Origin of the sequence: Metabacillus sp. KUDC1714 (assembly GCF_014217835.1) — a bacterium.
Lineage (GTDB): Bacteria > Bacillota > Bacilli > Bacillales > Bacillaceae > Metabacillus > Metabacillus rhizosphaerae.
Genome location: NZ_CP055263.1, coordinates 3,104,900 through 3,220,242, shown reverse-complemented (window position 1 = coordinate 3,220,242; position 115,343 = coordinate 3,104,900). Strand labels below are relative to the sequence as shown.

Annotated in this window: 94 protein-coding genes (2 of these 94 running past the window's edge); 25 read left to right on the top strand and 69 right to left on the bottom strand. The window is 35.9% G+C overall.

The window, feature by feature from the left end; translation table 11 throughout:
• The 3 genes in view from phnE to HUW50_RS15160 are tightly spaced (each overlapping or abutting the next) and all read right to left on the bottom strand, a layout consistent with a single transcriptional unit that may run on beyond the window.
• Nucleotides 1-605, bottom strand: partial view of a phosphonate ABC transporter, permease protein PhnE gene (gene phnE, locus HUW50_RS15170; RefSeq protein WP_083964411.1) — the 5' portion only. 193 nt of this gene lie to the left of the window's left edge; 605 of the gene's 798 nt are visible here — the first part of the coding sequence; the start codon lies at nt 603-605; its stop codon lies beyond the left edge, outside the window.
• A complete protein-coding gene (phnC, locus tag HUW50_RS15165) occupies nt 598-1,407 on the bottom strand; it encodes a phosphonate ABC transporter ATP-binding protein (RefSeq protein ID WP_066324253.1) in 810 nt (269 codons plus the stop codon). Before phnC ends, phnE begins: the two co-directional genes overlap by 8 nt.
• Nucleotides 1,404-2,339 (bottom strand): phosphate/phosphite/phosphonate ABC transporter substrate-binding protein, encoded by a 936-nt coding sequence (locus HUW50_RS15160; protein WP_157094268.1) that lies wholly within the window; start codon nt 2,337-2,339, stop codon nt 1,404-1,406. The genes phnC and HUW50_RS15160 overlap by 4 nt, the downstream gene beginning before the upstream one ends.
• Nucleotides 2,340-3,023: 684 nt before the next feature.
• Between HUW50_RS15160 and HUW50_RS15155 the strand changes: the two genes are divergently transcribed.
• Nucleotides 3,024-4,094, top strand: a complete 1,071-nt coding sequence (locus tag HUW50_RS15155) for an SDR family oxidoreductase (RefSeq protein WP_066324240.1) — start codon at nt 3,024-3,026, stop codon at nt 4,092-4,094.
• A 29-nt stretch (nt 4,095-4,123) separates the two neighbouring features.
• Here HUW50_RS15155 and HUW50_RS15150 read toward each other — a convergent pair whose 3' ends face one another.
• The 6 genes from HUW50_RS15150 to HUW50_RS15125 all read right to left on the bottom strand — a co-directional run bounded on the left by HUW50_RS15150 (nt 4,124) and on the right by HUW50_RS15125 (nt 9,310).
• Complete coding sequence (locus HUW50_RS15150; protein WP_066324237.1) at nt 4,124-4,504, bottom strand: winged helix-turn-helix transcriptional regulator; 381 nt, start codon at nt 4,502-4,504, stop codon at nt 4,124-4,126.
• 603 nt (nt 4,505-5,107) lie between these two features.
• Nucleotides 5,108-5,860 carry an SDR family NAD(P)-dependent oxidoreductase gene (locus tag HUW50_RS15145; protein ID WP_083964410.1) on the bottom strand — a complete coding sequence of 251 codons (753 nt, stop codon included), beginning with the start codon at nt 5,858-5,860 and terminating at the stop codon, nt 5,108-5,110.
• A 54-nt stretch (nt 5,861-5,914) separates the two neighbouring features.
• Nucleotides 5,915-6,697 carry a MerR family transcriptional regulator gene (locus tag HUW50_RS15140; RefSeq protein WP_066324232.1) on the bottom strand — a complete coding sequence of 261 codons (783 nt, stop codon included), beginning with the start codon at nt 6,695-6,697 and terminating at the stop codon, nt 5,915-5,917.
• A 281-nt stretch (nt 6,698-6,978) separates the two neighbouring features.
• Nucleotides 6,979-7,251, bottom strand: coding sequence for an O-methyltransferase (locus tag HUW50_RS27550; protein WP_396652637.1), 273 nt, complete (start codon nt 7,249-7,251; stop codon nt 6,979-6,981).
• Between the two features lie 207 nt (nt 7,252-7,458).
• On the bottom strand, nt 7,459-7,929 hold the full coding sequence (locus tag HUW50_RS15130) for a FixH family protein (RefSeq protein WP_185652999.1): 471 nt from the start codon (nt 7,927-7,929) through the stop codon (nt 7,459-7,461).
• A 16-nt stretch (nt 7,930-7,945) separates the two neighbouring features.
• Nucleotides 7,946-9,310, bottom strand: coding sequence for a PepSY-associated TM helix domain-containing protein (locus HUW50_RS15125; RefSeq protein ID WP_066324218.1), 1,365 nt, complete (start codon nt 9,308-9,310; stop codon nt 7,946-7,948).
• A 299-nt stretch (nt 9,311-9,609) separates the two neighbouring features.
• Here HUW50_RS15125 and HUW50_RS15120 point away from each other — a divergent pair, with 299 nt between their 5' ends.
• Nucleotides 9,610-10,407 (top strand): sensor histidine kinase, encoded by a 798-nt coding sequence (locus tag HUW50_RS15120; protein ID WP_066324209.1) that lies wholly within the window; start codon nt 9,610-9,612, stop codon nt 10,405-10,407.
• Nucleotides 10,404-11,054, top strand: a complete 651-nt coding sequence (locus HUW50_RS15115; protein ID WP_185652998.1) for a response regulator — start codon at nt 10,404-10,406, stop codon at nt 11,052-11,054. Before HUW50_RS15120 ends, HUW50_RS15115 begins: the two co-directional genes overlap by 4 nt.
• A gap of 235 nt (nt 11,055-11,289) precedes the next feature.
• Here the strand turns inward: HUW50_RS15115 and HUW50_RS15110 are convergent, their stop codons facing one another.
• Nucleotides 11,290-12,474, bottom strand: coding sequence for an MFS transporter (locus tag HUW50_RS15110; protein ID WP_066324204.1), 1,185 nt, complete (start codon nt 12,472-12,474; stop codon nt 11,290-11,292).
• A gap of 777 nt (nt 12,475-13,251) precedes the next feature.
• Here HUW50_RS15110 and HUW50_RS15105 point away from each other — a divergent pair.
• On the top strand, nt 13,252-13,872 hold the full coding sequence (locus HUW50_RS15105; RefSeq protein ID WP_066324201.1) for a GNAT family N-acetyltransferase: 621 nt from the start codon (nt 13,252-13,254) through the stop codon (nt 13,870-13,872).
• A 214-nt stretch (nt 13,873-14,086) separates the two neighbouring features.
• On the opposite strand, the gene HUW50_RS15100 is transcribed toward HUW50_RS15105, so the two are convergent.
• The 5 genes from HUW50_RS15100 to HUW50_RS15080 all read right to left on the bottom strand — a co-directional run bounded on the left by HUW50_RS15100 (nt 14,087) and on the right by HUW50_RS15080 (nt 21,401).
• Entirely contained in the window at nt 14,087-14,656 is a 570-nt protein-coding gene (locus tag HUW50_RS15100) for a dihydrofolate reductase family protein (RefSeq protein ID WP_066324197.1), read from the bottom strand.
• 419 nt (nt 14,657-15,075) lie between these two features.
• Nucleotides 15,076-17,127, bottom strand: a complete 2,052-nt coding sequence (locus HUW50_RS15095; RefSeq protein ID WP_083964409.1) for a glycosyl hydrolase 115 family protein — start codon at nt 17,125-17,127, stop codon at nt 15,076-15,078.
• A 370-nt stretch (nt 17,128-17,497) separates the two neighbouring features.
• Nucleotides 17,498-18,034, bottom strand: a complete 537-nt coding sequence (locus HUW50_RS15090; protein ID WP_066324188.1) for a chromate transporter — start codon at nt 18,032-18,034, stop codon at nt 17,498-17,500.
• A gap of 12 nt (nt 18,035-18,046) precedes the next feature.
• Complete coding sequence (locus HUW50_RS15085; RefSeq protein WP_185652997.1) at nt 18,047-18,679, bottom strand: chromate transporter; 633 nt, start codon at nt 18,677-18,679, stop codon at nt 18,047-18,049.
• 421 nt (nt 18,680-19,100) lie between these two features.
• A complete protein-coding gene (locus HUW50_RS15080; protein WP_185652996.1) occupies nt 19,101-21,401 on the bottom strand; it encodes a glycoside hydrolase family 3 C-terminal domain-containing protein in 2,301 nt (766 codons plus the stop codon).
• Between the two features lie 172 nt (nt 21,402-21,573).
• Between HUW50_RS15080 and HUW50_RS15075 the strand changes: the two genes are divergently transcribed.
• The 4 genes from HUW50_RS15075 to HUW50_RS15060 all read left to right on the top strand — a co-directional run bounded on the left by HUW50_RS15075 (nt 21,574) and on the right by HUW50_RS15060 (nt 24,930).
• Entirely contained in the window at nt 21,574-22,824 is a 1,251-nt protein-coding gene (locus HUW50_RS15075; protein WP_396652533.1) for a helix-turn-helix domain-containing protein, read from the top strand.
• Nucleotides 22,825-23,055: 231 nt separating this feature from the next.
• Nucleotides 23,056-23,709 (top strand): DUF1801 domain-containing protein, encoded by a 654-nt coding sequence (locus HUW50_RS15070; RefSeq protein WP_066324170.1) that lies wholly within the window; start codon nt 23,056-23,058, stop codon nt 23,707-23,709.
• 141 nt (nt 23,710-23,850) lie between these two features.
• Nucleotides 23,851-24,003 carry a hypothetical protein gene (locus HUW50_RS15065; protein ID WP_157094266.1) on the top strand — a complete coding sequence of 51 codons (153 nt, stop codon included), beginning with the start codon at nt 23,851-23,853 and terminating at the stop codon, nt 24,001-24,003.
• Nucleotides 24,004-24,042: 39 nt separating this feature from the next.
• Complete coding sequence (locus HUW50_RS15060) at nt 24,043-24,930, top strand: glycine-rich domain-containing protein (protein WP_066324159.1); 888 nt, start codon at nt 24,043-24,045, stop codon at nt 24,928-24,930.
• Nucleotides 24,931-25,142: 212 nt separating this feature from the next.
• Here the strand turns inward: HUW50_RS15060 and HUW50_RS15055 are convergent, their stop codons facing one another.
• The 13 genes from HUW50_RS15055 to HUW50_RS14995 form a co-directional block, all read right to left on the bottom strand.
• Nucleotides 25,143-25,343 carry a twin-arginine translocase TatA/TatE family subunit gene (locus HUW50_RS15055; protein WP_066324154.1) on the bottom strand — a complete coding sequence of 67 codons (201 nt, stop codon included), beginning with the start codon at nt 25,341-25,343 and terminating at the stop codon, nt 25,143-25,145.
• Between the two features lie 18 nt (nt 25,344-25,361).
• On the bottom strand, nt 25,362-25,538 hold the full coding sequence (locus tag HUW50_RS15050) for a hypothetical protein (protein WP_185652994.1): 177 nt from the start codon (nt 25,536-25,538) through the stop codon (nt 25,362-25,364).
• A gap of 89 nt (nt 25,539-25,627) precedes the next feature.
• Nucleotides 25,628-27,061 carry an alkaline phosphatase PhoX gene (locus HUW50_RS15045; protein WP_066324149.1) on the bottom strand — a complete coding sequence of 478 codons (1,434 nt, stop codon included), beginning with the start codon at nt 27,059-27,061 and terminating at the stop codon, nt 25,628-25,630.
• Nucleotides 27,062-27,812: 751 nt separating this feature from the next.
• Nucleotides 27,813-28,037 (bottom strand): hypothetical protein, encoded by a 225-nt coding sequence (locus HUW50_RS15040; protein ID WP_066324146.1) that lies wholly within the window; start codon nt 28,035-28,037, stop codon nt 27,813-27,815.
• Nucleotides 28,038-28,309: 272 nt separating this feature from the next.
• Nucleotides 28,310-29,644, bottom strand: coding sequence for a sulfatase family protein (locus HUW50_RS15035; RefSeq protein ID WP_185652993.1), 1,335 nt, complete (start codon nt 29,642-29,644; stop codon nt 28,310-28,312).
• 95 nt (nt 29,645-29,739) lie between these two features.
• Nucleotides 29,740-31,575, bottom strand: a complete 1,836-nt coding sequence (locus HUW50_RS15030; protein WP_185652992.1) for a PTS transporter subunit EIIC — start codon at nt 31,573-31,575, stop codon at nt 29,740-29,742.
• A 122-nt stretch (nt 31,576-31,697) separates the two neighbouring features.
• Nucleotides 31,698-32,534: a PRD domain-containing protein gene (locus HUW50_RS15025; protein WP_185652991.1), complete on the bottom strand. Its 837-nt coding sequence runs from the start codon at nt 32,532-32,534 to the stop codon at nt 31,698-31,700.
• Between the two features lie 38 nt (nt 32,535-32,572).
• Nucleotides 32,573-33,064 carry a PTS sugar transporter subunit IIA gene (locus HUW50_RS15020; RefSeq protein ID WP_066324131.1) on the bottom strand — a complete coding sequence of 164 codons (492 nt, stop codon included), beginning with the start codon at nt 33,062-33,064 and terminating at the stop codon, nt 32,573-32,575.
• A gap of 206 nt (nt 33,065-33,270) precedes the next feature.
• Nucleotides 33,271-34,746: a sulfatase family protein gene (locus tag HUW50_RS15015; protein ID WP_066324129.1), complete on the bottom strand. Its 1,476-nt coding sequence runs from the start codon at nt 34,744-34,746 to the stop codon at nt 33,271-33,273.
• Nucleotides 34,747-34,772: 26 nt separating this feature from the next.
• The gene (locus HUW50_RS15010) at nt 34,773-36,167 is read right to left on the bottom strand and encodes a glycoside-pentoside-hexuronide (GPH):cation symporter (RefSeq protein ID WP_066324128.1); all 1,395 of its coding nucleotides are present in this window, start codon (nt 36,165-36,167) and stop codon (nt 34,773-34,775) included.
• A 452-nt stretch (nt 36,168-36,619) separates the two neighbouring features.
• Nucleotides 36,620-37,852: an AraC family transcriptional regulator gene (locus HUW50_RS15005; protein WP_066324120.1), complete on the bottom strand. Its 1,233-nt coding sequence runs from the start codon at nt 37,850-37,852 to the stop codon at nt 36,620-36,622.
• Nucleotides 37,853-37,995: 143 nt separating this feature from the next.
• Nucleotides 37,996-38,535, bottom strand: a complete 540-nt coding sequence (locus HUW50_RS15000; RefSeq protein ID WP_083964406.1) for a chromate transporter — start codon at nt 38,533-38,535, stop codon at nt 37,996-37,998.
• Nucleotide 38,536: 1 nt separating this feature from the next.
• A complete protein-coding gene (locus HUW50_RS14995) occupies nt 38,537-39,163 on the bottom strand; it encodes a chromate transporter (RefSeq protein ID WP_066324119.1) in 627 nt (208 codons plus the stop codon).
• Between the two features lie 230 nt (nt 39,164-39,393).
• On the opposite strand from HUW50_RS14995, the gene HUW50_RS14990 reads away from it, so the two are divergent.
• Nucleotides 39,394-40,272, top strand: a complete 879-nt coding sequence (locus tag HUW50_RS14990) for a LysR family transcriptional regulator (RefSeq protein ID WP_066324116.1) — start codon at nt 39,394-39,396, stop codon at nt 40,270-40,272.
• Nucleotides 40,273-40,797: 525 nt separating this feature from the next.
• Here the strand turns inward: HUW50_RS14990 and HUW50_RS14985 are convergent.
• The 4 genes from HUW50_RS14985 to HUW50_RS14970 all read right to left on the bottom strand — a co-directional run bounded on the left by HUW50_RS14985 (nt 40,798) and on the right by HUW50_RS14970 (nt 43,847).
• A complete protein-coding gene (locus tag HUW50_RS14985; protein WP_066324109.1) occupies nt 40,798-41,286 on the bottom strand; it encodes a hypothetical protein in 489 nt (162 codons plus the stop codon).
• 538 nt (nt 41,287-41,824) lie between these two features.
• Nucleotides 41,825-42,295: a hypothetical protein gene (locus HUW50_RS14980; RefSeq protein WP_157094284.1), complete on the bottom strand. Its 471-nt coding sequence runs from the start codon at nt 42,293-42,295 to the stop codon at nt 41,825-41,827.
• A 126-nt stretch (nt 42,296-42,421) separates the two neighbouring features.
• Complete coding sequence (locus HUW50_RS14975; RefSeq protein WP_066324107.1) at nt 42,422-42,913, bottom strand: hypothetical protein; 492 nt, start codon at nt 42,911-42,913, stop codon at nt 42,422-42,424.
• 187 nt (nt 42,914-43,100) lie between these two features.
• Nucleotides 43,101-43,847, bottom strand: coding sequence for a YqjF family protein (locus tag HUW50_RS14970; protein WP_083964405.1), 747 nt, complete (start codon nt 43,845-43,847; stop codon nt 43,101-43,103).
• A 276-nt stretch (nt 43,848-44,123) separates the two neighbouring features.
• Here HUW50_RS14970 and HUW50_RS14965 point away from each other — a divergent pair, with 276 nt between their 5' ends.
• The gene (locus tag HUW50_RS14965; protein ID WP_066324102.1) at nt 44,124-45,536 is read left to right on the top strand and encodes an FMN-binding glutamate synthase family protein; all 1,413 of its coding nucleotides are present in this window, start codon (nt 44,124-44,126) and stop codon (nt 45,534-45,536) included.
• A gap of 363 nt (nt 45,537-45,899) precedes the next feature.
• On the opposite strand, the gene HUW50_RS14960 is transcribed toward HUW50_RS14965, so the two are convergent.
• Together HUW50_RS14960 and HUW50_RS14955 are read right to left on the bottom strand one after the other, a co-directional pair.
• On the bottom strand, nt 45,900-46,781 hold the full coding sequence (locus HUW50_RS14960) for a DMT family transporter (protein ID WP_066324101.1): 882 nt from the start codon (nt 46,779-46,781) through the stop codon (nt 45,900-45,902).
• Nucleotides 46,768-47,688 carry a DMT family transporter gene (locus HUW50_RS14955; protein WP_066324098.1) on the bottom strand — a complete coding sequence of 307 codons (921 nt, stop codon included), beginning with the start codon at nt 47,686-47,688 and terminating at the stop codon, nt 46,768-46,770. The genes HUW50_RS14960 and HUW50_RS14955 overlap by 14 nt, the downstream gene beginning before the upstream one ends.
• A 116-nt stretch (nt 47,689-47,804) precedes the next feature.
• On the opposite strand from HUW50_RS14955, the gene HUW50_RS14950 reads away from it, so the two are divergent.
• Nucleotides 47,805-49,145 carry an aminotransferase-like domain-containing protein gene (locus HUW50_RS14950; protein ID WP_066324096.1) on the top strand — a complete coding sequence of 447 codons (1,341 nt, stop codon included), beginning with the start codon at nt 47,805-47,807 and terminating at the stop codon, nt 49,143-49,145.
• Nucleotides 49,146-49,475: 330 nt separating this feature from the next.
• Here HUW50_RS14950 and HUW50_RS14945 read toward each other — a convergent pair whose 3' ends face one another.
• Both HUW50_RS14945 and HUW50_RS14940 read right to left on the bottom strand, forming a co-directional pair.
• Entirely contained in the window at nt 49,476-50,351 is an 876-nt protein-coding gene (locus tag HUW50_RS14945; protein WP_066324086.1) for a YitT family protein, read from the bottom strand.
• A 187-nt stretch (nt 50,352-50,538) separates the two neighbouring features.
• The gene (locus tag HUW50_RS14940) at nt 50,539-50,910 is read right to left on the bottom strand and encodes an iron chaperone (RefSeq protein WP_066325730.1); all 372 of its coding nucleotides are present in this window, start codon (nt 50,908-50,910) and stop codon (nt 50,539-50,541) included.
• 224 nt (nt 50,911-51,134) lie between these two features.
• Between HUW50_RS14940 and HUW50_RS14935 the strand changes: the two genes are divergently transcribed.
• On the top strand, nt 51,135-51,785 hold the full coding sequence (locus tag HUW50_RS14935; protein ID WP_066324083.1) for a cupin domain-containing protein: 651 nt from the start codon (nt 51,135-51,137) through the stop codon (nt 51,783-51,785).
• 733 nt (nt 51,786-52,518) lie between these two features.
• Here the strand turns inward: HUW50_RS14935 and HUW50_RS14930 are convergent.
• The 6 genes from HUW50_RS14930 to HUW50_RS14905 form a co-directional block, all read right to left on the bottom strand.
• Entirely contained in the window at nt 52,519-54,861 is a 2,343-nt protein-coding gene (locus HUW50_RS14930; RefSeq protein ID WP_066324080.1) for an alkaline phosphatase D family protein, read from the bottom strand.
• 159 nt (nt 54,862-55,020) lie between these two features.
• Nucleotides 55,021-55,848 carry an HAD-IIA family hydrolase gene (locus HUW50_RS14925; protein WP_083964404.1) on the bottom strand — a complete coding sequence of 276 codons (828 nt, stop codon included), beginning with the start codon at nt 55,846-55,848 and terminating at the stop codon, nt 55,021-55,023.
• 438 nt (nt 55,849-56,286) lie between these two features.
• A complete protein-coding gene (locus tag HUW50_RS14920) occupies nt 56,287-60,951 on the bottom strand; it encodes an outer membrane protein assembly factor BamB family protein (protein WP_066324059.1) in 4,665 nt (1,554 codons plus the stop codon).
• A gap of 80 nt (nt 60,952-61,031) precedes the next feature.
• Nucleotides 61,032-62,120 (bottom strand): HupE/UreJ family protein, encoded by a 1,089-nt coding sequence (locus tag HUW50_RS14915; protein WP_185652990.1) that lies wholly within the window; start codon nt 62,118-62,120, stop codon nt 61,032-61,034.
• A 353-nt stretch (nt 62,121-62,473) separates the two neighbouring features.
• Nucleotides 62,474-63,040, bottom strand: a complete 567-nt coding sequence (locus tag HUW50_RS14910; protein ID WP_066324050.1) for a glycerol-3-phosphate responsive antiterminator — start codon at nt 63,038-63,040, stop codon at nt 62,474-62,476.
• A gap of 280 nt (nt 63,041-63,320) precedes the next feature.
• Complete coding sequence (locus tag HUW50_RS14905; protein WP_066324045.1) at nt 63,321-64,934, bottom strand: alkaline phosphatase D family protein; 1,614 nt, start codon at nt 64,932-64,934, stop codon at nt 63,321-63,323.
• A gap of 1,487 nt (nt 64,935-66,421) precedes the next feature.
• Here HUW50_RS14905 and HUW50_RS14900 point away from each other — a divergent pair.
• Nucleotides 66,422-66,565, top strand: a complete 144-nt coding sequence (locus HUW50_RS14900; RefSeq protein WP_185652989.1) for a hypothetical protein — start codon at nt 66,422-66,424, stop codon at nt 66,563-66,565.
• Nucleotides 66,566-66,739: 174 nt separating this feature from the next.
• Here HUW50_RS14900 and HUW50_RS14895 read toward each other — a convergent pair whose 3' ends face one another.
• Entirely contained in the window at nt 66,740-66,898 is a 159-nt protein-coding gene (locus tag HUW50_RS14895) for a hypothetical protein (protein ID WP_185652988.1), read from the bottom strand.
• Nucleotides 66,899-67,187: 289 nt separating this feature from the next.
• On the opposite strand from HUW50_RS14895, the gene HUW50_RS14885 reads away from it, so the two are divergent.
• From HUW50_RS14885 to hprK, 3 genes are all read left to right on the top strand, one after another.
• Nucleotides 67,188-67,766 carry a substrate-binding domain-containing protein gene (locus HUW50_RS14885; RefSeq protein ID WP_066324040.1) on the top strand — a complete coding sequence of 193 codons (579 nt, stop codon included), beginning with the start codon at nt 67,188-67,190 and terminating at the stop codon, nt 67,764-67,766.
• 56 nt (nt 67,767-67,822) lie between these two features.
• Nucleotides 67,823-68,791 carry a formylglycine-generating enzyme family protein gene (locus HUW50_RS14880; RefSeq protein ID WP_066324039.1) on the top strand — a complete coding sequence of 323 codons (969 nt, stop codon included), beginning with the start codon at nt 67,823-67,825 and terminating at the stop codon, nt 68,789-68,791.
• Nucleotides 68,792-69,111: 320 nt separating this feature from the next.
• On the top strand, nt 69,112-70,029 hold the full coding sequence (gene hprK / locus HUW50_RS14875; protein WP_066324036.1) for an HPr(Ser) kinase/phosphatase: 918 nt from the start codon (nt 69,112-69,114) through the stop codon (nt 70,027-70,029).
• Nucleotides 70,030-70,550: 521 nt separating this feature from the next.
• Here hprK and HUW50_RS14870 read toward each other — a convergent pair.
• The 6 genes from HUW50_RS14870 to HUW50_RS14845 form a co-directional block, all read right to left on the bottom strand.
• The gene (locus HUW50_RS14870; protein WP_066324029.1) at nt 70,551-72,011 is read right to left on the bottom strand and encodes a sulfatase family protein; all 1,461 of its coding nucleotides are present in this window, start codon (nt 72,009-72,011) and stop codon (nt 70,551-70,553) included.
• Nucleotides 72,012-72,104: 93 nt separating this feature from the next.
• A complete protein-coding gene (locus HUW50_RS14865; protein ID WP_066324026.1) occupies nt 72,105-72,929 on the bottom strand; it encodes a carbohydrate ABC transporter permease in 825 nt (274 codons plus the stop codon).
• Entirely contained in the window at nt 72,930-73,892 is a 963-nt protein-coding gene (locus tag HUW50_RS14860) for a carbohydrate ABC transporter permease (RefSeq protein ID WP_066324023.1), read from the bottom strand.
• A gap of 63 nt (nt 73,893-73,955) precedes the next feature.
• Nucleotides 73,956-75,425, bottom strand: coding sequence for an ABC transporter substrate-binding protein (locus HUW50_RS14855; RefSeq protein ID WP_066324019.1), 1,470 nt, complete (start codon nt 75,423-75,425; stop codon nt 73,956-73,958).
• Nucleotides 75,426-75,860: 435 nt separating this feature from the next.
• Nucleotides 75,861-77,402: a sulfatase family protein gene (locus HUW50_RS14850; RefSeq protein WP_066324011.1), complete on the bottom strand. Its 1,542-nt coding sequence runs from the start codon at nt 77,400-77,402 to the stop codon at nt 75,861-75,863.
• Nucleotides 77,403-77,494: 92 nt separating this feature from the next.
• A complete protein-coding gene (locus HUW50_RS14845; RefSeq protein WP_083964401.1) occupies nt 77,495-78,859 on the bottom strand; it encodes a glycoside-pentoside-hexuronide (GPH):cation symporter in 1,365 nt (454 codons plus the stop codon).
• A gap of 387 nt (nt 78,860-79,246) precedes the next feature.
• Here HUW50_RS14845 and HUW50_RS14840 point away from each other — a divergent pair, with 387 nt between their 5' ends.
• Nucleotides 79,247-80,050: an AraC family transcriptional regulator gene (locus HUW50_RS14840; RefSeq protein WP_066324005.1), complete on the top strand. Its 804-nt coding sequence runs from the start codon at nt 79,247-79,249 to the stop codon at nt 80,048-80,050.
• Between the two features lie 409 nt (nt 80,051-80,459).
• Here the strand turns inward: HUW50_RS14840 and HUW50_RS14835 are convergent, their stop codons facing one another.
• Nucleotides 80,460-81,437: a DnaD domain protein gene (locus HUW50_RS14835; protein WP_260445506.1), complete on the bottom strand. Its 978-nt coding sequence runs from the start codon at nt 81,435-81,437 to the stop codon at nt 80,460-80,462.
• Between the two features lie 610 nt (nt 81,438-82,047).
• Between HUW50_RS14835 and HUW50_RS14830 the strand changes: the two genes are divergently transcribed.
• Nucleotides 82,048-82,872 (top strand): STAS domain-containing protein, encoded by an 825-nt coding sequence (locus HUW50_RS14830; RefSeq protein ID WP_066324002.1) that lies wholly within the window; start codon nt 82,048-82,050, stop codon nt 82,870-82,872.
• 254 nt (nt 82,873-83,126) lie between these two features.
• Here HUW50_RS14830 and HUW50_RS14825 read toward each other — a convergent pair whose 3' ends face one another.
• The 4 genes from HUW50_RS14825 to HUW50_RS14810 form a co-directional block, all read right to left on the bottom strand.
• Entirely contained in the window at nt 83,127-84,101 is a 975-nt protein-coding gene (locus HUW50_RS14825; protein ID WP_066323996.1) for a homoserine kinase, read from the bottom strand.
• Between the two features lie 499 nt (nt 84,102-84,600).
• Complete coding sequence (locus HUW50_RS14820) at nt 84,601-85,848, bottom strand: NADP-dependent malic enzyme (protein ID WP_066323993.1); 1,248 nt, start codon at nt 85,846-85,848, stop codon at nt 84,601-84,603.
• Between the two features lie 187 nt (nt 85,849-86,035).
• Nucleotides 86,036-87,475, bottom strand: a complete 1,440-nt coding sequence (gene aspA / locus HUW50_RS14815) for an aspartate ammonia-lyase (RefSeq protein WP_185652987.1) — start codon at nt 87,473-87,475, stop codon at nt 86,036-86,038.
• Between the two features lie 29 nt (nt 87,476-87,504).
• Complete coding sequence (locus HUW50_RS14810) at nt 87,505-88,776, bottom strand: cation:dicarboxylate symporter family transporter (RefSeq protein ID WP_066323988.1); 1,272 nt, start codon at nt 88,774-88,776, stop codon at nt 87,505-87,507.
• Between the two features lie 211 nt (nt 88,777-88,987).
• On the opposite strand from HUW50_RS14810, the gene HUW50_RS14805 reads away from it, so the two are divergent.
• Nucleotides 88,988-90,259: a sensor histidine kinase gene (locus HUW50_RS14805; protein ID WP_185652986.1), complete on the top strand. Its 1,272-nt coding sequence runs from the start codon at nt 88,988-88,990 to the stop codon at nt 90,257-90,259.
• Entirely contained in the window at nt 90,256-91,176 is a 921-nt protein-coding gene (locus HUW50_RS14800; RefSeq protein WP_066323983.1) for a response regulator, read from the top strand. The genes HUW50_RS14805 and HUW50_RS14800 overlap by 4 nt, the downstream gene beginning before the upstream one ends.
• 398 nt (nt 91,177-91,574) lie before the next feature.
• On the opposite strand, the gene HUW50_RS14795 is transcribed toward HUW50_RS14800, so the two are convergent.
• The gene (locus HUW50_RS14795; protein WP_396652636.1) at nt 91,575-92,972 is read right to left on the bottom strand and encodes a family 4 glycosyl hydrolase; all 1,398 of its coding nucleotides are present in this window, start codon (nt 92,970-92,972) and stop codon (nt 91,575-91,577) included.
• 189 nt (nt 92,973-93,161) lie between these two features.
• Here HUW50_RS14795 and HUW50_RS14790 point away from each other — a divergent pair, with 189 nt between their 5' ends.
• Nucleotides 93,162-93,998: a helix-turn-helix domain-containing protein gene (locus HUW50_RS14790; protein ID WP_232328938.1), complete on the top strand. Its 837-nt coding sequence runs from the start codon at nt 93,162-93,164 to the stop codon at nt 93,996-93,998.
• Nucleotides 93,999-94,217: 219 nt separating this feature from the next.
• A complete protein-coding gene (locus HUW50_RS14785) occupies nt 94,218-94,409 on the top strand; it encodes a hypothetical protein (protein WP_066323976.1) in 192 nt (63 codons plus the stop codon).
• A 244-nt stretch (nt 94,410-94,653) separates the two neighbouring features.
• Here HUW50_RS14785 and tatC read toward each other — a convergent pair whose 3' ends face one another.
• The 4 genes from tatC to HUW50_RS14765 form a co-directional block, all read right to left on the bottom strand.
• Nucleotides 94,654-95,379 (bottom strand): twin-arginine translocase subunit TatC, encoded by a 726-nt coding sequence (gene tatC / locus HUW50_RS14780; protein WP_066323973.1) that lies wholly within the window; start codon nt 95,377-95,379, stop codon nt 94,654-94,656.
• A 115-nt stretch (nt 95,380-95,494) separates the two neighbouring features.
• Nucleotides 95,495-95,728 (bottom strand): twin-arginine translocase TatA/TatE family subunit, encoded by a 234-nt coding sequence (gene tatA, locus HUW50_RS14775; RefSeq protein ID WP_066323971.1) that lies wholly within the window; start codon nt 95,726-95,728, stop codon nt 95,495-95,497.
• Nucleotides 95,729-95,816: 88 nt separating this feature from the next.
• Nucleotides 95,817-96,353, bottom strand: coding sequence for a RidA family protein (locus HUW50_RS14770; protein ID WP_260445505.1), 537 nt, complete (start codon nt 96,351-96,353; stop codon nt 95,817-95,819).
• 36 nt (nt 96,354-96,389) lie between these two features.
• Nucleotides 96,390-98,018, bottom strand: a complete 1,629-nt coding sequence (locus tag HUW50_RS14765) for a flavin monoamine oxidase family protein (RefSeq protein ID WP_198165115.1) — start codon at nt 98,016-98,018, stop codon at nt 96,390-96,392.
• A 534-nt stretch (nt 98,019-98,552) separates the two neighbouring features.
• Between HUW50_RS14765 and HUW50_RS14760 the strand changes: the two genes are divergently transcribed.
• Entirely contained in the window at nt 98,553-99,044 is a 492-nt protein-coding gene (locus HUW50_RS14760; protein WP_066323968.1) for a DinB family protein, read from the top strand.
• Nucleotides 99,045-99,332: 288 nt separating this feature from the next.
• On the opposite strand, the gene HUW50_RS14755 is transcribed toward HUW50_RS14760, so the two are convergent.
• Nucleotides 99,333-101,633, bottom strand: coding sequence for a phosphatase PAP2 family protein (locus tag HUW50_RS14755; protein ID WP_066323956.1), 2,301 nt, complete (start codon nt 101,631-101,633; stop codon nt 99,333-99,335).
• An 828-nt stretch (nt 101,634-102,461) separates the two neighbouring features.
• On the bottom strand, nt 102,462-102,872 hold the full coding sequence (locus tag HUW50_RS14750; RefSeq protein WP_066323953.1) for an Lrp/AsnC family transcriptional regulator: 411 nt from the start codon (nt 102,870-102,872) through the stop codon (nt 102,462-102,464).
• 129 nt (nt 102,873-103,001) lie between these two features.
• On the opposite strand from HUW50_RS14750, the gene HUW50_RS14745 reads away from it, so the two are divergent.
• A complete protein-coding gene (locus HUW50_RS14745; protein ID WP_066323947.1) occupies nt 103,002-103,763 on the top strand; it encodes an MBL fold metallo-hydrolase in 762 nt (253 codons plus the stop codon).
• A 438-nt stretch (nt 103,764-104,201) separates the two neighbouring features.
• Nucleotides 104,202-105,515: an MFS transporter gene (locus HUW50_RS14740; RefSeq protein ID WP_066323944.1), complete on the top strand. Its 1,314-nt coding sequence runs from the start codon at nt 104,202-104,204 to the stop codon at nt 105,513-105,515.
• A gap of 277 nt (nt 105,516-105,792) precedes the next feature.
• Here the strand turns inward: HUW50_RS14740 and HUW50_RS14735 are convergent, their stop codons facing one another.
• From HUW50_RS14735 to atzF, 8 genes are all read right to left on the bottom strand, one after another.
• Entirely contained in the window at nt 105,793-106,746 is a 954-nt protein-coding gene (locus tag HUW50_RS14735; RefSeq protein WP_066323941.1) for a sugar ABC transporter substrate-binding protein, read from the bottom strand.
• A 47-nt stretch (nt 106,747-106,793) separates the two neighbouring features.
• Nucleotides 106,794-108,980 carry an alpha-galactosidase gene (locus HUW50_RS14730; protein WP_066323938.1) on the bottom strand — a complete coding sequence of 729 codons (2,187 nt, stop codon included), beginning with the start codon at nt 108,978-108,980 and terminating at the stop codon, nt 106,794-106,796.
• A 136-nt stretch (nt 108,981-109,116) separates the two neighbouring features.
• Entirely contained in the window at nt 109,117-109,917 is an 801-nt protein-coding gene (locus HUW50_RS14725; protein ID WP_066325717.1) for a carbohydrate ABC transporter permease, read from the bottom strand.
• Between the two features lie 82 nt (nt 109,918-109,999).
• Complete coding sequence (locus HUW50_RS14720) at nt 110,000-110,869, bottom strand: carbohydrate ABC transporter permease (RefSeq protein ID WP_066323932.1); 870 nt, start codon at nt 110,867-110,869, stop codon at nt 110,000-110,002.
• 73 nt (nt 110,870-110,942) lie between these two features.
• Entirely contained in the window at nt 110,943-112,232 is a 1,290-nt protein-coding gene (locus HUW50_RS14715) for an ABC transporter substrate-binding protein (RefSeq protein ID WP_185652985.1), read from the bottom strand.
• 410 nt (nt 112,233-112,642) lie between these two features.
• Nucleotides 112,643-113,590 (bottom strand): AraC family transcriptional regulator, encoded by a 948-nt coding sequence (locus tag HUW50_RS14710; protein WP_083964395.1) that lies wholly within the window; start codon nt 113,588-113,590, stop codon nt 112,643-112,645.
• Between the two features lie 206 nt (nt 113,591-113,796).
• Nucleotides 113,797-114,825 carry a LacI family DNA-binding transcriptional regulator gene (locus HUW50_RS14705; protein ID WP_185652984.1) on the bottom strand — a complete coding sequence of 343 codons (1,029 nt, stop codon included), beginning with the start codon at nt 114,823-114,825 and terminating at the stop codon, nt 113,797-113,799.
• A gap of 463 nt (nt 114,826-115,288) precedes the next feature.
• Nucleotides 115,289-115,343: the 3' end of an allophanate hydrolase gene (gene atzF, locus HUW50_RS14700; protein ID WP_066323915.1), read on the bottom strand. It continues 1,685 nt past the right edge of the window; 55 of the gene's 1,740 nt are visible here — the last part of the coding sequence; its start codon lies off the right edge, out of view; it ends in the stop codon at nt 115,289-115,291.

Here is a 115,343-nt window from a genome sequence, read left to right as displayed (position 1 = left end):
AACGTCCAATTAATCCAAGCTGGAACAAACTGCGGGATGACACCATGAAACAAGATTTGAAAATAAGAGGAACCATTCGCCCGTAACGCCTCAAGCTTGTCTCCTGAAATTTCATCAATCGATTCTGCATAACTTTTACTTAAAAATCCGATTGTTACAAGAATCAATGCTAAAACTCCAACAATCCCACCAATACCGAAAATATAAACCAATAAGGCTCCCCAAATAATAAAAGGAATATTTCGTAAAACCGATACAAAACCGCGGGTAATCACCCTTAATGTTTTAAACTTATTAGTATTTTCCGAGATTAATATCCCGAAAACAAACGCAATAATCGTAGAAATGTAGGTTGAGATGACCGCATAACCGAGCGTATCGATCACCGCTGGAATATATTGCTGTAAATTCTCCGTGTTTGGCGGAAGGAACTTTTCAAAGAAAAACATAACAAAGCTTGGTATGCCCATGAGCATCTCTATAAAGGAAATCTCTAAATAATAAACTGAAAATATCAACACGGCAAAGATGGCTGCCACAATTACAAAGGTTCTTTTAGAATCTCTTTGATCGAGCGGGATCTTAGGAACTATTTTACTATTCATCGTTTTGCCCCACAGCCAATTGCATTCCACTCTTACCCTGAAGCGTCATTTGTGATTCTTTTCCTTCATAGATTTCTTGAATCATTGCATCCGTTAATCGAGATGGGGCTCCATCAAAAACAACCGCCCCTTTTTTAATCCCAATAATTCGTGTGGCATACTTTTTGGCGTAGTCCACTTGGTGGAGATTCACTATACAGGTTAATTTCTTCTCTAAAGAAATCGTATGTAGCTGCTGCATGACAATATTGGCAGAGAGCGGGTCCAGTGACGCAATCGGCTCGTCCGCGAGCAACAGCTTTGGTCTCTGTAAAATTGCTCGACAAATTCCAACCCGCTGCATTTGCCCCCCAGAAAGCTCATCTGCTCGTTTATATATTTGGTCTTGAAGACCCACTTTTTTTAGAAGTTCAACAGCTTCTTGCTTATCCTCATGGCGATAGAGCCCTAGCAAGCTCTTGTATAATGGAGTGCTGCTTAATTGGCCATGAAGAACATTTTTAATCACATTCGTTCTGCCAACCAAGTTATAATGCTGAAAAATCATCCCAATTTTGGACCTTTCTTTTCTTAGCTTCCGCCCACTAAGTTTCTCGAGATGCTGCCCGTCGAATATAATTTTCCCTTCGGACGGGTTCACAAGGCGATTGATGCAACGGATAAATGTGGACTTTCCTGCACCAGATGGACCAATGACAACAATAAATTCACCTGGGTAAAAATCTAAAGTTATTCCATTCAAAGCACGTGTATCTTTACCATAGACTTTAACTAAATTTTTTATTGATAATAATGGATTCATTTCGCTTCTTCCTCTAACGCATTAATAGCATCTAGCATTTCAATAGTAGGATCATAATAGTCTTGTTCAGTAGCTATAAAACGAGCCTTTGGATCATTATGGACGGCTTCAAAATATTTCTCATCTTCAAATGATACAAACGCATCCTTTAAGGCATTTTTAAAATCTTCAGGTAAATCTCCGCGAACAATATAAGAAGCATCAGGAATGTTCTGTGTTTGTCCGATAATTTTGAAGTCATCTTCCTTAATTGTTCCTGCCTCAATCATACTATCAAGCTGACCAATAGCCACTGCCGCTGCATCAAAGTCACCCATCATTACACCCATGACACTATTTGGATGAGATTCTGAAAAGGTAACATTTTCAAAAAAGTAGCCTGACTGCTCAACTGAATCTGGATCTAGATTAAACTCTTGAACCAGGGTTCCTTTTGGATAAAGATATCCTGAAGAAGAGGCTGCATTAACAAACGCGAAGTTCTTTCCTTTTAAATCCTCCATATTGTTGATTTCTTTATTATCCTTTTTAGTAATAAAAGCCGTGTAATATTCATAGCCCTCTACTTGAGGAGTAACTAACAATTCCGCTCCCGCCAGTTGATTTGCTTGGTAATAGCTCATTGGACTAGCGAGCATAACATCTAAATTCCCACTTGCTAGAGCTTCAATTCCAACAGCATAGCTGCCACCTTCAAATTCTTTCACTTCAATTCCTAATTCTTTAGAAAGGTGATCTCTCAATGCTGTATGCATAGAAGCTGCATTTGGATTGTTTTCATTAGGCATTTGAACTAACGTCAGTTCTTCTGGCCACCCCTTGTTTGCTGTATCAGCGGAAGCAGAAGATGATGAACTCGCTCCATTCCCACACGCTGCTAAAGTGGATATAAGTCCTACTGTTAGAAAGAATTTTGATAATATTTTCATCATTTTGTTTATCTCCTTCTTAGAGTTAATTTAACAATCATTAAATGGGCCACTTACTTCGTTTTTGGTAGACTCTTAAAAACTTTGAAACTTCACTTTTTAAACCACTAATTAACCTACTAATTTCTTCTCAGCTATGTAAAAATTGAGATTTGATTTGCTCTCACCTCTCTTGGTATTCAAATTGTATTCAACTTGTATTCAACTAATAATATACTGATAGATTGTTAACTTAATATTTTCCTGGCGTAAAGATTAAGTTAATAATTGTAAAGTAGAAAAAATAGGCTCCGCCCTATGAATACTACAATTAGATATTTGGATAATTACATCTTTTATAGAACTAAAAAAGGATAAAATTTTAATAGATTATTTATTCACACTTTGTAGAGTGAAATCGACATAAAAAGCCCTTCTCAATTGAGAGGGGCTTTTTATGCGCACAGGCAGTCGTGCCTTATGCAGTTAAACTGCACAAAGCTATGGGATTATATAACAATTTAGTAAAACTAGCATTATATCTAAATGAAGGATATTTTATGTTATTACTACCAAATATTTGTCTTAAGAGCACTACTGGATTACAAAAAAGTGCTTATGGTACTTCAAAGTGCGTACTTCTCAAGTGTGGTTCCTTGATGCAAAATAACAGTGAACAAAGCACAGTACAGAAGGAGCTGCAAAACTATGAATAATGAATCCCAAAAAACACGCAAAGTTGCCTTGGTCGTAGGTGCAAATGGTGTCATCGGTCGCAACCTCATTGATCACCTTATTACTCTCCCTGATTGGGACGTGATCGGCGTATCGCGACGAGGCGGAAAATCTGTTGACCGTGTCCGGTATGTGGCTGCGGATCTCCTCAATATCGACGACACCCGCGAGAAATTAAGTGGATTAACTGAGGTAACACACATCTTCTATGCCGCCTATCAGGACCGTCCAACTTGGGCCGAACTTGTTCAACCCAACCTCGCCATGCTAGTGAACACTGTAGAAGCGATCGAGCCAATCGCGGCAGGGTTAAAACATGTCAGTTTGATGCAGGGATACAAGGTATACGGCGCACATCTCGGCCCGTTCAAGACCCCGGCTCGTGAGACAGACGCTAACCATATGCCGCCAGAGTTCAATGTTGATCAGCAAGATTTCTTAGAACAAAGGCAAACAGGTAAGGATTGGACTTGGTCTGCGCTCCGTCCTTCTGTAGTCTGCGGATTCTCGCTTGGAAATCCGATGAACCTCGCCATGGTTATTGCGATCTATGCGTCAATTTCGAAGGAGCTTGGACTTCCGCTGCGGTTTCCGGGAAAACCGGGTGCTTATGACAGCCTATTGGAGATGACAGATGCGGGGCTTCTTGCGAAGGCAACAGTATGGGCAGCGACTGAAGAGCGTTGTGCCAATCAGGCATTCAACATCACGAATGGCGACCTGTTCCGCTGGAATGAATTATGGCCGAAAATTGCTCACTACTTCGGATTGGAAACAGCGCCTCCGCTGCAGATGTCACTGGACGTTGTCATGGCGGACAAGGAGCAACTTTGGAATAAAATAGTTGAGAAACATGGGCTTGCTCAGCATTCCTATAAAGACGTTTCCTCCTGGCAATTCGGTGATTTTGTGTTCTCTTGGGATTACGATTTCTTCGCCGACGGAACTAAGGCCCGTCGCTTAGGTTTTCATGAATATGTCGATACCGAAGCGATGTTTATGAACATCTTCGACGACTTCCGTAAACGCAAAGTTATCCCATAAATGAAAAGCCGGCCTTATATGTCGGCTTCTTATATATCATATACGTCTTTAAGCTGTGGATTGGAAAGTACAGTAGCCCTTCCTCCATACTTTCTCTCTATATGCGAATCCCCCCACCTACACATCAGATGCAGGATCTCCTTTAGACTCCATCCATAGTCTGTCAACTCATACTCGACTTTTGGTGGAACCTGATTGTAAGAAATGCGTAAGATGACGCCTTCCTCTTCAAGCTCCCGAAGTTGCTGCGTTAACATTTTTTGAGTAATTACGGGTATCAAGCTTTTCAATTCATTGTTACGTTTCTTACCAAAAGTTAGATGAAAGAGAATCACAGGTTTCCACTTCCCGCCAATTACCTCCAAAGTTGCCTCTACAGCAGTGTTGTAAATCTTATCATGGTTCTTCATTACACACCTCGCCTCCCTTTTCCGAATATTTGGACACAGGACATTGGTAAACATCAGATGAATTGGAGCCATTAAATGTCCGTCTTTGAACATTATAACTGCAAGCAAAATATTGTGCTATCCTGCCTTCATTAATTGAATAACTTATAGTTCGACTCTTAAAAATAATCCCTTCTCTTATCAAGAATATGTCCCAATACACGAAAAAGACACCATCCTAAAAACACGCCTTATTGTGAAAATATTTCACTACTTTTTTGTCACTTTGCCCCGATAATTGACTTGTTTAAGAGCTATTTTGCACATCCAACTTTAAAACCCAGCTACCTTCACTTGTGAAGATTAGCTGGGTTTCTTTAAACCAGAATATATCGATAATGTTGATGATTCTGTTATTGAAAAAGCGATTGTTCAAACCCTATTAACAATCACATAAACAAATTTTAATCAGAAAATAAAGATTTGAGACCATTAACACCAGGAATTAAAGGTTTTAATGGCCACTAATAGTTACAAAATAGGATTCTTCTGCAAAAGATTAAGGTTTATTATTTCTAAAAAAGATTGACCAATAAAACAGAATATTTCATGCAAATTAGATATTTACAAATGACTTCCACCAGTTACATCCATATTGTGACCAGTTATAAAACTTGCTTTTTCACTCGCTAGAAATGAAACAACATTTGCAATCTCTTCAGGTTGACCCTCTCTTTTTAAAGCGCTCATATTCTTTGCACTCTTCTGGCCTTCCTCGGTGTGTAGCCAGCTAGCAGTTGAATCGGTATTAATAATTCCCGGCATTACAGAATTGACCGTAATTCCTTTTTCACCTAACTCTTTTGCTAGTGTGAATGTCATCGTATTAATAGCACCTTTTGTCATACTATATACCAACATATGTGGAAATGCGATACGTGTCACACCTGATGAAAGGTTGATTATTCTACCATTGAATTCTATAAATCCGATTAATGATTGTGTAATAAAATATGGCGCTTTCACATTCGCATTAAATAGTCGATTGAACTCATCATAATCCACTTCGCCAAATCCATTTGAAGTAGCATGTCCTGCATTATGAACGATTGTATGCAGTAATACATTCTCTTCATTTAACAATTTTTTCGTTTTTTCAATAAATAATTCAATTCCTTCACTGGAATTAAAATCGCCTTGAATTAATTTCACTTGTCTACCACTTAACTCAATTTCTTTTTTTAGCTCATTCGCTTTTTCAATGTTTTGATTATAATGCAATAATATATTAAATCCATCATTTGCAAGTTGGATTGCGACTGCCTTCCCTATTCCTCTAGATGCCCCCGTCACTAATGCATAATTATTTTTCTTCACTTGTATACCCTCCTTTTAAAGAGAGTGTAAAGGTTAACCCAGGGGTAAGGTCAACTACTTAGAAGGAAAAATAAATATCGAAAGGCGCTTTGATGAATATAGATAATCGTCAGGGTTTAATATTCGTTCATATATATATGATCCAGACAATTCTAATTCGCTATTTTCCATTATTTCTTTTATCTTTAATACTGACTCTTCTTGATAAGGATTGATTTCAGAATAAAACTGTGTCGTTTCATAACCAAAATAACTTGTGATTACTGATTGATTTAATTCCTTATTTTCTACTTGTAAAGCTATGCTAACAGGGTATATTTGATTATCTGTCAGTTTATACTTGATAATTCTTTCTTTAGCTCTAACATTTAGTTCTTTAATAAATTCTTCTGAATGATTCAGCGCCACACATATATTTTCATTTGGTTCTAAATTGTATTCATATACAATAATTGATTTTAAATACGCTTTTTTAACCACGTTATTTGGGTTAGTAATCATATTGCGGAGGTTCTCTAATTGATCTATTGCTTGATTAGCAGCTTTTATCTTTTCCATTTCTAGGTGAAGCTTTTCTTCTATTAAATTATTTATTTCATCATCTAATAATTTCCCATCCATAATTTCTCTGATTTCATTCAAAGTGAATCCTGCCTGTTTAAACAAATTTATTCGTTTAGCAGTTAATAGCTGATTCTGATCATAATATCGATAACCATTATCCGGATGAATAAATACAGGTTTCAAAATATTATGATTATCATATAAATACAAAGCCTTTCGAGTTATGCCAGTTAATTTGCTAAACTCTTTTATTAGAATTAAATTATTATCCACTAATAATCACCTACTATTAATTGGATCATATCCAAAGAGGTGAAACGGTGCAACTTTTTTTAAACGGTACGACTTTCTTTCTAAGGCACATGAGTTGCGTTATTCAAGAATCTTGCCCGTTTGTGGAAGAATAAATTTTCATAATTCTAATATAGACTACTAATCTAACTGATCCTTAATTCTCCAGATTCAGTTTGGTATTGTTAGTTTCAGAAATATAAAATAAAAAAAGCTACCAACTACCATAACTAATCGGTAACCCTTCCTCATCCTTATTAATACTATCCCTTCACACGACCAATTGATAACCCTTGTCCAACTGGCAAAATAATAGATTCCAAATTAAGATCATCCGCCATACTTTGGTTAAATGCACACATGTTTTCAGATCGTACATCAACTTTTGAACTGTCATATACCTTGTCGACGCTGTAAAACATTATCCCAATAATGAGTGCACCCAGATTCGCTAAACGTAAGGATATATCATGGTAGTTCGAATAATTTTCCTTATCATGGGTACTGTGGTTATAAAAAAACGCCTCAAACCCAATAATGACAAGGATTTAAGGCACTTCATTAACGTTGATTTAGTTTGGATAATGGATATCCCAATTGATAATCATTTATCTTTCTCTTAATAAAAGTATTATTCATGCTTGTAAAGTTGGTCCTTTAAAACACGGTAATTATTACCAACGCTTCAACGGTCGCGCCTTGATTGTTAAAGAATATATCATTTACATGAGTTTAAGATAGCATTAGTGGTGATGTTCATGGCCTTCGATTTCTAGTTTTGTTCCCTTATTTAAAAATTTCTCATCATTTTCAGTTAACTTTCCTACAACAAATTGCTTTTGTGGTGTGATGATAGAACCATTGTTACTAGCATGTACTTTAATAAAATAAAGACCTTCTACATCTAGATCCTTGCTTAAACTATATATACCGTTTCCTTCTGCAATAGCTGATTCCATTGAATAATAGACCGAACCCTCTTGATTCCAAATCTCAAAATGGACATAATCGGCTTCTTTCAATGGTTTTCCATCTTGTTTTAGCTGTACCTTTATGGTCTCTTTTTTATTAGCAGAGAACGACTCCGGAATAAACACTTCTATTTTAAGGGGGGATTCCTGTGCATATAGCTTTTCGACAGCCTGTTGATTAGAACATGCACTTAATAAAAATACAAATAACATAGTTAGTATAGATATAAATTTTTTCCTCATACTATGTTCTCCCCTTTTAAGCATTAAAAATCTTCTTTAATCTTGGGATCCTTTGAATCAACAACCAATCTATTAACCAAATGATAATAAGAGACAATCCAACCAATGGGAATAAAATACCAAGTACAATTAATAGAATGAAAAATGCTCTTATTTTCCTTGCACTAGGTGCTTTAGGTGCACTAATATCATGTTTCTTTTTTCGAACAAGCCAAAGATAATAGCCACTCATAGATACAAAAATAATTCCCCAGCAGATTATAAGACTAATAAGTTGATTAAACCACCCAAACTGCGTACCTTTATGTAAGGTAATTCCCATAGCCACTATCTTTCCGACAAATCCATAATTATCGTAACGATAGTCAGATAAAACTGCTCCTGTATACTGATCAACATGCATCGTAATCTCATCCTGCGCTTTTGGTGGATAAGCTGATAGTGTGTACACTCCTGTTGGCTCACTAGGAAGATAAATTGTGTAGCTCGGATCAATTCCTTCCCGATCTGCTATTGTGACAACTTCATCTATTGATAATGGAATAAATCCATCTACTTCAGAAGAAGGTATGTCTAAGTTCTCAGCAGCCCATGGTACATCTGCTATGTCCTTTGTTTTGATAGTTGAAATTGGAGCACTACCAGTCCAAATAGAAGGTGGATATCCCATTCCAGACTGAGTTGCTATATTTTGAAAATTACTTCCCCAAAATCCTGACCAGGGTAGTCCTGTCATAATTAAAAAAAGCATTCCTACCATAATCCAGTATGCAGGAACAGCATGCAAGTCTCTAACGAGAATCTTTCTTCCTTTATTAAATCGTGGAACAAGCACCCCATTAATCGTAAATTTCTTTTTGGGAATCCACAAATAAAATCCAGTAATAACGAGAATGACTGCCCAACAAGCCGCCAATTCAACGATCCGGTCACCTAGTGTCCCAGCCATTAACTCACCATGGAACTCTTCAATTTTGTTCATAATTCGTTCGTCGTTATTTAATTCTCCTATTATTTTTCCTGTATAAGGGTCACTAAAGATCGTAAGTGATTCTTCAAGATTCATAATACTTACTTCACTAGAACGATCTTCTGATTCTCCAGGCCGATACATTGTCACAACAGCATCAGGGTATTGTTTTTTTACTTCATTAATTTGTTCTGATGCTGAAACCCTCTCCCCTTTTGGAACCACCTCATAAAAATCTTTATAGATAACATTCTCTATTTGAGGTTTATATAAATATATTGAACCGGTAACAGCTAGAATAATAAGAAAAGGTGCGAGGATAAGACCTGCGTAAAAGTGCCACCTCCATACCGTTTTATATAGAGAGGAATTAGTTTGCTTTTCATTTTCTATTTGCTTTGCTTTCAGCATTTTTAATCTCCTTATTTATTATTTTACTTTTCATCAAAAAAATTGTGTAAGAAACGTGAAGATTTTATATCAACTGTAGTCACCATGGATATAAAGGTATAATAGTTTTCTAGGCAAAGGACGTTAGAATATCAAAAAAATTAATATGAATTACAATACTCAACATACTTTAAAATGATCCTATTAAATTGTAATCCTGAAACACCACAATTTAAATAGCTCATAGTAGCTATTAGAATCGAGTTATATAATTGGTTATTTTATTTATACAGATTATGTTTAATAAGGAGAGGGACTATATGACTTATCGCATTTTACAGTTGCTAACTATTATTTTGCCTACACTATTAATTGGGGGTTTCGAATATATTCGTCATGAATTTCTTTTGGGACACTTATCGATGGAGACAGGAAATTTATATATTACAATCCTTACTTTTATACTCTCCCTTTTGTTTTCTTTTTGGGTGTTTCGTATGATAAGAACTACAAATGATAAACTAGTTGAGGAACAGTCAAAACGCGCTGTATATGAAGAACGGGAGAGACTTGCACGTGAGCTTCACGATGGAATTGCTCAATCACTATTCTTTCTTAATATTAAATTGAAGCAAGGTGACATTAAAGCCGCCTCCCGTGCTGTTTCGGTCATTGATAATGATATGCGTCAGGCTATATTTAACCTTCGATCAAAACCTGAAGTAAACGATTCATTAAGCAACAGACTCTCGAAGTGGCTTTCAGAATGGAGTTCTATAACTGGAATAGATATAGAAGAAAAAATAGATATTCCCTACAATAGCTTTTCTGTAAAAGAAGAGGTTCAGATCTTCGCTATTATCCAAGAGGCTTTCACCAACATTAGGAAACATTCTGGTTCCTCTAATGCACTGATTGAAATTAAGGGAACACAAGATAAATGGAAAATTAAAATTGCCGATGATGGTAATGGAATTGATACGAAAAAGAGTAACGAAAGGAAATATGGATTATCTATGATGCAGGAACGGGCAAAACAATTAGGTGCAAAATTTGAAATTATAAAAAGGAAAATGGGTGGAACAGAAATAATCGTAACAAAGGAGAACAACCAATGAAGCGTTATAGTGTAGTCATTGCTGATGATCATCCACTAGCAAGAGAAGGAATTCGAAGTGTGCTAGAAACAAATGAAACTTTTTATGTTGTAGGGGAAGCATCAGATGGCCATGAAGCATTTGAACTCTGTAAAGAACTACTACCTCAGTTGCTGCTTCTTGATATAAACATGCCAAGATTAAATGGACTTGAAGCAGTTAGAAAAATTAGGAAAGCTTTTCCTAGAATACAAGTTGTAATGTTAACCGTTTCCGATGATGTAAAAGATTTGTTTACAGCCATTCAATTCGGTGCACAAGGTTATTTACTAAAAAATATGGAGCAAGATGACTGGATCGAGTACCTTCTTGCTCTTGTTGGAGATCATACAGAAGTCTCACGAGAAATTGCTAGCCGTTTGTTATATCGTTTTAGAGTTGTAGAAGATAACATCGAAGAACCTAGTCCATTATCTTTAACACCACGGGAATGTGAAATCCTTTCTAGGGTAGCACTTGGTGAAACCAATAAACAAATAGCCCAGCGATTTGTCATTTCAGAAAATACAGTAAAGAATCATATAAAGAACCTTCTAGAGAAACTTCATCTTGAGAACCGTGTACAGCTTGCTTCTTATGCTTTTAGGCATGGTTTAGTAGCAGAGTAAATGATCAAATTTTATTCAAGAATAATGAACCTCTCAATAAAGAAATAAAAAGAGGCTGGGACAAAAGTATTTCAGCCAAAGAAAAACCCGAACTATCATGCGAAATTCTAATTTAGAGTTTCATAATAGTTTGGGTTTTTTATTTATATCGCTTAATTAAATTAAAAATTATTCGGCTTTAAGAATGGTCAATTTAGTTATGTCCCAGCCTCTTTCACTCCAGACTATATGTGTATTATGCACTTTTCTGTGCACTTACTTTTATACTTGTTTTATTAACTCCCTTATGATTAAGGATTAAGCAAAAAAGGGAGAGAATAGATAATAGTAGAAAACCTAAAACATAATCTCCCGCTAAATCTTTTGTCATTCCAAGGATAATTGGTGGAAAAAAGCCTCCAACTCCTCCAATTGCCCCGACAATCCCTGTTACCGCACCTGTATTTCCATTAGAGATTTCAGGTACCATTTTGAAAACTGCACCATTTCCAATCCCTACCAATATAGAAATGATCAAACAATTTATACTAAAGAAAAGGAAGTTTTCCATTGTAAAAGCAATGAACATTCCACATAATGTTACTCCACTAAAAACTAGAGTCAACAATCCTTTTGCTCCAAAACGATCGGAAAGATAGCCACCAATTGGACGTATAAGCGTCGCCAATACGACAAATATAGCTGTTATAATTCCAGCTTCAAGGGCTGAAATACTAAAGAGATCATTCAAAAATGTAGGTAAATAAATACTGAAAGTCACAAATGTTCCAAATGTAAGGAAGTAAAAAACCGATAAATACCATGTTTCTTTAAATTTTAATACGGAAAGAGATTCCTTTAAAGTCTTATGTTTACTTGTTACTTGTACATCTTTTGTTCCTACCCAGAAAAGAATTGCCATACATGCCATAGCAATAGATAGGCTCCAAAACACCCATGAAAGACCATAAGAGCTAAAAATGGATGGTATCAAGAAATTTGCTACAGCTGATCCTAAATTCCCCATCCCTGCAATTCCTAAGATCAAACCTTGTTTTTCTGGAGGATACCATTTGGATACATAGGTTATGGAAATAGCAAAGGTTGTTCCTGCCATCCCGATAAAAAATGCCCAAAATAACAACATGGCAAAAGTATCTGTAAAACCTGCTCCAACCATGGGTAAGATTAGCAGTAACATAGTCAGCGCAAAAACTCTTCTCCCGCCATATCGATCAGTTAAAATCCCCATTGGAATACGCATTACAGACCCCAGTAATACTGGGGTAGCAATAAGAATGCTTTTTTGAGTAATACTTAACTCATAAATTTTTTGAATTTCTGTTGCAATCGGTGCAAAAACCGACCATACGGTAAATGAGACAATCATTGACACAGTTGATAAAACTAATACCGATGTTTGACCATTTGTTTTCTTCATAAAGACCACCTTGTAATTCTCTTGGTGCTATAGTTTTAAGTTCCAAGATACTATTTAATTTAACTTAACTTAAAATCATATTTATTTTACTCTCGCCCGAGTGCCGTTATTGATCAACAATGATAAGAATGTTTATTTCAATTAATCATCAATATATAACAGGAGATTTTTTTGAAAATACTACTCTTATTACTAATATTAAAAATGATAAATGTCCGATGTTTTTCATTGTGATTTCCTCCTAATTTGTCAGAACTTTTTGTTAATATAAAAATATCACGTCTTTTTATATCTTCACATACTTATGTAAGGAAATATAACACGGAATTTTCACAAGAATGCGCACCACTCATTTTTAAAGATAATTTTCAATGTGTATCAAAGTAGAAACTAAGAAAAAACAAATGTTTAGATTTTATGACTACTTTCTTTTCATGTAATCAACTCGTTTCGGAAACCCAAGATAAAAGGGCAATTAAGTGGAATAATCGTATTTAGCTCTTATTAAGTAATCGGGCCATATTCTTGAATAGGGAAGGAATTTATATGGACTATCTTAAAATTGTAATTTATTCCAGAAAAGGTCATCGTTGTTGAATAAGGTACATATATATAGCCGAACGAGTACGTGCCTATTATGTAATTCACTTAAAGGAGTATAATGAAATGGATCGTTTTGTCAACTAAAGAACCAATTTAAGCATGCTTTATATGCTGGAAAGATATGTGTTCTTAATAATCGAGTTGAAGCATTCACAAAGAATAGAGGGATAGACTATGAATATTATTCGTGCTAGTGAAGCAGAAAGAAATATAAGAAATGAGATGAGTACAATCTTTGTAGACGGCTTCTATCAATGGCTGAAATATTTTTCAAAGGATAAAGCTAAACTTTACAAGACATTTGCCCATATGTTTAATATAGAGGTCTTCTATACGGCTGTAGTTGACGATAATATTGCGGCTATAGCTGCCTGCTCTACAAAAAATATACCTTCAGTGAGATTGAAATATAGTGAATTTAGAAAGCATCTTGGCTTATTCATGGGAAGTATTGCTTATGTAATTCTCAAAAAAGAATTTGAGAAAAAGCCATATCCCTTTCAAATTTCTGAAAATATGGGTGCAATAGAGTTTGTGGCGACGTCGGTAAATTATAGAGGACATGGTGTGGCGACTGAACTGCTAAAATCGATAATGGATTCAACTTCATACCACGAATATGTTTTAGAGGTAGCAGATACCAACACAAATGCCATTAATCTTTATGAAAAACTGGATTTTGCAGAGTTCATGAGTATACCTCAAAAGCACAGTGAAAAAAGCGGCGTCAATAATCTTGTCTATATGAAGAATGAGAAGATGAAAGAAGTTGAGTCCCGGGAGCCTATCCTCTGATGTGATAGCCAAATGAACGAGCTAAACAAAATAAGTGAAATTAAGTAAATAAACATTGTGAAGAATTACAATTAAAGTAATGGGTGCAATGCAAGAGTTGAAGAATAAAATGGGTTGCTTGCAAGCACCTCAAAAATGGAACCCTTTACTGTTTAAAAAGCGTGCTCTTTTGTTGAAGAAGTAACTGTTTTTTATCTTTGATTGTGCAATATTATTAATTCCCTTTCAAATGATAGATTAGTTGCACAACGCCAGAGGAGAACGTTTTTGTATTAACTATTTTTAAATTCACCCTCTGTTTTATATCAATAAACAACGGTTTTCCTTCTCCCAAAATAACAGGGTGAACAGATAATCTAAATTCATCAACAAGTCCTAAATTGATAAAAGTTGTAATAAGACTTGCTCCACCATATAGCCAGATGTCTCTACCAGGCTTATTCTTTAATTTATTTACTTCTTCAAGAATATTTTCATTTATGAATGTGGATTTATTATCAGTTCCTTTTTGCGTTCTGGAAAACACATATTTTTCTTTACTATGAACTAATTCCCAAATTTCTTTTTCTGTATCAGTATCTTCAAGTTCTGGAGTAAATTGTCCCCATAAATCGTAGCTTTTTCTTCCATATAAAATAGTATCAATTTGATTTAAGAAATTAATAAACCCCATCTCAGAGTCCATTATGCACCAATCAACTTCCCCATTTTTCCCTTCTATAAAACCATCTAAAGTAACTGCTAAATCTAAAATTATTCTTCTTGGTCTTACATTATTGGACATAATTCTTCCTCCCTTTAATCGTTTAGATATTTTTCCCCCATCCAAGTCCTTTTATATTTTAATTATTTACAGCATTTATTTCTGAATAAAGTTACTGATGTTATTAAACCGCCTCTTAACTTAATAACAATCATCTCAAATTCCCATTATTTACACAATTAGTTATTCAAGAATATGGCCTGATTGTGTAAGAATAAATTTTCACACCTCTAATCTAGACCACTAATCTAAATGACCCTTAATTTTCTAGTTTCAGTTCGGTATTGTTAGTTTAAGAAATATAAAATAAAAAAAGCTACCAACTGCCATAACCAATCGGTAACCCTTCCTCATCTTTATTAATACTATCCCTTTACACGCCCAATTGATACCTTGCCCAATTGGAAAAAAAATGAATTAAAATTAGATCATCCGTTATTTTAGTTTGGATAAATTGATTTCCTTTCTAACCCATTAATTAATTCATCATCCATCAATTGTTTTGTTTTATTTGTCAGTAACATAACCGAACTTTCTCTAGTATCAGTAAGGTACTTTTTTTCCCAATTGTAAAATGTCGGTCCATCCCCAAACATTCTAAGATATCTTCTTACAGTTTCTAACGTATAAAAAGTTAATGAAACATTCGTTAGACAATCATTATCATAGTAACCTTGCCACTTATCATAGGTTGGCTTTTCCATTATATCCATCGTTTCTTTTATCTCTTGCATAGCGTCATTTACAAGTAAATATGCATCTAGATACTCATTTGTTTGAAACTTTTCAAATGCTTTTGTGAAAGAATAAAGTGCCTTGCAACCATTCTTATGAATCTGCACTTGAATGAGCAACTGATCGTGAATTCTTTTTTGTTCGATCGAACTGGCTTCTCCTACCAAAGCCTTAACATTCTCAAATAATGATTCCCAGATAGATCGTTTTCCTTCGACCTTATTTTTGAACCAGTCAAATTGTTCTTTTAAATCTGTCTCTCCTGTTGCCCAATATACATTTTTAGCACTCTCATTTCCTTGAGAAACAATCCATTGTTTAGCAAGATTCCGGATTGCAAAATGATAGAATTGTTCACCCGCTCGTTCATCGTAAAAGTTACCATACTGAATAACTGCATCAAAGTAAGCATTCATATATTTACGCATTTCACCCGTATATGAAGAATAGTACTGGGAAACGTACTCGTTTAGAAATTTTGCAGAATTCATTTTACCTTTATTCCATAGTTGACTAACAAAATCTAAAAAATAGAGGTGTGGTCTAATATTTCCACAGTTTACGATCAAGAATTCGCACATGTCATTGTCAAAAGCCTGACTTAACTCATCATTCACGAAAGCTGTGGTATTTGGCAGCATCGTCAAATGATTTGAAGCTTGAAGATCATAAAATGTTACATGATAGTAGATACCATGAGGTCCTTTATCGTGTTTTTCAGGAATAGAAGGGATTCTAGGGTTGTGGCTCCCTTGTCTTCTCGTCACCATTTTCCCATACCCACTATCTGCCCAAATTTTGATAACTCCTTGAGGTAATTCTAGTAATCCTTTTTTATACAAATCAGTTATTTCCCCGTATAGATTGACACAGCAAACAGGATCTCTTTCATATTCTGCAATCATTTCGTATTGGTCCCTCATTATTTTAGATATGAGAGCTCCTCTTTTCTCATCGGTATCAAACGTCGGATCATCTATCCAAAATGGACGATCTCCCTGTCCTCTAAAACCGATATTCCAAATCACCTTATCATTTTGCTGTTCGATAATCGCATCGTTCCATAACTTTTTGAATAATGGTTCGTTTTCTACATATGAAGCATTTTCATTAGGGTAAACTCTGTTAAACATTTGGGCACCAAGCGGTTCTGCATGGTGATGTGTAATCCACAGTCCCATCTCACTAGCGATATTTTTATAGACTGGATTCTCAATATCTGTTCCAGGTATCACCATATTCCCATTACATCTCAATAATGCTTCGAATACCATTTCCCATACATTGGTATTCGAATTCTTATATTCCCACTTTGAAATGAGAACCTCATCATTGATGAACCAACCTCTAAACCTAACTTTGGCTACATCTGAAAGAAAGTGGTCGGGGGTAATTTTGATCATTGTTTTTGTTGAAGGTTCACAGTCATTCCAAAACCAAAACTTGTCAACACCAAGAAATTTTTCACTAACATAAAGCATGCCATAGATAATTCCTAATTCATCAATTGAAACTACTCTCATTTCAGACAAATCATCGGAGAACTGAATAGAGTACTGTTCAGCTTTCAGGTTGTCGTGATTCTTTTCATCCAGAACGAAAAGAATGGTGGTTTTTCTTTGGCTACCATCTTCTTGAAATACTTTGTCCTTATCTCTAGCCAAGACCTTTAAGAAATGATTAACGCTTTTTAATTCAGGACCTTGATAATCAAGGCATGTTTCCTTGTTAAATATAAAGAATTTTTCATTATTCATTTGTTAGTTCCTTTCTACTTTTAACAAAAATGATTTTTGTAAGTGTTTACATATTATTAGTTTAATAGGTTTTGGTAATTACATTAATTGAAAATCTAGACAAGAATGTTTAAAAAACAGAGGTAAATGACTTAAACCTCCTTTATTTTATATGTCTGTGAATTTTTTTGAATGAATGTCTGGTCAAAAGTGAGGTTTTGAGCCACTTACCTAAACAGGACTTGTAGTAGTACAAGCACTATAATAATGTTTAGGCTAGCTCAACAATAGAGGATACTTTATTGGGTTATAATTGCCGTGTAGTGGTGGAAAACGTCATGAGAATTTGAGAATATATTATCTTTTTATGAGTGGTATTGAAGGTGAATACTTAATGAATCAACGTACCAACAACACCAGCACCCAAAATTACTATAAAAGGATGAACTCGAAAATATAATAAAGAAGTCAATGATATACCGAAGATTAATAGTAGACTAATCATATCCCAAGATATTGTGGTTGAAATGACACCATTTGAGATGGCAAACTGAATCGCAGCATAGATAATTAGGCTAGTTACAATAGGTCGTAATCCATAAAAGGCAGATTTTACAAGTTTGTTTGTATGCAATTTATAGAAAAATAGGACAATAACTAAAATAAGGATTAAGGATGGTAAACTCATAGCAATGGAAGAGATAATAGCTCCTGGTAATCCTGCAACCTTATACCCTACTATTGTTGCACTATTAGAAGCAATAGAACCTGGAGTCATTCCTGCTAAGGCAACCGTCTCGGTAAAATCAGCTGTTGTGATCCAGCCCTTACTAGTTACCTCCCTTTCTATTACAGGAAGCATGGCATATCCTCCACCAAATGATACAGTTCCAATGATAAAAAATAGAACAAATAATTGTAATAGCATGACAAATCCTCCCTACATTCCTACCTGTTTCTTAACCGAGTACGCCTTATTCTCAATCTCTTTTTCTTCATTTTTCTCAAACCTTACAATCATTCCTAATTTTTCTTTGATTTTAATAATCAGAATCCCTAATAATGCACCTAAAAAGATCACGAAAATTGGATGCCAGTGAAAAATCAACATAGCTAAAATCATGCTAAGTGCTAAAGTATACGTTGCCTTATCCAATAACGATGTCCTTGCGATTTTTATCCCTGCGTACACAATTAAGGCGACAGTTGCAGCTCGAATGCCGAAAAATGCTGATTCAACATATGGATTTTCCTGAAAGCTAGAGAGCAACCCACAAAGCACAAGTACAATGATAAAGGTTGGAAGTAAAGTTCCTAACGTTGCTGCAATAGCTCCTCTTATACCAGCAATTCGGTGACCGATAAAAGTTGCTGCATTTACTGCTATTGCACCTGGTATTGTCCCTGCAATAGCAAAAACATCTGTAAGATCCTCACTTTTCACCCAATTCTTCTTATGAACAACTTCTTTTTCTATTAAAGGAATCATGGCATAGCCACCACCAAAAGTAACAGGCCCAATCTTGAAAAAAGACCAAAAAAGTTGAAAGACTTTTTTCCATTCTTCCTTCATATTTACTCCTTCTTTCTATTTATTCTCTTAGTATATTATTTTAAGTGGATATATTTTATCTATTACTACAATATCACGGTTGACTACTAAGGTAAATTGCAACAAATGCATAGGTTATAACAGGTGGTTATACGTAACTAAGCCTACTTGAAAAGTTGGTGATTAAGCATAACTTACAGAAAAAAAGCTCCAACCCTTACATTATAATGGCTGGAGCGTTTATATCAGTGAACTCTGTGAATGAACTTACCTTGTCCTTTCCCCTATTCAAATTATCGATTCAACATTTCTTCCTTTTGGTTTTTTACGCAAAAATCGATTACTTACTTGTAAATACATTATATTATATCGATATAAATAAATACTGAATAAATGTAAATAAGGAGTGACTCTAATTATGTGAGCCACTCCTTATTTCATCCTAGTTCGTAACCTGCTTTTTCTGTATGTCATTCAACTGTTGAATCATGTCCTGTAGCTTTTCTTCCGTAAAGTTACCATCACTAAAGTTCGATAAAGCTCGCAATGGCATATACTTCATCATCGCTTCCATCATCTCTGAAAAATCGCCTTGCTCTTCACCTGCTGCTGCAAATGGACTTCCTTCTTGGGCTTTTACTAAAAGTTCTTTCGCTAGTGGCGCTACTTTAGGGTTTACAAGCAGATCACCTACTGTTGTATTGCGGTTAACAGTAAAAGGAAGTTCTACAGTCGATTCAACTAGAACTTTTTCTGTTAAGACAATTTCTTTAGAGCTTTTTCCTACTAATATTTCAAACTCTCCACTTTCTACATGCCAATCTTTTAGTTCTGTATTATAGTAAGCAAATGAACGCTTATCTAATATAAAGGAAGTCGTTTTTTCCTCTCCAGGCTGTAACTCTACTTTTTCAAACCCTTTTATTTCCTTATTAGGTCTGCTTACACTGCTTTCAACATCTCTAACATAAAGCTGAACAACTTCTTTACCTGCAACAGCTCCAGTATTCTTAACATTTACTGTAACTGTTAAGCTATCAGTATCTTTAATTTCATTAGAACTAACTGTTAGATTGCTATATTCAAATGTTGTATAGCTTAGTCCATAACCAAATGGGAATAATGGCTCTACATTTTTTGTATCATAATAACGGTAACCAACGAAAATCCCTTCACGGTACTCCACTCTGTCTCCATCTCCCGGGAAGAACAGATAAGAAGGATTGTCACTCAATTGTTTTGGAAATGTTTCTGCAAGCTTACCACTTGGATTTGCATCTCCGAATAAGATATCTGCAATTGCCCCACCTAGTGCTTGACCTCCAAGATAGCCCTCAAGTAATCCTTTTACTTTGTCTAACCATGGCATTTCAATTGGTGATCCATTACTCAGCACCACTACAATATTTGGGTTAACGTCAGCAATAGCTTCGATAAGACGCTTTTGATTTTCAGGAATGTGTAAGTGTTCACGATCATAGCCTTCAGATTCATAGCGGTCTGGTAAACCCGCAAACAAAATAACCGTATCTGCATGTGAAGCCACTACTTTTGCCTCTTCAATTAAGTCTTCATCGATTGCATCTTTATCACGGTAGTATCCTTGAGCATAAGTAACATTTACTGATTCTCCAGCTGTTTTTTCGATTTCCTCAACAATGTTTTCGAGCTTCGTTGGTTTAATATGAGAGCTTCCTCCACCTTGATATCTTGGAGCCTTTGCAAATTCACCGATTACAGCGATATTTCCTTCCTTTTTTAGAGGAAGAATGCTATCTTTATTCTTTAATAACACCATGCTTTCTCTAGCTGTTTCTCTAGCAAGCTGATGATGCGCTTCTTTGTCATAAGTTGCGTTTTCTTTCTTTTCTTCGACTGCTTTAAAAATAATGCGTAAAATACGCTCAACAGCAGCATCAAGCTTCTCTTCAGATAATGTACCATTTTGAACCGCTTCGATAACCTTATTTTCTCCGATACCTTTTGATGCCGGCATTTCAAGTTCAAGGCCATTTGCAAGAGCAACATCACGTTCATTTACAGCTCCCCAGTCAGAAACGACAAAGCCTTCAAAGCCCCATTCTTCTTTTAAAATTTCATTTAATAAATAGTTATTTTCAGATGCAAATTCACCGTTTACTTTATTGTAAGAACACATGACCGTCCATGGCTGTGATTGCTTAACAGCACCTTCGAAGCTTGCTAGATAGATTTCACGGAATGTCCTTTCGTCAACGATTGCATCTGTTGACATTCTACGGTGCTCCTGATTGTTTGCAGCAAAATGCTTAAGCGACGTTCCAACACCTTGACTTTGCACACCTTTAATATGATTAGCTGCCATTTCTGATGAAAGGTACGGGTCTTCAGAGAAATACTCAAAGTTACGTCCACATAAAGGAGAACGTTTAATATTTGCACCTGGTCCTAGAAGAACAGCAACATCTTCCGCTTGGCATTCTTCACCTAAAGCTACCCCAACTTTTTGAATTAATTTGCGATCCCATGAGCTTGCCATACCCGCAGCTGATGGAAAGCATGTTGCAGGTACACTATCAAATAACCCTAAGTGATCTGCACCTAGATTTTGTTTGCGTAATCCGTGCGGGCCATCTGTTACCATAATAGATGGTATACCTAGTCGCTCAATTCCTTTTAAATTCCAAAAATCTTTACCTGAACATAGATCAGCTTTTTCTTCTAATGTCATTTGTGATAGTAAAGCTTTAATATTATTCGTCATGTTAATCCCTCCATGAAATTAATTTAAGTAAACGCTTTCTAATTTCTATAAACCTATTATAAATAGAAACTTATTTATATTTTGGTATTTATTTAATAATTTTGTCTTTTTTTTATTATTTTATTTTAGGTATGATATGCTTATATAAATAGTAATTTTTGAGGAGATGGCAATGAAATTACAGGATTTACAGTATATTTGCAAACTAATTTATGAAGCCAATAACATGTCTGTCATTTACCTAAATGAAGATGAAGAAGTGGAGTTTGAATATACAACTTCTAATAGGAGGAATCCTTTCAACAAGTCTCTACAGGATTTGTTGAAACAATTTCACTTATCTAAGGATCTAGATCTATTTACATTTCCGTTATTAGGAACAACACAGTTCTATGAAAACTATTTTTTAATTCATATAAATGATAAAAATCAATACAAAGGGATAATTATTGTTGGCCCAACTCTTCCAACAGAACTTATAAATGAAAGGCTAAGTTCACTTGTTTATGATCTGTCAGATCGAAAGGATTTACGTGAGGAGTTAATTCAATATTATCAATCACTTCCACGGGTATCTACAATCAAATTTATCACCATTAGTATGCAGCTTTATTATATGATCTATCAAGAAGCACTAGATCCAGCAGATATTATTCTTAAAAACAAATCAGTTGAAGGCCAAAATTTAAACATAACAGATCCACATATTAGCATCTCACAGAGACGTGAAAATGTGTCGTTTCACCATGATTTCATGTATGAAAAAAAGATCTTTCTATGTATAAAAGAAGGTAGAAAAGATGAATTTTTAAAAATCTTTAAGTTAAGTCCAGAACATGGTGAAATGGGGGTATTATCTAAAAAAAGTCATTTGCGAAGTAAAAAAAACCTGGGGATTTCAGCTATCACTTTAGCTACCCGCGCAGCAATGGAAGGTGGTCTTCATCATGAAATTGCCTATACATTAAGCGACTTATATATTCAAGACTTAGAGGAATTAACTGATTTTAAAACAGTTGATGCATTTTTGGAACAAGCTTTAAGTGATTTTGCTGAGCGAGTACGAAAAAATAAACAACAAAAATATTCAAAACCAATTAATATGTGTTTAAATTATATCTTTACCCACCTTTACGAGGATATTACACTTACAAGCCTGGCTATAATTGTAGATATGCATCCTAATTATTTATCCTCTCTATTCAAAAAAGAAGTTGGTATTTCAATAGCTGAATATATTCAACGTACGAAAATAGATGAAGCAAAGTCGTTATTAACATTTACTGACTATTCCTTATTGAAAATTTCCACCATGTTAAACTTTCATGACCAAAGTTATTTTACTAAGGTCTTCAAAAAATATACTGGAATCACTCCGAAGAAGTACAAAAATAGTACCTCTGTGGGGGCTATGACTGATTAATTATGTAGCATAATGAAAAGCGCAAGCGCCTTGATCAGCCTCAGGTACCTCGAGGGGCTAGGCGCTGGAGCTAGACACCAAAACTAAGTACAAAACTATACTTTCTTACCTTTTAAAAAAGGTTGATGAATATTCAAATAAAGCAAAAAAGTGACAGAAAGAATTGGAGAAACCCGAGAATGATCATTCTTGACTGTCAGCTGATCGAAAAATTAAAAGGGGTGTTCCTTGATGACAAATAGTAGAATGAATCCTAAGGTTGACGAATATTTAAGTAAAGCCGAAAAGTGGAAGGAAGAATCTGAAAAGTTGAGAAAGATCGTTCTTGACTGTGAGCTGACCGAAGAATTTAAATGGATGCATCCTTGTTATACGTTTGAGAAAAAAAACATCGTTTTAATACACGGATTTAAAGAATATTGTGCGCTTCTGTTTCACAAAGGTGCTTTGTTAAAGGATGCCCATGGGATTCTAATCCAACAAACGGAAAATGTACAGGCGGCGCGCCAGATTCGGTTCACCAATGTTCAAGAAATAGTTGAAATGGAACCAATCTTGAAAGCCTATATTCATGAAGCCATTGAAGTTGAAAAAGCCGGTTTGGAAGTGAATTTTAAAAAGAAAACAGAAGAAATCATCATTCCTGAAGAACTTCAAAATAAATTCGATGAAATCCCTGCCTTGAAAACAGCTTTTGAAAGCTTGACACCTGGACGGCAAAGAGCCTACATTCTTCATTTTTCTCAGCCCAAACAATCCAAAACTCGAGTGTCAAGGATTGAAAAATGTATGGAGAAAATTCTAAATGGTAAGGGATTAAATGATTGCACTTGTGGACGATCACAAAAGATGCCCAACTGTGATGGCTCGCACAAGTACATTTGATGGGAAAATAAATTCATTAAACTTTAAGGTATTACCTCACTTTGCAAAATACTGCACACAAAAGTGTACCCCTTGGCTTTTTGCTGAAAGGTACGCTTTTTATTTGGAACTTATTATACTAACCAGCCAGGGAGTTGAATAGTGAAAATTGAAAAAAATGTAAAATATGGAACCTTTCACAATGAAATTCGTAATAGTAATGAAGAAAGTATCGTTTTAGTGAAGGGTTTAATATTACGGGATACTCTTTTGTTTTCTGTAGTTAAAACAACAGCTATACTATTTTTAGATTAAAAGCTATTAAAATGTTCTAATAGGAATGAGGGAGATTAGATGGAATGGTTACTCCTGCTTGCAGTAGTTATTTGGTTTATATTATTTTTACGCAAAAAACTCTCATTTAAATTTAGTTTATCTCCAATATCATTAGAGATAAAACCAATTAAAGGGTTAAAAAAACTAAGTGATGACCTGGAGCAGTCTCTAAGTAATAGTTATATGGAAAACGTAGAAGAAAGGGTAAGGAGAGAGAATAAGTTAAAAGAAAATGAGTACAAGTGGCGTCTATTAGATTTAAAACGTTATTTTATTTTGACTTCTCTATTAAAAGAGTCTCCAATGTTTAGCCAGAAAGTCGATGAACTGTGGCATCAAATGCTCATGTTCACCCGTGAGTATGATGATTTTTCGAAGAAATATCTAGGGACAATTCTTCATCACAGTCCAAATGTAAATGTAGTGCCTGATCCTGATTTGCGAGGATTTTTTGATTGGGTGTATGCTGAACTTTTTCACATAAGAAAAGAGAATATCCATCTTTATAAGGGGTTTTTCAGGTACCCTGTACACCCGGATATCATTGATGAGTTTAAAAATTTACCAGAAAATGAACTTATAGATATATATTTTAATAGTGATACCAAATATATTACTACTGTACTCTCGCTTATCTCTTCCATGAAAAAAACTGCAAATAAGATAAAAGATTATGAAAAAAGCGTAATACTAGAAAAAATGAAAAAAAGCAAAAGTCAGGAAAATTATAACACAATGCTCGTTCCTTTCTTATCTGTTTCTTATTTTCATTACGATGAATTTGAAAGTTACATGAAAATTAGCAGCGACAGTTCATCAAGTTGTACAAGTTGCGGGTCGGCTAGCTCTTGTAGTTCTTGCTCGTCCGGTAGTTCCTGCTCAAGCTGTGGCGGGGGTGGCGATTAAGAACAAAAGCGGAAGTGCCTTGATTAGCTTCTGGCAAATAAGGTGATTTAGAATAGAAGGCGTTCTTTGCCTTCAATTCTAAATTAGCTAGACCCTAGAGGTGCTAGGCGCTGGAGCTGGATGTCGTGCGCTTATCTTTCTGTTAACTTACTCCTCTAAAAAAAGAAGATGAAAGCATGGAAGTTACCTACATCTTCTAATATCTCAAATTATTAAACTACTTTTCTTTTTTGTGTTTCGTCTTTGTCTTTGTTTGACTCATCATCTGATACCAACTCACGTGTTGATTTTTTAAACTCTCTTAAAGTAGATCCAAATGCACGACCAATTTCAGGTAGCTTGGATGGGCCAAAAATAATTAATGCAATGACAAGAACAATAATTAAACCAGGTATCCCTATATTCTGTAACATTTACATAACCTCCATTGTTTAGATAGCTCTTTTTCTTTGTGGTATAAAATTATATAATTTATAATCTGCCTGTTTACCACAAACTTGGCATTTTACCTCTTCAAGTAATTTATTATCATCTGAGATAGATTGAATATGTGGAAGAAAAATTATTTTTAAGGCTTTATGAACATGTTGTTTACAAACTAAAACCACTATATAAGCTCCTTCCATAAATGTAAAAAAAGATGTAAACCATACAAAGTGTTAGCTTACATCTTTTTTATGGTATCCTGTAAAACAATTTAAATCATTTTTACTCCGTGTCGCTCAAATGCTGCTGCTTCTAGAACGGACATACCTTGCGCCTCGGCAGCCTTAGCTACTTTTTCCGAAACTTGCGGTGCAAGATTCGCAGGAGCAGCATAGGACATTTCCCTTGCGCGCGCAGAGTTTCTACGTTGGAACGGTCCCCAAATAGCAAAGGTTTTGCCTGGGCTTTGAATATTGACAAAAAGTGTGTTTCCATCTGGTGAGAAGATTGGGCCACACAATTCAGAGCCACTTAGGCGATTAGCGGCAAAAGGATAAACTTTGCCTTCTGGGGTAATTCCCATAATGCGATCTTGGCCTGAACCATCTTCTGCATACCAAAGGTCACCCCATGGAGTACAGCAGATATTATCCGGATATTCCATTTCCCGTGCATCATTTCCCTCATAGAAAAGCTCCAATGTATTAGTATGAGGAACATAACGATAAACACGTCCAAGTTTTTTGTCCCCAGCAGAGGTGTCATCGAACCAGAAAACACCCTCTTGGAAGAACGCTCCCTCTAGTCTACTGAATTCGATGCAGTTTTGTGCTTTAGCGTCCTCACGGCATAAATGAGGATCTAGTTCCTTCCAAACAAGCTTAAATGTTTGTCCTGTTTTAAATGTACTTGCTGATGGATCAGTTACTGCTTCAATTGCCGCTGCATAAAGCTTGCCGCCTTTTTGTAACGAACCTGGTTTTTGGCTCAAGTCATTTGGAATAAAACGGTAAAGGTAACTTGGGCTTGAATCCTCGGTTAAGTATACATATCCTGTCGAAGGGTCGATGGCACAAGCCTCGTGAGAGAAACGCCCCATTTCCTTGATTGGAGTTTTGGACAATTCGTTTTCCGGCTGCTGTGGATCTACTTCAAATACATATCCGTGTGTTGCGGAACGTGTTTCTTCACAAGTTAACCAAGTACCCCAAGGTGTCGCTCCACCAGCACAATTTCGGATTGTACCTGAAGAGGTAACATATTCTTTGATCACTTCACGATTTGCACCTACAACTAGAGCCGTTGTACCACCTTGAGCATTCGCATCATAAGGATTGCTTCCAAATGCAGGACCTGCCGATAATTCATGATTACGAACAAGAATGGTCGTATTTTTCGGTCCTTCAAAAGCTGCCATTCCATCAAAAGCACCAGGGATATTGGTTCCGTCTGTCATCAGGTTGCCTTCTCTGGAAATAATTTTGTAATGAAAGCCTTTTGGAAGATCAAGAATACCATTTGGATCTGGAACTAAATCTCCATACCCACCAAATCCGCTGGTTGGATTATCAGTAGCATCCGCAAATGCTTTTGAACCGAGTCCTATTACTCCAGTCGAACCAAGTGTAATGGCAAGCGCGCTCATTCCTCCCGCTTTTAAGAAATCTCTTCTGTTAAAGCCATTATTAGAATTTTGACCAGTCATACCTTATCTCTCCCCATCTATGTATTTTTAAATCTATTAATAGATTAAATATTAAATGTAAATTATTAAGGAAAAACCCGAGTTTTGTAAAAAACAGTTGAAAATTGTAAAGAAATTAGGAATGAACAAAAGCGCAAGCGCCTTGATCAGCCTCAGGCAAATAAGACGATTTAGAATAGAAGGCGTTCTTTGCCTTCAATTCTAAATTAGCTAGACCCTAGAGGGGCTAGGCGCTGGAGCTGGATGTCGTGCGCTTATCCACAGTTCAAGAATTTTAATTTCCTATACGATAAAAAGAGAAATCCATTCTTTGTGGATTGCCTTTTTCCATACAGGTTACGTATAAGAAGGTTATTTAATTTTTTTTTGAATAGCTTTTAGCGTTTTTCGGTCTCCATCAATAAGCAGATATCTCTTTCTGTCACTAATTAAAACCTCTTGCACTTTCATTAACATCACCTCCAAATACAATAGTGATGTATTTTTGTACTCTTTCTATGAAAACGATGTTTATTATATTTATCTACTAAATATATGTTGTAAATAAAGAAACAAAAAGTGCGTAGTATTTAACGCTATTAACGTTAAATACTACGCACTGGTATACTACATATAATTGCTCGATTGTTGAATTAAAAGAGACTTTTTGCTTCACTAAATAATAAAATCCTTGTCAACTTATTCGTTATCTTATTTTAAATTACGTTCTTACTTTTTCTTCACAACTAACTCAAACTAGCTATATTCTTTATTATGAATAAATCGCAGCTCCCAAAACACCTGACATCACTATAACTAATGCAGGATGAATCCTAAGCTTTATTAAAGAAAATAGAGACAATGCGAATATAGCTAATAAGCTACCTGAATACCCAGAAAAAGAATCTAATAGGTGATTGCTGATTGCAAATTTAATCGCTGCATAACCAATAAGGCCTGTAATAATTGGACGTAATGCTGTTGAGTCGTCATCCAACCTTTATCGATAACCTCCATCTCAATGACAGGGATCATGGGCATACCCTCCATCGAAAGGAACTGGACCAATTTTTAAAAGGGTCAATAGATTTGAAATATTGTATCTGCCTCCATTGCAGGGGGTTTTTATAATAGTTTTTTCTCTATGCTGGCTTTTCCTATATAAAAAAGAGGGTACCGAAAGCTATATTTTCGGTACCCCCTTTGTATTAGACATTCGATTGTCATTATTAATCGAGCGGTTCATCTACTTTGTAATAAGCTCTAACTTTACCTTCTACCTATATAGGCATTTCCCTTTTCAGCTTCTAGAGCCCAGCTTTTAGAAGCTACACCAGGTACTCGACCATTAAGTAGAGGATCATTTGTTTTTTCCATCCAATGATTAACCTTAGCTCGAAGCTCTTCAACAATCGAAGCATAATGTGGATTTTCAATAAGATTCGTTTCTTCTAACGGATCTTTCTCCAAATCATAAAGCTCTTCTTTGGCATTTGGAACATAGAATTTTTGACGGACCTCTTCACCAGAAGGACTTTTATGAATGTCCATTGGTAAATAAATTTCAGGACCATCTTCAAAATTTCTAACATATTTATATTTTTTTGTACGAACTCCCCTCATCGGATGATAGTTATCATGCCAGGTTAATTCAAAAAAGAATTCATTACGTTCTGTTGCTTCCGTCTCTTTTAACAAAAATGGTGCAAAGCTCTTACCGTCTAAGTTTTCAGGAATAGGTAAGCCTGCTAAATCTAAAATGGTTGGCATTAAATCAATGTTACATATAAGTTCATTGGTTGTGACGTTTTCACCAAATAGCTTCGGACTATAGAAAATAAGCGCTGTTTCTAATCCTGCCTCTTTCATCGTCCCTTTTGCTCTAGGGAATGCAATACCATGGTCAGTTGTATAAATAAGAATCGTATTCTCATCTAATCCTGTTTCTTTAAGGGTGTTTATGATCCGTCCGATTGCTTCGTCCAAAACTTTGACTGATCCATTCATCATGGCAATTTCTTTTCGAACCTTTTCGGTATCAGGGAGATACTCTGGAACAGTCACTTCCTCTATTTCATCAGCAAATGGTTCATACTCATCAAATGTACGATGTGTTTCCCAAAAACCAATATTCGCAAAAAATGGTTTACTAGAATCCTTACTCTTTTCCTTTAAATACTCGATTGATTTATCTGCAACTTGTGGTGCTCTCGAGCCTTCGATTTTTTCATATCGTTGATATCCTAATTTGGTATTTGAACTATATGTGCCTCTTTCAGTATGTCCGATTGTTTCATGGCTAAATCCAATAAGGGTTGTCTCATATCCACTTTGTTGGAGTGCCATTGGTAATGTAGAAACATTTTCGTTAATACCAAACTCATAATGTGCCAGGCCAATTAACCCATTATTATGTGGATAAAGACCTGTCAGAATACTCCCCCTACTCGGACTACATGTTGGAGTTGGGCAAAATGCTTGATCAAAGCGTACTCCTGATGAAGCTAAACGATCAATTTCTGGCGATTTTACTGGTCTGTCATAGCAGCCAAGGTATCTCCCTGTATCATGTGATATTAAAAATAATATATTTGGTTTTTTCATTTTATACACCATCCTATCAAAATCTATTTATCATTTCAAAAAAGACAGGCTGTCTATTTGTTCATTTATTTCAAGAGCAGCCCTTTTGACAAATTTTAAGAAGCAGAGGTAGTCTCCATAATTTCCTCAATCTCAGTTTTTATTATCGAAACATGTGGACCATAAATGACTTGTACACCGTTCCCTCTAATGACTACACCTTTTGCGCCTGTTTTCTTAAGGTCATTCTCAGATACCATCTCAGCATTATTTACCGTAACACGTAAACGAGTAGCACAGTTATCAACTTCACTAACATTTGCTTTTCCACCTAGAGCAGAAAGAATTGAAACCCCTCTTTCGTTACCATTAATATCTACTGAAGCTTCTTCTATTTCATCTTCACGACCTGGTGTTTTATAATTAAACTTCACTATTAATGTTCTAAAAATCACATAATATAGAACAAAGAAAACCAACCCGATAACCGGTACTAATATCCAATTTGTTTTATCATTACCCTGTAGAATTCCAAACAATGTGAAATCAATTAATCCAGCTGAAAAGGTCATTCCAATTGTTAAGTTAAAAATATGAGCTGTCATGTAAGCCAGTCCCCAGAATGCTGCATGGATGACAAATAAAGTTGGTGCAATAAATAAGAATAAAAATTCTAGAGGTTCTGTAATACCTGTTAAGAAAGAAGTTAATGCAGCTGTGAAAAGAAGACCGCCCACTTTCTTTTTATTTTCAGGCTTTGCTGTATGATACATTGCTAGTGCAGCACCCATTAATCCAAACATCATTGTTAAATATTTTCCGCCCATAAACCTTGCTACAACTGTATCGAACTGTTCTACATTTGGATCACCAAGTTGCTCAAAGAAAATGTTCTGAGCTCCTTGAATCACATTACCATCAACTGTTAATGTTCCTCCAAGACCTGTTTGCCAGAATGGTAAATAGAAAATATGGTGTAAACCAAGTGGTCCTAATAACTTAAGAATAAATCCAAAAATAAATGACCCAAAGTAACCTGTTTTATCAACTAAATCACCTAAACCTGCAATACCTGTTTGGATTGGAGGCCAAATATAAAACAATGCAATCCCTAAAAGCACTGAAATAACAGACGTAATGATCGGAATAAAACGTGATCCACTGAAAAACCCTAAAAATTGTGGTAACTGAACCTTACCGAATTTTTTGTGTAAAGTGTAAGTCAATAGACCTGATAATACTCCTCCGAATACTCCTGTTTGTAGTGTTTGTATTCCTAAAATCATTGCTTGTCCAGCATCACCTAAATTCGTTTCTGCTATTTTTCCGGATATCTTTAATACAGCATTTAAAGTAGCATTCATAACGAGATAGGATAAAAGTGCAGCTAGACCGGCTACGCCTTTGTCAGTCTTAGCTAATCCAACCGCAATTCCTATTGCAAATATTATTGGTAAGTTTGAAAAAATCACTTGTCCTGCTGAACTCATTATCGTAAAGATTGCTTGTAACCATACTAGATCTAAAAATGGATACATAGCAATTGTATTGGGATTTGAAAATGCCCCTCCAATCCCTAGAAGAAGACCTGCTGCAGGAAGCACAGCAATTGGTAACATGATGGCTTTCCCAAACTTTTGAAATTTACTAAACATATGATTAAACATACCTTTTCCCCTTTCTTTTTCTTTATTATTATTTGAAGTATCTATTGCAAGGTTTAATTCTTTATGAACCTGCATAGACACATCTTTACCAAGAATTAATTCAATCCACTCAGAGCGAATGATCGCTCCATAAATCTTCTCTATCTTTTTTAATTCATCCAAATGAACGATGCTCAAGTCATTCGCTTTTAATCGAATTCTTGAAGCACATAGTAATATTTCTTCAATGTTTTCCTTCCCACCCATTTTCTTCACAATTTCATCAGATATTTGAATGGCATTCATTTATTTATCACTCCTTACTTTTAAAAAGAAAAAGCCTAAAACGACAAGAAATAGTTTTCCTTTATCCGTTTTAGGCCTTGCCTGATTTAACAGTAACAATCCTGTATTTAATTGTTTTTTTGTTAATGCTGATAGTTCTTGTCATATATTCTTTGGATGTGTAACGTAATATATCCAATTTCTGATTCAGGGAAGCTCATACTATGCTCTGCATTTAGGAAACTCTCTACTGATAAAGCGCATTCAAAACTTTCACTATATTTTGTCTTAATGACATCTAACATATCTTTATCCATATCATGAAAGGGTTTGTTGTCTTCTAGCCTAGCTAATGCAAAATGTAAATGTGTTAATAGGCGCTGATAGTCCATACTCTCCCTATCTATATCAATACTTAAATGACTTGAAATAATATCAATCATATCTTGGATAATCATTGTCTTTTTAATAGATGATCCTATATTCGTTAGATTCATTTTTGCAGTATGAATATGAAGTGCTATGAATGCAGCTTCATCTATTGGAAGAGAGATTCCTAATTCATTTTTCACATGCTCGATACCCCAAATAGCAATTTCATACTCTTGATGATAGAGATTTTTGATTTCATTCACTAATCTATTCCTAATTGGAATTCCTTTCTTTTCTCTCTCAAGAGCAAAAGACAAATGATCTGTTAATGCTATATGAATATGATCATTTAATTTTATTTCTAACTTTTCCTCTGCATAAGAAATAATATCTTCTGCTAAGGTGATGTGACTTTCAGGAACAGATTGTAATAGTTCTTGAAATTTCTTATTTTCTTCCTTTAGGATAAATATTTTTTCAATTTTACTTTGGTCCACAAGATCATTTTTACTTTTTTGAAATGCTATACCAGATCCCATGACGATCTTTTCAACACCATCTTCTTTAATGACTATGGAGTTTATATTAAGGATTTTATTGATTCGCAATATCGCCCATCCTTTCCTTACTTAATAAATTCATCCTGCTACTTTATCTTTGCTATCAAAACATTCGTTTTTCCTGAAATTGCCGATTCATTATAAAATTTATCTAATTTCTTCACTTTATCACTATTTACAACAACCATTGGTGTGATTATACTAGTAGCTTTCTCTTTAACCAATTCTAAATCAAATGTCATTAAGAGATCACCAGGTTTTACGACGTCATTAACCTCTATATGAGCTGTAAATCCTTCTCCTTGCATAAAAACAGTATCTAGCCCTATATGAATTAGTATTTCCAAATCATTAGTTGTTTCTATACCGATTGCATGCTTTGTTGGGAAGATTTGAGTAATTTTTCCTTCGACAGGTGAAACTACTTTCCCTTCAGTAGGTATTATCGCAATACCGTCCCCAAGCATTTTTGTAGCAAAAACTTCATCTGATGAATCCTCAATTTTTATAATTTCCCCTTGAATTGGGGAAACAAAAACTTCCTCTATACCTTTTTTACCGATTAATTTACCAAGCATGTTTCTCTTCCTTTCTAAATAAAAAAGGCCTAAAACTAACGTAATTATTACGCAGCTTTAGGCCTTGCCTGATTAAACAGTAACAAACCTGAATATTTAATTTGTGATAAATTCATCATAAGCTAATTTGATTTAATTTTCAACATGTTTTTTTAAAACCGGATTGCAACTGGTGATTTAATCCTATTCCAAGCTATTAGAAGGTTCTAAAACCTAGCATCTGGTTTATGACGAACAACATCAGATGTTTCTACATAAAAAGTTAACAACCGTTCTTTTAGTTTTGATAAAATCTCCGAGTATTTAGGATCATTAATACGATTATACACTTCATTTGGATCTTCTTTTAAATCATAGAATTCATCTTCTTCATATAATCGTTTTACATACTTATAGTCTTTTGTTCTAATCATAATTGCTTTCGTATGTTCTGGTCCTTCACTACGTTGCATTTTCAATCTTGGATAGTATAATGCCCCAGGTTGTTGTTGATCGGTGGCTTCTAATTCCATACAATGGGTCTCTCCATGTAATCTTCCACCTTGACAGAATACAGCATCACGATGTTCATTTACTTTACCAGCGATAATAGGAAGAAGTGACTTTCCAAAATGGGTGTGTTCTGGTTCAATATCCAAAAGATCCTCTATTGTTGCAGGAAGGTCAATTAGTTCTACTAGTGCATCCCTAACACCGGATTTTACCTCATATGTTGAAGGTAGTTTTACGACAAATGGTACTCCCGCTAAACTATCCTCGAATGTATTTTGGTTTTTTTCTACGATATTAAAATCACCAGTATAATCTCCATGATCCGAGAAGAAAAACACTGCTGTATCATCGTATAAACCAGCATCCTTTAGAGCGTCCATAATCATTCCAAATTGATGGTCTACTCGTGCGCACATTCCATAATATGTGGCCCTAAGTTCATCCCATTGTTCTTCTGACCATGACTCCATATTTTGTATATCTGCAATTCCTTTTAGCATGCTTGGCTTACCTTCAAAGTTTTCAGGTGGTTTTACTCTATCAGGAAGCTTTTCGCGATCTATCATACTAAACCATGGCTCCTCAACTACGTATGGAGGATGTGGATACATTAAGGGAAGATAAATACATAACGGTTTATCTTTTGGAGCATTTTTGATACGTTCTATAGCACCATGAATGTATCCCCAATCATAATCTGCAAAGCCTTGTAATCCATGCCCCGCTTCTAGCTTACCACCATAAAAAGAATAATAGTCAGGAGATCCTGAATCTCCACGCCAATCATCATTAAGCTTCGCTGATGTCATTTTCATTCCTTGTTCAGGTTCGTATTTCTCATCGCAATATTCTGAAAAATCTGCGTCGTTTGAAATTAAATCATTTTTGCCGCCCCACCATACGTGATATCCTTTTTGTTTAAGCGTACGTAATAGTACTGGATCTTCTTGTTGCATCATATGGAAAATCGTCCTGTTTCCTTTCACATGTGGATACCATCCACTCATGAAAGAACATCTACTTGGTGTACAAACAGGATTTTGACAAAAAGCATTTTCAAAAGAGACTCCATCTGTTTCTACTAATGAATCAAGATTAGGAGTGACTGCTGCTTGATTGCCTAGATGCCCCATGACATCTCCTCTCCATTGGTCAGGATTAAAAATAATAATGTTCGGTTGTTTTTTCATATTAACTCTCCTAAATTCGTATTTCCCTAGGATTTTCTTGCTGCAATCTCTGCAACAATGCTAGCATATTTGTCACTGTCTAATTTATGAAAGGCCATAGCTATCATGCCAATCACTGAAGCTATAACTGGTACAATCGTGACTGAGAACAAGATTCCATGTAACGCTTCTGGAGTTTGAGTTGCATTTGCAACATATCCAGTCGAAGCTAAAATAATTCCAGATAGAGCACCACCTACCGCCATTCCAACTTTTTGTGTGAAAATGAATGAAGAATAGATTAATCCTTCAGCTCTAAGACCAGTTTTCCATTCTCCGTACTCCACAGTGTCAGGGACCATTGCCCATAGTAATGGTCTTGATAATCCCATTCCAATTGAGAAAATTCCACCAAATAAGAAAATCGACATATTACTAGAATGGAAGAAATATAACCCTAATAATCCGATTGCTGATATTAATTGACTTACAATAGCTAAATTTCTTTTTCCCATTAGCTTGACAAAAAATGGACTAAAGACAACAAACAATGATGTAATTGATAATGTTACTAAGGAATAAATCGCAAACATCCCGACATTTCCATAATTATATTTAAAGAAAAATAGCATTGCTCCATTTTGAATGGTAAAAGACATCGTATTTGTAACAATGAAGATTAAAATAATTAACAATGGAGCATTCGTTCCTACTACTTTAACCTTTGTTTTAAACGAAGACTGTTCACTGTTTACTTTTTCTTTTTTCTGTTCCCTTTTCTCTATTCCTTTCGTTCCAAAAAAAGTGATGAGTAATGTAATAATTGCTATGACCGCAAACATCCCAGAAACAACTAAAAAACCAGTCTTTTCTGATGGAAACATTTTAACTAACGGTAATGTTGCACTTGTGGCTACTAATGTCGAAACAGTTCCGAAAACTACTTTAATAGAAGAAATTGTAGATCTTTCTTGATAATCCTGTGAAATGACAGTCATCATCGAGCTATAAGGGATGTTGACGATTGTGTACATTAATCCGAAGAAAATATAAGTAGCATAAGCATAGATAAGCATCCCTGTATCACTAAAATTAGGAACAGTGAAACACAATACACCTGATATAGCTAGTGGAACTGCACCATATAAAATATATGGTCTAAATTTCCCCCACTTACTTTCCGTAGCATCAACAACTACACCCGCAGCGACATCAGTAACAGCATCAATTAAGCGAGTAACTAAAAATAATGTACCCGCCGCAGCTGCGGAAATGCCAAACACATCTGTATAGAAATAAAGTAAATAAGAAGCAATGACCATAAAGAAAAGATTAAGACCAAAGTTACCCATTGCATATTGGATCGACAGTTTCAAACCAGCTTTTTGGTTTTGTTCATTCAATTGAACTTGTTCTACGACATTAGCGTGTTGTATGCTCATTTTATTACCTCCTTTTAATTTCACCTTAATAGATCTCAGAATTCATAATTACGCTTACTTTGAATAGAGGTAAGAATGAAGAGTTAGGTGAATCCATTACTTATTAGTCCGTAAGTAACTACAGTAATTTTTTTCATTCAAATACTTCTAGATATAAGATTGACTTAGTTCACCTATTCAATTTGTATCCCCATTCAAATTAAATATTAAGCGTTTTCATGTTTACAGTTTATATTCTTTTATCTTAAACGTTTGGTACTTTTTTATTAACATTGGTGTTTTTTTATTCTTTTTAAAAATAATTTACTAGTTTTAAGCAATAATATATTTTTTGTTACAAATACCTTCTAATGTTGATTTACTTTTGGTCAAAGAAAAAGATACGGTCTTGTCCCGAAAGTCATTTCGGGACAAGACCGTATCTTTAAATTGTTCTTAAAACCTTGCCATTATTATATTAACCTCCCTCTATCTTTGTATTGTTTTGGGGTTAGTCCCGTTATCTTTTTAAATACTTTTGTAAAGTAGCTTTGATCATTAAAATTAAGTAAAGTACAAATTTCTAGGAATGAATAATCAGTTAGTACAATTAGTTTTTTAGATTCTTCTACTTTTTCCTCTTGTATATATCTTGAAAGAGTTTGTCCTACTTCTTTCTTAAAACAAGCAGATAGATGGACAGGACTTATTCCAATAGATTCTGCAATTTGAGAAACGCTGATATGATCATATACATTCTTATAAATAAAGCGGAAGCATTGATTGATCATTTCTGAATATTTATTTTTGTTACTTTGTAGAACACGTTCTGCAAAATCATACATAGATTCGTTTCTTACTCTTCTAACACTTTCAACGTCTGTGGCGTCTTCTATATTTTGAATAAAAACATCACTTAAGGTTCGAGCTAGATCCCACTCTAGTCCTCCTTCAATAGCTGCTCTGGTGGCCAAAGTTATTCCACATATAGATAAATTTTTTTGACTTCTTAAATAACTATTTCTAGCTAATATACCTGTCTCCCCTACAGTTGTTTCTGTTAACTTTTTAAGTAGATCTTCTTTTCGACCATCTCTAATACATTGCATGAGCTCTATTTCGTAATATTCGGGAGGATGAAATGCTTGATTCTCCCTGCGTTTAGAAATTTCTAACTCAGGTGGGTTACTAATTAAGGTATCTTTCATAAACATTCGGTTCTGATCAACAATAACTGCTATGTCTATTCTTTCATTAAATACTAGGAAGTAGAGTAATTTACCAATATTCAATAGCTGGCCCCTGCTTACCTTTTGTAAACGGTCATAATATATGGTGAGTTCTTGTTTTCCAATTACTTTTGAAAAATCATTTAACAACCCAGTGATTGTCTCTTGTGATAGGTTCCTAATTAATGTGGGACCAATAATGAATGTTCCTATCATTTTATCGCTGGTTTGGATAGGCATTAGTATGAAATTTTCTAGGTATTCATTTTCTTGAAGAATAGGAAAATTCACTTGAACACTTTCTAATTTGCTCCATTCAATTATATCCCAATCAGAATGTAATGGATTAGAGGTCGATGTACTTGTGTAATTTTGAACTATAGAACCATTATGCTCTATAAATTTTACTGGAATTTTAAACGTATCGAATAATAACTTACATACATATTCAAAATCGGATGTTGTAGGAAAAATCATCTTATCCCTCATTTTTAAACGATTATTATATAAATTTTGTTTGGTCAGAATTTCCAGATTTTATGTTAAGCTTTTTTCTGATTCAAGAGTAAATCGTTCCTTATACAGAAAAAGAGCCCAATCCAAGATTAGCCTCCTTTTTACTATGAATAAATCGCAGCTCCCAGTACACCTGACATTACAATGACTAACGCAGGATGCAAACGAAGCTTTATTAAAGAAAATAATGACAATGCGAATATAGCTAGTAAGCTACCTGAATACCAAGAAAAAGAATCTAATAAATGATTGCTGATTGCAAATTTAATCGCTGCATAACCAATAAGGCCTGTAATAATTGGACGTAATCCATAAAATGCAGATTCAACATGCTTATTTTTACTAATTCGATAGAAAAAGGTTGCAATGATTATAACAAGCAACAAGGAAGGGATCACCATACCTAATCCAGCTGCGATTGCACCTGTGATCCCATTAATCTGGTACCCTACAAATATCGCACTATTAGTGGCAATTGGCCCAGGCGACATCCCCGCAATTGCGATAACATCTGTAAACTGTTGTGTCGTCATCCAGCCTTTATTGATAACCTCCATCTCAATGACAGGGATCATCGCATACCCTCCACCAAATGAGACAAAACCAATTAATAAGAACATCCAAAATAGTTCAAATAAGATCATGTTAAATTCCATCTCCCATATAGCATTCTAATTGCTGTGCAGGTGTACTCTTTTCCTTTTTTATCTTTACTGAGTAACCCAGTTTCCGCTTAACGTTAACAAGTAGAATACCTAGAATAATACCAGAGAAGATGATTAATACCGGATGGAGATGAAGGAAAAACAGAATCGCCATAGAACCAACCGAAATAACTAATGTTGTTTTATCAATGATCGCCGTTTTACCAATCATATAACCTGCATATACAATCAAGGCAACAATCGAAGCACGAATCGCCTGAAAGGCCGCTTCTATTTTAGGGTTGTTCTGGATCTGGAGAAAAACAATACTAAGTACAACAACAATAAGGAAGGTTGGTAAAAACACTCCTAATAATGCTGCAATGGCACCCCTAATCCCTCCTATTCGATAGCCTATAAATGTTGAAGAATTTATGGCAATTGCCCCAGGAATTGATTCCGCAATCGCAAAAACGTCGGTTACATCCGCATGATTTATCCATTTCTTTTTATCCACTACTTCTCTTTCAATAAGTGGAATCATCGCATACCCTCCACCAAAGGTAACTGGACCAATTTTTAAGAAGGTCCAAAAGATTTGAAATAATTTTTTTGTTTCTTCCTTCATAAAATTCTCCATCCCTTTTTTCAATATTTCTACCAATGACCTTGATGAATTTTTAATTATTTTTTTATCTTATCTATACGATATCACGCTTTCTTAAGAAGGGATATTGCAACAAATGCATAGGTTATAACAGATCGTTATACTTCCTTTGGAGTTCTTCTGATATGGACATATGGTAATATTGTATTATACGAATAATAGGTACGATAACTTTGTAGGGAGGAGTTTCCTTGAACATCGATAGTTTGAAAACGTTTTGTTTAGTAGTTGATGAGGGGAGTATTAGCCAAGCAGCAAGATTAAGTTTTGTTTCCCAGCCTGCTGTAACAAGACAGATTCGGCAGCTTGAGAATCTTTATGGGACCCTTTTATTTGATCGAACAGAAGGAAAATTAATTGTTACAGAAACAGGGAAAATGCTTTATCCTTTCGCAAAAGCGATTATTAACGACTTTAACCGATCCAAAGAAGTGATCTTGCAGGCTACAGGCGAGTACAATTCTAACATTAGGGTAGGTGCATCACTGACAATAGGCGAATTCCTTTTACCAAATTTACTAGGTCGTTTTAAAAAATTGACACCTGAAATTAACGTAACATTAACTATAAAAAACACTCCGAGTGTGTTAGAGGATTTAGCGAACGATGTAATTGATATCGGCTTGGTTGAAGGAATTGTTGAAGATAAAAAATTCACTGTCACTAAATTTGCTGATGATGAATTAATTCTCGTTTATCCAGCAGACCACCCTTGGGGAGAAAAATCAGAAATAGATATTAACGAATTGGCTAATGAACGAATGATTTGGCGAGAATCCATATCAGGAACACGACTAATTATCGAAAACGCCTTAAAAGAGCATGGGGTATTAGATAAAATTGAAAACTACATGGAGATCGGAAGTACCCAAGCAATAAAAAGTGCGGTAGAATCAGGCCTTGGAGTAAGTATTCTCTCAAGATTAACCGTTGCAAGAGAATTAGAGCTAGGCTTTTTGAAGGAAATGAAAATTTCAGGAATTAATATAAAAAGAAGCTTATGGCTTGTTAAAAAACCTCAAAGGTTTAATCGAAATAGTGTTACTAGTTTTGTTGAATTTATTAAATAATTATCGAGATACATACAATTATCATTAGTTCTATATATATTAAAGCAACCTGAATCCTTTTCGAAAGAGAATTCAGGTTGCTTTTGATTGTCTTCTCTTACTGGTGTTCATAAAAAAGATATTTTCACGAAGTTAAATCTTCAAGAATAATAGAGAGTTTCCTCCCTCTCTTCAAAACTGTTCACTATTATATCCAACTTGAATAGCATTTAACTTATTTAAAATAGAAATTATGTAAAATTATATCTTCAACCATTAGATGATCTTGAGCGCTCAATACTATTTTTGTTAAATAAAAAAACAAACAATGTTCACTTTTTAAGCATATTGTTTTAGCAATTTCCCAGCCCTATCCCTTTCAACTAAATCGCCCTTAAACGGAAGTTAAGCGCTTATCCCTATTCAAGATAAGCGCCCGATAGCTGTAGATCGTCATTAAAGGAAAGCAACCCTCTAAAGAAGACATAAGCAATGTTATAGGTATTGAAAAAAAGATCTTCAATCGAAAATCCTTTTATAATGCAATTATTTACCTTTATAACATTTTATTATTCTAATATGAAAAGGTAGGAAATAACTATACACAACAAAGAATATAGGAATGCTAAATATATGGTTCCATTCTTTAAGTTTCATGTATCCTACACTTACTACTGCCCATTCAATTAGTACAGAAATGACAATAAATATTATTACTAATCTCCATTTATTCGAACTATTTAAGTAGTTTAAATAAATAACTGCAAGTGATGAAGGAATGAAACTGTATGTTATAAGTTCACCTATTCCTGAGATTTTAGGATGACCAAAATCAACTAAATCAAAAATTCCTGCAAATATGTTATCACTAATCCAAGTTAATAAACCAATTACTCCAATTGTAATATATAACTCTCTCCAATTTATCTCTTTCTTCGGCATAAGAAGAGCATACAATAACAATATAAGCCCCAATGATATTGGAAGCCACAGACCCTTTGCACTTAAATCTAAGTTCTTAAAAATCGAGTCCATCCATAATCTCCTTTACGTCTCTGAATATCAATATGGTTTCCAAAGATAAACAGATAAATACATATACAAATCTAGTTAACATAATACCAATTTAAAGAAGAAAGTCAAAGAATCAATCCCTTATATATCAAGTGTTTGGCTATTGTCCGTTTTTTCTAGTTTGTGCAACCTCTTATTCAATATAATGGCCCGTTGCGGAAGAAGAGAAAAGGATTGAATATGGAGTTTCTTCCGAAACAATAAAAAACGTCTAAACCACATTACTATCAGGAATAAAGACGTTTTAAATACTTAAATTTAGTTGTGTTAATAGATATTTTACACAAAGTTTATTTTCGAAGATTAATGGGGATATCTTCCCCCTTTGAATATTTAAAAGTAAGCTGTTCTCTATTATATCCACATGAGATAATCATTTAACTTGTCCTTAATAATAATATTAATATTAAAGATTTAAAATGGTCATGCTGGTAAAATTTTGTTCACAAAAGCATTGATCATTTTTATTAATATCTTCAACAATCGCGCCTTTCACAAACTAAACATTTTTATTTCTTACTAAATTTATTTTAAATAATATTCCTCTTAAGAGAAAGCCTACCATCACACCAGGAATAACAGCAATGATTGGAAGCCAAACAGGACCTAATAGTACTCCAAATAGTTTAAAATTCGAAGAATACATACATCCAACTGTAACGAAATATGCAGAAAAAACAAATGGCAGAAAGGAAAAGCAATCTTTTTCTCCTCCTGCATCTTTATACGCATCCCACATTGCAAAAAAATACAAACATGGATAAAACATTAACCACTGATAATCTGCCTTTATAATTGCCTTTTCAATATCCCCTTGAAAACTTAACATAATGACTTCATTAAAATTTGCCTGGACATTCACCAAGAACTCTAAAAAAACAAAAACAATACCTTTTATATACTTTTTATTTAATAATTGGCCAAATCCCGGAAGAGCAATACTCCACAATAACCTTTCTTTGGGGTTCACCACATTTTTCTTCCCCCCTTAAAGTTCTTTTTTAAAATTAAGTTTTAAATTAATAGGAGATTCTTTACGGTCATATGCCTAGGTAGTTTAATTTTCCTTTATTTCATAAAAATGAAGGAACTTACTCTAAAGCGTTTTTTTAATCTCATCTTGATTTTTGTTAATTGATTGTTCCACAAAATGCTGATAGCCATAGATAATAATTGACAAGGATATACATATAAAATACCAAGTAGTATGTTTCATCAGCTTAAATTTAATAATTCCAAATTTCCTTCCTATAGGAGGCAAAAGAAAAGCGTTAAAAATATTTAATACCATATTTGTAATTAAGTACTTAGGAAAATTACCAAATGTTAATTTAAAGATCCAAAGTGTTGCTACAAAATAAGGACCTAATATATATGTAAAATCTACTGGACCAGGTGATAGTGGATTTTTTGTTTTCCACCATTTTTTCCTATTACTAATTAGACAAAACACACTTAAAAATAAATTGATAAAGCTTGCTACGGGTAAAAACCTTAAAATATTTCTTTTCCCCATAAAAGGGACAGTTAGCCAAGGTAGTATTAATGTAGCTAAAGAGAATGCCACTTGTTTCGTATACTTATCCATAAAGCTCCTCCTTTTAATGATATTATCTTTTTTTATTATTCTTTAAAGTACCAATTAATATGTTATTCTTTCACGTCTTACCATGACTAATGACCAAGGGAGTCCCAAGATCAAATATAATCAAATGAAAAAATAGTTGAATAACACTAATCTTTTCCTTCTTCACAACGAATATACCATTCTCAACTTAGATATGTATCTTCCTAATATTCCATATTAGCGAATCGAACCCTTTTGAAAAATGAGCAATCGGTTTTACATTACTAAGATCAATATTAAAAGGAGAAAAAAGTGTATTCATTCCTATTTGAGTTTCTGCTTTTTGTAATGGCCAAGGAGGATGGTGTATTTCTCCACAATAGGTGTTGCCTCTGTTATCGAAACTATATAAGCAGTATCGCTCTGTGAGCCAATGATCTAGGGTTCCTGTATTTGCAAAATTCACTTCTTGTGAAGGTCTAAACGATCCACTGAATGTTATTTGAGCTTTTGTTGTACTTTTTCTGATACTTTGGAAATGAATGGTTTTACCTTCGTTTTGAAAAGAAATCCGTGCGGGATAGTACGGCAAACGATACCATCTCTTTGCGATCGTACGAGAAGCCCAGTTTTCGACGTCTAAAGACATGAAATAGACACCAGGTTTACCATCATATTGAACATAAGTTCTTACATTTACTTCTAAAAATTTAGGGGTTAGTGAAACAGATGACAACCCGCGAGGATAAATTCCCTCTATAACAAATGCAACAATTCCTAACCAAGCATTGTGATCAAAGGTGTCAATTTGTAAAGGAGCAGGTATATGTGGACGTAGTGCTTCAGGTGGAATAGGCCAATGAAGAAAAAATAGGTTACTCCATGTTTGTCGCATAATCCACTTTTTCGAAGGTAATGGAAAGGGGCGGTGAATGATATCATTTAATAAGTTCATGAAAATGCTCTCCTTCTTACTTGCTGGTAGCATCTAAAGCCGTAGAAAATATGTACGAAGTAAAGTGGACGGAGCTACGTTAACTATCAATGTTAGTGGTTGTAAATTTGTAGATCTTTTGTAGTCTTTCCCTTAAAGGAAATTTCAATACGATTCCTCTTGTATTTCTATTCCCCATGTAGCTTAGAATGATTTCATATCAAATGTTAATTATTTCTCTTTTGGTAATAATGGGAATAATAACTGTTTAATCTATTTAATAGTGGAGAAGTGATTATGCCGAACATTTTATATTATTTGTCTTTTGTGATGATTTCAATAGTATTTGTCCTTATTTTATTCATACTTGTTGGTTGGCGTTGGATAATTAAAAGAATGGTTAAACAAATGGGAAAAATCATTCTAACCGACAGTTATCAAGAAAATATTATTGAGTTGATGCCAGGCCTTAGGCATATGGGCGTTCAAAATATGCTTGAAAATAGCTTGCGTGCAGAAACAGGTGACGTACTTCATCGCCCACTTGGCTCTTCAAAAAAATGGCCACATTTAGATCCGATTACCTTTATCCCTGCACAAACGTCACCATTTCCCATTAATGGCGAAGAAGAAGTAAATTTAAAAGTAACCATTGGACCAAAAGCAAAAAAACCAATGAAAATAAATATTCCGCTTATGATCAGCGGGATGGCTTATGGGATCGCACTTAGTGAAGAAGTGAAGTTGTCATTAGCAGAAGCAGCTAATAATGTAGGAACTGCAATTAATTCCGGTGAAGGTGGAGTTTTACCAGAAGAATTAGACAAAGCAGGGAAATTTATTTTACAATGTGGCAAAACAGAATGGGCAAAGGAAGAAGAACTTTTTAAGCGTGCCGACATGATTGAAATTAAGTTGGGACAAGGCGCAATATTCGGAATAGGCGGGAGAATTTCCCCCAAGAATTTAACAGGCCGTGCTCGTGAAGTGATGGGACTAAAAGAAAATGAAGATGCGGTGATTTTTGACAACTTTTTTGAAGAACAATCATTAAAAGATTTGAAAGAGCTTGTTGAGTATCTTCGGGATCTAACAGGTGGAGTTCCCATTGGTGCAAAAATAGGAGCAGGTGGAAAAATTGAAGAAGATATTGATCATTTAATCGACATGGATGTTGATTATATTGCGATTGACGGCGGCCAAGCAGCCACTCTCGGAGCAGCACCCATTTTATCTGATGACATGGGAATCCCTACATTACATGCAGTTGTCCGAGCTGTTAATCATCTAGAAAAGAGAAACATGAAGGGGAAAATCAGTTTAATTATCTCTGGAGGGCTTTTAGTACCTGGGCATTTTTTAAAAGTGCTTGCACTTGGTGCTGATGCTGTGTATGTAGGCTCTGCGATGTTATTTACTGTCTCACACAATCAAATATTTAATGCACTTCCATTTGAACCAGCTACACAAGTGGTTTGGAATGAAGGCAAATATAAGGATCAATTTAAGATTGAAGAAGGGGTAAAATCAGCAGAGAAATTCTTAACAGCAAGTATAGAAGAAATGAGAATGGCGTTAAGAGCCATGGGCAAACGCTCTTTAAAAGAGTTGTCGAAAACAGATTTAGTATCCTATGATGATTTGATCGCTAAAATGATTGGAATTCCATATTCATTTGAACCTTGGGAAGACAAACAAATAAAGAAATAATTGAGTGAATACTTTAATATCTAAGAAATGTCTATTTCCGTATTGTTAGGAAACTAAAAGTCTATCCAATAAAACAATTCTTAAAATTACAACTTCCAGTTGGTTATTTCAATTCAAGAGAGGATTCGTACAAAAATAGATCCATATATATAAAGGCTGTTTTCGCAAACTTTGTTGCTATTTACCAAGTAGTGCGGTGTGGTTGATTGCAGCGAGAGATGCTCGCTTTCCGCGGGGCGGGCGGTGAGCCTCCTTGGCGTAAACGCCTGCATGAGTCTCACCTGTCCCGCTACTCCCGCAGGAGTCTCGCAATCCGTTCCAATCAACCTGAAATAAGCTCATTATACACAAGGATATTCTCTATTAATTATCCTTCCTAACCCATTTTCTAAAAATAGCAGGATTCGAAAATAAAAGTGCTAGAAGAATGATTAATATGCCAATCTTATGCTGCAAAAATAATGGATCTTTTAAAATAATATAGCCTAAAATTACACCAATAACCGGGTTAATATAGTTGCTAAAAGAGGCAAATAATGCTCCCTCTTCTTGAATTAAGAGATTATACAGCATATAGACAATTCCTGCATGGAATACACCTAAAATGATAATATATATTACTTGTGAATGATTGATATCGATTTGTAATGGCTTTTCAAAAAGGAATGCCATTGGCAATAAGACAATACTTGCAATCCATAAAACATTTCTCATATGGACCACCGGAGAACCATCTTCTAATTTTTCCATTAGAATTAAAGACAATGCAAAACTTATAGCAGCAAGAATGAGCAACACATTACCCAATATATTACCTGAAACGTTCATAATTCCTTGCGTTGGCCACGATAAGATCACAATTCCTAAAAATCCTAATACTATGCTGACTATGTCAAAGTGGCTAGCTTTCTTTTTGAAGAGCAATACGAAAAATACCAATGTGAAGATTGGGACCATTGCGATTAGCATAGATGCAATACTGCTCGATACGTACTTTTGGCCTTGTGCAATAAGAATAAACGGCAAGACTACTTCAAAAAGTGCAATCCAAAAATATTTTTTAGTATTGGTTGTGTAGTTTTTCTTTGATTGGAACAGACTAATCACTGATAAACAAATTGCACCGATCAGTGCTTTCAAAGCAGACAACGAAATGGAACCTACATCATTCGTTACTAATTCCACGAAGAAAAATTGAGATCCCCAAATGAAGCTTATGATTAGCAAGAGACTATATTTTTTCATTTAATTTGCCCCTTGCACCAAAATAGTTTGTACCAACAACACCGATGATAATGATAATTGATCCTGCTATGTGGTATAAATGAAATTCCTCTTTTAAAAAAATTACCCCTGCTAAAATGGTAATGAGCGTAGCAAAATTACTGAAAACACTCATTTTCGATGCGTCTATTTTTGATAAAGCATAGTTGGAAAGATAGGACGTTCCTAAAGACGATAGGATACCTAAATATAAAATGGCAAGAACAAAATCCCAGTGTCCAAAAGGTTGCATAAATTGATGGACTGTTCCATTCATTACATGGTTTGTCAGTGCCAGTCCATTAAAAGCTATAAACCCAAACAAGGTCATGATATATGTGATAGTGAATAACGAATAGCGTTGTGTTAACTTTCTGGCAAATACGTTGTATAGTGAGGAGGTAAGTGCTGAAAGTAAAATTAAACCAGTCCCGAGGAGACTTGTATTTGTGCCTCCTGCCCCGTTCATGTACATAATATACATCACACCGAGTACAGATAAACCAATCGCTATTTTTTGACTACGTGTTGATGTTTCCTTTAAAATGATACTTGCAAAAATCAACGTAAAAATTGGTATTGTTGCTTGAATAATGCCAGCTTCCGATGAAGATGTATGCACTAACCCAAATACTTGAAAAGCAAAAAAGAGTATCGGATATAAGATGGCTAACAAGGCAATCCGCAGTACATCTTTTTTTGTTCCTTTGATCGATTCTTTTTTTAACACGAACAACACTGTGGCAGCGATCCATGCAATGGTAAACCGATGAGCCAATGTATCTAACGGTGTTGCAACCGTTAATGTCACTTTAACAAACATAAATGACAATCCGATAATGATTGCATAGATGGTTGCTGCAATATATGCATTTCTATTTTCAATGATTTCGACTACCCCCTTATATTGATCCGGCCGGTACCATTATCGTAAGAGATAATAATAACCTTTACGATATAAAAAATACACATCTGTACCGATACAGATGTGCAAAGAGGTTTATGATGCTTAAATATGAATCAATCTATCAATCACTTATGATGCAAATTCAGTCTGGAAGATTTTCGACCGGTGCAAAATTACCATCCATTCGAAATTTAACACAACAATATTCTTGTAGTAAAAGCACGGTATTGACCGCTTTAAAAAAATTGGAGGAGCAACATATTATTTATGCCATACAGAAAAGTGGTTATTATGTTGTGGATAATCAAGTCTTCAAAACCCCATTGTCCACTGACATAATTGACTTTGCAAGCGCATCTCCTACTTGGCATGCATTTCCTTATAAAGAATTTCAACACTGCATAAATAAAGCAATTGATACCTATCAAGAAGAATTATTTCGCTACGGAACGCCAAAAGGTTGGCCGCCACTCATAGCAGAAGCTAAAAAACTGTTAGAATCTTACCAAGTATTCACGCATAACGAACAGATTTTCATCACTACAGGTGTTCAACAGGCCCTTTCTTTAGTAAGTATGATGCCCTTTCCAAATAATCGTTCCACCATTCTAGTTGAACAACCTAGCTATCATTTATATATGGAACTGCTGAAAACCTTACAGCTGCCAGCAATAGGAATTCAACGTACCGCGAAAGGTATTGATTTAGATCGACTAGAAAAAATATTTCATGAAGAAGATATTAAATTCTTTTATACAATGCCACGCTTCCATAATCCTTTAGGATCTTCATACAGTAAAAAAGAAAAAGAAGCTATTTTACAATTAGCAGACCAATATAATGTATACATTTTAGAAGATGATTATTTAGCAGATTTTGAATACAATCCGAAGAACGATCCTCTTTTTGCTGATGATTACCATGATAAAGTCATCTATTTAAAAAGTTTTTCAAAAATTATGTTTCCTGGGTTAAGAGTTGGATTGGCGGTTCTTCCTTCTTCAATTATTGACATTTTTCAAAAATACAAAATGACAAACGATATCGACAGCTCTATGATTTCACAAGCCGCATTATATCTCTATTTGAAAAATGGTATGTTTGAACACAATAAAACGAAAGTCAGTAACATCTATCATGCACGTGCGAAAATTCTGCATCAATCAATACAAGATCATTTATCAACGTACGAATCATCATCAGAAATTGTAATGCATAGTCATATTAGGTTGCCCAAGCGTGTGAATTTGAAATCATTTGTTTATCATTTGCATGAAGAAGGCATAAGTCTGGATTCAGTTGAAAGAAATTATTTAGATGACTTTTACCACGAACGGATTTTGAAGTTGAATGTTTCAAATGTTGACGGCCATCGAATTGAAGAGGGAATAAGGAAAATTGCAAGTGCATTAAAAAATCCTCAAAACTACTTTTTATAAATTCTTTCAACAAGGCAAAACTATCCTTGTTCGAAAGCATAAAGGGTGAGGGATATTAAACATGTCTAATATCCCTCACCCTTTTACTCTTGTTTAATACATTCACCTTTATATTTTGTCTCACGGCTCCTAATAGTATTCCTTCATCTATATATTTTTCTGCCTTTATTTCTTCCACTATCCTGCTTACAATGAAAAAAGTGTTCCCATTTATTACAGAAACACTTCCAATTGCCTAATAAAATACTTAAAGGCAGACCCTATTGTAAGGACTGCCTAAATCTAGTAATTCAACGGTTTTTTGAGCTGAGTCTTCTTCTAAAATGTTACCTAATGAATATTATGCTTTCTGAAATTACCACCCTTAACTTCTGCTACGTCATATACCGTAACAAAAGCATTTTCGTCAATTTCATTAATAATTTCCTTTATTTTGCTTTCTTCTAAGCGGTTAATGACACAAGTGATTTCCTTAAATTTTTCATGGGAATAACCACCGTAAACTTCATTATATGTCGCACTTCGACCTAATCGATCACGTATGGTCTCTACCATTAATTTTGGTTGAGTTGTGATAATTTTAAAGGTTTTTGAGCCGCTTAAACCTTCTTCAACAATATGAATCACTTTAGAAGCAATAAAGTAAGCAATTGCCGAAAGTATTGCTCCTTGTAGACCGAATACCGTTGAAATGACAATAAATACAAACGTGTTTAAGAAAAGAATGAGATCACTTGTCCCAAACGGTAATTTTCGAGATAGCAGTACTGCTAGCATATCAATTCCATCTAATGCTCCGCCATTCCGCAATGCTAACCCCATCCCAAAACCTAGGATAATTCCACCAACAACGGTAACTAATAAAGTATCTCCATCAATAATCGCTGGAATATGGTGCATGAGGATTGTACCAATCGCTAGTGAGGCTATTCCGATAGTCGAATAAATCGCGAAATTTTTACCAATTTGTTTATAGCCTAGCCAGATAAAAGGAAGATTTATAATTGCAATTAGAGCTCCTAAGGGTAATCCAAATAGTTGTGAACCAACGATACTAAGACCTGTCACACCCCCATCAGATACGTTGTTTGGAATTAATACAGCTTCTAGTCCATATGCTGCTATAAATCCCCCAATAATGACCATTAATCCTCGTAAAATCATTTTTAATTTATTATTGGGCTTATGTTTTTTGATTTTATTCATATAATTTCTCACCTTAATTCCTAGAATTTTATGTAGAAAGCTTTCATCATCATCAATTAACCGGTGCTTGGGAAGTATTTTAACGGGAGTTCGCATACGGCTACTACCTGAGCTGTTGGCGACTTAATTGACTTGCAAAAACGCATGACATTTTTCGTATCATGCGTTTTTTGATAAGGCCGAGGTATTACTTCCGCCAAAAATTTGTATATTCTGCTTTATCCTGAATATTAAATTCAATCATTTTCTCAAGCAATTCGTAATTTACCGGCTCTTTCCACGGAATTCGAAACAAGCCTTTGGTAGCACTGTAGCCAGCTTGGGCAATGTCTTCAGTAAAGTGTGCAATGCCTACTTCTTCGGGTGAAACACTCAAATGGTGCTTCGCTGTGGAAAAACCGATGATATATGTGCCGTGATCGGAAAACATTGGCGTATTCCACTTGATTAGTGGTTCCAAATTTGGGTATTTATTAGCAACCCAAGCCAAAATTTTCTCTGTTCTATCGCGGTGGTCGGGGTTATCGATACCTGCTAAATATTTTGCAAAAACTTCCATGTCTTCCTCCTTTGATATTATGCTATTGCCGCCAAAAATTCGAATTCGAATTCTTTCCATTTTCCTTGATATTATCTTCACTAGCAATTCATAATTAACTGGTTGTGAACTACGCATCAATTAAAACCTTCTATGCATTTATTAATTTGTGTAAATACACCCTATTTAGGTATTTGCATAGATTAATTTGTAACGAAAATTAAAAATGAAGGAAGGAAATTTAAATGGTTTCGAGTTTGGATTACTCCTCCCCCTCAGCACAATTTACTTTTGATGTAAATACAAGTCCTGTAATGAAAAAAGATAATCAAAACTACATTAATGTTTTAGGTATCAACCAACTTAACACACTCGATAATGTGTCTTTACTTGATATTTTTCTTAGTGCAAATAATGTTATAGAACCACATTACCACCAGAATGCTGCAGAGCTCGTTTACTGCATTTCTGGTGCTGCTGTTGTTTCTATATTAAATCCCTTTACCAAGCAAATTCAAAATTTTCCTATCACTCCTGGTCAAGTAGCAAATGTTCCACATGGGTGGTGGCATTATGAAGTTGCGACTGTAGATCATACACACCTACTAGCGATTTTTAATGCACCCACTCCTGAAGTAATTCTAGGATCAGATATCTTAAAATTGACACCTTCAAATATTATGGCACATACCTATTGCATCGATGAAAATCAATGGAAACAAGCGATTAAACCAGTTAAACCTTCTACCTTTATTGGTCCGCCTACATCCTGCGAAAGAACGAGTGAAAGTATAAATGGACATTATTTAAATTATTACCATAACACCGGATATACTGCTCCAGCATATTATCAACCAAACTATCAGAATTCCTCTTGGCCGCAATATTATTATTAAATGTCTAGCTATGATTGATTTAAATTTTTTTAATGACATGTAGTTTTTCATGTCTTTTTTTATGTCGCTATATTCTTCAAATAGGACAAAATAGGCTTTTTACTTCTTATTATCGCCGCCCCGTTAATGATCTTACCTAATCATTAAATTAAAGGTGAAATTCCTATTTTTCGATTTTGCCTTAACAGTAAGTAGAATTTGCTTTGTATGACGTACTTCTCCAGAAATAATAGTTGCTGTTAATTATACTAGTGTATCATTGTCCTGTCTCGTTATAAACCCTGCAGCAACATACTGGCTCAACAACAGATCACAAGATTCTACTACTAAAATGCGTAAAATCTATAACCTTTTAAATAGAAGAAGGTGTACAGAAAGTCTTTGATACTCTCTGTCCCTAGCCAGTCTATTTCAATTCCTAATCTTTTTATTATAAAGCTTCTTTTTAACCTTCCTTAAGGACCTTTCGATACTCTTGGCTATACGATGTCATTTAAAATTCCTAAGAACCCTAAAGGTCTTTTTATTCTCAAATATGCTTCTTAGTAGTAAAAATTGGAGACAAATAAAAACTACTAGCCTCCCCATTTGTGGTAAAAAACTAGTAGTTTTTATTAATTATCTTACTTTCTAAACAGTAGAATTATTGACTATACTACTAAAATTAACATCTAGATAATTATAATTAAAGGATTTAGGAATTTATTGGGTTCAAGAAATATTTATTTAATTTTTAGGATTGTTGATTTTGGATCACCAGTGCTACAATGCGCCAATAACCATCCTTGAGTGCACCCGTGATTTCAAGTTCAATTTCTCGACCTTCTGCTCCACCGTTTAGTTCAAATGGTATCCACTTGAATTGTCCGATATTTAATTCTCCACCAGACTCGGCAAGTAATTTCCCTTCTGACCTTATGATTGTATTACCAGATGAATATGTCGCATCTCCTGTTAGAATATAAGTTTTGTAAACACCTGCAGGAACAGAAAGTCTAAGTTTCGTAGGATTTCCTTTAGAAAGGATAAAATCACGCTGTAACTCATCCAGCTTGTTACGGTCTCTAGAAGATGGTACTGTTCCAACCCATCCATACCCCTTAGAGACATCCCAAGTATCTTTATGGGATAATCGAGTGTATGACGGTAATAGCGCACTCGTTTCACTTCCAGCATCTAAAGCAAGAAAAAGCTCTTCCCTAGAAAATGTGGAGACTACATAAAAGTCTCTTGATGTACCGAATACCTCTGTCTTATCAGCGTTTACTTCTAAACTAAGTTTTTCTGTTACTGGGATTCCGGCAGGTGGTGTTACCATCACTTCAGCTGTTGATGATCCATAAGGTTCAAGAATGATCGTTTTAGCTTCACTTTCCCACTCCTTTGGAACATGAACACGAACATCAACCTTTACTGTTTTTTTCGTCCCATTACTTAGTGTTACTGAAATAGGGCTTGCCTTACCAGCAAACATTGTATTTGATACAATATTTGAAACATCCACTCCCCCGATGCGAACAGCGCCAGGCTTGCCGTTTTTAACAACAAATGATGCAAGTGTGCTTATAGAGGCATCTGGATTATCTGCAGAAGTTACAATACAATAATCACTTTGCCATGCTTGAGGTGTTACAAGGCAGCGCACATATCCACGGTAATCTCCATTAAAAAACTTGACATGTGGATTGGCAGTAAGAGCTGCTTCAACTTGATTCTTCCACCCGCAGCCTGAACTGATGGACGTACCCACAAATTCGGTTGCAATTGTTTTTGATTTAGGATTGTTGAAATCCTCTTTTAAATCATTGACCCAGCTTGAATGCCAATCACCACTAAGAACAATTGGATTAGATGTGCGTCTTTCTTTAATGAAGTCAAATAGTCGATCCCTGTCCGCTGAGTACCCATCCCACTGATCACGGTTAATACTAAGCCCTTCTCCTGTATCATAGTCAAATTGCGCCATTATCGTTTGTTGTGCAATAACATTCCAACGTACACGTGAATATTTCAAATTATTAATAAGCCATTTCCCCTGTTCAGATCCCATCAGCGTTCTTGATGGATTCGATGCATCAGGATGAATAGGTCCACCAGGGAAGCCTGCTCCAACTTGATTGTTTCGGTATTGTCTAGTATCCAAAACACTAAATTCTGCCAAATCTCCAAAAGTAAACTTGCGGTAGAGAAGCATATCTGGACCGTTAGGCTTAGATCGGCGTCTTAACGGCATATGCTCATAATAGGCCTGGAAAGCAGCTGCGCGTACTGCAAGGAAACGTTCACGTTCCCCTTCCGGATAATTTGGCTCAGAGATATCATTTGACCAATCATTATCCACCTCATGGTCATCAAACGTAACAATAAATGGAAAGGCCGCATGAGCTTTTTGCAGATCTGGGGATGTTTTATATTGGGAATGAAGAAGCCGGTAATCAGTAAGTGTTTCTGTATCACCCTTCTCGTAAATATAATCACCTAAATGAAAAACGACATCAAGATTGTCTTCAGCCATATGTTTATAAGCTGAATAACGTCCACCTGTCCACGATTGACAAGAAGCTATGGCGAACGAAAGACTTTTTACATGCGAACCCTCCTCAGGAGCTGTTTTTGTTCTGCCAATTGGGCTAATTTCATTACCTGCTTTAAAACGATAGTAATATTCTCTCCATGACTTTAAGCCATACACTTCAGCATGCACAGAATGTCCAAGCTCAGGTCCAGCAATCTCCGTACCATTTCGAACAATTCTACTGAAATTTTCATCTTCTGCTACTTCCCATTCAACGGAAACATAGCTATTATCCATCCCGCCTCGTCCATCCTCTGCAAGTGGATTAGGAGCAAGCCTCGTCCATAAAACAACGCTATCTGAAAGAGGATCACCAGAAGCGACTCCAAGGGTAAAAGGATTTGTAGTGAAAATTGGTGAAGCCTTTATCTTATCAGGTTGTACAAGAGGAAGTGAAAAGCCAAGTGTAGCAAATGCCATCGTTTTCCCAGTTGTCCCTAGAAAGCTTCGGCGATCCATTTTTTTCGAACTCAAATTATTTATCCATTTTTCGTAACTCAAATTAATCTCTCCTTTTATATTAAAGTAATTCGAATGATTGTTTAATAGAGTAAACGGGTAATGCTATCTTTTGCTTTCTTTGATAAGTCACTAACTAACTTTTTAGGTATAAATTGCAATCTCATAACTTAAGAGAAAAGCCAAGGGAAATCATGAATTCTAAGCCTCGTAACTCTCTTCCTGAAACTCCCCAAATAAAATGTAAGGAACTAATTCACCAATGGATGAAACTGTTACATCCGGCTTGAATCCAAGCTCTGAAGGAAATATTTCTCCATGGGAAATCCATGCTGTATGCATTCCAGCCATGTATCCTCCAAGAATATCTGTGTAAGGATTGTCTCCTATCATGATGCATGATTTTGGCTCAGATAAAGATTGTTCCTGAATCTTTTTAAATGAATAATCAAAAGGTTTACCTACTGATTCGTAGTCTGAGTAGCCTGATACCGCTTGGATCGCTGATATAATTGCCCCAGTTTCGGGAACCCTGCTGCCGTCTTCACCTGGATGAAATAGATCCGGATTTACCGCCACAAGTTTTGCACCATTTGTAAGAGTTCTTGTACAATCATAAAGCTTTTCATAGGTAAATGATGGATCCCTTCCTACAACGACCACATCACATGGATCTTTACTACTTGCAGATGATATAATGTGCCCGCATGACTTAATGGACTGTTCAAGTGCAGTTGTCCCAAACGTTTTCACTCGAATTTTTCCGTACTTTTCTAGTAAATAGTCACCTACCAATTCTGTGGCAACTAGAATAGAAGTATGATGAATCGATAAACCCATCCCTTGCAGTTTCTTGCGAATAGATTCCGCTGTATCCGTAGAGTTATTGCTTAAAAAGAATATTTTTTTTTGCCTAAGACTCAGTAATTGCAATAATTTCTGTACTCCAGCGTATAACCTGTTACCAGAATAAACCGATCCATCTAAGTCAAAAATAAATGTCGAACAATTTGCTAGATTAAATGTCATTTTTATGTGTCACTGCCTTTTCTTTGCTTAGTTATCTTGCTGCATTTCATCTATTTATAGAAATACCTCTACATTTTTACTTATTAATTAAGGGTTCTTCTTTTTGCAAGTTGACCTCCATTTTTGATAATAAAAAAACCCAAGTATAGTTATTCAAAATAAATAGAAATTCATTGAGCTTCTATTCGATCTGACTAAGAACTATACCTGGGTTTTCTCCAATTCTCCACCCTCGGTAGAAAGTACTATTAAGTTTGCAACCTATAAAAAAATTTAATCTTTTATTATTTAAACACAATATTGTAAATCTTATATTATCTCAATGTTAAGAATTCATAATGAATGGACTATTGGGTAAAGCTGAAAGATTTAATTTTTACCATCAAAATACAGGCTGAAGAATTTACTCTTCAACCCGTATTGATTTTAGTATTGATGTTACTCGAAAATGGCGCTTAGTACCGAAAACGGATCCTCAGATCCAGCAGGTGCAGCCACAATTTTTCTAGTCATCGTATGACTCTTACCTGCTGGAAGATCAATAAATTGTCGGGTCATCATCCAATTTCCATTACCATATGCTTTTAACCCGGTGGTATTTCCAGAATAAACAAGACCAATTGTTTGCCTGTCTGTTCCAGTCATTCCAATCCACGGTTCTGTAGGGATAAACTCCTGTGGGCTAGAATAGGGTAGCGTAATCGAACCATGACCGGCAACACCGCTTTTCTGTCCTGAACCGTCGTGATCAAGCGCATCACCTAGCCAAACTGATTTTGCTTCCTTGCCCGTATTCGTTACGATCGTTTCCGCTGAAATCCACTCTTGGTCAGGTAAAATGGTATAAGTAGTGTTTACACTCAATTCTGGATCCTCCATAGATCCACCATTTACACTTAATACAGCACGTTCAGTAGTAGATTCCTCTATTTTTACTTCCTCGCTTTTTACAGTTAGCTGTGCCCATGCATCCGGTCCTGTTGGCTGCTCTTTTGATACATAAGGAAGATTAAACCAGTCCATTTGATCATGATAGCCTTTAGCTGAAATATCAATCGGCTTTCCTTTCGTTACTCCAGGAAGCTGTGCGTCATTAGTTACGGAAGCAATCATCATTGCTAGTTTGCTGTTTTCCATCAATATATCTTGCTTTGAACCTTCAGAAACTGGACCTGGCAACACTTTTCCAGTACTAACATTAACTGTTACTGGCTTTAGCGGAAGATCCAAAGACTTGGTTTCACCCGCACTAATTTTCGTATCGATTAAAGCACTTTCATAGGACAAACGACTTGTCTGAACTTTATAGTGTCCAGGTTTTTGGATTGCAAATAAATATTTTCCTTCTTGATTTGTTGTTGAAGAGGCAATTACTTTATTATCTTCATCGAGAGCCTCTACTAACACTCCTTCAACAGGTTGCTTGGTTTCGGCATCCGTAACCCTTCCCTGAATTCTTGATTGCTCAGCTGCTTCCGGGTCTAATGTCCCGATCATAGCAGCCCAATTGGCAATATTAGCTGCAGGGTCGCTTCCTTCAGCTGGATAATCAGTGATGTGGTACCAGCTAATCGACTTTTTTTGACCAGCTGCTACGCTTGCATCAAAGGATGCCCCAAAAATATAGCCAAAAGCACTTAATCCAGCAGGTTGGTCATTTACCCATGCAATTCCGTGTGCAGGGCTTGAAATTGCTGTTTTTGGTCCATCATAAAGATAATTCCCTGTATAGCCAGATGTGATGAAACCAGGATTTGCAGCTGTTATTCCAGGAACAAATACTGTGTCATCAGGACTGTCAGGATCAAGCAAATATTGAAAATATCCCTTAAAATCCTCTGAACCAGTATTGTTTAGCTCTAATGTAAACTTTGCAATCGGCGCATTCGGAAGCACCTTATACGTAACGGACGTTTTGACTGCCGGATTCATTTGTGCTTGTCCTGAAGCTTTTACAGTATCCCCCTCAACCTGAATAGCAGGTAAAGACAACCATTCACCTTCACGGTTCCATGGCCGTTTTGGATCATTCATTGTCGGAGTTAGGACCATCTCACTCCAGTCAATCGTTTCCATTCCATTATTGTCCAACAAAGCAAGATCCCCAAGCCACCCCGGCTGGAAAGTTCCCGCAAGGTTGTTTGTCCCGATTTCCGAAGAGATCGTTGCTTGAATTCGATCATTCATCACATAGTGATACTCTTCACCGTTCACTGCATCCAATCGCGGACTTCCTGAATTATAATCAGGTGCTTCCTGAGACTTTCCAGCAACAGGTTCTGTAATCTCTTCTAAATGCAGATTGACCGTCTCAACTTGACCAGCCACGATTTGTGCAGAAACCGGATCACCATTGAGATAACCTCTCCGTTTTGCAGAAAGAGTATACTTCCCTGGCTGTACTCCAAGAACATATTCACCTTCTGTATCTGCGACTGTGGTTTGTGTTTCACCCTTGTCGTTTATAGCTAAAATTGCCGCGCCACTTACAGGCTTTCCTGTTTTAGCATCGCTTACTTTTCCGGTAATACGCGGCCAGCGTTGAACCATTTTTCCGCCAGGAGTGAATGCATACAGGTTGCCATCAAGCGCACCAACCACTAAGGTATTACCTGAAATAGCAGGCGATGATGCTACCCATGCCCCAATTTCATGCTGCCACAAAGGCTGGCCAGTCATGCGGTCAAATGCATAAAGATTTCCATCATTTGATCCGATAAATACCACTTCACCGCTAACTGCTGCAGAAGAAATGATTCCACCTTGTGTGCGGTACTTCCACTTCAATAATCCAGAAGCGGCATCTAAAGCTGCTACATTTCCATCAGGGAATCCCATATAAACGACTCCATCAGCTATAGCAGCAGATGATCCAGTTGCTCCTCCGTGAATATAGGATGAATCTGAACTCTTATAACGCCACAGCTCCTTGCCTGTTGAGGCATCAAGAGCAACTAACAATCCGCCTTGATAACCCATATATACCCGTCCATCTGAAATTGAAGGCATAGAATGCATCCAGCCTCCTGCAGGCTTTTGTCGCCAGATTTCTTTTCCACTTTTAGCATCAAGAGCAATTAACCAGCCACCGTCTGCACCAACATACACCTTGCCGTCTTTTACAACTGGTGTTGATTCAACGATCCAGCCACCCGCTAAAGGTGAGTTCCATAATTCCTTTCCAGTGCGAGCATCAATGGCCATCATGGCTCCGCCGCTACCTGTACTATATGCCTGATAGACAACTCCGTTTTCAACCGTTGGAGAATAGTACATCCAAGCACGCTGTACTTCATCTTTTCCTACTGACTTTTCCCAGATCATTTTTCCAGTTTTTGCATCCATGGCATAAAGGGTACCGCGAATCGTCGAAGCATATACAATTCCCTCAGCAACTGCAGGAGATGATTGGACTTGTGCATCTGCCTTAACCTGCCATAGCTTCTTGCCAGTTTTTTGATCCACTGCATGAATGGCATGATGTTTATTGCCATCTTCATCACGGGTGCCAATATAGATAATACCATCTACAATTGCAGGTGAAGAAGTAAGGATTGTTCCTGGAGTATGGTAAGTCCAGCTTAGGCGAAGGCCTGCTTCAAGCGTATCCTTTGCATAACCCGTATGCTGTGCATCGCCATGGAACATTGTCCAGTCACTGCCGCTCTTTGGCGTAATTTTTTTGTCGCTATCAACAATCGTAAATTGAGAAATTTTTGCCCACACATTTTCTGCATCATCTGTTACCCGAACTTCCATATGATGTCTTCCTAATTTTGCTTTACTGTCATCCCATGTACCATACCAACTCATGCCACTGCTTTGCTTAAGCTTTTTCCAAGGCCCTCCATCAATACGGTATTCCACTTTTTTTACATTGCTTGATGTATTATAAGCGTTTACCAAAATATTCATTTTACCTTGTGAAACTTCACTATTGTTTGCTGGATGTACAATGGAAGCACTTTTATTCACATCATACATCTTAAATTTTGGGTCTTGTTTGTCACCTTGGAATGTGACCATTCTAAATCCATTAGGCGACTGATCAATCGTGTAGGAACTGGAAACTGTCGTTACATGATCGGCACCAGGAATCGTGTCTTGTGCTACATCATTTACATGCGTGTGTCCAACCATCACAAGACGAGTATTATATTCACTAAGAAGTTCAATAAATTGCTTCGTATTATCTGGTGATGGTGTTTGTGGTGTATTTAATGGTTTATGAACAAAGACTACGACTTCCTTATCTTTTGCATTTAGTGCAAGATCCTGCTTTAACCACTCTAATTGGTCAGCTTCTGAAAACCCCAATGTGTTTTCTAACGTAACAAAATGCTTATTACCATAATCAAAAGAGTACCATTCTGGTCCTAAATAATTTCGATAACGATCAATTCTTGTTTGATAGTCTGAACCAGGAGCAAAATCATGATTTCCTACTGCAGGATAAACAGGAAGGGTAGAAGTTGCCGTACTCGCGGTATAGTCCTGAAATTCTGCATCTGTCGCCCGGTTGGTGAGGTCCCCACTGACAGCAATAAAAGCCGGATCCCCTGTTGACTCATTTATTTGCTTGAGCTGATCCGTAAACCGTTCACGGTTATTAGTCGTTCCAGCCTCTACGTGAACATCAGCTACATTGGCAAAGCTAAAGTTTGGATTTTTATTTTCTGGCGTATGTAACAATCCAAAATCCTGCTCTCGAGTTTCGCCTGCTTTAAGGCTGCCTAGCATTTTATAAAACTGAGGCGTTTTGTTCTCATCCGTTTTAACATTATATCCGCTAGGAACTGTAACAAAGACGATATCCGTTTGTCGTCTATCAGCACTTGTAGCTAACTGATAATTCCCTTCTTCATCTGTTACTGTAATTTTCTTCCCATCTGATACGGATACATTCGGAATCCCATTTTCATTGCTGTCACGCTTGCCATTTTCATTTTTGTCATCATAAACGACACCCTTAATTGTTACATTCATGTTGTTTGCAATAACTGGCTTGGCTATAGCGGAAATGGCCAAACCACACATGACAACTGCTGTCATTGCTTTTAGCCTTTTCTTCGTGATTTTCCATTTGCCTTCTGCTAGTTTCATAGTCTCTCCTCCTCTAAACTATTTCGTTTATTTATCTTGCAACCAAAGTAGCAGCACCACCTCCTTAAATGGCTAATGCATTAGCCTAAAAAGCGCTCAAAGTACCAAAATAAGCCCATACCCAATATCCAAGCTGTCGTAGCTCCCTGAAGATAAAATGACCATTTGAATTTTCTTATTAAAAGCAGTAAAGGAAACAAAAACGTAATAATTAGAGCTTGTCCTACTTCAACACCAACATTAAAGGAAAGGATCGACAACAATGTTTGCCATGTTATTTCATTATTTAGCTGCAAGGCACCAGCAAATCCAACCCCATGAATAAGTCCAAAAATAAAAACAACCGTCAGCCTGAACTTTGAAGAAAAACCAAGAATGCTTTCTACTGCTACATAGGCGATGCTTAACGCTATAAGCGGCTCAATGATCTCAGCAGGTAATTGAAGAAACTTCAAAGCTGTAAGACCAAGGGTAATGCTATGGGCAATTGTAAAAATGGTAATGATTTCAAAAACGTCTGAAAGCTTCCGCGTTCCCATAACGAGCGCAATGACAAACAAGATATGATCATAACCGATCATAATGTGGTGAAATCCAAGTTTAATGAATCTGGTGATTTGGTTTACCAGAGATTCTTCCCCTATCTGCAGCTCCCTTTCTCCAGCCTGAAAGATAAACTGCCCATTCTTCTCCCCGAAGTCATAGGTTAAGATGTTTCGATGCATCGGATCATTATCATCAAAGAAGATATTGTAATAAATTTGAATGGACGCTTCGGAGGAAGGCATTGGATAATTTAATGAAACCTTTGCGTAATCTCGGTCTACCCTTTTTTCTACATTCGTAGAAACAATCGTTCCTTCTGCCTTTTCTCCGTTATAAAACATCTCAAAATGTGCTGATAGGTAGTCTGACAACGCTTTACTCTTTTCAGATAATGCCTTACTAAGCTGGGCAGGAGTAGCACCTGGATTCACTCCGTAATCAATTAATCGCCCCATTTCGAAATAATCGATATAAAGGTCAACATGCAATTTTTCATTTTCACGATCCATCGTAATCTTCGAATATCCTTCGCTATTATCCGTATGAGCCATTGCTTTAAAAGGGCACAACATCATAAAGAAACAGCCAAGAATCAATACCGAATATGCAATACTTTTTTTCAAGATTTGTCATTCCTTTCATCTCCATTGATAGGTTTTTTATTGCGTTCCACCCTGAAGAATGAAAAAAGAACAGCAAAAAACCCAAGTATAGCCAGTATCTATAAAAACACATGCTTAGATAAGCAATCACGTATTTTCAGAGAACTTGTAACTATACCTGGGTTTTCTCCATATACTCCACCCTTGGCAGTTAGCAATATTTAATTATGGAGGTATTTTAAAAAATTCAAACTTTACATCTTAATAGTAAAATTCATTCATTAATAAAGTATGTTGATTAAGTAAAAGTATTTTTAATTATTATTTCATCAATTGATTCTTTATCCCTGCTTCTTGTAACAATTCAAGTAGATCTAAATCCTCACATCCCACAATCTTGGTTCACCAATGGCTACACCGTGAGCCCCAGCTTCAATAACCTCTTTGACTTCATCTGGATTTTTGATTAATCCCGCTGTAATAATTGGACAATCTATTTTTTCGGTAAATTCTCGAATAACCCTTGGCATTAATCCGGGCATGATCTCAATTGCATCAGGCTTAATATCTAAAATATTTCGAATCCCATTTTCATAAGCTAACGTATCTATCATGAATAAGTGCTGGACAGCTAATAACCCCTCTTTTTTCGCTGCTTGTAATAATTGATTCCTTGTAGAAACAATTCCATCAGGCTTTACTTTTCTCGACAAATATCTAATTCCTTCCCGATCATTTGCTATTCCTTTTATTAAGTCAACATGTAAAAAAATCGACTTATTGTTTTTCCTACAAACTTCGATACAGTGATCAATTGAGAAAATATCACCTGTCATTAAAAATATTGTCTCTACAGGGGAAAGAACAGCCCTCTCGATTAACGATACGTCACGTACAGCAGCAATAATGGGATTCTTTGTTACAAGTTCCTTTTTATCCATACTTTCAACCTCCAATAATTAGATTCTATCAATCAATTATTAAGAGTCTTATTATTAAATTGTAAAATATTTTTTAAACTTCTTAATAAACTAAAAGGTGGAGAAAGCAAAAGACTGACTCAGTATCTTTACCATCACTTTAATTTCTACTAATTTAAATTGCATACTTTTCATAGGTTTGTATCTATCAATAAAAAAGATTGTTTTTGACTATCATTTTCAAATATTAATTCGTTTACAGCAATAAAATGTAAATAATAAATACATTAAAAAGTGGTTTTTAAACCGGAGCGGCTTCAGTCGTTACTTGCTGTAAATTCGATTTTCCATCTTCTACAATGAATGAAGTGCGTGTTTGGATTGGTGCACCTGGTCTAGTTACATACGGAACCACCATAAAATCTGTTTGCCATTTTTGCTGGGTTAATGTACAGCGAACATAACCGCGTTGGTTACTAAAAAATTTAATATGTGGATTTTCTTGTAGTATTTGCGCAGTGTCGCTATTTACATCAGATCCGTCACCACCAGAAGTAATAGAAGTTCCAACAAATTCGACCGCAACATTTTTGGAGTTTTGGTCATCAAAGTTCGCTTTGACCTCATTTGCCCAGCTAGTGTGAACATCTCCCGTTAAGACAACCGTATTGGTTATATTATTCTCTGCTAAAAAGTCCAATATCCGCTGGCGTGCACCAGGATACCCATCCCAAGCATCCATGCTGTAGCGTTCTTTCTCTGGACCAAACGCACCATCACGTCTTGCAAAAAATACTTGCTGCGCAAGAACATTCCATTTTACCTGAGAAGTAGTCAATCCATCTAATAACCAACGCTCTTGTTTTTCTCCCAGCAGGGTTCGAGACGGATCCATAGACTCAGGTGTTGGACTGTCCCATCCGTCCCCATTTGCCTGGTCGTCTCTGTATTGACGGGTGTCAAGTACGTTGAAATCTACTAAATTACCAAAGTTGAGTCTCCGATATAATTGCATACTGCTTCCATTTGGGAACGAAGTACGTCGAAACGGCATATGTTCATAATAAGCTTGAAAAGCAATTGCCCGCCGTTTTAAGAAATCTTCCGTGTTTTGCTTACCAGGATCTTGCGGGACATCTCCTGCCCAGTTATTATCTACTTCATGGTCATCATTTGTAACAATCCATGGAAAATTTGCATGGGCTGCTTGCAAGTCAGCGTCTAATTTATATAAAGCATAGCGGTTCCTATAATCATCAATCGTATAGATTTCTGGAAAATCTTTCTCAATAGGCCTAACACCGCTTGAGTTATGACGACCTTCATATATATAGTCACCTAAATGGATAACCAAATCCAAATCATCCTTGGACATATGTTGATATGCTGTGTAATAACCAACTGGCCAATTTTGGCAAGAAGCAAATGCAAAAGCCAGCTTATCTACGTGACTGCCAAAAGCTGGAGCAGTTTTTGTTCGCCCAACTGGACTGATCTCAGAACCAGCCTTAAATTGGTAATAATACCATGTAGAAGGTTGCAAGCCATCAACCTCAACATGAATAGAATGACCTAGTTGAGGTTTGGAAAGCTCTGTTCCTCTTTTTACGACTTTTTTAAAGCTAGAATCAAGAGAAACCTCCCATTGTACTGGGAAAGGATGATTATCCATGCCCCCGCCATTCAAAGGATCTGGAGCAAGTCTTGTCCACAAAACAACTCCATCAGGCACCGGGTCTCCTGAAGCAATCCCCAGTGTAAAAGGATAGGATAATTTCTTAGACTGTGCAGAAGCAAAATTCACCGGTAAGGTATTTGCAATCGTAACACCAAGTGCAATTCCTACTCCTTTTCCTGTTTTCTTTAAAAAACTTCTCCGATTAAACTTTTCTGAATCAATATTAGAATTTTTCATTTTTTTCTCTCCTCTTAAATACATTTATCATGTGAAAAAACATTTAGAAAATTTAACACTATTGTGGAAGTTTTGTTATTTAAAAAAATAGTAGATAGTCGTAAAATCTTTTATTAAGATGCTGAGAAAAAGATATATCTATCCTAGATTTATACACATAGGCACAAACAACTCTTCCTATGAATCTCTTATTTTCAGCTTATTTAGAACCTCAATATACTAGCTATAATTTTTCCAAAAGCAGGTTTGATAGAGAAATAAAAAATAAATAATTTTATCTTTAAATTACTGAAGTTATGGACGACCAGCAGCCACATATCCATAGAGTAGGTTCCTTCTTGTATTCCATGTCTAATTCCCTCCCTTAATTTTTATTGATTGATTAGCTTTCTCTAACTACTTTAAGACTATAATTCGACAACAAAAAACCCAAGTATAGCCAGCCCTCAACATGCAAATAATTTTAACAAATTTGCATTTTCAGAGAACTTGTAACTATACCTGGGTTTTCTCCATATACTCCACCCTTGGCAGTTAGCAATATGTAAGCTATTCTTTAACATTCAAACTCTACTTATTTATAATAAAACTAATTTATTAAATAAGTATTATTGATAAGTAAATGTAAAATTAATTATTGTTTCAAAAGTTAGTTCATTATACCTGCTTTTTGTCATAATTTCTGGTTAACCACAGCTAAGCCGTAGTAGTTAATCACGTTTTTTTTGAACCCATTTTTAATAGGACAGGAACCTAGATATGATAAAAAAGCATTTTTCATTCTTAACCTTTCGTGGTTAGAGGGCAACTCAATTCTGATCATTAAAAAGTAAAGCAACTGCCATTTGTCTAAGATTCAGAAAAACCTCCTAATTTAAAATAAATGCTTTATGTATTAACTCCACAATCTCTTAATTTCGATTAAACTTTCATTATTAAATTTTATTCGATATATATCAGGCTTAGATGTACTTTTCCAAAAACTATTTCCATAACGGTCATCAAAGTAATTCATAATTATTGTCATATTGATCCCATGTGTTCCTATAGTAGCTCCTAATATCTTTTGCTCAGGACCCAATATATTTTCGTGGGATGTAAAATAAAAGAAGATGTTCTAAGTGAAATATTTGAATAGCGAAGTACTTAATCTGTTAAAGATTAAGTACTTCGCTATTCAATCCCATCCTTATAATTTTTCTCCCAATGTTTATCACCAATATGCTCTATGTCGTCATATGTCTTTTCGGTGCTCAAGATCGTGTACCCCTTAGGCACGAAGGCTACTCTTTTCAGAAACGATAGAAGCTTCGGATGCTGGTTTTCAAGTAGGGTATGAAAGCCCGTCGCAGTTTAGTTCCATTACCATTTAATTTGGATAAATTGTATTTTACTTGAAGTTGAATTTCGAAAATTAATGGGGAGTTTAGCAATAGAGTCTATAGGGAAAACGGGATGTATACATCAGATGAAAGGAGATGCCTTCCATGAAAAAGAATAAATACTTGTTTGGAATGATGACAGCCATTTTGTCCATGGGGTTATTAGTAGCATGTGACGATGGTGTGGATGAAGATGAGCCAGATCCAAGCGAAGAACCAACTGAACAACAAGAAGATGATTCACAATAATGAGCAAAACTGATTGAACGATATAGATGAGAGGGATTTTAATCGTAGTTTATACACTATGCTAGCTTTTCCTAGCCTTTGGTTTTACAAAATGTTGTTACTTGCAGTTTTGCAAGTAACAACATCCCCTTATTAAGCATTCTAATACTCTTTTAGTAGATATATTTACCTCAATTATTTCACTTCTCTACTAGATCTCACTTGTGGAACTACATCACAAGTCTCTTGATAGAAATCTAGCATTCTCTCTTTTGAATCAACCAAAACATTCGATAATGAGCTATCATTAATTTTATTTACAGTTTCTCTAAACTGATAAAAGTATGGAAGCACTTTTACTTCCTTGTTTTCAAATTTATAAAAAAATTAATACCCGTGCAACATCAATTAATTTATAGGGTATAACAAATTTTTATATACCAATAGAAATTATTTTTTCACAAAAACCTGTATTAATGATAAAGTGAAATAGAGTTCAATTGACCTATTTTCATTAATTTGATGCATTTAATCACAATAACTATGGAAGCACTTCCATAGTTGCATGAAATTTAATATAAATACTTACATTCTGTGGTGATGAAAATGAAAGCATCTATTTATGATGTTGCGAACTTAGCTGGTGTTTCTATATCAACAGCTATATAATCATTCTGGATTAAATGTATACTGCCAATTCAAACAATATAATAAAGATATATTAGACTTTTTTTATAACCGTGATCATCGACATATCGTTGTTATTGGATTAGAAGAAAAATTAGAATCCGTTACGCGAAAGTTCAAGGTAGAAAAAAATGATAAAGATCTAAAGATAGACCATTATTTTGACCCAGTAAACTTAAATTCATATCTAGACTTATTAAGGAATATTTTTACTCAAAATGATAAACCTACAGCTCTATTGGTTCATGATATCTCTAAAGTTCAGCAAACAATTAACCTTCTAAACAATCTAAAGTTATCTGTTCCAGAAGATGTTTCCATCATTACAATTGAACACAAGTATCAAGATGCAGAGCAATGCTTCCCTTCTGTTACAAGTGTTTATGTACCTGCTTATCAAATGGGGATTGAATCTGCAAACGTACTATTTGAGTATTTACAAGGAACACAGGAATTTTCCAAGGAGATTGTTGTTGATTCAAATATTATTGAACGCAACTCTGTCAAAAATCCTTTGAAGATGAGTGATTTTTAATAGTAATAGAAATGAAGTCTTTGCTCATTATTAAAAAAAGTAGAAGGTGAGATAAAATGAAAACGGATAATAAAATGTCATGTTGTGCTATTAAAAGAACAAAATCCGATCTAGAAATTGAAGCAAACAATGAACCATTACAAGAAATTTCTCAAGGTAAAAATCATTTTAGAGAAAAAATGGTCTACCTTTCTGGCGGAGAATTTTTAATGGGTACTAATGAAAAAGAAGGGTTCAAAGCAGATGGTGAGGGTCCAGTAAGGAAGGTGAAAGTAAATCCATTTTTAATCGATCGTTATGCCGTTACGAATGCAGAATTTGCTGAATTCACCAAAGATACAGGCTATGTCACTGAAGCAGAGAAATTTGGTTGGTCTTATGTCTTTTATAGCTTCTTACCCCAAAATCTAATCGGCAAAGTAAATCGTGTTGTCAATACACCATGGTGGTGTGCTGTTAATGCAGCTTATTGGTACCAACCAGAAGGTCCTACCTCTACTATTGAAGACCGTATGGATTACCCTGTTGTCCATGTAACTTGGAATGATGCACTTGCCTTTTGCAAATGGGCAGGGAAACGATTGCCAACAGAAGCTGAATGGGAATTTGCAGCTCGTGGAGGTCTTGAGCAAAAACGATATCCATGGGGTAATGAATTAGAACCAAAAGGTGAGCATTACTGTAATATCTGGCAAGGGAAATTCCCTGAAAGTAACACAAGCGATGATGGCTATAATGGAACAGCTCCGGCAAAATCATTTCCTGAAAATGGATACGGTCTTTACAACATGTCAGGGAATGTATGGGAATGGTGTTCCGATTGGTTTAGCAGAAGTATTCACAACAGAGGTGGGCGAACGAACCCTCAAGGACCATTAACTGGCGAAACGAAGATTATGCGTGGTGGATCATATTTATGCCATGAATCTTATTGTAATCGTTATCGAGTGGCAGCACGAACCTCGAATACACCAGATAGTTCATCAGGTCATTTAGGCTTTCGCTGTGTAGCTGATGTAGAGTAGTGAGTTAAGATACATCTAGCGAAAAATATTTTAGCATTTGGATCACTTTAATATATCAAGTTTTGGGCAGAATTCTCTTCTAGGGGAACCTGCCCAATTTAATGACACCATATAACACTTACTTCTCCCATGGCACATAACCAACTTTTTATTCTACATTCAAACCATCAGAATAGATATCTACTCGTAATATCAGTTATTATTAAGTACGATCAAATGATTAAACTTTTTTGGAATATCTCTAAAAATAAGATTTTGAAACAACATTTTCATCTCTTCATTAATTCAGAATGTCATTACGGACGGAGTGTGTCGTAGAATTGAAATCATTAACAGTTGAAAATTTAGTTCAAAAGTTTTCATTGAAAATTTTGACTGGAAAAAATAAACTACAACAAAAAATTACACAATCAAGAGCTCATCGCCCAGGTTTAGAATTTGTTGGTCACTTTGATTTTTTTCCAACTGAACGTGTTCAAATACTTGGAAGAAAAGAGATTACTTATTTACATAAGTTAAGCATCGAGGAGCGTCAACTGCGAATTGGCAATATCGTTAAATACCACCCACCTTGTTTTATCGTTACTGCCGGCCAAGATGGACTAACATACTTGACCCAATATTGTATAGAAGAAGGAATTCCTTTGTTATGTACAAACGAATCACAAACAACCTCTGAATTTATAACAAAACTTGATGCTTATTTGGTGAAAACTCTTGCTCCAGAAACCGCAATACACGGAGTATGTATAAACGTATATGGAATGGGCATTTTAATTCGAGGAAAATCAGGAGTAGGTAAAAGTGAAACTGCACACACATTGATAGGCAGAGGGCACAGGCTTGTGGCTGATGATATCGTCGTGTTAAAAAGGCTTAGTCCGCGAACTATTCTTGGTACTCATGACGAGAAAACGAAGGAATTTCTCGCATTACGTAGTATTGGGCTTTTAAATGTGGTCCGCTTATATGGCAGAAAAGCTTTTCAGGACGAAACTAGGATTGCACTCGATATTGAACTGACAAAATGGCAGAAGAATTCCCTAAATAATGAATTAGAGCATGAATCTTCTTTTACAGAATATATGGGTGTTCAAATTCCTCACATTGAGATCCAGCTCCAACCTGGTCGGGATGTGGCGGGATTAATCGAAGCTGCCGCAAATAACTGGCTTCTAAAGCAGCAAGGATACAGTGCTGCAGAAGAGTTTTTAAAACGTCTTGAGTCCGAGTTTTAGTTTATAATTAGTTCTTCAAATTTCACATAATGATTGTAATTAAATGACCAAGGAATTTTAATAATTCCCATAAAAAAATGTTAAGTCTTTTTCTCGTAAGTTGTCAAGGACACCTCAATAAAACGTATGAGTATAAAAAAACCTTTTTATTGTAACTGTCGCCAAACAGAAGATTGCTAGGTGTTATCTGCATAAACAGGCTCACATTGCGTTAATTGGTTGAGAGTAGTAAATTAATGCCTAGAAATATCTATACAATTAAAAAACATATAATGATATTAATGGTCTAATTCATAACTATAAGCTAGTCTTATTTAGAAGAAAGTTTGTCACTCGTTTATATTAAGAACATGAATTCAAGTTTAAATCACGCCTTTATGAAGGTAATTTAATTGATGTTAATTTAACATAGGTATTTAAACAATATAATTACTATTAAAAATAGTTCAAACCTCCGTTATGAAGAGAAGTTTGAACTATTTTATTTAGTAATAAACTTAGAGCAGAAACGTTATGAACCCTTATACAAACTCCCTCGGATGACGTCTCTTTAGTTCTGGTACAGCGTGACTTCTTCCCGTCTCAATAAGCCATTCTGTATAATCTTTAAGCGCACCTTTTGCATGATATGGCCCACCCTCTTGCATGACGGTTCTCATTGGGTCTATATCAGAAGGGCTTGTTGCCATCATCTCATCATGCCATTCATTTAAATAATAAACCGCATCTTTGCATATATCAGGTCTATCATTAGCAATATTATGTTGCTCATGAGGGTCTTCTATTAGATTAAATAACATCTCTTTGTCAAACAGATGATATCCGTCATGGTACGTTCGGATATATAGCCAATCGTCAAATCTTACACTACGCTGACACACATGTGCACATTGAGAGACGACCAAAAATTCTCGACCTGCCTTCTCCCCTCGTTGAATTGTTTTTGCAAAGCTCTGTCCATCCCAGTTTGGTGCAGGATTTTTCCCAACCATTTCCGCAATAGTAGGTAAGATATCGAGATGATAATGGAGCTCATTATCTACATGTCCTTTTTGACACCCAGGCCAGCGAATAATCATCGGAATATTACAAGTTCCATGATCTGCAGTTCCATGTTCTCCATATATCCCAAGTTCGCCCATGTTTTCACCATGGTCCGCAGAAATAATGATTATGACTTCATCCATAACACCTTGTTTCTCCAACAGATCAAAGATCATACCTATTTGATTATCCATATGTCGAACACCACAATCATAACCATCAACCATATTGCGTAACTCATCCATATCTTTAATATCGCCTGGATATCGTGGATAATCAGGACTTGTTTGGTTATTAAACATGTTTATTTCATTCACACTATGTGGACCAACTTTTTGCTTGTGTGTTTCAAGTACATCTTCGGTTAGCCACGACGGAAGAGGCTCATTCTCGAATGGATTACCAAAGATGTCGGGTGCTCTATAAGGTGTATGTGGGTCCCAGTAGTTTACATAGAGCATCCAATTGTCATCTTTACCGTTCTGTTCAATCCAATTTAATACGACTGGAGTAACTTCTTCACCGGATTCCATCCCACTTTTTCCCGTGTTAAACATTTCATTGAACCCTGCATAAAATGTCCAAGCAGAATGACGTTCAGCAAACGGACTAACTAATGACGTTTTCATCCCTAAAGATCTAAAGAAGGCAGGAAAACTCTGTGTAGCAAGAGAATCCTTAAATTGGCGATCTTTTCCTTCATGACGCACATCAGCAGCAGTTCCCCCGTGACCTACAACCCCAGAATGAATTCCCAACTTTCCTGTCATAAGGGCTGTCCGAGAGGGTAGGCATGGAGCATCGGAAGTATAATAGTTTGTAAACTTTATCCCTTCATTTGCAATTCTATCAATATTAGGCGATGTATTACGATGATACCCGTAACATCCCAAATGACTAGGTGTTGTTGAATCTAAATCTAAAAATAGGAATCTCATAAACGCTCTCTCCTTCTTTACACTTATATATGAAATTAATTGTTCTTATTCTTATCATGACAAAGTTACGTTTTATTTTTGTAGTACAATCTCTTATCCCTTAACCGCTCCAGCAATTCCATCCACAAAATAACGCTGTAAAAATAGGAAAATAATAATAATTGGCACTAAAGCGATCGTTCCACCAGCAGCAATTCCTGTCCAGTCAACAATATTTTCACCACGGAGTGTGTATAATCCAACCGCTAACGTTCTAAGTTCTGGTGTGCTAAGAGTTAATACCAATGGTAAAAGGAATGAATTCCATGTCCACACGAATTGCATAATGATAACACTTCCGATTATCGGTTTAGATAATGGCATAATGACATGGATGAATGTTTGAAAGAAGTTACATCCATCGATTATTGATGCTTCCTCTAATTCCTTTGGAACAGCCCTAAAGAAACTAGCAAAAAGTAAAACGAACAATACGTGTCCACCACCAGATTCTGCAAGGATGATTCCAAGAAGTGAATTCATCAGTCCCATTTCTTTTATCAATTGAAAGATAGGAATGATCGAAAACTCAAGCGGAAAAAAGATACTAGCCCCGAGCACTGCCATAAACAATTTCTTTCCCGGGAAAGAATATCTACCAAGTGCATATCCACAAGTTGCAGTTATGAATAATACAATAGCAATTACGGCTACTGTTATAATGACAGAATTGATAAAGTATCGATCGAAGTTTCCAGCATCCCATGCACGGGTAAAGTTCGACATATCGAAAGTAGATGGAATTAAGCTCAACCCTTTTGTGAAAAATTCAGAGTCACTTTTAAAGGCTGCTGAAACCATCCATAAAAAGGGATAAATCCAAACAAATAAAACAGCAACTAGTGTAGTGTGTGTAACAATTTTACCTACTTTGGTCATTTACTCCATCCCCTTTGCATTTTGTTTAAATGGACGTTTGATAATTGCTTGAGCAATACCAATGAATACAATCGTCAAGGTAAAGAAAATGGCAGCAGCTGATGCATACCCTAATTGTGGGAGACCCATTTCACTTGAAAAAGCATAACGGTAAATATAAGTTGATACAACATCTGTGGAAAAAAATGGTCCTCCATCCGTCATCGTTTTGATTAAATCAAATACCTTTAATGAACCGGCTACATTTAATAAGAGAATAACAACTCCGATTGGAATAAGCTGTGGAAGTGTTATATAAAAGAACGTTTTTACATGCCCAGCACCATCTACCTTTGCGGCCTCATACAGTTCCTTAGGTATGCTTTGAAGACCTGCTAACCAATAAATCATGTTCATCCCCAAATTCTTCCATACATAAATTAAGATGACAGTTGTCATAGCCATTTTTGCATCGCTTAACCAGTTAATTGGCTGATCAATGAGGTTTAATTTCATTAAGGCAAAATTCACAGCACCATCTGAACCCCAAATATACACCATGATGATCCCAACAATTGATGCAGTTGTGACAACAGGAATAAAGAAAAGAGTACGGTATACACTTGCATATCGAAGTTTAGGATTATTCAAGATAAGTGCAACGAACAATGCAAGAATAAGTAGTAAAGGAACAGCACCTACCATAAAAACAAAACTATTTTTGTACGCATTCCAAAAGTGGGGATCTTTAATAACTGCTTTAAAGTTTTCAAGGCCTACAAACGCTACGTTAGAATTTAGTCCTGACCAGTCTAGCATTGAATAATACCAGTTAATTACTATCGGCCAACCTTGGAACAGTGCATAAAAAATTAGATTCGGCAAAATAAAGAGCCAGCACCACAAGTTCGTTTTTCTAGATAATGAACCTTTACGAACTTTTTTAACAGTTTTGGTCGAGATTACTATATCTGTATTGTTCATAAAATCCCTTCTCTCTTGTACAAAAGAAGGCGAGTACATCAATAAACCCGCCTTTATTTGCAATTATTTTAGTTCTGCATAACCCTCTTCTGTATAATTTTCCATCGGATCCCAATTCGCGAATTCAAAATCTGAACGTTTCGCTTCTACTCCTTTTTCACTTGCAGCTGAAAGTGCTTTGTCCCAGGCTATTCCTAACTGTTCTGAATACTTTCCTAATTCACCTTCATAGTCAGATACGGCTCCTGCTACAACTCCACCAAGTATTTCACCCACATTAGGACTTACATCTTTAAATTCAGCAAAAACTGCAGATGTATTTGGGTTTTTGACACTTGGATTAGGAATAACACGACCAATCTCCCGAGAAATATCGTAGTATTGTTGAAGTTGCTCGACTGTGATATATTCTTCATTGATTCCCTTTACAATAGAGAATGCTCCTCCTTTTTTCGTTTGCTCTTGTTGAAAATAGTCTCCACCATAAAATTCCTTAAGATATAACGCGGCTTCTTCTGGATGTTCTGAAGTAGCCGATAATCCCATCCATGCTGCATTGCTTATAATGGATAATGAACCTTTTCTTCCTGAGTCTGGAACTGGAGGTGCCATAACTCCATACTCTAAATCAGGGTTATCTTTGTTCCAAACACCAATACACCATGCCCCTTGAACAATAAACCCTGCTTGCCCCTGTCCAAATAGCGCTCTTGCTTCAGGTGCAGAAATATTCATCGTCTTCGGATGAAAGCTACCATCTTCCTTAATGTCTTTAAATAGTTTAAATAAATTAAGTACAGGTTCACTGTCATATGTCGTCTCATTTGTTGCAAGGCTAATTGGTGAATTAGCGTTTATCCCACTTCCACCTAGTGATGACCAGTCTCTTACCGTCTCCAACCAGCGGTTACTTTGTTTCCCACCTTCAATTATTCCGTAATACTTACCTTCTCCAGTTTCTGTTATTTTCTCTGCAGCTTCTCTAAATTCTGAATAGGTTGTAGGTGGTTGCTCAGGATCTAAGCCTGCTTCTTTAAATAATTTTTTGTTATAGAATATGAGACTGCTAGGTACATAAGCAGTTTCTGGAATAGAATAGATTTCTCCATCAACCATTGTGACTCCATTTTGAAATGTACCTTCCACAAAGATATTTTTAAATTTATCATCTATATACGGATCAAGTGGCTGATACCATCCGTCCTTTACAAGAGTTGCTAATTTCATTCCACTAGGTACAGGGAATAAATCCGGAGCTTCTCCTGAGTTTACTGCTGTTAAAATAGTATTTTTGTATTGATCAATTGTAAGTTGCGTATATTCCACTTCAATATTCGGGTATTTTTCCATAAATCTTTTGTGGAATTCCTCACGTATGTCCTTCGTGCTGTCGCTCCAATCCATTACACGTAAGACTACTTTTCCATCTTTTTCTCCCTCTTCTCCCCCTGCTTCTTCACTTGATGACGCACAAGCTGTGAGTGAAAAAACTAAAAATGTACTTAATAGCAATATCAACCACTTTTTTCTCATCAATGTAATTCTCCCCTTTGATATTTTCTCCACAAGATTTTGTAAGCGCTTAATATCTTGTTATTGCTAATTATAGATGGCTAGAAGGATCATGGTCCATGTACGATATTATGATTTCATGTATAATCTTTCAGAATATTCAAAATACCCCTCCCTTGGACTCAAAACATCTTTTTCTGTTACTGGTCACCTGTAATTTATTTAAGGGCAATTTTTTAATAAACGAGATAAAAAGAGCTAAGCTACCCTTCTCAAAAAAGTATAAAGAATGAGCATGTTTTTCATTCTACTTCTGCATGCAAGAAAATAATTAGTGGTCAATTTGTTATCTACTATCTTATTTAATATTTACTTTTCTATATCTTTGCTTAAGCAAAAAAATACCTTAGTCTAGTAAAATACTAAACTAAGGTATAAAAATAGCGTTATCATGAATTAAAATAAATTTTTCATCATCGCACGAGTAAACGCAACTCTTGCTTCATCAATTTCTTCTGGAAACTCACTAGGATGTTTTTGTTTCAATGCATTAAATTGTCGTTCTCTTCCAGTTTGAATGAGTCTTTCTCCATAATTTTCAAGGAATCCCTTAGCATGATATGGTCCGCCTTCTTTCATAACAGTCCATAGAGGGTCAACATCATCACCACTTCTTACCATCATTTCATCATGCCATTCATTCAAATAATAGGTTGCTTCCATGCAAAGGTTTTTATACTTATCTGCAACGTTGTTTTCTTCTCTAGGATCTTCTGCAAGATTATATAGCATTTCTTTATCAAATAAATGATATCCATCATGATACGTTCTCATATATAACCAATCGCCAAAACGTACACTTCGTTGAGCAACGTGAGCACACTGAGAAACAACTAGATAGTCACGCCCACAATCTTTTCCTTCTTTTAATACAGATGCATAACTTCTTCCATCCCAATCTGGAGAAGCAGGTAGCTCAAGCATTTCTGCTAATGTAACAGGTAAATCTAAGTGATAATGTAAGCCGTCATCGACAATTCCTTGTTGCATGCCTGGCCATGAAATGATCATTGGAATACGACATGTGCCATCATCGGCCGTTCCGTGTTCTCCATAAATCCCTAATTGTCCCATGTTCTCTCCATGGTCTGCTGAGATAATAATAATCGTGTCCTCAAAAATTCCCTTATCTTCTAACAATGAAAATAATTTGCCGACATGATCATCAAGATATCGAATACCACAATCATATCCATCAATCATAGATCTTAAATCGTCCATGTTTTTAATCTCACCAGGACTTCTTGGGAATTTTTCACTTTCTACATTCGTATACGTGTTTCCATTATGATCGATAACTAATTCATGCACAGTATGAGGACCTACAGCGTCTTTATGCTTTTCTAACGTTTCTTCGTTAGCCCATTCCGGCAGTGGCTCTTCAGCAAAAGGATTACCGAAACTCTCTGGCGCACGATAAGGCGTGTGAGCATCCCAATAATTCACATAAAGTAACCAATCGTCTTTTGCAGCATTTCTCTCAATCCAATCTGTAACAACAGGAGAAACTTGTTCAGCTGATTCCATTCCAAACTTACCAGTGTTAATTATTTCGTTAAAACCAGCGTAAAAATTATATGTTGCATGGCGTTGCGGAAATGGGCTAATTAAAGTTGTATTTATACCTGCTCCTAATTGTAAGAAAGAAGGGAGAGATCCACCAACTGAAAGTCTACCAAAAAGGTTACGATTAACTCCTTCTAGTTTCATATCTCCAGCTGTACCTCCATGTCCTACTAAACCATTACGAATTCCAAATTGACCAGACATTAAGGCCGTTCTAGAAGGTGCACATGGAGCATCTGAAGTATAGTAATTATTGAAACGAACTCCCTTTTCTGCAATTTTATCGATATTAGGTGAAGTATTACGGTGATAACCGTAACATCCTAAATGGCGTGGGCTTACTGAATCTAAATCTAAAAATAATATTCTCATAAATAACTTCTCCTTTAATTCGTATTCTAGTTGGATGAGATTGTTTTTAAAGCTTATTCGTCTACTTTCAATAACGGATAAGCTTAATATTTTTAAGCCTCTTTTGCGAGATCAGTATTTGTCTCATTTCTTTTTTTCAAGTCTTCCACTATTTGAGGATGAATCTTATCAAGTTTGTAGAATTGCAACAGAATGAGAACTAATACAAAACTTATGACTGGGAACCATATAAAACTAAATTCAATCGCTTCCAAAGTTTCTGTAGATTGTTGAGTTAATGCTGGGTCATAATTATATAAAGCTAATAACCAAGCCCCCGCAGCACCGCCTATACCCATTCCAAATTTTGCTGCAAATGTTGAACCTGAGTATAAAAGACCCGTTGCACGAACACCTGATTTCCACTCACCATAATCAATTGTGTCAGCAATAAGTGAGAATAATAGACTCGGAACGAAACCAAGACCTAATCCACCAAGTCCAACCCCAATCAAAAGTAATGGAATAGAAGATGTTATTGAACTGAAATAAATGATAAGAGATCCTATAATGGACACCACAATCCCAAACTGCATGGTTTTCTTACCACCAAGTTTCTTTGTAACAAACGGAATTAAAAGTAAGGAAACAATTGTTAAATAATTCAAACCCATAACAATTGGAACGATATCTGCTCTGCCAAAATTATATTTAAGAAAGTAAATAGTCGTTTGATTACGAATAATAAATACAAAGAAGAAAGCAAGTTTTGCAGTAAAGATAATTAACCATGGGATATTAAATGCTTTCAATCCATCTTTTAAAGGAACAGTCTTTTTACTATTGTAATACTCTCTTTCTTTCGTATTTTTAAATGCATTTATAAACATCGGAATAGAAATGACACCAAATACAGTCATTGTTATCGCGAAACCCTTTGCATCATTACCATTTCCGAAATAAGCAACTAAAGGTAATGTTGCAACCGAGACAACAAAGCCACCAATCTGACCGAAAATCATACGTATAGAAGTGACTTCATGACGTTCTTGCGGATTATTTGACATGCTAGGTAACATGGCTGATAAAGGAATGTTAATAAACGTATAAATAAGACCTAATAGTATATAGCTTGAATAAGCAAACAAAATTTTCCCTTGTGTATCTAAATCTGGAGTCAAAAAGGCTAAAACACCGACAGCTGCAAATGGGATCGCTAACCATAGAAAATATGGCCTACATTTACCCCATTTCGTATTTGTTCGATCGATTACATAACCAGCAAGCAAATCTGTACCTGCATCTAAAAATCTAACAAGCAAGAATAAAGTACCAACAACACCTGCACCAATACCATAAACATCTGTATAAAAATAGAGTAAATATGTTGAAACCATTACAAAAATTAAATTAGATGCAGTATCCGCTAAACCATAACTAATTCTTTCTTTCCATGAAACTTGATCTACTTTAAACATAAGTAATCCCCCCATATTCGGCCTAAGCTAAACTCATAGTGAAGTGTTTGGTTACTGTTAAGGACAAAATATTAATTTATATCCTGTGCCACCACCTTTATATTTAGTTAAGACCGTAAATTGCACCCTTAAGATCTAATTTACGACTCCCTTTAAGCGCTTCCAAATATCACAAAACAATTGTACATATTGAGATATGTGCAAGGTGTGTAAACGCTTAATCATCTTATTGATAACAAGTATACTGGTTATGTCGAATTATAGTCCATGTACAATTTATCGATTTCATGTATGATTTTTTACTACATTTTATTTTTCTATATTTCTACTTGGAGATATCGTGTATATTAAATTTATAGAAAAATTAGCCTGTAAGGAGGTCTCTACATCATTAACATAACTGGCGTTTTTTTTGATAATTTAATTCCAAATTGGCATACGCAAACTGAGAAAATTGATTACAATGTTTTTATTCTAATGGTAAAAGGGAAAGTCGCCTATTCAATAAATGGAGAACAGATTATTGCTGAAAAAGGTGATCTTGTATATATTCCATTTGGGACTTTACGTGGTGGAGAGAATCATGAATCTGGCGGGCACCAAAAATACACAGTTGCGTTTACAATTCCTGAAAATGTCGCTTATACGGACCCTTTTCCTATCAGTAAAAAATTCCACAAAATTAAAACAAGGAATCCCGAATATGTAAAGCATCGTTTTGAGAGGTTATTCGTCGATAGTAGAGGTGATAAAAAATTCCGCTCCTATATATGTGTTGGAATACTACAGGAATTACTTGGAATGTTTGCCCGGGAACTAGATAGCCCTACAATCACACCAAGCAAGGTGAAATACACTTCAATCATCGAGAACTACTTGTTAAAAAATTACCGTAAAACCATTGAAATTGATCAACTCGCAAAATTAATTAACAGGTCTCCAAGTTACACAATTTCGGTCTTTAAGGAATTAATGGGACAGTCTCCAATCAGATATATTCATCAACTAAGAATCATTGAAGCATGTAATCTCTTATTAAATACCGATATGACAATTGTAGCTATCTCTGATTATCTCGGATACTATGACCCTTCCTATTTTTCTCGTATGTTTAAAAAATTAACAGCAATGTCCCCAAAAGAATTTGCAATGTATGGACATCAGGTTGAGGTTTCTACTCTATTTTCGTAAAAAAGGGCTTCAAAGATGTTTTAGGATATAGAATTGTTATTACAAATAGGTAAATCAAAAGGCTGCTAGGTTTGTAGCAGTAGGCCATCAAATGAAAAAAGACTAATCCCCCTTCTTTCTACTAAAGGATTAAAGCATCTCATTTAGATGATTCTAGAGGGATTCGAACCCCAACCCCTACCCTGAAAATGGGTGGGGAAACCAATGACCAGCATTTACAAATGAAACAAATCTCCTTCATTTAACTCCAGCAATATTTGTCAGTAAAAATCCAAATGAATTACATTCTACTGGATCTCTCGAAAGACCAATTACACCAAGAAGTTGTAAATCTATCATATCTGGATAGTTTACTCCTTATTTTGCTCTCTAAAATTCATTATCTACTTTTACCTCCAAACAATACTCATCACTCTTCACCTGCTGTTAGATCAAGTTCAAACCCACTCGGAATATCTCTTCCAGCAGGAAACGATTCCGTTGATTGCTTATGCTTTGATATAGAATATTGGTTCTCACAAAAAGAATCAATCTCTCCCACGGTCAGTAAAGATTCATTTTCCCAGTTTTTCAGAATGCCAATCACATAGTTCAGCCTTCGCTTGTTATTAGCACAGGCAATCGTCATGGCTTTTAAAATTGTGTCTTTAGGCTGTAAAAAGCATGAATCATCTAACCAAGCTAAAAGCTGCTGTTTCGCATTGACATTTGAAAAACCAAATCCATTGTTGTCCCAAAACTCAACAATTTCTTTCACGTCTTTCGTTTTATGAGTTTGTGATTGATCCTCTCTGTCTGGATTATTCTCTATATTTGGGTTAAAAGCTTTTTGTTGTTGTTTTTCTTTTTCTTTTTCTTTTTCTTTTTCTTTTTGTCCACGTATCGTATTATGACGCATGAACGTATCGTCAACTTCTTCACATTCGGTATCTTGATATGTATCATTTTCATCTTGGTTACTAACTTCACTAAAAAAAGATTCATATAGACCACGAATTTCCGGCTTTTGAATAGTTTCCGAAACATATGAAATAAGCGAAGTATCCTCGACCTCTTTCAATTCAGAAAGTATACAATCCATAACCGGTTTCCCACCTTTGTGCAGGTTATCCTTCCCCCAGTTTTTAATGGCGAGTTCTCTAGTTTCTGGATTATAGCGAATCAATTTGTGATGTTCGATGAATCGTTTCATTAACGAATGAACACTCTCAATTGAATAACCCAAATCAAAAGCCATTTGTTTTTTCGTAATTCGATAAATTCCAATTTGAGTCGTTTGTGGATTCGTAAGAAGATATAGGTAAAAATATCTATCCTCCGGGGTCATTTCTTCTGAAACAATCGGATTCTTCCAAAATTCAGTACGCACCATTCGATATTTTGCCATATCTACCACTTCCCTTTCTTCTTAGAAAATTCCTTTCATAGAATATATATAGAAGTGGTGGAGAGAGTAGCGTATGTTTCACATATAATAAATATTTCTGTGATACCTATTAAGATCATGAGTTTCCCATGTCTTTCTATCAGTTTCATATTGAATGAACGATACATGCAATCAATATGAAAGTACTGCCTTGTAAAAAAGGAATACAAATCTGATCCTGCAAGATTGTTTATATAGGCTCTTTTCTAAAAGATTGTTGTTTTTGAACAAAACAGATTAGGGTGATTGGAACGGATATGCGAGACTCCTGTGGGAGTAGCGGGACAGATGAGACCCCGCAGGCGCTTCGCGCTGAGGAGGCTCATCGCCCGCCCCACGGAAAGCGAGCATCCTGGAGCGCCAATCAACCAACCTAATACTATTTTAAAAGCAACAAAGTTTGCGAAAACAGCCTTTATATAAAAAATGAACAATATCACTTTAAATATTTTCCATTATTAAATATAGGTAAAAAATGCATAAAAGTTGTTTACTTAAGGAGTTAAGGGGGTAATTACCATTGGGGATATTATACAAATTTCAAAAAAATAAAAATAAAGGGGAATAAGCAATGAAATTCAACTACCTAGCCACATACCAATTAAAAGATTTTTTTGAAAACAATATTGAAAATTTTGAAGAGTTGCTTCTTTCTGAGGCTGTTAATGTAAAAGATAAGATTGATGAAATCTTACAAATTGGAAATATTGATCTTGTAAATAATGCAAAAAATCTCGTTATCTATATTATTAATAAAAAAGAAAAAGACCTTCAGCTGTTTGCAAAGCAAGAAGGTATTGCTTGGGCGACTCATTCAATTGACTTATCATTTAAATTAGAGTGGATACAAGCCATTCGTAGAACGGTTTGGTATCTTATAAAAGAGTATAACCGATTAACGAATGAACAGATTATTATCAACTTTTTTACTCTAGAAAAAGAAATAAATAATCGGATTGATGATTTTTTAAATTCCTTCTTTATGAGTTATTCTACATACAAAGATTCTTTGATTAAAGCACATAGAGAGTTGGTTGAGAATCTATCAGTACCAATTATCCCAATAAATTCTTCCGTCTGTATTTTACCATTAATTGGGACTATTGATGAATTTCGAACAAATATCCTAGAAGAAAAAGTCCTAACTGAAATTGGAGTCAGCCGCATTCAAACTTTGATTATTGATCTATCTGGTATCGCTATTATGGAAATTGAAGTTATTAATCATTTATTAAAAATAATAGATGGAGCTTCTATGATGGGATGTAAATCCGTTATTACCGGATTAAGGGCTGAGGTAGTACGAAAAATGATCCACCTTGGCGCCTCATTTAACAAAAATACAAAAACTTTAGGCACACTACAACAAGCTTTACATGAACACTTACGTCAATAGACTCTATTTAAAGGCGAAGGTATGGCTCTAGATAAACTGCAAGTAAGTTCGAACAAGATTTTTTAAATGTAAAAAAAGCTTCAATTCCTTATCTACCAAAGGATTGAAGCTTTTCTTTTTTATGATCCTATAGACCATTTAGAAGCTCAAGGGGAAAGGGCAAAACGGGCAAGATAGAAGATTGTTTCATAATTCCAGCATCATGAACTTCTTTTAAGGCTTTTAACCGTAATTAAGATAACAGAGCCATTATATTATCCGAAGAGTTCCTTAGTAAAATTTTCTCTACCTAAATTATTAAGATAGTCAATTTTCCGTTTTTCGAAAAAATCATCAACATTACCTCTTTCAAAATACCAAATACAGTCAATTAATATTCCGAATTTTAGTAAATCAAATAAATGTATTTTTTCAGATTCATTTAGCGGTCTATATTGAGAATATTCTAATACTACTTTCTTTGCATTACTAAAATCAAAAACATCGTCTTCTAAACTGAATTTCTCCCAAGTATCCCAATCAAAAGTAGATTTAAATGGTTCTATCATACACACAAGGTCAAAAGTTAAAAATGTATAATTGGCATCATCAAAGTCTATAAGTGCCTTAAATTCATCGTTCTGAAAAAGGACATTAGAGAAATGAAAGTCAGAATGACAAATCCCCTTTGGTAATGAGCTTGGAAGGACTAGCTGTTTCAGCTGATGTATGTACCACTTAAGTTTTTCTTGAGAATTTAAAGTATTTATCTTTTCAGCACTTTCCTGAGCTAACCTTTCACACTGTTCTACGTTGTAATTCAATCGGTACTGTGTTAGATCCGATTTATACCCTTTAGTTAGATTGTGAAATTCAGCCACTTTTCTTATGAGCTGTTTTTTTTGTTTAGTAGTAGGATTTTCTATATGCTCCCCCTCAATAAAATGAAATAGAACATAAGGCTTGTTATTATAGATACCAATGAAATGTCCATCATTATTACATAATGGGGTGGGACAAGGATATTTTTTCTCTTGTAAATAGTTCAATAAATTAATTTCAAATAAAACCGATTCTGTTGTACGATTTTCATAATATCTAAAAACAAGTTTATTGGTTGTTGTCTTAATTAAAAAATTAGTCTGTACTGTACCCTTGGTTATTGGGTTAGAGTATACAAGTTCACCCAAGTTGTAATTTGAAAGAATGTCTTTAAAGTTTTTTGATGAAAAATTTGTTTTAACTGCCATCGATTATTTCTCCTTATGAAATTAATTTCTGTAACTATGCTACCCGTTTGAATCCCCTTATTCAACTACATTGAACGTAATTTCAATAAGGAAAAACAATACCATTGTTTAATAGAATAATATGGATAAACACAATATTAAACTATCCCTGTTTTAATAAGCTTTGACATCGATTCAATACTTTTAAAAAATATTAATAATATACCGTTAAATATGTTTCATTGTCAAAAAATGGGTCACAATAGTGGTCTCTTTTTCTGATGACCTAAGAGTAGGGGGAAGTTTCTATTCATTCATAATTTTTGTTTAGTTTTAGCAGCAGAAACTGCAAATATATAAAAATAAAAAAGATACCATCGGCATTAAACCAATTGGTATCTTCTTCAATCCAGATCATTTTATTCCTTTACACGACCCTATACCCATCATAAATTGGTATGAAATAGGATTTATTGAGCATTTAAGCAGTAAATAAGGTGTTCCTTTATTTGAACCAGGTTTATACAATAACAACTTGTGTTTCTTCTGCTAGGGCTAATAGACACTTTTTGATTTCTTCTACATTTACATGCTTTTGCGAAACGCCTGTTTCCATTGCAGCGTAAGCAACAGCTGCCGATACATAAGCGACCACTCTTCTGTCAAATGGATCTGGAATGACATAATCGGTATGAAGATCTTCCTCTGCAATTAATCCAGCAATCGCATAAACAGCAGCAAGCTTCATTTCTTCATTAATTTGTTTTGCGTGAACATCTAAAGCTCCCCGAAAAATACCAGGGAATGCAAGTACGTTATTGACCTGGTTTGGAAAATCAGAACGTCCTGTTCCTACTACCAGTGCTCCCGCTTCTTTTGCCTCCTGTGGCATAATTTCCGGTACTGGATTGGCCATGGCGAAAATGATTGGATCATGGTTCATGGAACGAACCATTTCTTTCGTGACGGCACCTGCGGCTGATACCCCGACAAACACATCGGCTCCCAAAAGAGCATCTGCCAATGTACCTTGTTTTTGTTCTTTATTAGTGATGCGAGCCATTTCTTCTTTAAATGGATTCATTCCAAACGGTCGTCCTTCATAAATGATTCCTTTTGTATCGCATAAAATGACGTCTTTTACACCCATATGCAACAGCAGCTTGACAATCGCCACGCCAGCAGCACCGGCACCGTTTGCGACAACGTGAATTTCTTCTATCTTTTTGTTTGCTAGTTTCAAAGCATTGAGTAACCCTGCCGCTGTTACAATAGCTGTACCGTGCTGATCATCATGGAAAACTGGAATATTACAAATCTTTCGTAGCCGCTCTTCAATTTCAAAGCATTGCGGTGCTGCGATGTCTTCTAAGTTCACTCCGCCAAAAGTCGGTTCCAATAATTTAACGACCTCCACAATCTTGTCCGGATCTGTTGTATCTAAGCAAATCGGGAATGCATCCACATCTGCAAACGATTTGAATAATAATGCTTTCCCTTCCATGACAGGCATGGCTGCTTTCGGGCCGATATTCCCAAGGCCGAGTACAGCTGTTCCATCTGAAACAACAGCAACAAGATTCCCCTTCATTGTGTAATCATACGCTTTGCTGTCATCTTCATAAATGTCCAAGCATGGTTCCGCTACACCTGGAGAATAAGCGAGACTTAAATCTTTCGCATTTCGTACCGGAACTTTTGAATGAACACCAAGCTTTCCTCGATTTTCCTTGTGTATCTTTAATGCTTCTTCTCGTAAATTTGACATTCAGTATATCTCCCATTGTTTAATTTTTGTATAATTATAGTAAAGGAAGAACTTATAGTAGAGTAATATCCTGCATATTATATCGGTTTTACTCTAGTTTTCTCCCCTTTATGTCACCTATATCTACTCTCGCAAACCAATTACCGTTGCCAATTTTCTAAGATTCATCGGGCTTATAAAAACTTATTTATTCTCGGTCAAATAGAGCTGCCCCAGAAATTCCTGGTTTTGTCATCTCAAAAGGATTTAAAATAAGATCAAGCTCTTCCACTGTTAACACATCATACTGCAGGCATAGTTCACGTACGGATTTACCTTTTAAAATCGCTTCTCTTGCGATACGAGCTGCCACTTCATACCCAATATGCGGATTAACAGCCGTAATAATCCCAACGCTTTTTTCTACATACTCTTTTAGACGGTTTTCGTTTGCTTCAATTCCTGCGAGACAGTAGTCTGTAAAGGCACGGAATGCATTGTTCATGATGCTGATGGATTGAAGCAAGTTGAACACAAGCACTGGTTCCATCACGTTCAGTTCAAGCTGACCCGCTTCAGATGCCAGGCAAATAGTATGGTCATTGCCAATGACCTGGAACGCTACTTGATTGATCATTTCAGGCATAACCGGATTGACTTTTCCCGGCATAATGGATGAGCCTGGCTGACGGGCCGGCAAGCTAATTTCCGCAAGGCCCGCGCGAGGACCTGAGGCCATTAAACGTAGGTCATTCGCGATTTTGGACATATTCATCATACATACCTTCAACGCTGCAGAGACTTCTGTATAAGCATCTGTATTTTGTGTCGCATCAACAAGATGCTCTGCCCCAACAAGCGGAAGGCCGCTAATATCAGCCAAATGCTTAACCACTCTTTCGATGTAGCGAGGGTCTGCATTTAATCCTGTTCCCACAGCTGTTGCTCCCATATTTATTTCATATAAATGTTGGCGTGATTGTTTAATGCGTTTAATATCACGCTCTACTACTCGGCTAAATGCTTCAAACTCTTGACCAAGTCGGATTGGCACCGCATCTTGAAGATGTGTCCGTCCCATTTTAATCACATGGTCGAATTGTTGTGCCTTTTTCTTAAAGACATCAAGCATATACTCCATCGTAGGTAACAATTTTTCGAGTAAACGAAGGGTGGCAATATGAATTGCGGTTGGGAACACATCGTTTGTTGATTGTGACATGTTCACATGGGTGTTTGGACTTAAATGAAGAACATAGTCCCCTTTCTCTTTTCCAAGTAATTCGAGTGCACGGTTAGCAATGACTTCGTTTGCATTCATATTCATCGATGTACCTGCACCGCCTTGGATTGGATCCACGATAAAATGATCATGCCATTTACCTTCGATCACTTCATCTGCTGCCTGAACGATCACGTTACCAAGTCCTTCGTACAAACGTTTCGTATCCATATTTGCTAAAGCTGCTGCTTTTTTCACGATAGCCAACGCTTTAATTAATTCTTCATGAATACGATAGCCTGTAATCGGAAAATTTTCGACCGCACGCAATGTTTGGACCCCATAGTATGCATCTACAGGTACTTCTTTTGAACCTAAGAAATCTTTTTCAATGCGTACGTTATGACCTATTCTAATTGTTGACATAGTGTTTCCTCCTTTATCCTCAGGCAAGTTTATGCTACGTCTGACTGTTTAATTGAATCAACGTAATGGTTTGCTTTTTCTTGGTTAAATTCGCCTTCCCACTTTGACATAACAATTGCTGCTAATGAGTTCCCAACGACATTAACCGCTGTTCGTACCATATCTAAAATACGATCGATACCGGCAATAAACGCAACTCCTTCGAGTGGCAGTCCCATAGAACCAAGTGTTGTTAAAATGACAACAAATGACGCACCCGGAACGCCGGCCATTCCTTTTGACGTTAACATTAATACTAGTAATAACGTTATCTGTTGTGTAATTGATAGATCAATACCATACATTTGTGCCACGAAAAGTGAAGCTATTGCTTGATAAATCGATGAACCGTCTAAATTAAACGTATAGCCTGTTGGAATAACAAATGAAGTAATCGATTTTGGACAGCCAAATTTCTCCATTTTTTCCATTAACCTTGGTAATACAGCCTCTGAGCTTGCCGTTGTAAATGCCAAAATCAGTTCGTCTTTTAACACTTTCAAGAGAACAAAAATGCTTGTCCCGGACATTTTCGCAATAATTCCAAGAACGACGAACACAAAAAATACCATCGTCACATAAACAGCAAGCACTAATTTCCCTAATGGAATTAATGTTACAATGCCAAATTTAGCAACAGTTACACCGATCAGTGCAAATACACCAAACGGGGCAAACTTCATCACTTGGTTTGTCACCCAAAACATTGCTTCTAATACACCTTCAAAAAAGCCAAGGACAGGTTTTCCTTTTTCTCCTATTGCCGCAATTCCTAAACCAAAAAACACAGAGAAGAAAATAATCGGTAACAAGTCACCCTGGGCCATGGATTCAAATATGTTTTTCGGAACAATATGAACAATCGATTCCGCAAAACCCTGGCTTTCAGCTGTTTTCGTCGTTTCTTCATAATTTGAAATATCACTTTTTTCAAGATTGCTTGTATCTAAACCAGAACCCGGGTGGAACAAGTTGGCCGCCAGTAATCCAATAGCAATGGCGATTGTGGTGACAATTTCAAAATAGAGAATGGTCTTCCCGCCTAATTTCCCTAGTTTTTTCATATCGCCGACTCCTGCGATTGAGACTACTAATGCAGCAATGACAATCGGAACGACAATCATCTTAATTAAATGAATAAAAATGTCTCCAATCGGCTCCATAATGACCATGACTGTTTCATTCCCGTGAAATACTGCACCGACAGAAATACCTAGTATAAGTGCAACAAAAATTTGTGTAGCTAATCCAAACTTTTTCAAATAAATTCCCCCCTAATGTTAGTTGTTTTTTGTTAACGCTTTCATTATTATTTATCTTAGTTTATACTCAACCCCACTAAAACCAACTAAAACCTACTGAAACCCACAAGGGCAAATAGGAAAATTAAAAATTTTAGTCAAAACCCTTTCCCCTTTTTTACCATTAGTACAATGTGTTATGTTTTTATATAGTGACTGGGGAGGGACTGTATTGAAAGAGCGTATAAGGATTTTACTATTAATGATGATTGCAGTGCCTCTTGCGGGTGAATTCAAGTTTTATCCATTCGACGATACATTCAGAGTCAGTTTGGGGACGCCTGTCTTTTTCTTGTTTTTGCTGTGGGGGAGAAGGATTCATCCGAATATTGCAGGCATTTTAACGGGGTTAAGTGTGTTTGTTTTACGTTTTTTGCTGGCTGTTGGGATACGAGACATATCTGTTGAGGAAGCGATGTATCTTCATTTTCCCGCCTTCTTCTATTACGTCATGTACGCGTTCGTATTTCATTTGACGAAATTGAACGAACGGCATGATCAGCCGTTTATAATCGGGCTTTTAGGGGTATTGATCGAGCTTTTTGCAAGCGTATCGGAAATGGCGATCCGTTCTTTCCTGGCAAATCAAGACATAACCTTGCTGACCATTGAACAACTCGTTTTCATTGCCTTTATTCGAAGCTTTTTCGTTCTCGGCTTTTTTAATATTTTCAAGCTGAGAGAAGCAAAATTCGCAGAAGAAGAGCAACGCAAGCAAAAGGAGCAAATGCTGCTTTTCATTTCAAATTTGTATGAAGAATCGGTTCAACTGAAGAAAACGATGCTAAATGCGGAAGAAATCACCAGCATGTGTTATGATTTTTATCGCCGGTTAAAATCACGGGAGGAAAGCGGCCATGATGCGCAAACGGCACTGCAGATTGCCGGTCTTGTCCATGAGATCAAAAAAGATAACCAGCGGATTTATGCAGGGGTGTCGGAACTCATGGCTTCCAAAAACCTACAAGATTATATGACAATCGAAGAGCTTGGTAACATTATGATCGTGTCCAATAGACGATATGCAGAGTCTAACTGCAAAGATGTTTCATTTTCCTTGCATGTAGATGGGGACCATCCGCCTTACCATGTATACATGGTATTATCATTAATCAATAATTTGTTAGCCAATGCCGTGGAAGCCATTAAAGAAGAGGGATACGTATCGCTGCATGTGAAAAGGAAAGATCAATTCGTGGAGTTTTGCGTCAGTGACAATGGCCCCGGCATTGCACCTAGACTGAAGGAAGTCATTTTCACAGAAGGCTTTACAAAGAAATTTGATGCGGCTGGAAACCCTTCGACGGGTATCGGTTTATCGTATGTGAAACAAACGGTTGAAAAATGGGGAGGACATATCAGGCTTATGGATAACCATAAAGAAACTGTATTTATCTTAGAAATTCCAATGAATGCGATGATCGAGAAAGGGTTAGCGAGATGAATTATTTCATTATAGATGACGATATTGCCATTCGAGCAATGCTGATTGAAATGATTGAAGACGAAGATTTAGGAACCGTGGTGGGAGAAGCGGAGGACGGATCGTTAGTGGATAATGGCTTGTTGTCATTAAAAAAAGCAGACGTTGTCTTAATTGATTTGCTCATGCCAATAAGGGACGGAATTGAAACGATCCGGGCTCTTGCTGATGGATTTCAAGGAAAGTTTGTGATGATTTCTCAAGTAGAAACGAAGGAACTGATCGGAGAGGCGTACCGTTTAGGGGCGGAATACTACATTACAAAACCGCTGAACCATCTTGAAATTGCATGCATATTAAAAAAAGTAAACAAGCAGGTTCTGTTGGAACAATCAATGCGAGGCATTCAAGAATCATTGAACTTATTTACAGGCCAACCGCAGTCTCCGTTCGTGTCCTCCTATCATACAAAAAATATTATTGAAGCCGGACGTCCCTTAATTTCAGATTTAGGTATGATTGGAGAAGGGGGAAGCGAGGATTTACTAAAAATTTTAGAATTCCTCCAAAATGAAAAGCAAAGACTCGGTTCTGCCTATACGTTTCCATCTTTAAAGGATATTTTTGCAGGCATCGCTGCTGAAAAGCTAGGAGATCGAGTGAAAGAGGCCGACATCCAGAAGGAAATGAAAGCTTCTGAGCAGCGTGTCCGCCGCGCTCTTTACCAGGCGCTCATCCATATCGCTTCATTAGGATTGACGGATTATATGAATCCAAAATTCGAAGCCTATTCTTCCACATTTTTTGATTTCTCGGAAGTCCGCAAAAAAATGCTGGAGCTGGATGACAAAAGCGAAAAGGCAAGCAACCAGAGCCGCATTAACATGAAAAAATTTATCCAAGCGTTGTTTATGGAAGCGAGACAGCTGATGGAATAATATATCATATAAAGTAAACCTTCAATAAGTGGAGGTTTTGTTATAAGCGGACTTTAGTCTGATTGAATAGAAGTTTTGGGAGTTTTCATTCATAAAGACTTAGTTTGGATAATAGATATTTTACACGAAGTTAAGTTTTGTAGATTAAGGGGAATCTCTCCCCTTTTGTTATTTTATCTACCTTTATAACAACAAATGCTATGCGCGTCCTTTCACAAGATTTTCAAGGTACTCGGCCATCGATGTCCCTGTAAGGTTTCGTATTTGAATACTATGAAGAATTCCATCTAACCATTATAGAGACCATCTAGCAGATGCTTTTTCAGAAAGCTCAATTAGAGTCTGTTCTGGGATGTCAGGATCATAAAGCGAATGAAAAAACATCCCGGCGGGACTAGTTATATAAGATCCTTTGCATACCAATGCTCAGGAATAATATCCTTTTCCAACTCTAAAAGTTCTTCAATGATTTGATCGGCATCTGCAATGGAGTTAACGAGAGGATCTGTCAGCATAGCCCTTCTAAGCTTCTTACGGTCGCGTTCCACAACGGCTTCCGCTGTTAATTCATGTGTATCCAGTACTAGCTCCTGCATGCCGCGAATCCCACGAGGCATCTCGCCAACAGGTAAAGGCTTTACCCCATCCATAGTGACTTCACATAACAGTTCGAGGAATGAATCATCGTTCATATTCGTTACCGCGCCTTGATTAAGTGTGTTAATGTAGAAAGGTTTCCCTAATCCGCCCACCATATTTTCAATAATATCTGTCGCATGGTCCGGACCAAATGTATTCATATACTCACTGATTGGTGTTTCACCGCTTAGGAAACTATCAATCTGCCGCCACATCTCATCATGGCGCTTATAACGGTCTTCCGTTTCCCAAATAGATAATGGCGGTATCGTATCTTCCAGCTTGCCGAGCCCTTGCCAATAAGGAACATATTCCTTTGTATGAGCAGTACAAGTTGGAACATAGCCAAAGATGTCATACAGTTGATAGCTGATGGCATCATTGTAAAGAGCCTTGGCACCTGTGTCACCACCTACTGTTTCCGTCTCCGCCGAACGGTTCAATGATTCAGCAATAGTAGGAAGGACATCTTTTCCTTCATACTCCGCTTTTAACAGCCAAGTGAAGTGATTTACTCCGGCAATGCGTAAATTGAATTTACGGTCGATTTCTTCGGAGTACTCACTTTTGTCATTGATTATCCCCGCTCGTTCAGCATAGATCATTTTCTTATGTGGCATATGATGCGAATCACACAAAGCAAAAGTTTTTAAATTCGGTGCATATCTTTTTAACGCTATTCCATTGACCGTCGACGGGTTAATATAATTAATGACCCAAGCTTCGGGACAAATTTCTTCAATGTCCTTTGCACACTCCAAAATCATAGGAAGCTCGCGCATCGCTCGGAAAACCCCACCAGGTCCGATCGTATCACCAGAGCACATTCTTATCCCATACTTTTCGGAAATCTCACAGTCTATTCCCCTGTACTTTACTGTATCCTTAGCAAAACTAAGTACAACAAAGTCAGCATCTTGAAGAACTAGCTTACGGTCAACCGATCCCTCAATCTTCAAATCTACTTGATTAGCATCGACAACCATTTGGGCTAAATTGACCAGTTTGTTTAACCGTTCTTCGTTTGTATCTACTAAAACTAAAGTACCTTTGTTTAGATGTTTAGAATGAACCATTTGCCAAATACACTGACGACCGAAAAACAAACTCCCTGCTCCTAACACGACTACCTTAGGCTTCTGAATAGTAATAGAAATCCCCTCCAATACATTTGTTATCTACAATTATAGAGAGCGCATACAAAATTAGAAATGTAAGAGAGTAATCATTTCATGTCAAATAGTAATATTAGATAATCTTAACAAATTCATAAGTTATAATAAATAAATAAAAAAATGTCTAAAAGTATCAATAATACATCTAAAAGTATGGGGGTGGTTTTACCGATGGATAGTTTAGATATTTTCAACGAACTTTCAGAGCTCATCAAGCTCCAAATAAATTCTTGTAGCGAAGTTGCGCATCCCAATAGTTGGATTGAGAGAAGACAACATAAGGATTATGACTTATGGTGCATTCAAGAAGGACAGATTGAAATTCGTATTCAAGAAGAGGTGTATCTTGCTTCTGAGGGAGATTTGATTCTTTTCACTCCAAAAGTTACCTATACCGCTACAACCCTAAGTACCAGTTGCAAATTTATATTCACACACTTTGATCTTAGTCTCGGGGATCATATTCGAATACTAGACAATTTTCAGCTGTCTGGCATTATTCATAGTACTCTTGTTGAAGAGGAGATTCGGCTTTTTTTGGATACGTATGACCAATATAAACGTAGTGCTCCAATGTCAGGGATTCGTTTGAAAGGATGTTTGACGATTTTAATCGCTAAGATTATGGAACAGTATGGTCGTAAACAATATCGTGGGGAATTCGTGCATTATCCAACTAATCAGAAGTTGACCATGGATTTGGTTAAGCTTCAGCCTGTATTTGATTTTATCCATGAACACCTTCATCAAACAATTCGAGTTGAAGAGATTGCTGCAGTAGCGAGTATGTCAGAGAAGTATTTTATCTCTTATTTTAAGCAAGCTCTTGGTCTGACACCAGGGCGCTACATTTATCAATTGAAAATGAACCGTGCTCGAGAATTATTGTACCTTAAACGCTATTCGATAAAGGAAATTGCAAGTATGCTCGGATACCCTGATCCTTACAGTTTCTCTAAAGCGTTTAAAAAATATTATAAAGTGCCGCCCTCTAAGTTTGTTTGGTAAGTTTAAATGTTCTATTGATGGTCGCAAATCCTTACTTTTTCCAAAACTAGTCAGTTTCTGAAAGATATATTAATGAATTATACAGAGGAATTCAGTCACCGATTGGAATTCCCCTTATCTTCTTATAGAAAATACAACAAATTTATGCAAATACTTCTCCAAGCCATTCTTTACACAGCTTAATAATATGATGTCGTTCTGGAAGTTGGAGATCATGTAATGTACAACCTTGCAAAAGATGATGATTTAGATCGAATTATCAAAGCAATTTATGACGAGGGTGGCATTGTTGCAGCAGAATGTCATGGTCCAGCACCTCAAGTATCCATTATTGAATACTTTTTTTATGACAAATTTAGGGGTACAGTCACATGCCCATCAAGCGAAGTTAAAATCATACCCTCAAAATGAAAAAACGCTATGCTTATCGTAAAAAATTTACGAGAAAGGATGGCGTTTTTAATGAATCCTATCATTTCAAATGAACTGAATCTTTTGTCACAAGAACTACAATACTTTTTATCTCCAGTAGTCCTACAAGATATAGCCAAACAAGTTGGCTTTGCAGCAATCTAGTAAGTTACCCCAACCCTATTTTCGACAAACTTCGGAAGGCACAGCCACCGAAAAAGAGAAAGAGAAAAAACTTCCATTATTAACTTGCTTCTTTTAGTAATTCTATTTTTTTCCTAAATACTATTTTAGATAATGTAATGCTAAACTCATATAAGATGAGTAAAGGTACGATGACTAGAACATCGGAAACCAAATCGGGGGGAGAAATGACCACTGAAATAATCATTAAAACAAAATAGGATATTTTTCTTGCTTTTACTAGTCTATGAGGATTTATGATGCCTAGTTTTGTTAAAAACATAATAACCGCAGGCATTTCAAATAAAAATCCAAATGGCAACGTTAAATTGATCATGAAACTGAAATACTTATCGACTGTAAAGAACGCTTCGAACTGTTCTCCTGCTAAATTTTCTAAAAATGATAGGACAATTGGAAAAAGGATAAAGTAGCCGAAGGAAATCCCCAACAAAAATAAAAGAAATATACCTGGTATAAATGCTAATGTTGCTTTTTGTTCTTCTTTTTTGAGAGCTGGTTTTACAAATTTCCAAACTTGAAAAGCTGCAATCGGAATTGTTGCCGCAATTGCAACAACTCCAGCAATCATCATATAAATCCATAAGATATCACCAGGACCTAGTAATGCTAATTTATCATCTAAATCTTTCACTAAAAACTGGTGAATATCTTGCACAAAAATGAAGGATAGACAAAGGAAAACGATAAAAGCAATTAAAACGATGATGATTCGTTTTCGCAATTCTCCTAAATGTTGAACTAGATTCATTTTGGTTTTATCCAAATGTAAAGCCCCCTAACGAAAACCCTTATTGACGTTTAAACACTATCATGTAAAAAGATCCTTCTAGATAAGAAAGATGTAAGCAGGATCACCTACCTACATCTTTTTAAATATGTTAACTACCAGTGTTACTTTGTTTAGTCGATTCAACTGCTTGTAGTTTTTTTGTTTCTTCTTCTGTTTTATTAAATTCATTGTCTCCATTCACAAGATCGTTTGTTGCCTTTTTGAATTCTTTGAGAGTGTTACCGAATGCACGCCCAATCTCAGGTAATTTTGAAGGCCCGAAAATGACAAGTGCAATGATAAGAATTAAGATTAACCCTGGAACACCGATATTCTGAAGCATAATGATTCTCTCCCTTGTCTATATTTTATTTTTTTTATGAAGGAAAGGGTGCTGATCCCGCTGTCGTAAGTTTACTCCTTTCTTTCCTTCATTTAGCTTTATAGGCTACCTCAGCCTCAATCTCAATTAGCCAATCTGAATTTACTAAACTATCGACACCTACCGTTGAACGGGCAGTCTTTACTGAATTTTCTTTTGTATTAAAGAACTTGGCATAAGCATTGAACCATCCTTGGTAATCCTGCTTATTCCCTTTGCTAGGGTCTGGAGTAAGATACACTCTTAAATATGTGATATCTGCCATAGAAAGTCCTTTTGCTTCAAGATCAGCTTTAAAGGTCTTTAATATTCCAATGGCTTGCGTTTCTGTATCTCCATATCGTTCATATGTCGTTTTTCCATCCTTATTTATTAATGGAGGGACTGTCCCACTATACGATAATCGATTATAATTGTGCGGCACAGCAACTGAACTAGAAATCGAAGATGTCGGAGATCCAAAGAAGGTTACTTTATTTGATTTCAATGCTGAACTTTCACTTCCTGCAGAAGCAGAGAATCCAGCAATTAGGCTTGTCCCAAGTACAGTGGTTATGGCCAAAGATTTAATCGTTTTTTTCATCATTCCATCTCCTTCTACCTATGAATATTGAAGATCTGTTTAGCCTACTTTAGAAGTAACCTTACTTTCTTTGAGTACTTCTTCATGAATTCTGCTAACTGCAATTCTTGCTGACTCAAAAGCACCTGCCATCCATCCAGTTAAATAACTTAGATGTTCACCAGCAAGATGAATTCGTCCTTGTGGTTCATTTAGGATAGGATAGTAGTTCGTACGATCAGATGCAGAGTATGAAGCCCATCCGCCTTCACTATATTTGATTTTATGCCAAGCCAGTGAAAAAGAAGTTTCAAATTCTTGCGCATATTGAGGATGGATTTTCGCACCTTGAGATATCGCACGAGCTTGTCTCTGCGAGAGTGATAGATTCCCATAATCCACTGCATTTTGACCAAAATTATAATAGCCAACTAACACTCCTTTTTGAGATAAAAAGTCATTGGATGGGTACCAAATTTGTGATATATCCATATTAGTTGTCGTAATTCCGCCAAGGATACGATCGTCTTTTTCCCAGAATCTGTTTTTAAACTGAAGACCAATTTTTCCAGTCGTTGCATAATTTATATTTTTAATTGCATTTTTCATTTGTGGTGTAAAATCAGCTGGAATATTTTTTAATACAGGAAGAGGAATAGTACAAATACAATAGTCTCCTGTTATTTCACTTGTTTTACCATTCTTATTTGTTTTGTATACAATTCGAACTCCATCCGCTGATTGTCTAATTTCTTGTATTTCAGCTCCGAAAGTGATTTTTCCCGACAACTTACTTTCAAGAGCTTTTGGAATTTGATCCATCCCTCCTACAGGTTGGAACAACATCGGTTGCTGATTGAAATCATAATCACCGCTGATGCTGTTCATCATTCCTGATTGCAGCAGCTCTGTAAGGGCTAATGGCGAATCGATTGTACCAGGATTAAGACCAGCCCCCGGCAACTCCTTATATCCACGACGAGTTGAACCTTTATATGTATAATCTGAAGATAGATCTCCTTCACCTTTAAGATAGGCAGTTAACCGTTCAATATCCTCTTTCGAAAGAGGGCGATCTAGTGCGGTTTTATCTGAAACCTTCGCTAACAATTCTGAAATATAACCGCGAGTATCTGCCTTTACAGTGCCCTTTCGTATTTTCTGGCTAGATAGAGGCCCGGAGTTTTCTTGATAATAGTATGAGAATTCATTGGCATTACAGAATACTTCAAGTTCAACACCAAGTTCTCTGCAATAATCAATTGTTACATGATGCTGAGGTATACGCGCTGGACCCGCATTAAAGTATAGCCCTTTATCAAATTTCGCAATTTGTTTTACCCCATTTATTTCACTTTCTGCTGTACCTTTTCTTACTGTCCAGTTGCGACCACCAGTGCGCTCCCTTGCTTCAAGTATTTTACAATCATAACCTGCCTTTCCTAATTCATAAGCTGCAGCCATTCCAGCAATGCCCGCTCCCAAAATAATGATTTTTTTGCCATTTTTATTCGCCATTGCTAAATCGCTTTTCTTAGGACTAGTAAATTCCTTTGCACTTGCCATTAATGGCTTACCTAATAAACCAAGAGATTCCATTGCGCCCCAAACCGCAACTGCTCCCCCAACTTTTCCGACTTGATCCAAAAAATCCCTTCTCGTCATACCTTTTTCTTGATTTCTTGTCATCTTTCTTTACACCTCCTGTAATAAATTTTAATTTAATGCATTTTTCGGAATATTTGTACATATTTGTAAGGTAATGTTACATATTTTTTTGAATTTTTTGTAGTTTTGTTAGAAAATGAGGAAGTTTAGTCGGAAACTAGTTCCAATCCTTGTGAGGTTAATAGAATAACAAAATAAGCTGTTTAATGGGTAGTGTTACATGCCCATCAAGATCAGTTAAAATCATACACCAAAATGAAAAAACGCTATGCTTATCGTAAGAAGTTTACGATAAGCATAGCGTTTTTGATGAATCCTATCATTTCAAATGAACTGAATCTTTTCGCACAAGTACTACAATACTTTTTATCTCCAGTAGTCTTACAAGATATCGCCAACAAGTGATTAAAGATTACTTTCCGTTACTGTTTCAAGCGATAGCAGTATAAAGTTCATGTATATTTTCCCTCCAATGTATTTATTTAGGGAAATATGATAAATTGATCGTAACTAATGAATTTTATTTAGATAGTTACAAACAAGGAGGCTATCCTAATGAGTAAAAAAGAAATCTTGCAAAATGGAGTCAAGCAAGCTTTTTACGAAGAAGAATGGTACCCACCGATATCAGAAGCATTAAAAAATCTTACCGCTGCACAAGCATGTTGGCAACCAGAAGGAATGGCCGGTAATACGATTTGGGAAAATGTAAACCATTTACTAACCTTTAAAGAGCGCTTACTTTCCCGCTTACAACAAGATGACACCTTTGTTGCTCCCCAAAATAATGATGACACGTTTGTCCAAGGTGGAGCTAATGATGAAGATGCCTGGCAAGATACAGTGAAGCGAACGCTTCAAGTACATGATGCCTTACAATCTTCATTAACATCCCTTCAAGAAGCAGAATTGGATCAACCAAGTCCTTCTCTACCAGTTTGGCAACAATATCTGAATATCCTTTTGCACGATGCTTATCATACAGGACAAATTGTACAACTTCGTAAACTACAAGGTTCATGGCCAGCTCAGCGATCATATTTATAAACGATGATTAAGATTTCTTAAGTTTCGCACCCAACAAAACGATTGAAAAGCAGATCTAACTGTTACATCAAAAAAGAAGCTTTCTGTGTTCCGGAAAAGCGCTTGATTGTTGAAGATTGCTCTTGACTGGTGATACCGTTTGTTTAAGCGCTAAGCCATCAAGAATACTTGATTTTCCCACTAAAGAGGAAAGACCACTATTTCTTACTAGTGGTCTCAAGGCCAATCTACCTGGAGTCGGGGGGGTTCATCACCCCCTCCTACTCGATTTCGAATTACCAAATGCTATTATTTTGCTTTGATATGTGCAACGACACTATTATTTCTGTAAGTGACAGTTACCTTGTAACCATAAGCAGTTACATTATCGAATTTACCTTTCACCTTGTCGGCAGTCATTAAAGTAATGTTTGTACCCTTTTCTATTTCATAATTAGAAAGATCTAAATTCAGGTCCCCACCATCAAGGTATAACAGTCCATCTACATTTAGTTGACTGTTGTCATTATCCATTGCAATATCTAGGTTTCCAGCTTCCATTGTTAAATTGCCATTTAAATTTAAAGGTCCATCTACATTAACTAAAACTTCACCATTTTCTACATAAAGATCGCCTTCACCAAAAGCAGTCGTAGAAGTAGCTTCTAACGTTCCTTCTTGTAGCAATGTGCCTCCTGAATAACTATTATTTCCTGTCAATGTAAGCGTTCCCGTCCCTTGCTTGGTAAGCATACCACTGCCAGTAATATCATTTCTCCACCAATCATGGGCATTAAATCTTCCTTTTGAAGCATCCATATCCACTGTTACATTACTTAAAAACGCACCATATCCATCAGATGCTGTTACCAAATCAAGTCTTCCCCAACCATTTGACTCGTCTATTACAGGGTAGCCTGATTCAATTTCTGTGGTATACAATACTTCTCTACGTTGTTTATCTGTCAAATAAGGCTGACGAGTTTCCAATAAAACTTCTGCCCCTTTAGGTACTACAGGGTCTAAACCTTTTGTTCCTGTTTGAGGTAATCCGTAAGTAAGTTTTTCCCGATAGAAAGCTTTATTTGTTTCATGATCTTCCCACTTTTCTTCATCGTACGCACTTTCAAACTTATAAGCCTCTGTTACCGTATGTGCATATTCGTACAAGCTCATTTCTTTTGATTCAGCTAATTTACCGAATACTTCTCCAGCATTTTCATAAGCCTTATCCAATACCTCTTTGTTTTCTGGAAGATTGTATGCATAGGCAGTCATTGCTGTAGATTGTATTCTTGCTCCTATGACATCAAGTGGAGAGTGCATTCCACTCACTATTCTATTTTCTCCCATTTGAGCTGCTCTAGTTAAAAATTCAGCATATCTTTCCGGTGTTGCGTATGCAAATCCAAATGTTGACAAATAAGATGCACTTGTATGCCCACTTGGAAAAGCTCCGTCTTTGCCTCTTCCGTCTTTCGCTTCTCTTTTTACATATTCTAATGCAGGAATTACTTCCACATTCGTTTCATATTGTTGGTAATGTCTTTCTCCCGTTTCTTTTTTACCACCTGAAGGTAATTCTTCTACTGTACTTTCACCACTGCCGATTGTTTCCCAAACAGGTAAACCGTTCTTATCAACAACTTCTTTCACTTCTCCATTTGAATTCATTCTGTACGGTCTTGGAGAAGAGAAAAAGTACTTAGAAGGGTTTGACGAAGAAGGAGTTCTAAATCTAATTAAATGAACTAAATCCATCGCATCTGATAGTTCAGATCCCTTCCATTGTCCCATTCCTTGACTTTGGTCTTCAACAGTCGTTTCTTCCAATACTTTATTCATGTCCTCTGTTGATCTTACAACACTTGTGATCGGGTTAACGATATCTATGTAGGTATTAGCTAAAGGCCCATAAGCTTCCATCATACTATATATCTTATCTCTTTGATCATCATAATAGGCCGCTAACGCCTCTTCATCAGTTCTGTTTTTGGTAACGTCTTCTACATATTTTATATTAGCTGCCCAAGTCTCTGCATCTCTGATTTCTTCGTTAGCATATGTCTTCTTATCTGCTACTACTTTTGTCTTATCATTTTTATATCCATCAAAATAAACGGTAGGTCCGTCACCATAGTTTGCAACCTCACCATTTACACCTGGTTTAGTTAACGCTGTTCCGTCTCTCCAATCTGGTTGATTCATAGACCATATTTGATCAAAACCATCTAAAATATTAATAAAAGGATTAGTCGCAGCTATGTTCTTTAAGATTGCATCATTAGCATATCTACCATTATCCACTGCTGGTAAAGGTTGATCATCTTCAGGAGCATCTATATTTACTTCTTCAGTAGTCCCTTGTGGCTTTGCAGGTTTTGAAAGCTTATCTTTTTTAAAAGCATTATTTGATGTAACTACGGCTTCTGCACGAGAACCGTGAGGATATCCTTTTATTGAGCCATTATCAATCCCAGTTTGAATTTCATTTTTCGCAAAGCTCCGCTCGATATCAGAATATTGACTGGCAGCCTGAACAGGAAGCGTAGAAGATGCCAGAGTTAGTGTTGCAAGTATTATTATTGATTTTTTTTTCATAAATTTCATACCTTTTGTGTTTCTCCTTTTCTGCTGCAAATTTTTAAATGATTAATTTTAAAATACTTTATTTCTCCTTTAATATTTTATTCAATCTCTTAGACGAAATTTAAGTATAAGGAGTGTATGTTATTTGAATATAGGGAAACTGTTAAAGTTATGTAAATTTTTTGTAGCAGGGTAGAGAGTTTTTACGAATATTGTAGCTTTTTGTAGAGATCCCAAAACAGAAAAGGAGTGGCAAAAAAGGAAGCTCAAAAAGCAACTGCAAAATTGATCTATGACCTTGAACAAGGTATTTATTATGAAGAAACTTAGTACCTTTTGAGAAGTTCGCCTGGGATTAGTTAGAACTGTATTCGAATACAGGTACGCTCCTCCGTTTGATATGGAAGGATTATAATATTCTAGCTGAGGATTGGACTGGTTCATGGAACACCGCAACACAACGCAATAAACTTATAGCTTTATCAAGATTTGCAGCCTCAGAAACCGCATTTATATAAAAACAAAAAAGATACCATCGACAATAAATCAATTGGTATCTCAATATCATATTTTTTATTCTATTACACGACCAATTGATAATCCCTGCCCAACTGGCCCGCGATACGTTGATTAAAAGCAGCATGTTTTCAGTCCTTAAATCAACTTTAGAACTGCCATAAACCCTTTCACCTTGTAAAACTTTATTCCTGACAATTAAAGCAACAGGATTGGCTAAACGTATTGAACGATCTAGATAGTTCGGATAATTTTCCTTATAGTGAATTATGTTTTTATTAAAAAGACGCCTTAACCCAATAATACCAAGGATTTTCAATCTCTATTGATATACTATTTGTTAATTACAATCGTTAATTTATAATTTACATGCTCATTTAACCCTTCCAAAAACTGATCCAATATTTCATTAGATGGAAATTTGCACTCAAGAAGATAACAACCATCCCCACTGATTTTATAGTTATTTATGATGTATTGTTCTTGTGTTTTTATGAACGACAGATAAGGTTGATGATGGGCGCTTTTTGTAAATATATTAATAAAAGAATGTATAAAATAACCTAATTTGACTTGGTTGACTTTAATTGTATAACCCTCAATAATTCCACTATCCTCTAATTTCACCACTCTAGCTGAAGTAGCCGGTCCAGTCAAATGGACTTTCTCGCCCAATTCTTTCATTGTTATCCGACTGTTCTTGGATAGTTCATCTAAGATTTGCATATCCGTGTTATCTAACATTTATTTATCTCCTTTCATTAATAAAGTCAAACGGCCAAAACACTTTATTTAATCTATGTATCTTCAATGAGTCACAGTATAGAATATACATTGTTCAAAGGAAATTTAAAAGAAAAGGAGTTAATGAATATGAATATACAACAAATTCGAAATGCAACAATTGTTGTCGAATATACAGGTAAGAAGTTTTTAATTGATCCATTTTTAGCAGAGAAGGGGACTTATCCACCTTTCCCAAATTCTTTAAGACAAGATCAAAATAATCCTTTAGTTAGCTTACCAACATCAATTGATACTATTATTAATAATGTTGATGCAGTAATTTTAACTCATTTACATTTAGACCATTGGGATGATACGGCCAAAGAGGTATTGCCAAAAGAGATCAAAATATTTGTCCAAAATGAAGAAGATGCGAAAGAAGTAAGAAACGCTGGTTTTCAAAATGTAGTGGTTCTACAAGAAGATACAGTCTTTGAAGGTATCCAATTAGTAAAAACGAAAGGTGAACACGGAAGAGGAGAAATTTTAAAATTTGCTGGTTTAGTGTGTGGCGTTGTCTTCAAACACACAAGTGAAAAAACGTTATATGTGGCTGGAGATACGGTATGGTATGATGGAATCCAAGAAGAGATCAATTCACATAAGCCAGATATCATTGTTGTAAATGGCGGAGATAATCAATTCCTTCAAGGCGGTTCTTTAGTAATGGGGAAAGATGACATCTATGAAGTGCATAAGGCTGCTCCTTACGCAAAAATCATTTCTGTCCATATGGAAGCTGTTAACCATTGGACATTATCCCGAGAAGAATTAAAAAGCTTCATTGAGGAAAAAGGAATCTCTTCACATGTGTTAGTGCCAGAAGACGGGCAATCATACACATTTTAATTTTTTAAAAGGCTCTTTTCTAAAAGATTGTTGTTTTTGAACAAAACAGATTAGGGTGATTGGAACGGATATGCGAGACTCCTGTGGGAGTAGCGGGACAGATGAGACCCCGCAGGCGCTTCGCGCTGAGGAGGCTCATCGCCCGCCCCACGGAAAGCGAGCATCCTGGAGCGCCAATCAACCAACCCAATACTATTTTAAAAGCAACAAAGTTTGCGAAAACAGCCTTTTAAAAAGACAAAATGTTAATTGTCTATTAAGAATTTAAATCTTATCGTGTGTAGTAATCATTAGAAATGACAAGAGGCTCATGATTGTGTTGATAATCATGAGCTTCTTAATGATTAGTCAATAGTTATGAGAAACGATAATATTCTAAAAGAGATAGATAGAGAAGGCATAAAAATCTAAAATTGATTTTTTGAGGAGGTACGGCTTATGACCACTGAAAAAGTAGTTAAAAGCAAGCCAAAACAGAATCCTGCTTGGCTTCAAGAATATATTGATTCACCAGAAAAGCAAAAACAGCTTTATAAAAAAACATTAAGAATAGTGATCCTTTCACAAATCTTTGGAGGGGCAGGACTAGCAGCCGGTATAACGGTAGGCGCACTTCTAGCTCAAGATATGCTGGGGACAGAAAGTGCTGCAGGGATTCCAGTTGCCTTACTCACTTTAGGTTCTGCAGGGGCCGCACTTCTTGTAGGCCGGCTTTCACAGCGTTTCGGCCGCAGAGCAGGACTTGCAACCGGTTTTCTTACTGGCGGATTGGGTGCGATCGGTGTAATAATCGCTGCCTTACTTAACAGTGTCTTCCTTTTATTCGCTTCCCTACTTATCTATGGAGCTGGTACAGCCTCAAATCTGCAAGCACGTTACGCGGGTACAGATCTGGCGACAGCTAAACAGCGGGCAACTGCTGTCAGCATGGCCATGGTTTCGACTACCTTTGGTGCTGTTGCGGGTCCTAACTTGGTCAATGTGATGGGAGAATTTGCAGATTCTATTGGTATTCCCACTCTGGCTGGTCCCTTTATCTTAGGGGCTGCTGCGTTTATTCTTGCCGGATTGGTTCTTCTAATTTTTCTTCGTCCAGACCCATTGATCGTATCTACAGCCGTAGCAAGTGCCCAGGCGGAAGACGGTAAAGTCTTAGAAGAATCAACTTTGGAAAGCTCTACATTAAACAAAAGGGGAATTGTCGTTGGTGCTACCGTTATGGTTTTGACTCAATTTGTCATGGCAGCCATTATGACCATGACACCAATCCATATGGGACACCATGGCCATGGTTTGAGGGAAGTCGGGCTGGTCATAGGTTTTCACATAGGCGCCATGTATTTCCCTTCAGTTGTTACAGGCCTGCTGGTAGATAAAGTCGGCCGTACTACGATGGCTATTGCTGCTGGTGCCACACTTCTCGCTTCTGGTCTTCTAGCGGCTTTTGCTCCGGCAGACTCAATGATATTGCTTATCTGTGCGCTTGTATTGTTAGGTGTTGGTTGGAACTTTGGCTTAATTAGTGGAACGGCACTCATTATTGATGCAACACATCCATCCATTCGTGCAAAAACTCAAGGATCGGTTGATGTCTTACTTGCATTATCAGGTGCCTCTGGCGGTGTGTTATCAGGAATTGTCGTCGCTCATTCAAGTTATGCAGCATTATCACTTTCTGGAGCTATCCTTTCATTGTTGCTTATTCCTGTCATTACTTGGTCACGTAAGGCTCAAAGTAAAGTGCTGGTTTAAAGTTTATTAAATTCAGATTTTTATAGATTGCATTGACTGATTGATGGGGTAAAATACACGACAGAACAACATTAGCCAACAAAAAAAGAAGATTTCCAGATCAATACTAGTACTGGAAATCTTCTTTTTTTAAAAAAATCTGTCATAGACATCAGTTTTTCACTGCCCTCATAAATAAAAGGGGGAAAAAATAAAAGTTAACTGAACAAAGAATGGAGGTAATGAAGTATTGGTAAATCAACGTTTTCGACTAGTGATTAGAATTAGCCGATTACCATTACCTTAACACTCTCTCCTGAAATTCGAACCGTTGCTTTGCATTCCCATTAATGATGATATCGATTCCACTATCGATATTTCTTTCAACATTCTCACTATTTAATACCTTCATAACGGCTTCGACACTTAAATATCCCATATCATAAGGATTTTGTGCCACTGTCCCAGGCAGCTTTTCCTCTTCAATCAATTCAATCATTTTGTTAATACCATCCGCTCCAATGACCGGCATTTTATAACCCAGATCTTCAATAGCATGAAAAACAATTAATGCTAGTCCGTCATTCGTGGCGATAATTCCTTTAAGGTTAGGGTGTTCGTCTAAAATCGTTTTCAAATCTTCTTTCACTTGCAAAGGCTCAGAGAAAACATCGACTCCTTCTGCAACAATTTCAATTCCTACAGACTTTAAACTTATTTTAGCACCTTTTATCCGGTCAGAAGCTACCGGACTATTTGTATCTACTCCTAGTATAGCAACTTCATTTCCAGGCTGTAGTTGGGAACCTAGTAACGCACCCGCTCTTTTACCTAACTCAACATTATCAGTGCCAACATAAGCGGTTTTATCCTCCCAAGTAACATCTGTATCTAGTAAGATAACTGGAATATCCTGTTCTACAAATTCTTCTAACGTAGAACTAATATTATCCGGATAAATAGGAGCTATAATTAAGCTATCAGGACTTTCCATAAGAACTTGTTCTAAAAAACGATCATGCTCCTCAACAGTAGATCCATCAGAAGGAGCAATAACTTTACCATTTATACCAAAATCCTCAAATCCTTTTCTTGCTCCGGCTGCCATTAGCTCCCAATACTCAGAATTTAGACCTTTTAAAACAACAGTTACATTTGGTTTTTCAGCTGATAATGTTTTAGATATATATACTATTAAGAACATAGACACTGCGAATATAATTAATAGAGAAAAAGATAGCTTTTTTAACATTAGATACCCCATTACTTCGTGATTCTATATTACTCACTTAGTATATCTCACTCAGCTTTCAATCTCCACATAACACTCGTAAAATCTCCTCTGACTTTCGGAATATTTATGCCGACATTCATTAGTTCATCCCCGTAATATGATTCGTCAAGTTCAGCAATTGTATATTTTTTATCTGGATCTAGCCCTTGTAGCTTAGCTGATAGGAAAGGAGAATTCCCCTCATCTAATACCTTAAAGTGAGCAAAAACAGCTTCAGATTTGTCCTCAGATACAAACATCCATGCTGTCTCATTTCCTTCAAACGGACTGAGCAGTCGGTAAAAGTCCCCAAATTGAATAAGAGGTCTGATTTCTTTGTAGTAATTGACTTGATTGATAACTTCTCGTTGATCCTCTTCTGTCATTTTTGTTAAGTCAAGTTCATACCCAAGGTTGCCAGACATTGCAACATGCCCGCGGATTTCAACAGATGTGACTCGGTTTACTTGGTGATTCGGTACATCTGATACATGAGCCCCCATTGAACTGATTGGATAAACTAGACTTGTTCCATATTGAATTTTCAAGCGAGAAATCGCGTCCGTATTATCACTCGTCCATGTCTGAGGCATATAGTAAAGCATTCCTGGATCAAAGCGGCCACCGCCACCCGAGCAGCTTTCAAATAGAATGTGAGGAAACCTCGACGTAATCTCCTCCATAACTCGGTATACCCCGAGTACATATCTGTGAGCGACTTCTCTTTGGCGCTCTGCTGGTAGAGCGGCTGAACCAGCTTCAGTCATATGGCGGTTCATATCCCACTTCACATACGTAATTGGTGCACTTGCAAGAATCGCTGACACTCGGTCGATAATTTCGTCACATACTTCTTTTCTAGAGTAATCTAAAATTAATTGATTTCTTCCTTTTGACTTAAGTCGGTCTGGAACATGAATGCACCAATCAGGATGTTCCCTAAATAAATCACTGTTTTCCGAAACCATTTCCGGTTCAAACCAAAGTCCAAATTGCATATCCATGTTGCGGACATTTTCTACTAACGACTCAAGGCCATTCGGGAGTTTATTTTGATCCACAAACCAGTCTCCAAGAGATGTGTTATCATCATCACGTTTACCAAACCAACCATCATCTAATACAAATAACTCAATTCCGAGATCCTTCCCTTTTCTAGCAATTTCAGTGATTTTCTCTTCATCAAAATTAAAGTATGTTGCTTCCCAGTTATTGATTAAGATTGGACGAGTCTGGTCTCTAAACTCACCTCGGCAAAGACGTGTCCGGTAAAGCTTATGGAAGGTTCTAGACATATGTCCTAAACCTTGAGATGAATAAACCATGATAGCTTCAGGAGTTTGGAATGCCTCACCTGCTTCTAGCAACCAAGTAAAATCAAATGGATTCACACCCATTGTTAGACGTGTACAATCAAATTGATCTACCTCTACAGACGCTTGGAAATTGCCGCTGTAAACAAGATTGACCCCATAAGCATCACCGTGATCTTCCCGTGTATCTTCTTTTACTAACGCGACAAACGGGTTTTGTTGATGACTACTCGTTCCACGTCCGCTATCAATTGATTGAATCCCATATCGTAAACCCGTACGGTTCACAAAACGTTCTCTTTCATGAGCACCGTAAAGGGTAATCATCTCAAACTTATGCTCTCGAAAATCGACATTCACACTAGCAGCTTTTAATAATTTCAAGTTAGTATTGCCTTCATTTATTAATTGAACTGAACGGGTTATGACATCTAGATCATTGTAAGCTGTGTAAAGCAACTTTACTTTTAACCCAATTGCTTTATCAAATAGGATGATTTCTAATGTTTCAGCTTCTGATTCAGACTCGACATACGTAGCAGGAAGACCATCAAGTGATGGCTTACCTTTTACAATCGTATGAGATTGATAGCGTAGATCGGTGATTGTGCTGCCATTTTCTAATTGTATTTGATAGGCTGGTGTTCGAAAGTCTGTATTTCCGAATTGCGGGTATTCTTGTGGTAATGTATCAAGTGAAAATGTGCGATCACTCGATACTGGGTTAGGAGAGAATCCTCGGTCCCAATATCGTACTCCATTCGAATAATTATATTCGTTAATTTTCTTTCCCCAATACAGATGAGCTAAATAGCCGTCATTAATTATTTGCATAACATAGCTTGTATTTTTCGCTTTTAAATGAAACGTTTTAGTATCGTTGTTAAAAGTTATAGCCATTGTTGTCTCCTTTAGACCGATTTTATCTATTAACTAATTTTGTCAGTCCACTAATCATCATTTTAATATACATAAATACAAAATAACTTAGGTGTTCCTCAACATCTGTTTTATATATATTGAACCTACCAAATTATTAACCTTTTACTCCTGTGAGTGTTATCCCTTCAATAATCTGTCTTTGAGCAATAATATAAACTACTAGAATAGGTATGACAGAAATAGTAGCACCAGCCATCATTAGTGCCCAATTTGTTACATAAAGCCCTTTAAAATAACTAAGCAGAAGTGGTACAGTATATAGCTCCTGGCTACTTAAAAAGGTTAAAGGTTGAATAAAATTATTCCAAACACCAATAAAAGAAAATATCCCAAACGCTGCCAATGATGGCTTAATTAACGGTAATATTACCTTCACATACACTTGAAATGGATTCGCACCATCAATAATCGCTGCTTCTTCCATTTCTTTTGGAATGCCCATTATAAATTGACGTAGGAGAAATACACCAAACGCGTTAAATAAAGCACTCGGTATAATAATAGATGCATGTGTATTTAACCATCCAATTGCATCCATTATTAAATAAAGCGGAATTAATGTTACTTGCATAGGAACCATCATAGTTGATAAAAACAAAATAAATAACACTTTCGAACCCGGAAATTTGATCTTCGCAAACCCATATGCCGCCATTGAGCAAGTCAATATTTGGCTAGCAACTACAATGATCGAGATATAAAAACTATTAAAATAAGCTTTACCAAAAGGCATTGCCTTTAATGAATCTATAAAATTACTCCAGACAAACGGCTCTGGTATCCACTTCGGTGGTACAGCAAAGATCTGATCTAATGGTTTAACAGCACTTAAGAACATCCATATAAATGGACCAGACATAACAATAGCTCCAATGATTAAAAGAAGATGAAGCATTATTTTTAACACAGTCTGTTTTCTTTTACTTGCTACTAACGTTCGATTTGTTGTTAATTGTTTAGGCGTTATTAATATTTTCTCACTCATAATGAACCCACTTTCTTGAACCCAAGAACTGAATTAAGGTAAAGATTAATATAATAATGAAAAGAATCATAGCTGCAGCTGAACTTGCCCCAAAATCAAATCGACCAAATGCGGTATCATAAATGTGATAAACCACGGTATAGCTTGCTTTCCCTGGTCCACCTTTTGTCATGACATACGTTTGATCAAACACTTGGAACGAACCAATAATTGTTGTTATGGAAATAAAAAATGTTGTCGGTGATAACATTGGTAAGGTGATATGACGAAATTTCTGTAAAGGGCTTGCCCCATCAATATCTGCTGCTTCATAAAAGGTTTTTGAAATCCCTTTTAGACCAGCTAAAAATATCACCATATTTGTACCCAATCCCCACCAAATACTTAACATTGCAATGGAAGGTAGGACTAGTTTTCTATCTGTTAACCAATTAGGGCCCTCTATACCTACATAAGAAAGTAATTGATTAATTAAACCAAAGTCCCCGTTCAACAACCACATCCAAATGACACCTATAGAAACTGAACTTGTGACAACAGGCATAAAGTAAAAAACTCTGTATACATTACTTCCCGTAACATTATTTAATCCCAGAGCCACAACTAAAGCTAATGCTATCCCTACTGGGACTACCAAAAGCGTGTAATAAGCGGTATTGATTAAAGCAGTTATAAAATTATCATTACTTAACTGATCTATATAATTGGATAAACTAACAAATTTTGCAGAGTTAAAACCGTCCCAGTCCATAAAACTTAACACTAGTGCAGAGACGAGCGGAATTAATGAAAATGCCAACATTCCAATGAGTTGTGGACCTATAAAAAAATAACCCCACCATTTTGTTTTATTTGTGTGCATTTAAATCACCTTTTTTTAATTTAATATAGAATAAGGAACACGACTTGGTCCCTTATTCTTAATGAATTATTCTTTATTCTTTATTTTCAGCAACCATTTTTTGGCTAGTTTCCGTTAACTGATTTATTGTTTCATCTACAGTTAGGTCACCTAGCATAAACAATTGATAAATAGAATTTAATTCATCATTTAATCCAGGTATACTAACCGCAAAATCAACTACTCTACCAATATTTCTCGCGTCTAACAAATATTTTGCATGTTCCGTCTCTGGACTATCGGTAATTAGATGATCGAGTCCTAGTACAGATGGAACTGCATTCCCTTGACCTTTCAAACGTACTTCTTGTCCTATTTCTGAACTATAGTAAGATGCAAACTTAAGAGCTGCTTCCTTATGCTCTGTATCACTATTAACTGATAGGAATGCGGTTGCAATTTCTGCTGGTTCCAATTTATTCTCGGTATTTGATGGCCAAGGTATATAATCGTACTCAACATTAGCCTCTTTGAAACCTGGTGAATACCAACGTCCACCGCCAATCATCCCTACTTGATTAGACATAAACATCGCATCTGACCCTTGTCCTTCAGGAAGGGTACCACCCGATACAAAGTTACCGCTTTCAATCATTTTATTAACAAATTCAAATGCTTCTTTAGCCTTCGGATCATTTTGAACTACGACCTCACCATCAACTGCAAATTCTCCACCATTAGCCCATACCCAATTCAACATTGCATTGTGTGCAGGGTCCTGTACAAATCCATACTTTCCTGCCTCAACTAATTGACTCGTAACTTCCTCCATAGCATCCCAATTCCATTTCCCTTCATCAAAGTACTCCTGAGGCGTTTTTACTCCAGCTTCTTCAAATACTTTTTTGTTATAGTACATAACAATTGGATTAGAATCTACAGAGAATCCATATTTGATGCCATCTTTATCTGACGGGCCCCAGATATCTTTCGGGTATTCATCAACCTTTACATAGGATTCAGAACTCTCCATAAAATCATTAATCGGTAGTATAGATTTTGTTTCAATTAAATTTGAAATGTTTTGTCCATTCACATAAAAAACGTCCGGAGCTTCTCCACCTTGTAATCTAGTCGTAATTGTTTGATTATAGTTCGCCCATGGGATACCAATTATATCTTTTACATGGATGTCCTCATGTTCTTCATTAAATTTATCTACTGCTTTTTGTAAAACTTCAAATTCTGCTGGACTTCCCCAAGTTGCAAAAGTTAGTTCTACTTGTTTTCCATTATTTTGATTGCTGCTTTTTTCCTCATTACTACAAGCTGCTAATCCTATTGAAAATAATAAAACAATCATAACTACTATTGTTTTCTTCACCCTAGTTCCCCCTCAAATAATATTTAGTTACTCTACAACCAATATATTAGTAAACGTTTACTATTACAAGAGTAAGTTTTTGTTGAATTAAGGGTAATTATTCGCTATTTCTACTAAATTAACTAAAAATTATTTATGTTCATCTTTTCTATCATTACTCCTTTAAACCCTTTATGCACGCGGTATTTACAGATTTAAGAATTATGGCTATTTATTAAAAATCAGCTTCCAATCGGCTTAGTTTAAGTAAATTTTAAATGAATTTTAAGTAAAATTTTGAAGTGTTTTATGAAGTGTAATTTAAAAATTTAGAGGTAGAATTAGTTAAAGTTGACTCTTGAGCTGCCATAAACCATAAAGGTATTCATAAAATAAAAATGGAAGAGATCTATAACCTCTTCCTCAATCTACTATTCCGTAACAATGTAATCCATAAAATTATGACCATTATCTTTCCTAAATTCACCAGCAGAAACTCCTAGTGACTTTTTAAAAACTTTATTGAAATAGTTTCCGTTTTTAAAACCAACCTCAATAGCAATCTCATTAATTGTCTTATTCGTTTGCAAAAGTAGATACGTAGATTTTTTTATTCTTAATTGCGTTAAATATTGCATTGGAGTTACTTTTACCTGCTCTTTAAATATTTTTGAAAAATAATACCTTGATAAGTTACTTTCCTCAGAAATATCTTCCAAAGTTAAGTCACGATCCAAATAGTCTTCCATAAATGTAATAGCCTTTTTAATATTTGTTGGAATTACATCTTGATTGGTATTGTTTTTTGTAAAACGAATTAATTCCATAAGAAACCTATAGCTCAAAGCCGATGCATAGTAAGCGTCTTTAACATTTTCTTTTCTTGTTTCTTTATAAATATTAAAAATTGAGTTTATTAGAGGGGAGTCAGGAGGTATGTCTAGTATCGGTCCCGTTCTTTTCGTTATATAACTCCATGCTTTTTCGGCTTCAAGACCATATAGAGTAAGAAAAATATATTCCCATGGTTCACTTCCACCTGAGAAATAATACCGGTGATTACTAGGGATTGAGACTATAAAAGCTTGTCCTTTTTGAAGTGTATATGATTGATCTTCTATTTCTAATTTCCCTGTACCAGATAGTGTATATTGAAAAATAAGTTTCCCTATCTCATCACGTTCATTACCATCCCAACAATAATCAGTTGAAGATTGTAATTCCCACCCGATATTCCAAAGGTTAACTAAATATTTATAGGATCTATCTTGAAACCGAAACCCATAGGATCCTCGTTTTCGGTTTGACAAAGTAGTCCCTTCATAATAGCTTTGAATTGATGGAGGATCTTTTTCAAAATCACTTGTTGCTCGTTTCATATTTCACACTCCTGTGAATCATATTTGTGTGATGGACATTAATAATAGGATATAAAATCCAGGAGTTTTCGGTTTCAACTAAGACTTTTGCTTAAGATTTTGAAACCTATTCCTAAAGGCTGCCTAAACAGCCTTTCTTGTAGATCAAGTCTCTTAAATAGCTCGTTAAGGTCCAATTTTGCTGAATAAAATCGGTTTCTTTTCTCTTACTCTTTTTTGTATTGACAACTTTCTCTTAATACTAAATCAGTTTCTAATACTGTTTTTATCGCTACTTTTCTTCCATTTATTCGGTCTTTTAGTAACTTCACTGCTGTTTTACCCATTTCATCAGGATATACCTTTACTGTCGTAAGTGGTGGACTCAAATATGCAGCAGACTCAATATCATCAAAACTAAAAATTGAAACATCATCAGGTACTTTTATATTTGCTTCATGGAGAGCTCTTAACGCTCCCATAGCCATCGGGTCACTTGCTACAACAATTGCAGTTGGCAGGTTACCTTTTCTAATCATTTCTTTCATCAGTTGGTATCCACCATTTGGACCCCAATCACTTGAAATTAGAACATTTTCATTTATTAGCAACCCTTTTTCATGCATGATCTTTTGGAATGTTACTTTTCTAATATCATCAAGTTCACTTTCAATATTATTTTTAAAATCCTTTATAATCTCCATTCCACCGATATAACCGATTTGGTTATGGTTTAAATTCATTAAGTGCTCTAGCACTCGTTCAGTTGCACTTGCTAGATCAGAAATTACAATATCACAACCGCTCAACTTAGGATCAAAATTCACAAAGACAATTTCTTTCTTATTTTTCTTAATTTTTTGTATAGCATAATCACTAATCGAACCAACTATTATTATTCCGTCTAATTCATTCAAGCTATTTGTATCAATATCCTGGTTAAGTCTAATGATCGTATTAATCCTTAACTTATAGAATTCACATGCCATTTCAATTCCAAGACGAATCGATAAGTAATAAGGGTCATTTATTTCATCTTCTTGTGAACTAGTTAAAACTAAGCCGATATTAGGACTCTGTTCTAAGCTCTTGCAATTCTTTCTTCTTGCTGGCTTATAATTTAATAAATTTGCAGTTTCAATAACACGTTTTCTCGTATCCTCTCCAACAGATAAGGTTTCATCATTACTTAATATTCTTGAAACAGTCGCTGTTGATACATTAGCTTTAGACGCAACATCCTTAATTGTCGTCACAATTCCACCCTCTTTAGTTAACAATACTACTTTATTTAGTTATATTTTACTAAACTTACTACAAATATACCTAATTATCCGCTTTCATTCAAGTCATATATTATTTTGGATTATTGAACCGTTTAGTGAGTTATTATTGTTTTCATGAACTGATATTACTAAAAACACAAACCTTTGTAGGCTTTTTAATGCAATTAATTTGCATAGGATTTAGTACCCCCATTAATAAAGGCACCTTGTTATGCAACAAATGAAGAAGCGAACGTTATTCTATTCATCGCAAATGTTTGCTTAATCTTCTCTATATAAAAATGAAAGATATTAACCTAGTTTATTTATCACCAAATCACCACCGTGTTAGAGCAAAAAAAGATCCTGATTAAATTAATACAGGATCTTTTCTTAAACCTTATAAAATTAGCAAACTTTGTTTAATTTAAAGCTCTCTTTATTTTAAAGTCGCTCAAGAATAACGCCAGCCACCAGTATGTGAAATATCTTCTGCTGTTTTGGCTGCA

Excerpts from the sequence above, each read along its gene's own strand:
- phnC (WP_066324253.1), bottom strand. The coding sequence starts at position 1,407 with ATGAATCCATTATTATCAATAAAAAATTTAGTTAAAGTCTATGGTAAA.
- HUW50_RS15160 (WP_157094268.1), bottom strand. The coding sequence starts at position 2,339 with ATGATGAAAATATTATCAAAATTCTTTCTAACAGTAGGACTTATATCC.
- HUW50_RS15155 (WP_066324240.1), top strand. The coding sequence starts at position 3,024 with ATGAATAATGAATCCCAAAAAACACGCAAAGTTGCCTTGGTCGTAGGT.
- HUW50_RS15150 (WP_066324237.1), bottom strand. The coding sequence starts at position 4,504 with ATGAAGAACCATGATAAGATTTACAACACTGCTGTAGAGGCAACTTTG.
- HUW50_RS15130 (WP_185652999.1), bottom strand. The coding sequence starts at position 7,929 with ATGAGGAAAAAATTTATATCTATACTAACTATGTTATTTGTATTTTTA.
- HUW50_RS15125 (WP_066324218.1), bottom strand. The coding sequence starts at position 9,310 with ATGCTGAAAGCAAAGCAAATAGAAAATGAAAAGCAAACTAATTCCTCT.
- HUW50_RS15120 (WP_066324209.1), top strand. The coding sequence starts at position 9,610 with ATGACTTATCGCATTTTACAGTTGCTAACTATTATTTTGCCTACACTA.
- HUW50_RS15115 (WP_185652998.1), top strand. The coding sequence starts at position 10,404 with ATGAAGCGTTATAGTGTAGTCATTGCTGATGATCATCCACTAGCAAGA.
- HUW50_RS15110 (WP_066324204.1), bottom strand. The coding sequence starts at position 12,474 with ATGAAGAAAACAAATGGTCAAACATCGGTATTAGTTTTATCAACTGTG.
- HUW50_RS15105 (WP_066324201.1), top strand. The coding sequence starts at position 13,252 with ATGAATATTATTCGTGCTAGTGAAGCAGAAAGAAATATAAGAAATGAG.
- HUW50_RS15100 (WP_066324197.1), bottom strand. The coding sequence starts at position 14,656 with ATGTCCAATAATGTAAGACCAAGAAGAATAATTTTAGATTTAGCAGTT.
- HUW50_RS15095 (WP_083964409.1), bottom strand. The coding sequence starts at position 17,127 with ATGAATAATGAAAAATTCTTTATATTTAACAAGGAAACATGCCTTGAT.
- HUW50_RS15090 (WP_066324188.1), bottom strand. The coding sequence starts at position 18,034 with ATGCTATTACAATTATTTGTTCTATTTTTTATCATTGGAACTGTATCA.
- HUW50_RS15085 (WP_185652997.1), bottom strand. The coding sequence starts at position 18,679 with ATGAAGGAAGAATGGAAAAAAGTCTTTCAACTTTTTTGGTCTTTTTTC.
- HUW50_RS15080 (WP_185652996.1), bottom strand. The coding sequence starts at position 21,401 with ATGACGAATAATATTAAAGCTTTACTATCACAAATGACATTAGAAGAA.
- HUW50_RS15075 (WP_396652533.1), top strand. The coding sequence starts at position 21,574 with ATGAAATTACAGGATTTACAGTATATTTGCAAACTAATTTATGAAGCC.
- HUW50_RS15070 (WP_066324170.1), top strand. The coding sequence starts at position 23,056 with ATGACAAATAGTAGAATGAATCCTAAGGTTGACGAATATTTAAGTAAA.
- HUW50_RS15060 (WP_066324159.1), top strand. The coding sequence starts at position 24,043 with ATGGAATGGTTACTCCTGCTTGCAGTAGTTATTTGGTTTATATTATTT.
- HUW50_RS15055 (WP_066324154.1), bottom strand. The coding sequence starts at position 25,343 with ATGTTACAGAATATAGGGATACCTGGTTTAATTATTGTTCTTGTCATT.
- HUW50_RS15045 (WP_066324149.1), bottom strand. The coding sequence starts at position 27,061 with ATGACTGGTCAAAATTCTAATAATGGCTTTAACAGAAGAGATTTCTTA.
- HUW50_RS15035 (WP_185652993.1), bottom strand. The coding sequence starts at position 29,644 with ATGAAAAAACCAAATATATTATTTTTAATATCACATGATACAGGGAGA.
- HUW50_RS15030 (WP_185652992.1), bottom strand. The coding sequence starts at position 31,575 with ATGAATGCCATTCAAATATCTGATGAAATTGTGAAGAAAATGGGTGGG.
- HUW50_RS15020 (WP_066324131.1), bottom strand. The coding sequence starts at position 33,064 with ATGCTTGGTAAATTAATCGGTAAAAAAGGTATAGAGGAAGTTTTTGTT.
- HUW50_RS15015 (WP_066324129.1), bottom strand. The coding sequence starts at position 34,746 with ATGAAAAAACAACCGAACATTATTATTTTTAATCCTGACCAATGGAGA.
- HUW50_RS15010 (WP_066324128.1), bottom strand. The coding sequence starts at position 36,167 with ATGAGCATACAACACGCTAATGTCGTAGAACAAGTTCAATTGAATGAA.
- HUW50_RS15005 (WP_066324120.1), bottom strand. The coding sequence starts at position 37,852 with ATGATTTTTCCTACAACATCCGATTTTGAATATGTATGTAAGTTATTA.
- HUW50_RS15000 (WP_083964406.1), bottom strand. The coding sequence starts at position 38,535 with ATGATCTTATTTGAACTATTTTGGATGTTCTTATTAATTGGTTTTGTC.
- HUW50_RS14995 (WP_066324119.1), bottom strand. The coding sequence starts at position 39,163 with ATGAAGGAAGAAACAAAAAAATTATTTCAAATCTTTTGGACCTTCTTA.
- HUW50_RS14985 (WP_066324109.1), bottom strand. The coding sequence starts at position 41,286 with ATGGACTCGATTTTTAAGAACTTAGATTTAAGTGCAAAGGGTCTGTGG.
- HUW50_RS14975 (WP_066324107.1), bottom strand. The coding sequence starts at position 42,913 with ATGGATAAGTATACGAAACAAGTGGCATTCTCTTTAGCTACATTAATA.
- HUW50_RS14970 (WP_083964405.1), bottom strand. The coding sequence starts at position 43,847 with ATGAACTTATTAAATGATATCATTCACCGCCCCTTTCCATTACCTTCG.
- HUW50_RS14965 (WP_066324102.1), top strand. The coding sequence starts at position 44,124 with ATGCCGAACATTTTATATTATTTGTCTTTTGTGATGATTTCAATAGTA.
- HUW50_RS14960 (WP_066324101.1), bottom strand. The coding sequence starts at position 46,781 with ATGAAAAAATATAGTCTCTTGCTAATCATAAGCTTCATTTGGGGATCT.
- HUW50_RS14950 (WP_066324096.1), top strand. The coding sequence starts at position 47,805 with ATGCTTAAATATGAATCAATCTATCAATCACTTATGATGCAAATTCAG.
- HUW50_RS14945 (WP_066324086.1), bottom strand. The coding sequence starts at position 50,351 with ATGAATAAAATCAAAAAACATAAGCCCAATAATAAATTAAAAATGATT.
- HUW50_RS14940 (WP_066325730.1), bottom strand. The coding sequence starts at position 50,910 with ATGGAAGTTTTTGCAAAATATTTAGCAGGTATCGATAACCCCGACCAC.
- HUW50_RS14935 (WP_066324083.1), top strand. The coding sequence starts at position 51,135 with ATGGTTTCGAGTTTGGATTACTCCTCCCCCTCAGCACAATTTACTTTT.
- HUW50_RS14925 (WP_083964404.1), bottom strand. The coding sequence starts at position 55,848 with ATGACATTTAATCTAGCAAATTGTTCGACATTTATTTTTGACTTAGAT.
- HUW50_RS14920 (WP_066324059.1), bottom strand. The coding sequence starts at position 60,951 with ATGAAACTAGCAGAAGGCAAATGGAAAATCACGAAGAAAAGGCTAAAA.
- HUW50_RS14910 (WP_066324050.1), bottom strand. The coding sequence starts at position 63,040 with ATGGATAAAAAGGAACTTGTAACAAAGAATCCCATTATTGCTGCTGTA.
- HUW50_RS14905 (WP_066324045.1), bottom strand. The coding sequence starts at position 64,934 with ATGAAAAATTCTAATATTGATTCAGAAAAGTTTAATCGGAGAAGTTTT.
- HUW50_RS14900 (WP_185652989.1), top strand. The coding sequence starts at position 66,422 with ATGAAAAAGAATAAATACTTGTTTGGAATGATGACAGCCATTTTGTCC.
- HUW50_RS14880 (WP_066324039.1), top strand. The coding sequence starts at position 67,823 with ATGAAAACGGATAATAAAATGTCATGTTGTGCTATTAAAAGAACAAAA.
- HUW50_RS14870 (WP_066324029.1), bottom strand. The coding sequence starts at position 72,011 with ATGAGATTCCTATTTTTAGATTTAGATTCAACAACACCTAGTCATTTG.
- HUW50_RS14865 (WP_066324026.1), bottom strand. The coding sequence starts at position 72,929 with ATGACCAAAGTAGGTAAAATTGTTACACACACTACACTAGTTGCTGTT.
- HUW50_RS14860 (WP_066324023.1), bottom strand. The coding sequence starts at position 73,892 with ATGAACAATACAGATATAGTAATCTCGACCAAAACTGTTAAAAAAGTT.
- HUW50_RS14855 (WP_066324019.1), bottom strand. The coding sequence starts at position 75,425 with ATGAGAAAAAAGTGGTTGATATTGCTATTAAGTACATTTTTAGTTTTT.
- HUW50_RS14850 (WP_066324011.1), bottom strand. The coding sequence starts at position 77,402 with ATGAGAATATTATTTTTAGATTTAGATTCAGTAAGCCCACGCCATTTA.
- HUW50_RS14845 (WP_083964401.1), bottom strand. The coding sequence starts at position 78,859 with ATGTTTAAAGTAGATCAAGTTTCATGGAAAGAAAGAATTAGTTATGGT.
- HUW50_RS14835 (WP_260445506.1), bottom strand. The coding sequence starts at position 81,437 with ATGGCAAAATATCGAATGGTGCGTACTGAATTTTGGAAGAATCCGATT.
- HUW50_RS14830 (WP_066324002.1), top strand. The coding sequence starts at position 82,048 with ATGAAATTCAACTACCTAGCCACATACCAATTAAAAGATTTTTTTGAA.
- HUW50_RS14825 (WP_066323996.1), bottom strand. The coding sequence starts at position 84,101 with ATGGCAGTTAAAACAAATTTTTCATCAAAAAACTTTAAAGACATTCTT.
- HUW50_RS14820 (WP_066323993.1), bottom strand. The coding sequence starts at position 85,848 with ATGTCAAATTTACGAGAAGAAGCATTAAAGATACACAAGGAAAATCGA.
- aspA (WP_185652987.1), bottom strand. The coding sequence starts at position 87,475 with ATGTCAACAATTAGAATAGGTCATAACGTACGCATTGAAAAAGATTTC.
- HUW50_RS14800 (WP_066323983.1), top strand. The coding sequence starts at position 90,256 with ATGAATTATTTCATTATAGATGACGATATTGCCATTCGAGCAATGCTG.
- HUW50_RS14790 (WP_232328938.1), top strand. The coding sequence starts at position 93,162 with ATGGATAGTTTAGATATTTTCAACGAACTTTCAGAGCTCATCAAGCTC.
- HUW50_RS14785 (WP_066323976.1), top strand. The coding sequence starts at position 94,218 with ATGTACAACCTTGCAAAAGATGATGATTTAGATCGAATTATCAAAGCA.
- tatA (WP_066323971.1), bottom strand. The coding sequence starts at position 95,728 with ATGCTTCAGAATATCGGTGTTCCAGGGTTAATCTTAATTCTTATCATT.
- HUW50_RS14770 (WP_260445505.1), bottom strand. The coding sequence starts at position 96,353 with ATGATGAAAAAAACGATTAAATCTTTGGCCATAACCACTGTACTTGGG.
- HUW50_RS14765 (WP_198165115.1), bottom strand. The coding sequence starts at position 98,018 with ATGACAAGAAATCAAGAAAAAGGTATGACGAGAAGGGATTTTTTGGAT.
- HUW50_RS14760 (WP_066323968.1), top strand. The coding sequence starts at position 98,553 with ATGAGTAAAAAAGAAATCTTGCAAAATGGAGTCAAGCAAGCTTTTTAC.
- HUW50_RS14755 (WP_066323956.1), bottom strand. The coding sequence starts at position 101,633 with ATGAAATTTATGAAAAAAAAATCAATAATAATACTTGCAACACTAACT.
- HUW50_RS14750 (WP_066323953.1), bottom strand. The coding sequence starts at position 102,872 with ATGTTAGATAACACGGATATGCAAATCTTAGATGAACTATCCAAGAAC.
- HUW50_RS14745 (WP_066323947.1), top strand. The coding sequence starts at position 103,002 with ATGAATATACAACAAATTCGAAATGCAACAATTGTTGTCGAATATACA.
- HUW50_RS14740 (WP_066323944.1), top strand. The coding sequence starts at position 104,202 with ATGACCACTGAAAAAGTAGTTAAAAGCAAGCCAAAACAGAATCCTGCT.
- HUW50_RS14735 (WP_066323941.1), bottom strand. The coding sequence starts at position 106,746 with ATGTTAAAAAAGCTATCTTTTTCTCTATTAATTATATTCGCAGTGTCT.
- HUW50_RS14730 (WP_066323938.1), bottom strand. The coding sequence starts at position 108,980 with ATGGCTATAACTTTTAACAACGATACTAAAACGTTTCATTTAAAAGCG.
- HUW50_RS14725 (WP_066325717.1), bottom strand. The coding sequence starts at position 109,917 with ATGCTTCATCTTCTTTTAATCATTGGAGCTATTGTTATGTCTGGTCCA.
- HUW50_RS14720 (WP_066323932.1), bottom strand. The coding sequence starts at position 110,869 with ATGCACACAAATAAAACAAAATGGTGGGGTTATTTTTTTATAGGTCCA.
- HUW50_RS14710 (WP_083964395.1), bottom strand. The coding sequence starts at position 113,590 with ATGAAACGAGCAACAAGTGATTTTGAAAAAGATCCTCCATCAATTCAA.